A 113,427-nucleotide genomic window follows, 5' to 3' on the forward strand; every position below is an offset into this window, starting at 1 on the left:
TGCTGCGCCGGACTTCCTGACGGAAACTGGCGCTTCCTGACGGTTGCAACCGTCAGGAAGCGCAGGAATCCCCGCTGAAGCGGGGATTCCTGCACCCGCGCTCAGAGGCCCAGGTCGCGCCCGATCAGCTCCTTCATGATCTCGTTCGAGCCCGCCCAGATCTTCGTGACGCGCGCGTCGCGCCAGGCGCGGGCGACGCGGTACTCGTTCATGAAGCCGTAGCCGCCGTGCAGCTGCACGCAGTGGTCGAGGACCTCCGACTGCACCTGCGAGGAGTACCACTTGGCCTTGGCCGCGTCGATCGCGGTGAGCCGCTTCTCCGAGTGCGCGAGGACGCACTTGTCGATGTAGGCCTCGGCGACCTCGATCCGGGTGACCAGGTCGGCCAGCAGGAACTTGTTGTGCTGGAAGGTGCCGATCGGGGCGCCGAAGGCCTGGCGCTCCTTGGCGTACTGGATGGTCTCGGTGAGGATCTGCTTGGCGTGCGCGACGTTGGCGACGGCGCAGCCGAGGCGCTCCTGCGGGAGCTTCTGCATCATGTGGATGAAGCCCATGTTGAGCTCGCCGATGATCTCGGCGTCGGTGACCCGCACGTTCTCGAAGAAGAGCTCGGCGGTGTCGGACTCCTCCATGCCGACCTTGTCGAGCTTGCGGCCGCGGCTGAAGCCCTCGGCGGTCGCCTCGATGCCGAAGAGGGTGATGCCCTTGGGGCCCTTCTCGGGGTCGGTGCGGACGGCGGTGACGAAGAGGTCGCCGGAGTAGCCGTTGGTGATGAACGTCTTCGACCCGTTGATCACCCAGGAGTCGCCGTCGCGGACCGCGGTGGTCTTCAGCGCGGCGAGGTCGGAGCCGCCGGACGGCTCGGTCATGCCGATGCCGAGGAGGATCTCGCCGGATACGACGCCCGGGAGCCAGCGCTGCTTCTGCTCCTCGGTGCCGAGCTCGACGATGTACGGCGCGGTGATGTCGGCGTGGATGCCGTGACAGGTGGGGTACGCCGCGCCGACCTTCGCGAGCTCCTCCTGGAGGATCGCGTTGAACCGGAAGTCGCCGGCCTCCGCGCCGCCGTACTGCTCCGGGACCTCGAGACCGAGCAGGCCCTGCTTGCCGGCCTCGAGCCAGAACTCGCGCGGCAGCGCCTTCGCGGCGATGTGCTCCTCGGTGTGGGGCAGGACCGAGCGGTCCACGAACTCCTTGACGGACGCCCGGAAGGCCTCGTGGTCCTCGTCGTAGATGTCACGCTTCATGGCGCGGACTCTACTCGCGAGTCACATAGCGGGTCGTTGTCCCCGAGCACAACAAAATCCGTCGGGGGATGGGTCCCGCGCCCAGCCCGGGCGGTCCTTCTAGACTCCGGTCATGGCCGCGCACGACACCCGCCTGCTGCTGCTGGGCGCCGTCGCGCTGTTCGAGCCGGTCAACGGCTACCAGATCCGGCGCGAGCTGCTGTCGTGGCAGGTCGACGAGTGGGCGCACCTCAACCCCGGCTCGATCTACAACGGGCTGAGCACGCTGACCCGGCAGGGCCACCTGGTCCGCCACGACCTCGTCGACGGCGGGCGCCCGGTCGCGGTCTACGAGCTCACCGACTCCGGCCGCGCCGAGCTCGAGCAGCTGGCGGTCGCCGGCCTCGAGGACGTCAGCCTGGTCGACCGGACGGCGTTCAGCGCCGCCTTCGGCCTGCTGCCGCTGGTGCCCACCGACCAGGCGCTGCGCTCGCTGATCCGGCGCCGAGTGGCGCTGGAGGAGATCGTCGCCCAGCTCGCCACGCCCGCCGCGCCGGCCGAGGCGCCGCCCCACGCGCTGCGCACGATCGTGATGTGGCTCGACCTCGCGGTCGCCGAGCTGGGCTGGCTGCGCGAGACCATCGAGCAGCTCAAGAAGGGCGAGCTGCGGCTCGACACCTCGACCTGGACGCCGCCGGCCGACGACGCGGGCTGGCAGATGAACGCCGACCGCGAGCGCTACCGCTCGCTGCTGCACCGCTGACCCATCCGCGGGCGAACACTCCCTGGGGGCGATCCCCTCGTCCCACCCGGCATTCCTGTCCTGATTCCGGCCGATTCGGGACCCGAATGCCGGGTGAGACACGTCCCCCGTGAGCCGCGCGCACCCAAACCGATGAGTCACTGTCGGTGGCATGGTCTGTGATGGAGACGAAGCGCGGGGGCGTTTGACACCGGCATGTTCAATATTGAACACTCGCCGAATTCAACCTTGACTACGAGGGGACCCAGATGATCGAAGCACGAGGCCTCGTGCAGACCTTCCACACCGGACAGGGCAAGCAGAAGCGAGAGGTCCACGCCGTCCGCGGCGTCGACCTCGACGTCGCCGAGGGCGAGGTGGTCGGCTTCCTCGGGCCCAACGGCGCGGGCAAGACCACGACGCTGCGGATGCTCACGACGCTGCTGCGCCCGACCGCCGGCACCGCGACGGTGGCCGGCTTCGACGTGGCGACCCAGGCGGTCGACGTACGACGCAGCATCGGCTACTGCTCGCAGGTCGGCTCGACCTTCTCCGGCGCCTACGCCGGCGACGAGGTCGTCGACCACGGGATGCTCTACGGGATGTCGAAGAAGGCGGCCGTCGCCAAGGGCGAGGAGCTCTTCGGCAAGCTGCAACTCGAGGGGCTGTGGCGGCGGATGCCGAAGAACATGTCGGGCGGGCAGAAGCGCCGCCTCGACATCGCGATGGCGCTGATCCACTCGCCGTCGCTGGTGTTCCTCGACGAGCCGACCACCGGCCTCGACCCGCAGGCGCGGATCAACCTCTGGCAGCACATCGCCGACCTGCGCACCAAGGAGGGCGCCACCGTCTTCCTCACCACCCACTACCTCGACGAGGCTGACGCGCTCGCCGACCGGATCGTGATCATCGACAAGGGCGAGATCGTCGCCAGCGACACCGCCGACAACCTCAAGGCCGCCGTCGCCGGCGACCTGGTCGACCTCGAGGTGAGCGCCGACGAGCAGGTCGCGATCACCCGCGACAAGCTCGCCTCGATCAGCAGCGACGTCGAGGTCGAGGGCCACCACGTCCGCGGCCGGGTCGCGCGCGCCGGCAAGGCGGTGCCCGGGCTGCTCCGCGACCTCGACAACGCGGGCGTCTCGCTCGAGTCGATCGAGGTCGTGCGCCCCACCCTCGACGACGTCTTCCTCACCCTCACCGGCCGCTCGCTGCGCGACGCGGAGGCCGCGGCCGACGGCGACGGCGCCGCCGGCGACGACGCCGCCCAGCCGGCCGCGACCCCCGAAGGAGCCTCGGCATGAGCACGTTCTTCCGCGAGTCCTGGATCGTCTTCAACCGCCAGCTGCGGATGAACCTGCGCAACCCCGCGTGGGTGATCATCGGCATGCTGCAGCCGGTCCTCTACCTGCTGCTCTTCGGCCCGCTGCTCGAGCCGGTCATCGCCCAGCTGGGCGGCAACAAGTACACCTGGTTCGTGCCCGGCATGCTCGTCCAGCTCGGCATCTTCGGCGCCTTCTTCGCCGGCTTCTCGCTCATCGGCGAGTGGCGCGAGGGCGTCATCGAGGCCGAGCGGGTCACCCCCGCCCATCGCTCCGCGCTGCTCTTCGGCCGGCTCTACCGCGACCTGCTCCAGCTCCTCGTGCAGGCGCTGATCCTCGTCGTCCTCGGCCTGGTCCTCGGCATGGACGCCTCCTTCGGCGGCATCGTGCTCGGCGTCGTCCTCACCCTGATGCTCGGTGGCGCCTGCGCGGCGGCGTCCAATGCGCTCGCGCTCACCACCAAGAGCGAGGACGTGATGGCGCCGGTCATCAACCTGGTGATGATGCCGGTGCTGCTGCTCAGCGGGATCCTGCTGCCGATGACCTTCGGCAAGGAGTGGCTGCAGCGGCTGAGCGACTTCATGCCGATCAAGCACGTCGTCGACGCGGTCCGCGCCGCCTTCTTCGGCGACTACGACTCCTCGATGCTGTGGGGCGTCGGCTGGACGGTGGCGCTCTTCGCGCTCGCCGTGTGGTGGGGCACCTCGGTCTTCAAGAAGGAGAACGCCTGACCGTCGCCACCGCTCAGGCGCCGGCCGCGACAGGCTCTCGCTCGCCCCCGGCCGGCGCCGCGTCGGCCCGGCCCTCGGCCTCTCCCTCGCGGAACCCGTAGCGCGCCCACCACCGGGCCAGCGGTCCGGGCGCCCACCAGTTCCAGCGGCCGAGCAGCTTCATCGTGGCCGGCACCAGCAGGGCCCGGACGACGGTCGCGTCGACGAGGATCGCGACCAGCATGCCGATGCCCATCATCTTCATGAACACCACGCCGCTGAGGCTGAAGGCGCCGATGACGACGGCGAGCAGCAGGGCCGCGCTGGTGATGATCCGGCCGGTCTTCTGCACGCCGGTCTGGACGGCGAGGTCGTTGTCGCCGGTCGCGTCCCACTGCTCGCGGACCCGTGACAGCAGGAAGACCTCGTAGTCCATCGACAGCCCGAAGAGCACAGCCAGCATCACGATCGGGTTGGTCATGTCCAGGAAGCCCTGCGGCGTGAAGCCGAGCAGGCTCGCGAGGTGGCCGTCGCTGAAGATCCACGTGACCACGCCGAAGGAGGCGGTGATCGAGAAGGCGTTCATCAGCACCGCCTTGAGCGGCAGCACCACCGAGCCGAAGGCGAGGAACAGGAGCAGCAGCATCACGCCGACCACGATCACGACCATCAGCGGCAGGTGGTCGCCGACCGACTGCGCCAGGTCGACGGTGTCGGCGGTGAGCCCGCCGACCAGCGCGTCGGCGTCGCCCGGCGCGGGGACGGCGCGCAGGTCGCGGACCACCTGCTGCGACGCCTCGCTCTGGCTGTTGCCCTGCCACGCGGCACGCAGCAGCGTGGTGTCGCCCTCCGTCGCCACCGGCCGTACGTCGACCACGCCCGGCACCCGCTCCAGCTCGCTCGTGTACGACGCGACGCCCGCCTGGTCGGCGCCCTTCAGCAGGATGTTGGCGGTCGAGCGCTCCGGGCCGAACTCGCGGTTGAGCCGCTCCGAGGCGACGTGCGAGGGGGTGTCGCTGGGCAGCACCCGGTAGTCGACGCTCCCCCACTTCACGCCGAGGAAGGGTGAGGCGACGGCGAGCAGGACGACGGTCACCGCGGCGGCGACGACGATCGGGCGCCGCATCACGCCGCGCGCCAGCCGCGCCCAGGCGCCGCTGTCACCCTCGGCCGCGGTCGAGCGCGGCAGCAGCGGAATCCGGCCGGCGTCGATGCGCTTGCCGAGGACGGCGAGGGTCGCGGGCAGCACGGTCAGCGCGGCGACCATGGCGATCAGGACGGCCGCGATGCCGCCGTAGCCGATCGACTTGAGGAAGGTCTGCGGGAAGACCAGCAGCGAGCTCATCGCCGCGGCGACGGTCAGCGCGGAGAAGGCGACGGTGCGCCCGGCGGTGCTCATCGTGCGCACCAGCGCCCGCGTCGTGTCGTCGGGGGCCTTGGCGATCTCCTCGCGGAAGCGGGACACGACGAAGAGGGCGTAGTCGATCGCGAGGCCGAGCCCGAGCAGGGTGATGATGTTGGGCGCGAAGATCGAGACGTCGACGAGGTGGTTGAGCCCGGCGACCGTCGCCCGGGCGCCGAGGACGGCGACCGCGCCGACGAGCAGCGGCATCAGCGCGGCCACCACGCTGCGAAAGATGATCAGCGACAAGATGAGCACGACCGGCATCGAGACCAGCTCGGCGCGCAGCAGGTCGGACTTGGTCTCGCGGTTGACGTCGGAGTAGACGGCGTAGGGGCCGGCGAAGGCGGTGTGCAGGCTGCTCTTCTCGACGACCGGGCGCAGCTCGGCGAAGGAGTCGATGAAGTCGTTCTGGCTGGTGCCGGCGAGCGAGACGTAGACGGCGGTGGCGTGGCCGTCCTTGCTGACCATGGCGGGGTCGCGGACGTCGTACCAGGTGGCGACGGAGACCACGCTGTCGCGCGGGATGGCGGCGACGGTGCGCTGCACCTCCCGCTCGAAGGCCGCGTCGCTCACCGACTCGTCGTCGCTGCTGAAGAGCACGATCGCGTCGATGGAGCGGTTGCCGAAGGTGGCTCGCTCGGCGGTCAGCTCGCGCGCCGACTGCGTGCCGGGGTCGTCGAATCCGCCCGCGGCGAGCTTGTCCTCCAGGCCGACGCCCGCGATCGCCGCCAGCGCGGTGACCCCGAGCCCGACGAGCAGGACGGCGATCGCACGTCGTACGACCAGCGCACCCCATCGCTCGAACATGGCGGCTCCTCCGGGCGGTCTGTGAAACCTCGTCAGTTTCGTTAACGCCGTTAACCGTAAACGGTGTAAACTCACCTCGTCAAGCGCTCCGCCCCACCGATCTCGAGGAGTCCCGTGCCGCAGCTGCGCGCGCCCGCCACCCGCCGCGAACGCCAGCGCGAGGCGACGTACGACGAGATCGTGCAGGTCTCCACCCAGCTCCTCGAGGAGGGCGCCGACCTCTCCCTGCGCGCGGTCGCGAGCCGGATGGGCATGACCGCGCCGGCGCTCTACCGCTATGTCGCCAACCACCAGCAGCTGGTCGACCTGGTCGCCTTCGAGCTCGACAAGGCGGCGACCGCGACCTGGGTCGAGGCGGCCTCCCGCTTCCCCGACGACGACCCCGCCGCCCGGCTGGCCGTCGCCTGCGCCCGCTTCCGGCAGTGGGCCCTGCTCCACCCGCGGCAGTTCGCCCTCGTGTTCGCCAACCCGACCGCCGAGGCCGACACCGAGCGCCGCGAGCTGCTCACCGTCTCGACGTCGGGGCACTACTTCACCGACCTGGTGTGGCAGATCTGGGAGCGCACCCGGTTCCCCTACCCGAGCCTCGACGAGCTCGACCCGGTGATCCGCGACGCCGTCCTCAACCCCCTGATCCCGGCCAAGTCCGACCACATCCCCCGCGACGACCGCGGCCTGCTGTGGATCTACATGCGCGCCTGGTCGGCGCTCTACGGCGTCGTCACCCTCGAGTCGACCGGACACTGCGACCCGCGGGTGATCGCGTCGGGTCAGCTCTTCCGCGCGACGATCGCCGACTGGCTGGGGCCGCTCGGGCTCGCCGACGACCGGGAGCGGCTACTCGCCATCATGGACGAAGAGCTGGCCGCCGGCTGAGGGGCGGCGGCGCCGACGCAGCCGGTCGCCGCATCAGGTCCAGAAGACCTCGCGCACCCAGGCGGGCACCAGGTCGCCGGCCCGCCCCTGCCGGGACTCGTGGAAGAAGTGGCTGCCCTCGCTCGGCTCCAGGTTGAGCTCGAGGGTGCGGGCGCCGTGGCGACGGGCGTGCTGGACGAAGCCGGCGGCCGGGTAGACCGCACCGGAGGTGCCGACGGAGACGAAGAGCGCGGCGTCGGAGAGGGCGTCGGCGATCCGGTCCATCTCGTAGGGGATCTCGCCGAACCAGACGACGTCGGGGCGCAGATCGGCGACCCCGCACTCGGGGCACGCCGGCTCGTCGGCGAGCGTCCCCGCCCACGGCACGACCTTGCCGCACGAGCGGCACATCGCCTTGAGCAGCTCGCCGTGCATGTGGATCACGTTGCGCGAGCCGGCCCGCTCGTGCAGGTCGTCGATGTTCTGGGTGACGATCAGCAGCCCGTCGCCGACCGTCTCCTCGAGCTCGGCGAGCGCCCGGTGCGCGGCATTCGGCTCCACCTTGGCGAGCGCCGCCCGGCGCTCGTCGTAGAACCGCTGGACCGTCGCCCGGTCGCGCTCGAAGCCCTCCGGCGTGGCGACGTCCTCGACCCGGTGGCCCTCCCAGAGACCGTCGGCGTCGCGGAAGGTCGGCACGCCGCTCTCCGCGGAGATGCCGGCACCGGTGAGGACGACGATCTGAGGCACGGTCGGAGGCTACCCGCCGAGCGGCGTCCGCGACGCGGTGGTCCGCGGTGGGCGTCCGCGAGGGTCGGGCAAAGCCACCATTTGGGGCTTGCCGCGGGCACCCGGGCGGAGTTGGTTGGTGAGCGACAGCGCTCGGGCAACCCCACCTCTCCCCGGGAGGGACAGCATGTCTCAACTCAGCCGCCGGACCTTCATGGTCCAGGCATCCCTCGCGGGAGCGGCCGCCGCGTCCGGCACCGCCGCCGTCCCGCTCCTGACCGGCGCCGCGCCGGTCGCCGTACCCGCCCCGACGACGTTCCTGCTGCACGTCCGCGACGTGCGCACCGGCGAGGTGGCCGTGCTGGCCGACGCGGAGGAGATCGTCTTCCGCGACAGCCGGCTGGTCGCGTCCCTGCTGCAGGCCCTGGCCCGGACCGGGAGGCAGTGATGTCCTCCCACCGCGAGGCACCGGAGATCGCCAAGGACCCGGTCGCCGACAGCACCGACCTCTACGCCTTCGTCAGCCCCGACCGGCCCGACACGGTCACGCTGATCGCCAACTACATCCCGCTCGAGGCACCCGACGGCGGCCCCAACTTCTACGAGTTCGGCGACGACGTCCGCTACGCGATCCACATCGACAACGACGGCGACGGGCACCCCGACGTCACCTACGAGCTCCGGTTCCGCAGCGAGGTGCACGACCCGGAGACCTTCCTCTACAACACCGGGCCGATCACCTCGCTCGACAGCCCCAACTGGAACCGGCGCCAGCACTACACCGTCACCCGGGTCAGCGGCTACGGCGAGCACGCCGTACGGCGGGTCCTCGCGACCGATCTGGCCTGCCCGCCCTGCAACATCGGGCCGCGCTCGACGCCCCACTACGCCGCGCTCGCGGCCGCCGCGATCCACCCGCTGCCCGGCGGCCGCCGGGTGTTCGCGGGCCAGCGGCAGGAGGGCTTCTACGTCGACCTCGGCTCGATCTTCGACCTCGGCGCGCTGCGCCCGTTCCAGAACCTGCACCTGATCCCGATGGCCGCCGCCCCCGGCATCAACGGGACGCAGTTCACCAACGTCCACAGCATCGCGCTCCAGGTGCCGATCACCGACCTCACCCGCGGGCACGTGCGGCCGACGGGCGTCAGCGACAACCGCGCCGTCATCGGCGTCTGGACCGCGGCCTACCGTCGCAAGGCGATCATCCGCCAGGGCGCCGAGCCGGACGTCGAGTCCGGGCCGTGGGTCCAGGTCTCCCGGCTCGGCAACCCGCTGTTCAACGAGGTGATCGTCCCGATGGGCGACAAGGACCGGTGGAACGCGCTGCCGCCGTCCGCGGACGCCGCGTTCGCGAAGTACGTCGCGCATCCCGAGCTCGCCCGTCTCATCCCGGTGCTCTACCCGGGCGTCTTCCCGAACCTCGCCGGACTGACGGCGGCGCGCGCCGACCTGATGGCGATCCTGCTCACCGGCCTGCCCACCGGCGTGATCCCCGGCTTCCAGAACTTCACCGGCCCACGCCCGGCGGACCTGCTCCGGCTCAATGTCGCGGTGCCGCCGGCGACGAAGCCCTCGATCCTCGGGATCCTCGGGGGCGATCTCGCCGGCTTCCCCAACGGACGCCGGGTGCGCGACGACGTGACGACCATCGAGCTGCGGGCCATCGCCGGGGCGACGTACCCCCTGGTGAACGCGTCGTACACGCCCGACGCGGCGGCCGGCGTCGTCACCGACGGCCTGACCGACTCGCAGGCCGGCAGCCACGTGTCGTACCTCGACACCTTCCCCTTCCTCGGCACGCCGTTCTCCGGCTTCGAGCACCCCGCGGCGTGAGGAGAGCCGTGACGCACCTGCATCAGCACCCGCACTCCCACCAGCACGATGCCGGCCAGGGGCCGCCGGTCCTCGACATCGGCGGCGACGTCGGCGCCCTGGTGCTGCTCACCGACGAGAGCTATGTCGGGCGCGAGATCGAGATCAGCCCGCTGGCCGCGCCGGAGGCGCGGACGCACACCGCGATCCACCTCCGCTCGGCCGGCGGCCGGACCTTCGGCGCCGGCGTCTACCCGGCCCTGACCGAAGGCCGCTACCGGGTCCACGGCGACCGCCCGGATCTCCCGTCCGACGTGGAGATCCGGGGCGGCGAGGTCACCCGGCTCGACTGGCGCTGAGTAGACGACTCACGCCCCACCCACACCGAGGAGTACGCATGGGTCTCTACGCAGACCGGGTGCTGCCGCACATCATCAACGTCGCCTGCGGCACGAAGTACGAGAAGCCGAACCGCGCCCGCGTGGCGGAGGGCCTGCACGGCGAGGTCGTCGAGATCGGGTTCGGCTCCGGGCTGAACGTGCCCTTCTATCCGACCGACCTGCGCCGCGTCGCCGCGGTCGAGCCCGCCGACCTCGGCTGGCGGCTGGCGCAGGACCGGCTCGGGGACAGCCCGGTCCCGGTCGAGCGGGCCGGCCTCGACGGGCAGCACCTGCCGTTCGCCGACGACAGCTTCGACACCGCCCTGTCGACCTGGACGCTGTGCACCATCCCGGACGCCGTCCAGGCATTGCGCGAGGTGGGCCGCGTGCTCCGCCCCGGCGGCACCCTCCACTTCGTCGAGCACGGCCTCGCCCCCGACGCGGGCGTGGTGACCTGGCAGCGCCGGCTCGAGCCGGTGCAGAAGCGGCTCTTCGGCGGGTGCCACCTGACCCGCGACATCCCGGCGCTGATCGAGGAGGCCGGGTTGCAGATCAAGGAGCTGGACCGGTTCTACGGCGAGGGCGGGCCGAGGGTGTTCACGGCGTACTACCTGGGGGTGGCGGCTGCCTGAGACCGAGAAGCCGCTCCTAGCGGAAGGCCGCCTCGCCGGTCAGCGCCCGCCCGATGACGAGCTGGTGCACCTCGCTGGTGCCCTCATAGGTCAGCACCGACTCGAGGTTGTTGGCGTGCCTCATGATCGGGTACTCGAGCGTGATGCCCGCCGCGCCGAGGATGGTGCGGCACTCGCGGGCGATCGCGATGGCCTCGCGCACGTTGTTGAGCTTGCCGAGGCTGACCTGGTCGGGGTGGAGGCGGCCGGCGTCCTTGAGCCGGCCGAGGTGGACGGCGAGCAGCATCCCCTTGCCGAGCTCGAGCGACATGTCAGCGAGCTTGGCCTGGGTGAGCTGGAAGGCGGCGAGCGGGCGGTCGAAGATCTCGCGGTCCTTGGCGTAGGCGATGGCGGTCTCGATGCTGTCGCGCGCAGCGCCGAGGGCGCCGAACACGATGCCGAAACGCGCCTCGTCGAGGCACGACAGCGGGCCCCGCAGCCCGCGCACCTCCGGGAAGACGGCGCTGTCGGGCAGCCGCACGCCGTCGAGCACCAGCTCGGAGGTCACCGACGCGCGCAGCGACATCTTCTTCTTGATCTCCGGCGCCGAGAAGCCCGGCGTGTCCGTCGGCACGACGAACCCGCGGATCCCCTCGTCGGTCTGCGCCCACACCACGGCGACGTCGGCGACCGAGCCGTTGGTGATCCACATCTTGTTGCCCGTCAGCACCCAGCCGTCGCCGTCCCGCACCGCGCGGGTGCGCAGGCCGGCGGGGTTCGAGCCGAAGTCGGGCTCGGTCAGGCCGAAGCAGCCGATCGCCTCGCCCGCGGCCATCCGTGGCAGCCACTCCTCCTTCTGCTCCTCGCTCCCCCACTTCCAGATCGCGAACATCGCCAGCGAGCCCTGGACCGAGACCAGCGAGCGCAGGCCCGAGTCGGCCGCCTCGAGCTCCAGACAGGCCAGCCCGTATGCCGTCGCGCTGGTGCCCGCGCAGCCGTAGCCGTCGAGGTGCATGCCGAGCACGCCGAGCTTGCCGAGGTCGAGGGCCAGCTCTCGAGCGGGGATGGTGGCCGACTCGTACCAGTCGGCGAGGTGCGGCTTGATCCGCGACTCGACGAAGGAGCGCACGGTGTCGCGCATCGCGATCTCCTCCTCGTCGAGGAGATGGTCGATGTCGAAGAGCTCGAAGGGTGCCTGAGGCATGGGGATCACTTCCTGTCGCAGCGGATCTGGAGGTCAGAGGAATGCCGAGATGCCGGTCTCGGCGCGGCCGATGAGCAGCTTCTGGATCTGGCTGGTGCCCTCGTAGAGGGTCATCACGCGGGCGTCGCGCATGTACTTCTGCACCGGGTACTCGTCGACGTACCCGTAGCCGCCGAAGGCCTGGATGGCCAGGTTGGCGGCCTTCACGGCCGCCTCCGAGGCGAAGTACTTCGCCTTCGACGCCTCGGTCGCGAACGGGATGCCGCGCTCGATCAGGTCGGCGGCCCGCCAGGTGAGCAGCCGCGCGGCATCGGCGTCGATCGAGATCTCGGCGATCATGTCCTGGATCATCTGGAAGGAAGCGAGCGGCCGGCCGAACTGCTGGCGCTCCTTGCTGTAGGCCACCACCGCCTCCAGGCAGCCCTGGATGATGCCGGTGCAGCCGGCGCCGACGGAGACCCGCCCCTTGTCGAGCGACTTCATGGCGAGCTTGAAGCCCTCGCCCTCCTCGCCGACGAGAGCGTCGGCGGGCACCCGGACGTTGTCGAAGCCGAGCTCGGCGGTCGCCTGGCCGCGCAGGCCGAGCTTGCCGTGGATCTCGGTACGGGTGAAGCCGGGCGCGTCGGTCGGGACGAGGAACGCCGAGACGCCCTTGGGGCCGGGCTCCCCGGTGCGCGCGAAGACCAGGCAGACGTCGGCCCAGGTGCCGTTGGTGATGAAGATCTTCGAGCCGGTGATCAGGTAGTCGTCGCCGTCGCGGACCGCGCGGGTCTTGAGGTTGCCCGCATCGGATCCGGTGTCGGGCTCGGTCAGGCCGAAGCAGCCGAGCTTGGTGCCGGTCGCAATGCCGGGCAGCCACTCCTGCTTCTGCGCCTCGGTGCCGTGCTCGAGCACGATCTTGCCGAACAGGCCCATCGAGACCGACACGATGCCGCGGACGGCCGAGTCGGCGCGACCCAGCTCCTCCATGCCGATGCAGTAGGTGATGTAGTCGCCGCCGATACCGCCGTACTCCTCCGGGATGGTGAGCCCGAAGAACCCGATCTCGCCCAGCTTGGGGATGATCGCGGTGTCGACCGCCTCGCGGCGGTCCCACTCGGCGCGGTAGGGCACCACCTCGTTGTCGAGGAACTCGCGAGCCAGCTTGCGGAAGCCGATCTGGTCCTCGGTGAGCGTCAGGTCCATCAGTCGTCTCCCTGCTCGTCGTTCTCGTAGGTGTAGAAGCCCCGGCCGGTCTTGCGGCCGAGGTGTCCCGCCGCGACGAGCATCCGCACGGTGGCGGACGGCGCGTCGGCGGGGTCGCCGGTCTCGTCGTACCGGGCCTGCTTGGTGAGGTAGCCGATGTCGATCCCGGTCAGGTCCATCAGCTCGAAGGGCCCCATCGGGTAGCCCAGCGCGGTGCGGCAGGCGGTGTCGATCGCCTCGACGGTGGCGTAGCCGCCCTCGAGCAGCCGGATCGCCTCGTCGCGGACGGCGTTGAGGATCCGGTTGGCGACGAAGCCGGGGATCTCGCGGTCGAGGACGACGGGCTGCTTGCCGATCCGCTCGACGAACCCGACCGCGGCGGCCATGGTCGCCTCCGAGGTCGCGGGCCCGCGCACCACCTCGACGCACCTCATCACCAGCGCCGGGTTGAAGAAGTGGAGATTGCAGAACCGGTCGGGCCGCATGGTGGCGCTCGCCATCGCCGACGGCACGAAGCTCGACGAGTTGCTCGCCAGGACGGTGCGCTCGGGGCAGCGGCGGTCGAGGTCGGCGAACAGCTGCCGCTTGACGTCGACCTTCTCGACGACCGCCTCGATGACCAGGTCGACGTCGGTGACCGGGTCCAGCTCGGCGGCGAAGCGGAGGCGGGCGAACGCCTGGCCCACCTCCTCGGGCGTCCGTCGTCCCTTGACGATCTGCTGGGCCATCCGGTCGCGCAGCTGACGCTCCGCCCGGGCGAGCACGTCGACGTCGACGTCGTGGAGTGCGACGTCGCAGCCGGCCAGCGCGGCGACCAGCGCGATCTGCGATCCCATCGCGCCCGCGCCGACCACGAGCACCGACTCGACGCCGGTCATCGCGCGCTCCACGACGGCGTCCGCTTCGCCAGGAACGCCTCGGCACCCTCGCGCTTGTCGTCGGTCGTGTAGAGCAGCGCCTGCGCCAGCCGCTCGACGACGAGTCCGGTGTGCTGGTCGGCGTCCATGCCCGAGCGGATCACCAGCTTGGCCAGGCGTACGGCGAGCGGCCCCTTCGCGAGGATCGCCCGCGCCAGCTCGCGCGCGGTGTCGAGCAGCGCGTCGGGCTCGGCGACGCGGGTCGCGAGCCCGGCGGCGAGGGCCTCGTCGGCGGTGAGCATCCGGCCGGTCAGCACCAGGTCGATCGCCAGCCCGGTGCCGACCAGGCGCGCCATCCGCTGGGTCCCGCCGGCGCCCGGGAGGACCGAGAGATTGGTCTCCGGCAGGCCGAAGCGGGCCGTGGTCGCGGCGATCCGGATGTCGCACGCCATCGCCAGCTCGCAGCCGCCGCCGAGGGCGTAGCCGTTGACGGCGGCGATCGTCGGCTTGGGGTAGGCCTCCACCTCGTCGTAGAGGCGCTGCATGTCGGACGCCAGCCCGGTGTGCAGGTCGTAGTGCTGCAGCTGGGCGATGTCGGCGCCCGCGACGAAGGCGCGGTCGCCGGCACCGGTGATCACCAGCGCACCCACCGTGTCGTCGTCGCGGAAGGCGTCGAGCACCGTGCGCAGGTCGTCCTGCACCTGGCGGCTGACCGCGTTGCGCACCTCCGGGCGGTTGATCGTCACCAGTGCGACGCCGTCGGCGACGTCGACCAGCAGGGTCTCGAGCTCCATCACGCCTCCTCCAGGAGCAGGGCGATGCCCTGCCCCACTCCGATGCACATCGTGGCGAGTGCGCGCCGTAGGCCGCGGCGCTGCAGCTCGAGCGCGGCGGTCAGCGCCAGCCGGCCCCCGCTCGCGCCGAGCGGGTGGCCGAGCGCGATCGCGCCGCCGTTGGGGTTGACCTGCTCGGCGTCGTCGGGCAAGCCGAGCTCGCGGGTCACCGCGAGCGCCTGCGCGGCGAACGCCTCGTTGAGCTCGATCAGGTCGAGGTCGGCGACGGTCAGGCCGGCGCGGACGAGCAGCTTGCGGGTCGCGGGAACCGGTCCGATGCCCATGATCCGCGGCGGCACCCCGGCGACGGCGGCGCCGCTCACCCGGGCCAGCGGCTGCATGCCGTAGGCCTCGACCGCGCGCCCCGACGCCAGCAGGACGGCGGCCGCGCCGTCGTTGACGCCCGACGAGTTGCCCGCGGTGATGCTGCCGCCGGGCACGATCGGACGCAGCGCAGCGAGCGCCTCGAGCGAGGTCGGGCGCGGGTGCTCGTCGGCATCGACCACCAGGGGCGCGATCTCGACGGCCAGCCGGCCGTCGGCCGCGGCCTTGGCGGCGCGCTCCTGCGAGCGCAGCGCGAAGGCGTCCTGGTCGTCGCGGCCGATCCCGCGCTCGGTCGCGAGATGCTGCGCGGTCGCCGGCATCGCGTCGACGCCGTACCGCTCGGCCAGGGCGGGGTTGACGAACCGCCAGCCGATCGTGGTGTCGTGCACCTCGGTCGACCGCGACCACGCCTTCCCCGCCTTCGGTACGACGAACGGCGCGCGGGTCATCGACTCGACACCGCCGGCGATCACCAGGTCCGCCTCGCCGGAGCGGATCATCCGCGCCCCCTGGGCGACCGCGTCGAGACCCGACCCGCACAGCCGGTTGACCGTGCCGCCGGGCACCTCGACCGGGAGACCGGCCAGCAGTGCGGCCATCCGCGCCACATTGCGGTTGTCCTCGCCGGCCTGGTTGGCGCAGCCGAGGAGCACGTCGTCGAGCAGCTCCCAGTCGACCCCGGCGTGGCGGGCGACGAGCTCGCGGACGACGTGGGCCGCCAGGTCGTCGGCACGGACCTCGGCCAGCGCGCCGCCGTACCGGCCGAAGGGAGTGCGGACGCCGTCGACCAGGTAGGCCGTCGCGGCGCTCACGCCCCGGCCACCCGGTCGCGCAGCTGGAACTTCTGGATCTTGCCGCTGGGCGTGCGGGGCAGCTCGTCGAGGACGAGCAGCTGCTCGGGCCAGTACTGCTTGGCCACGCCCTGCTCGGCCAGGAAGACCTGCATGTCCTCGAAGGTGAGCGAAGCGCCGGCGGTGAGGACGACGCAGGCACACGCCCGCTCCTGCAGCCGCGGGTCGGGCTTCGCCACGACGGCGACCGAGTCGATCGCCGGGTGCTCGTAGAGCGCGTTCTCGACGTAGGCGACCGGGATGTTCTCGCCGCCGCGGATGATGACGTCCTTGGTGCGGCCGGAGATGCGGAGGTAGCCGTCCTCGTCGACGTACGCCAGGTCGCCGGTGTCGAACCACGGCTCGCCGCCGTCGTCGGCGGGCACCAGCAGGGTGCGGGTCAGCTCGAGCCGCTCCGCGTAGCCGACGAAGAGGAACGGGCCGCGGACCTGCAGCGCGCCCTCGGTGCGCGGCGGCAGCACGCCGCCGTCCTCGCCGACGACGCGGATCTCCATGCCCGGCCAGGGATAGCCGTCGGTCTCGACGATCTTCTCCAGCGGGTCGCCGGGGATGCCGATCGTCACCAGCCCCTCCTCGGTCTGGCCCCAGCCGCCGACGACGACCAGTCCGGGCAGCCGCTCCCGCGCGGCGCGGACGACGGCCGGCGGGATCGGCGCGCCCATGCAGCAGAACCGCACGAGCGACGACAGGTCGTGGTCGGCGAGGTTCGGCGCGGCCAGCAGGTCGTGCAGGAAGGGCGTCGCGGCCGAGGTGTAGGTGATGCCGTGCCGGGCGACCAGCTCGACGAAGGTGGCGGCGTCCCAGACGTCCTGCAGCACGCAGGTCGCGCCGTTCTGGACGTTGAGGCGCGCGCCGTAGAGGAAGCCGGTGAGGTGCGCCAGCGTCGAGGCCATGTGCAGCACGCTGTCGCCGCTCACACCGAGCCGGGCCGGCAGCGGGTCGTTGGCCGCGACCATGGTGTGGTGGGTGTGCATGACGCCCTTGGGCTCACCGGTCGTGCCGCTGGTGAAGATGAGCAGGGTGACGTCGTCGGGGTCGGGCCGCAGGGCCTCGAGGCGCGCCGGGTCGACCCGCTCGTCCCAGGCGGTGTCGACGAGCTCGCTCCACGAGTCGTCGCCGACGACGAGCACGTCGACCGGCTGCGACCACCCGCCGCGCAGCCGCTCGACCATCGCCGGGTAGTCGAACCCGCGGAACTCGCTCGGCACCACGATCAGCCGCGACTTCGCGAGGCCCACCATGAAGCCGACCTCACGCTCGCGGTAGATCGGGATGAGCGGGTTGCTGATCGCGCCGATCCGCGAGGCGGCGTAGTGGATCACGATCCACTCGATCCAGTTGGGCAGCTGGAAGGAGATGACGTCGCCCGGGCGGATGCCACGCTCGACGAGGCCGAGCGCGACCCGGTCGACGAGTCGCCGCAGCTCGCCGTACGTGATCGCGCGGCGGCTGTCGACGAAGGCGACCTTGTCGGGCGTCGCCGCGGCATGCTCGTCGAGGAAGTCGGTGATCGTGCGGCCGCGCCAGTGGCCGGCGGCGGTCTCGCGAGCGATCCGCTCAGGAGTGAGAAGGGTGTCGAACACGACGGGCTCCCTGGTCAGGCGGGCATCAGGACATGGTCAGGCCGCCGCTGACGCTGACGGTCTGGCCGGTGATGAAGGCGGCTTCGTCGGAGGCGTAGAAGGCGACGGCGTTGGCGAGGTCCTCGGGCTGGCCGAGGCGGCGCATCGGGATCGCCTTGGCCAGCGCCTCGCGCAGCCGCTCCCCGCCCATCGACGCGAACAGCGCGGTGTCGGTCGGGCCGGGGCACACGCAGTTGACGGCCACGCCGGCACGCGCGACCTCACGCGCCGTCGCCTTGGTGAACGCGATGACCCCACCCTTGGCCGCGGAGTAGACCGCCTCGCCCGACGAGCCCACCCGCCCGGCGTCGGAGCCGAGGTTGACCACCCGGCCGCCGCCCTGGGCGATCATCAGCGGCAGCACCTTCTTCGAGGTGTTGAGGACGCCGTACAGGTTGATGGCGATGACCCGGTCCCAGGTCTCCGGCTCCGAGTCGACGAACGGCTCGGCCTTGTCCCACCCGGCGTTGTTGACCAGGACGTCGACGCGGCCGAACTGCGCCACGACCTGGTCGACCATCGCGTCGACCGACGTCCGGTCGGTGACGTCGGTGGCGATGCCCACCGCGCCGCCGCCGATCTCGCCGGCGGTCTCCTTGGCGGTCGCCTCGTTGATGTCGGTCACGACGACGGTCGCGCCCTCGGCGGCGAGCTTGGCGGCGATGGCCTTGCCGATGCCCTGGCCGGCGCCGGTGACGATCGCGATCTTGTTCTCGAGATTGCCCATGGTTCTGGTCCTTCCGGTCACGGTGCGTAGGGGCGACCGAGCAGGTCGCGGGAGATGACGAGCTTGGAGACCTGCGCGGTGCCGTCGCCGATCTCGAGGCCGATGACGTCGCGCAGGCGCTGGCCGACCTTGTGCTCGGTCGAGTAGCCGACGTGTCCGAGCGTGAGCAGCGCCTGGTGGATCACCTCGGTGGCGAGCTTGGGCGCCCAGAACTTGGCCATCGCGGCCTCGGCGCTGTGCTCGAGGTCGTTGTCCTTGAGCCAGAGCGCCTCGTAGCAGACGTGGCGGGCGCCCTTGAGGTACGTCGCATACTCCGCGAGCGGGAAGCTGACGCCCTGGAACCGGCCGATCGGCTGCCCGAACGCCTCGCGGTCGCGCGCCCACTGGGCAGCCTCGTCGAGCGAGACCTGCGCGGCGCCGAGGCAGAGCAGGCCGATGATCGCGCGGGAGTAGTCGAAGCCCTGCATGACGGACACGAAGCCGCCGCCCTCGTCGCCGATCAGGTCGGCACGGGTGACGCGGACGCCGTCGAAGTGGACCGACGCGCGGCCGATCGCGCGGCTGCCGAGGTCGTCGAACGCGCTGCGGCTGATGCCCGGGTCGTTCATGTCGACCCAGAACGCCGAGACGCCGCGCGCCCCCGGACCGCCGGTGCGGGCGAGGACGACGGCCCGGTCGGAGGCCATCCCCAGCGTGATCGAGGTCTTCTCGCCGCCGAGCACCCAGGCGTCGTCGCCGTCCGGGACGGCGCGCAGCTCGAGGCTCGCGGCATCCGTGCCGTGGCCGGGCTCGGTGATCATGATGCAGGGGACGGTCTCGCCCGACGCGATGCCCGGCAGCCACGCGGCCTTCTGCTCGGCCGAGGCGTTGCGGACGATGATGTCGCTGATCAGGGCGGTGTTGATGATCAGGTAGCCGGCGTTGAAGTCGGCGCGGCCGACCTCCTCGGCGGCGATGCCCGCGATCACGGCGGTGGCGTCCTGGCCGCCGTACTCCTCGGGGATGCGGAGCCCGGTCAGGCCCATGCCCGCCATGTCGAGGGCGAGCTGGTGGCGGAACTCCGCCGTCCGGTCGTCGGCCTGGTAGTGCGGGGCCAGCACCTTCTCGGCCCAGCGCCGCATCTCGGCGCGGAAGGCGTCCTGGTCCTCGTCGAATGCGTAGTGCATGTCAGTGCCAGTTCACGTGCGGCGCGAAGTCGGCCGGGCGCTTGGCGGCGAACGCGGTGGCGCCCTCCATGCCCTCGGGCGAGACGCCGAAGATGTCGAGCGCGGTCATCGCCATGTTCGAGAATCCGGCCTGGTGGTCGGTGTCGGCGTTGAACGACTGCTTGAGGAACCGGATGGCGGTCGGGCTGAGCGCGGCGACCTCGGCCACCCAGGACTTGGCCTCGGCGAGCAGCTGGTCGGCCGGGACGACCTTGTTGACCAGGCCCATGTCGAGCGCTTCGGCGGCGGTGTACTGGCGGCACCAGAACCAGATCTCCCGGGCCTTCTTCTCGCCGACCACACGGGAGAGGTACGCCGAGCCGAAGCCGGCGTCGAAGGAACCGACCCGAGGCCCCGCCTGGCCGAAGCGCGCGGTCTCGCTGGCGATCGAGACGTCGGAGATCACGTGCAGCACGTGGCCGCCGCCGATCGCGATGCCGTTGACGGCAGCGATGACCGGCTTGGGGATGTCGCGCATCAGCTTGTGGAGGTCGCCGATCCGGAAGCGGCCGAGCTCACTCGGGCCGTAGTCGCCGGTCTCGGCGCGCTGCTTGACGTCGCCGCCGGTGCAGAACGCCTTCTCGCCGGAGCCGGTGAGGATCACCGCACGCACCCGCTGGTCGGACCAGGCCAGGTTGAAGGCGGTGATCAGCTCGTCGACGGTCTGCGACCGGAAGGCGTTGTAGCGCTCGGGGCGGTTGATCGTGACGATCGCCGCCGCGTCCTCGACGACATAGGTGATGTCGTCGAACTTCTGCTCCATCAGGTCGTTCATGTCGAACCGCTCCTCGATGTGTGAATGGATGTTCATCTGCGATGAACGTAGATTCATTTTCGGGGAGTGTCAACAGTCACCCCACATCGGGACGTGGTTGAATGAACCTCTGTTCACCCCCGACCGACAGGAGGCTGCCGCGATGACCAACGCCGTCGACGCCGACGTCGCGGCCCGCGAGGCCCGCGCCCACCAGCGCAGCGAGCAGCTGCTCGACGCGGCCGCGCGCCTGATGGAGCGCGAGGGATCCCACGCCGTCTCGATGCAGGCGCTCGCCGCCGAGGCGGGCGTGAGCGTGGGCCTGATCTACCGGTACTTCGGCAGCAAGGACGAGATCCTGCTGGCGGTGATCGTCCACGTCCTCGACGACTTCGCGACCGCCGTACCCGCGGCGATCGCGGAGGTCGGCGACGACCCGGTCGAGCGGCTCGCCGCCGCCTTCCGCGGCTACTGCGAGGTCATCGACCGCCATCGGCACGCGGCGGTGCTCACCTACCGCGAGGGCAAGTCCCTCAGCGAGGAGGGCCGCCAGCGGATCAAGGACCTCGAGGTCGAGACCACCGAGCCGCTGCGCCGCGCCATCGCCGACGGCATCGAGGCGGGCGCGCTGCGCGAGGTCGAGCCCGAGCTCGTCTCCGCGAACCTGGTGCTCCTGGCCCACGCCTGGGCCCTCAAGCACTGGTACTTCGAGCGCACCCTCAGCTTCGACGAATACGTGCGGCAGCAGTTCGCGCTCGCCCTGCACGGGATCGTCAACCCGAAGCAGAAGCGGCGCTACGCGGCGCTGCTGGAGGGCTGACCGAGCACCTGCCGTCCGCCGGGCGTCACGACGCTCGGGACGACCGGGCCTCGAGCCGCACGATCACGCCCTTCGACGTGGGCGTGTTGCTGATCTCCGCGACGCTGTCGAGCGGCACCAGCACGTTGGTCTCCGGGTAGTACGACGCGGCCGAGCCGCGCACCGCCGGGTAGCCGACGACCCGGAAGCCCTCGGCGCGCCGCTCGCTGCCGTCGGTCCAGACGCTCACCAGGTCGACCAGCTCGCCGTCGGGGATGCCGAGGTCGGCGAGGTCGTCGGGGTTGACCATGACGATGCGACGGGCGTCGTGGATGCCTCGATAGCGGTCGTTCATGGCGTACGGGATGGTGTTCCACTGGTCGTGGGAGCGCAGCGACTGCAGGATCAGGTGGCCGGGCGGCGCCTGGAGCCAGTCCGGCGCGTTGGTCGTGAAGACCGCCTTGCCGCTCGGCGTGGGGAAGGTGTGGGAGTTGACGGGGTTCGGCAGGCGGAAGCCGCCGGGCGCCGCGACCCGCTCGTTGAAGTCCTCGAAGCCCGGGACGACGCGGGCGATCCGGTCGCGGATGAGCGCGTAGTCGCGCTCGAAGTCCTCCCACGGCACGCCGTTCCCGGCGCCCAGGGTACGGCGGGCGAGCCGGCTGATGATCGCGACCTCGCTCAGCAGGTGCGGGGAGGCGGGGGCGAGCCGGCCGCGCGACTGGTGGACCTCGCTCATCGAGTCCTCGACGGTCACGAACTGCTCGCCGGCCGCCTGGACGTCGCGGTCGCTGCGGCCGAGCGTCGGCAGGATCAGCGCGGTGTCGCCGCAGACCGTGTGCGAGCGGTTGAGCTTGGTGGAGATCTGAACGGTCAGCGCGCAGGAGCGCAGCGCCGCCTCGGTCACGTCGCTGTCGGACATGGCGCGGACGAAGTTGCCGGCCACGCCGACGAAGACCTTGGCCCGACCGTCGCGCATCGCCCGCACGCCGTCCACCGAGTCGTAGCCGTGCGCGCGCGGCGGCTCGAAACCGAACTCGGCGCCGAGCGCGTCGAGGAACCAGTCCGGGGAGCGCTCCCAGATGCCCATCGTGCGGTCGCCCTGGACGTTGCTGTGGCCGCGCACCGGGCACACCCCGGCGCCGGGCCGGCCGATATTGCCGCGCAGGAGCAGGAAGCTGACCACCTCGCGGATGGTCGGGACGCCGTGCCGCTGCTGGGTGAGGCCCATCGCCCAGCAGACGATGACGCTCCGGCTCGCCAGCACCCGGTCGCGAACCTCCTCGATCTCCGCGCGGGTGAGACCGGTCGCGTCGAGCACGTAGTCCCAGGAGATGGTGCGGGCGTGCGCGGCGAAGTCGTCGTACCCGGTGGTGTGGGCGGCGATGAACTCGTGGTCGACCACGGTGCCCGGCGCGGCGTCGTCCGCCTCGAGGAGCAGCCGGTTGAGCGCCTGGAAGAGGGCGAGATCGCCGCCCGGACGGATCTTGAGGAACTGATCGGCGAGAGCCGTGCCCCTGCCGACGATCCCGCGCGCCTTCTGAGGGTTCTTGAACCTCATCAGGCCGGCCTCGGGCAGCGGGTTGATCGCGATGATCCGTCCGCCGTTGCGCTTGGTCTGCTCCAACGCCGACAGCATCCGCGGGTGGTTCGTGCCCGGGTTCTGGCCCACCACGAACACCAGGTCGGACGTGTGGATGTCGTCGAGCGACACCGATCCCTTGCCGATGCCGAGCGTCTCCCCGAGCCCTGAGCCGCTCGACTCATGGCACATGTTCGAGCAGTCGGGGAGGTTGTTGGTGCCGTAGGACCGCGAGAACAGCTGCAGCAGGAAGGCGGCCTCGTTGCTCAGCCGCCCCGACGTGTAGAACATCGCCTCGTCCGGCGAGTCGAGCGCCGTGAGGTGCTCGGCGACGACGCCGAACGCGTCGTCCCACCCGATCGGCTCGTAGTGCGTGGCTCCGGGCCACTTCACCATCGGCTCGGTCAGCCGGCCCTGCTGGTTGAGCCACATGTCCGACCTGCCGTCGAGCTCGGCCACCGCATGCCGTGCGAAGAAGTCGCGCGTCACCCGCCGCGTCGTCGCCTCGTCGCTGACGTGCTTGGCGCCGTTCTCGCAGTACTCGTTGGCATGGCGGTGCTTCGGGTCCGGCCAGGCGCAGCCGGGGCAGTCGATGCCGTCGGTCTGGTTGAGGTTGAGCAGGGTGAGGGCCGTCCGCTGGGCGCCCGCCTGCGCGAAGGAGTACTCCAGCGCGTGGCGCACGCCCGGCAGGCCGGCGGCGTAGGTCTTCGGTGGATCGACCTTCAGGTCGTCCTCGGGGTCGGCGTCCCACCTGCTCATGGGCGCAGGGTCTCGTGGCCGGAGGCCAAGCGTCAAAGATCAAATGCGCATGGGCTGATCACCTTTGCTTATCATGCGACGCGGTAGAGCCACGGGCACGCGTCACGGACTTCTCGGGTCCTCGGCGGTGAGAGACGGCCCCTTCCCTCGCTGGCCGCCCGGCCGACCTACGACAGAGCCGGCTCCCTCGGTGACACATCGGCGGCAGCAAGGCCGACGAGCTCAGCCAACAGCATCCGGTGGCGCCCCGACGGGCCGAGCGCGATCTGGTTCGACTTGGCTCGCTTGAGCGCGTAGTGGAGCGGGTGCTCCCACGTCATCGCGATGCCCCCGTGCAGCTGGAGGCACTCCTCGACGAGCTGCACCACCACGTCGGAGGCGTAGGCAGCGACCAGCGAGGCGCGGTACTCCAACGGATCGGTGGCGGCCAGGACGCCGTACCGGGCCACGGCGCGCAGCCCCTCGAGATCGACCCAGAGGTCGGCGACCCGGTGCTTCAGGGCCTGGAACGAGCCCAGCTCGCGGCCGAACTGGCGCCGGGTCCGCAGGTAGTCGACGGTCGACCTCAGCACCTCGTCGGCGAGGCCCAGCTGCTCCGATCCGAGCAGGATCGTGCCAACCGCGAGACCGCGGCGCAACGCGGCGTCCACGACGACACCCCGCCCCACCCGCACCGACGCGACGCCGCTCAGGGTGACGGTCGCGAGCGGGCGCGTCATGTCGAGCGCCGTCACCAGCCGGCGCTCGACGCCGAGCGCATCGGCCGCGACCAGATGCAGCTCGAGCACGCCGTCAGCGCCGATGGCCGGCACCAGCAGCCCGTCGGCCTCCAGGACGCCGACGACGTGCGACGCGATCCCCGTCAGCGTGCCGTCGGCGTCGATGCGCGCGACCGGACGTACGTCGTCGTACGCGCTCGACCAGGGGACGGGCACGGCGAGCGTCCGGCCGGCCGCCACCTCGTCGACGAGGGACTGGTCAGCGACCGCCGACACCACGGTGGCCGCGATCGCGGCGCTCGTCAGGAACGGCGCCGGTGCGACCTGGCGGCCGAGCTCCTCGGCCACGACCCCCGCGAAGGCGAGAGCGTCCTCGTCGAGCAGCAACCCGCCCAGACCGAGCTGATCGCGCAGGGCGTCCCGCACCCGGTCCAGCAGCGACCGGTCGCCGGCGAAGGCCGTGGACAGCGCCTCGGGGGTGCACACGCTCACCAGCATGCTGCGGACCGCCTCACGCAGCGCGGTCTCATCCTCGTCATACGCGAACTGCACGTCGGTCATCGACGCGTCTCCTTCCAGGGAACTCCCTTGTCGGGGCGGGCTTCCGCAGGCAGTCCGAGCACCCGCTCCGCGATGATGTTGCGCAGCACCTCCGAGGTGCCGCCCTCGATCGAGTTGCCCTTGGCCCGCAGATAGCGATAGCCCGCGTCACGACCGAGCAGGTCGACGGCGTTCGGCCGGGCCATCGCCCACTCGCCGTACTCGAGACCCTCCGCCGCGAGCAGCTCGACCTCCAGCGCCGAGATGCGCTGCGCGTCGCGCGCGAACGCCAGCTTGAGGCCCGAACCGGCGGCACCTGCCGTCGCGACCTGCGTCGTACGACGTGCGTCGAGCCGGCTCACCTCGGCCCGGACCCACAGGTCCATCAACCGGTCGTGGAGGTCCGGGCGGCGCAGCTCCGGGCGCGACCGCCAGGTCTGGGCGAGCCGGCCGATCATCCCACCTTCGCGGGGCGTCGGGCGTCCACCGATCGCGACCCGCTCGTTGCCGAGGGTGTAGGTCGCGACCGCCCAACCCGCGCCGACGTCGCCGACCCGGTCGGAGTCCGGCACCCGCACGCCGCTGAGGAACACCTCGTTGAACTCCGCCTCGCCGGTGAGCTGGCGCAAGGGGCGCACCTCGACGCCGGGGTCGGTCATGTCGACCACGAAGTACGACAGCCCCGCATGCTTGGGGACGTCCGGGTCGGTCCGGGCGAGCAGGATCGCCCGCCGGGCCAGGTGTGCGCTCGACGTCCACACCTTCTGGCCGTCGATCACCCAGCCGTCGCCGTCGCGCCGCGCGCGCGTGGCGACCGCGGCGAGGTCGGAGCCGGCGCCGGGCTCGCTGAAGAGCTGGCACCACACCTCCTCCCCCGTCCAGAGCGGACGGAGGAGGCGGAGCTGCTGCTCGTCGGTGCCGTGCCGCAGGATCGTCGGCGCCGCCATGCCCAGGCCGATCCGGTTCCGCTCGGGTGCATTGGTCGGGGCACCCGCGGCGCGTAGTCGCGCGGTCACCGCCGGCTGCTCCGCCCGGGACAGGCCGAGACCACCGAGGCCGACGGGGTGGTGCACCCAGGCCAAGCCCGCGTCGTACTGCGCGCGCAGGAAGTCGAGCCGCTCGGTCATCGCGGGCGGATGCTCGGCGAGCAGACGGTCGAGCGCCGCCACGACGACCCGGTTCGGGCCGCTCACGCGTCGCCCCTGTCGAGGTACAGCAGGGAGACCGAGCGCGCCACGCACGCCGGCCGCTCGTCCCCCTCGCGCTCGACCGTGGTCTCGACCACCGCGCGCACCCGGTCGCCCCCGCGCTCGGCAGCGACGAGCCGGACTGCGGCGCGTACCCGGCTCCCGGCCGGCACGGGTGCGGGGAACCGCACCCGGTCGAGCCCGTAGTTGACTGCCTTGCGCACGCCCTCCACGCGGTAGACCTCGCCGACCAGGGACGGCAGCAGCGAAAGCGTGAGATAGCCGTGCGCGATCGTGGTGCCGAGCTCGGTGCCGGCGGCACGCTCCCGGTCGACGTGGATCCACTGGTCGTCGCCGGTGACGGCGGCGAAGGCGTCGATCCGCCCCTGGTCGATGCGCTGCCAGCCCGAGCGGCCGAGCAGCTCGCCGACGGACGCGACATACTCGTCCGGCGCCAACACCCGTGGCGTCACCGCGATCTCAGCCACGCCGCGCGCCGTCCACGTAGAGGACCTGGCCGGAGACATAGCCCGACTCGTCGCTGGTCAGGAAGTGGACGACGGCCGCGATGTCCTCGGGCTGACCGCCCCGGCCGACCGGGATCTTCGCGATCGCGCGGGCGGTGAACTCCTCGAACGTCAGGCCGAGCCGCTCGGCCGTCGCGGCCGTCATCTCGGTCTGGACGAAGCCGGGCGCGACCGCGTTGGCGGTGACACCGAACGGCCCGAGCTCGACCGCGAGCGTCCGGGTCAGACCCTGGATGCCGGCCTTGGCCGCCGCGTAGTTCGCCTGGCCCCGGTTGCCGAGCGCCGACGTGCTCGACAGGTTGACGATCCGTCCGAAGCGCTGGGCGACCATGTGCCGCTGCGCCGCCCGGGTCATCAGGAAGGCGCCCCGCAGGTGCACCTGCACGACGGCATCCCAGTCGTCGACCGACATCTTGAAGAGCAGGTTGTCGCGGGTGATGCCCGCGTTGTTGACCAGGATCGTCGGTGCACCGAGACCCTCGACGATCTCCTCGACCGCCCGGTCGACGGCGGTCTCGTCCGTGACGTCCGCGCTGACCGCGAGCGCCGTGCCGCCGGCCGCGACGATCTCGTCGCGGACGACCGCGCACGCGTCGAGGTCGAGGTCGAGCACGGCCACGGCGCGTCCACCGGCCGCCAGCCTGCGGGCGGTCGCCGCGCCGATCCCCCGGGCCGCGCCCGTGACGATCGCGACCCGCGCCGCCGATCCGTGCGGGTATTCCTGCAGCTGTCCTTGCATGGATGAAGCTCCTTGGTTCGAGGGCTGGGCTCGTGGCGAGCTCAGCGGAGGGTGACGCCGCCGTCGACCTCGACGGTGCGTCCGGTGATCCACGACGCCTGGGCGGAGAGCAGGAAGAGCACGGCGTCCGCGATGTCCGCGGGCGTGCCGAGCCGCTTCAGCGGGTAGCTCGCCGCCACCTCGTCCTCACGGTTCTCATAGAGCGACGCGGCGAAGCGGGTCTTGACGACACCGGGCGCGACGCCGTTGACGCGCACCTCCGGTCCGACCTCGATCGCGAGGACCTTGGTCAGGTACGCCAGGGCGGCCTTGCTGGTGCCGTACATGCCGAGCTCCGGCACGGGCCGGACGCCGGAGGTGGAGCCCACGTTGACGATCGCGCCGCGGTGGGCGCGGATGCCGGCGCGCAGGGCGAGCTGAGACCACGCGAGCGGGGCCAGCAGGTTGACCTCGAGGATCTTGCGGGCCAGGCCCAGGTCGATCTCGGCGATCCCGCCGTCGGCCGGATTGATGCCGGCATTGTTGACCAGGTGGTCGATCCGGCCGAACCGGTCGACGACCCGGCCGATGGCCTGCATACGGTGCTCGGGATCGTCGACCTTGCCGGCGACGCCGAGCGCGACGTCGTCGCCGCCCAGCTCGGCGACGGACGCGGCGAGCGCCTCCGGGTCGCGGCCCGTGATGCAGACTCGCGCGCCCTCGCCGATGAGCGCCGCAGCGACGCCGTACCCGATGCCGCGGCTGGCTCCCGTCACCAGGGCGACCTGTCCCGCGAACCTACCCGCCGCGCTCACGACAGCCTCTGCACGATCATCGCCATGCCCTGCCCGCCGGCGACGCACATCGTCTCGAGGCCGATCTCCCGGTCGCGCGCCTCCAGGCTGTGGAGCAGCGTCGTCGTCAGACGGGCACCTGTCATGCCGAACGGGTGGCCGATCGCGATCGCGCCACCATGGACGTTGAGGCGGGGGTTCCCGCGAGCGTGCCGCGCAGGTGCAGCTCGTCGCGATCCTTGAAGCTGGTGGCGAAGCCGAAGGCGTGCGCGAAGACCTCGGCGCCGTCGAGGTCCGGCTTCTCGAACTCGAGCCAGGCCAGGTCGCGCACCTTGATGACGGGGTTCTTGGCCCGACCGGGGTGCTCTCCGGCCAGCGCTCCCTGCTCGCTGTGCAGGTCGTTGTGCGTGTGGTGGGTAGACATGGCCTCTCCTCTTGACTGACGTAATCGTCAACCAACAGTCGAGCGCTGGTCAAGGCTTTCTGACGAAATCGTCACCTTTGCCGATCTGCACTAGATTGGGTGCGCGGAACCGGCGAACGAGGAGGCAGCGGATGTCGGAGGCGATGTCCAAGGCGGCGAGCACACGGGGCGCGCGGCGCCGGGCCCAGACCAGGGCCGCCCTCATCAAGGCGGCCCAGCAGCTCATCGCCGATAACCGCACCAACGTCGCGATCCTCGAGATCACCCAGCTGGCCGACGTGGGCATGGGGTCGTTCTACAACCACTTCGAGAGCCGCGAGCAGCTGTTCGAGGCCGCCGTCGACGACGCCCTCGAGCTGCAGGGCGCCTTCCTCGACCAGGTCACGACCGACCTCGAGGACCCCGCCGAGGCGTTCGCGCGCAGCTTCCGCCTGGTCGGCCGCCTGCACCGGCACTTCCCCGAGCTGAGCAAGGTCATCCTGTCGCAGGGGGCCACGCTGGTCACGTCCGACCACGGCCTCGCCCCCCGCGCCCTCCGCGACATCCGCACCGCCGTCGAGGCCGGCCGCTTCTCCACCGGCGACCCGACCGCGGCCCTCCTCATCGCCGGCGGCGCCGCCCTCGCCATCGCCCAGCACCTCCACGAGCACCCCGACGTCGACGACGCCGCCCTCACTGACAGCGTGACCGAGTCGCTGCTGGTCATGCTGGGCCTCAGCGCAGCGGATGCCCGCGAGATCGTCGCGCACGAGCTCCCCGACGTCGGCGGGCCGCTCGAGGACTTCTGGACGACCTCGTCCGGCGAGTCCGCCTGACCGCCGGGCTCGCGTGTGTGGACGTCGACCAGGAGTTGCGGCCGGGCGATGACGAGCCGAACCGCTTGCGGTCGAGCGTCTTGAAGTAGCCCTTCTTCAGCGCCCGAGCCGCGCCGTCTTTCGGGGTAGAGAAGAAGTCGCTCGCGGAGGAGGACAGGCCAACGGTCTCGATCTTCTGTCGTACGCGCGCCAGTGTGCAGCACAGGTCTGCGACCTGGAACAGGCTGTAGTCCGACGGCACCACCTTGCGAACCGCTACGTTCGACAGGAGCGCGTTGAAGACGCTGTTGACGCGGGTCGTTATCTCCTTCTGACCGTTGTCGTCGTAGATGACGATTCGGTCCCAGCCAGCGAAGTAGGCGACGTGTTCGCGCATCAGCGCGCCGAGCTCCCGCGACATCCTGCTGACGAGCTGGTCGTAGTCGAGCTCCCGCTTACGGAAGACCCAGCTGTGATGGGTCAGCGCGCGCACTGGTACAGGAAGTCGACGAGCAGACGGAAGACAGCGCGGCGCTCCGGCAGCTCCCATCCAGCGGTACTCCTGCTCCCGGCGGACGAGGGGGCCGGCGTGCACGGCGTGATCGGCCGACAGACCCCGCGTTCGCAACCCGGCATGGATCTTGTCGAGGTGGCCAGTGATGTCATCGCCCTGGTCGTGGAAGACGAGGCTGAGGACGTAGGACGGCGAGTGCTTTTCGAAGGGTCCGAAGTCGCCAGACTCGTCGATGAAGATGCTGAGCTCGCGCAACCTGACGTCCCCGGAAAAGACTTGAGGCGGGGATACCCCCGCCTCAAGATTTGTGGCGGGGGTATCCCCGCCTCAAGGGTGGACCATGGCCTTTCGGCCAGCCCAGGGCGCAAAGTCCAACACCGCATGCGGCCCATCGCACGGAGACCGCGCACGCGCAGCCAAGGCATCCGCCCCGCGCACACGCTCGTCGGTCTCGCCGTTGATCCGACTCTCGTCGGCTTCTCCCGGACTCTGCGGGCCAGGCGCGGACTTCTCGGCCCTGCACGCCGCCTGACCGTCGCAGACGTAGCAAATCAGTAGTACCAGGGGGACGATTCGAGGGGTTCTTGGGCCTTGGTGACTGACACTGGACATGACTGGAAACTCTGTCTGACCTGCGCAAACACGCCCGCCCGTTCGTTGATCGTCGATGGCCAGAAGTGGTCGTTCCGGGACCTTCTGCGGACTATCTGCGGACCGCAGGCGGCTGGTCGTCGTCGCGCCCTCGTTAGTACCAATGCCGCGGAACGAAGCAGTGAGAACACCTTTGGGCGAGGTCACCAGACTTCCGGAACGTGGGACTACGCGGGTCCTTCTGATCCGCATGGCTCTGCTGGAGCGTCCGGCGCCGACGACCATCATATGCGTTTCACCTGACCACCGAAGGTCAGGGACGTCCCCAGAACTGGTCCTCGGCTACGCCGTTCTCGGAGAACAGGTGCACCTCGACGATCTTGCCGTCACGGACAGTAAGCAGGTCCACTCCGGTCATGTCCATCGACGCCCCATCGCGGCGGCTGGTGAAGCGCACAGGCACAGCAACCAGCTCGCCGTTGACCATGGCCGGGCCCGTCACCGCGAGCTGGAAGCTCCTCTGGCTGGACGACGGGCCGCTTCGGTTCGGCGCGCTCCGCGAGAGAGTCGACGGCATCAGCGGCAAGGTCCTCACCGAGACCCTGCGCGGCCTCGAGCGCGACGGGACCTCACCCGCACTATGTACAACGAGATGCCACCCCGCGTGGAGTACGAACTCACCGCCCTCGGCCAGACCCTGCGCAAGCCCCTCGCCGCGCTCGGGCAATGGGCCGAAGAGCACATCGAGACAGTCCTACGCGCCCGCGACGAATACGACAGCCGCTGAAGACTGCAATCTGTGCGCCGCGGTGAGCACGCCCTCGATCCAGCGATTCAGTGTCCTCACGAGATAGCCATAGGCGGAGACAATCAGGCCCGGCTCGAGCTAAGTCATCCTCCAGCGAGAAGCGAGACGGCCTTGTCGGGGGACAATTCGAGGGCCTTCTGGGGCTTGACGACTGCCGCCGACGGTGATTGGAAAACACGGCCGGACCTGCGCGAACACTGCATGCCGGCCGATGATGGTTGATGGTGAAAATTCGTGGTCCCGTGACGACTATCTGCCGACTGCCGGCTCGCCCCGGTCGCGTGTCGGCGCCGCCCGCCGGGAGCGATTTCCGCTCCCGGCGACCCGCCTCTCCGACTCCGGGTGGGCCGGCCAGGCCAATGCGACGCCAGGAAGGAGCGCTCTACCTTCTGAGGCGAGCACGAGCTCGGTTGCCACTGCCTCTGTCGTGGGCGACGCCACAGGCGTCCGCCCACGACGACCACCATGTTGCTTGGCGGCACTCGTGGACCCGCAGGGTCCGCCATTCAGCCGGCGAAGGAGGCGCGGCCCTGCATGGCGGAAGTGCCGAGGTCACTCTTGGGCAGCGCGGCTCCAGCGGCGACGGCCTCCGCCCAGGCTTTGGTGCTGGCGACCGCTGCGAAGTTGGATTGCAGCAGCACGAGCAGGGCCTGGTGCAGCTCGTCGGCGGAGACCTTGCCCGCCTCGTTGGCCAGGTGGATCGCACCGCTCGCATCAGAGAGGATCTCCGCAGCCAGGCCGAGCTCCTCGGCGCCCACCGCTGTGGCGATGTCGCAGTTGTTGGTCATAAAGCCGACGATGGTGATGGTGTCGACCTCCTGCTCGAGCAGCCAAGCGGCGACGTCGGTGCCAGCGAAGACGCTGCCCTTGTCCTTGGTCACCCGCTTCCAGGAGGGCTTCAGGCGCCGCTCGATCTCGGGGCGCAACGACCAGCTGTGGCTTCCGACGGCGAAGACCGGCGCGCCCTCGGGCAGCTCGTGCTGGACGATGACCACGGGCATGTCCTGGCGCTCCGCGGTATCGAGCGCGGCCAGGATGTTGGCAAGAGACTGCTCGCGTGACGGGGACTGGATCTGGAGGATGCCGTCGAAGTACTCCTGCTGGACGTCGACGACGATCAGCGCGCGGCGGGGCGTGGACACAGAGACTCTCCTGCTTTAGGTGGGTGGGGCCTTCCCCTCCACTCTGGTCGCTGCGAGGCGGTACCGTGAGTGGCACGAAAGACGACCTTCGATGAGATCGGGCCACAATGCGCATCGTCGTGCACGCCTTCGACGGCATAACCATGTTCCACCTTGCCGCTCCGCTGCTGGTTTTCGGCGAGGTCAGCCGCCTCGGTCTGGCCGAAGGATGGACTCCCGTCGTGTGGACCGAGGACGGGCACGGCATCCGGACCGCCGAGGGGCTCCGCGTCGAAGCCGTCGCAGGACCCGACGTCGTCGAGGACGCCGACCTCGTGGTGATGCCGTCGTGGCCGAGCGACCTCCCGCCAACCGACGCGGTCCTGGCCGACAGGATCCGCGCCGCGCAGGCGCGGGGCAGCCACATCGCAGGGCTGTGCCTCGGAGCCTTCCCCGTCGTGGACAGCGGGGTCCTCGACGGAAGGGATGTCGTCACCCACTGGGGCGCGGTCGAAGAGCTCGCCAAGCGACGCCCGGATGTGACCGTCACGCCGGCAGCGCTCTATCGGGACCACGGCGACGTCCTCACATCCGCCGGCACGGCGTCGGCAATCGACGCGTGTTTGTCGATCGTGCGCTCGCAGCTCGGATCGACCGCGGCAGCCACCGTCGCTCGCCATCTCGTCGTCGCGCCCCACCGCGAAGGCGACCAGGCTCAGTACGTCGACCGCCCCATACCGGCGGCGGGGGGCGTGGGCGACCTCGGAACCACAATCGACTGGGCCCTCGCCCACCTCGATGAGCGACTCTCGGTCGACGACCTGGCAGCCCACGCCCGGATGAGCCGGCGCAACTTCACGCGCCGATTCGCGGAGGTCACCGGCACAACACCAGCACGATGGGTCCTCACTCGTCGTCTCGACGAAGCTCGCCGCCTCCTCGAGACGACGACCTGGCCGATCTCCCGCATCGCAGAAGAGTGCGGCTTCAGCAGCGTCGTGACCTTCCGGCAGAACTTCACTACGGCGTTCGCGACGACGCCGACTTCCTATCGACGGCGATTCGCGCCAGCTGGACCATAGGCGTCACCGGTTGCGAGCCGCGCCAGTCCTCCGCGAGGCAGCACGTCGAAGTCTCCGATCAGCAGCCCGACCAGAGCAGGAGTCGCGCGACGATCTCGTCCAACGAGACCTGGCATGGCCGGTCTACGACGTCTCCATCAGAGGCGCCGCGCGGAGCCGAGGATGACTCATCCTCCGATTTGACGACGGGCGCACGGCGTCGCCTCCAGGTCATCGAGCCCGAGCCATCAAGCTCACCGACTCACGCTCTCGTTCGCGATGCAGCAACACGCCATGAACGATCCCCATCGTCGTCCACAGGGCGGCCGTCTGCACCAGCGATCCGACACGGAAGTCCCAGACGAGATCAGCAGGAATTACCGAAGGCACTCGCTCCTCGACGTGCGGCACCGAAAAGACGACCAAGGCGCCGATCGCGACCGCCGCTGCAGTCAGGAGCCAGCGCCCCTCCGGCGCGATGCCCCTGTCGACCGCTGCCCGATGGAGCGCGAATACGACTCCGACGAAGAGCACGCCGACCAAGATGATCAACAGATATATCAGCGTCCGCCGGCCCACGGTGTCCGAGCTGCCGATCCCGGGCGGATTAGCCGGCACCATCACGCTCGGCACGGCAGCGACGACGGTGAACGCCAGCGCCGCGAGGCTCAGCGCCCTTCCCTGATCCGTCTCCTCAGAGAAGCGGTGCTGCACACGCGCGTAGATCACGGCGAATGCAAGTCCGAGGAGCACGCCAACGACGAGAACGGTGATCGTGCCCCCGATCTGCTGCTGCAGGCGCGTCACCGTGGCGCCGTGTTCGTGAGCACCCCCGGCCTCGTGCCGGCCGTGCATCTCCTCCTCGAGCAGGATGGCTCGGCCGATGACCGGTTCGACCATCAGCCAGAGCACCACGACAGACGCTAGGCCGCCCGCTGCTCCCGCGACCGCACCACACCTGAGGCGCAGCCCCCAGGACGTCGCAGCCACGGTGTCAGTCGCACGGCACGCCGAGTGCATGCCGTCCATCGTGCGTGACCTCGTGCAGCCACGAGCCCATCTCGGCAGAGAGGAGAGAGTCGTTCCCCTGGAGGATCAAGAACACGGCAAGCAGCGCCACGGCCGCGAGTGCCGAGGCCCAGAGCGGCACGGCCGACGGGGTGGGACGATGGGCGAGGGGGGTGGATTCGATGTTCACGGTGCCTCCGGGATCGACGTCGTCCTCGCGGGGTCGACGGCGATCGGCTCGTAATGCGGTTCGTGATGGTTGCGGTTCTTGGGGGTGGCGAGGACGTCGCACGTCCGTCGATCCACAGCGTTCCGGTCGACGGCCCCTCGCCCGGCCAGCACTGACTCGAGCGCCCGGACCCAGTGCTGGTAGTACGACCACGACGCATCGGTGTCGTCGGCGGATTCCTCCCACTCCCGAATGGACGCGATGAGCTCCTGCTGGAACTCGGCCCAGGCATACCCACCCGCCTCATGCGCGGCGACCACGAGCGCGAAGGCACGCAGCTCCCACGGCTCGTCGAACGCAAGATCGTTGGACCGGCCGGGGAGATCCCCGATCAGCTCGTCCACGCTGCGCCGCTCTCCGGCCGTCGACTCCGACCCCACGGCTGACGTCGTCATGACACTGCCTCGATGGGAGCGACGCCGATCATCGAGTCGCGGGTGACCAACCCGGCGAGCTGTTCCTCCGACCACCCCTCGGTACCCGGCGGACGCTGGGGCAGCACCCAGTAGCGGATCTCGGAGCTGGAGTCCCAGACGCGGATCTCCCTGGTTTCTGGGATCTCGTATCCGAAGTCCTCGGCCAGCACCTGTCGCGGCGCTCGGACCATGCGCGAGCGATACTGCGGCTCCTTATACCAGTTGGGCGGCAGGCCAAGGACGGGCCACGGGTAGCAGGAGCACAGCGTGCAGACGATGGCGTGGTGCACCTCATCGGTGTCCTCGAGCACCACCATGTGCTCGCCCTGCCCCCCACCGATGCCCAGCTCGGCGCAGGCCGCAGTCCCGTCCTCAAGGAGCCGCTCCTTGAACTCCGGATCGGCCCAGGCCTTCGCCACCGCCTTCGCGCCGAGTTGCGGGCCGACCTCGTTCTCGTAGATGTCGACGTAGCGGTCGATCATCTCGGTGGTCAGCAGGCCCTGCTCGATCAGCATCGACTCCAGGGCCTTCACCCGCGCCGCGATCGCCTCCGACGTGCGGTCGGCTTCGCTCATGTTCCCGCTCCTTCGCTCTCTCGCACCAGCTCGATGTAGGGTTCCCAGACGTCGAACGTCGAGGAGGTCCGGGGATCGGCGTATTCCTCGCCCCATAGCTCGGTGCCCTCGAGCCGGATCGTGTAGAGGTGGTGCGGATCCTCACCACGGTCGTTGCCGGCCGAGTCTGGGAACACGAACGAGCCGCGGTACGCAACGACCGTCCCGACCTTGCCGCGGACGTAGCGGGCCAGGCGCGTGTGGCCCAGGGGTGCGACGCCACGGACCCGGACGACGTCGCCCACCGCAAAGCCGATCGGCGCCTCGGTCGGTCGCGACGCCGGGGCACCGTGCGTCGAGAGCGCATCGACGATCTCGATCAGCTGCGGCTTCGGCTCATGGACCGGGAGCGCCGCGTCCGGGTGGTCCAGGAAGTACTGCGTCCGACGGTCCAGCTCGTCGGGGTCGATGTGACCCTTGGCGATGCCGTGATGCTCAAACGAATGGAGCCAGTGCTCGTAGTACGACGAGCTGAGATAGGTCACGGGGTCCATCAGCTCGATGCCGTGCCGGAAGGAGTCCAGCCCGAACCAGCCTCCGATCATGCAGGACAGCTGCATCGTGAAGACCGTCCGCTCCCAGTCCTGGAAGAACGGCGGCTCCGCGGGGGGCGCCTCGATCGGCCCGAGGCCGTCGGTCCCGCCCAGGTCGAACACTCCGTTCATGAGTGAACCTCCGGTCGGCCGGGGCGCGGGAAGCCGCCCACCTCGGTCTCGAACGCATGGGCGACGCGCAGCACGGTGGCGTCCTCGAACCGCTTCCCGACGATCATCATCCCGACCGGCAGCCCCCCGGCCACGCCGGCGGGAACCGAGCAGGCCGGGTGCCCGGTGATGTCGAAAGGGGCGGTGTTGGTGAGCATCTCGGTGCCACGGGCGAGGACCTCGAGCACGCCCGCATCTGGCTCCGGAAGCGGGGTCGCCCGCATCGGCGTCGTGGGCATCACCAGGACGTCGTAGTGGCGCAACGCCTCGTCGTAGGCAGCGGTGAGGTGGCGCTCCAGATTGCGTGCCATCGCGTAGTGCCGGCCGTGGCCGGTGTCGTGGGCATGGCGTCCGGCCAGCATCGTCATCTGGAGGGACTCCGAGAACGCGGACGGATCCGTCAGTCGGCGAGCACCGTAGTGCGCCATCAGCTCCGGGTCATAGCGGCCCTTCCACCCGAAGCCGAACGTGTTGCCCTCGACGAGCTGGGCGAGCCCCCCCTCGAATGCAATTACGCTGAACAGGGCGGGTGCGTTGGCGTGCCACGCGACCGACACCTCCTCTGCGACCATGCCGGCCGACCGGAGACTCTCGACGGCAGCGCGGACCGTGTCGTCGACCTCGCCTTCGGAGTTGGCGTGACCGAATCCCTCGGTGACCACACCGACTCGCAGGCCGGCCGCACCTCGTCCGAGCAGCGCCGCGTAGTCGACCATCTCCATCGAAGACGGCTGACGGGGGTCGAGCCCGTCCGGTCCGGCGATGACCGTGAGCATCTGCGCGGCCTCGGTCACCGTTCGTGCGGTGGGCCCGAGGTGGTCCAGGCTCGGCTCGACCGGAACCGCGCCGGTGTAGGGCACCAGACCCCAGGTTGGCTTGTGACCGACGATGCCCAGCCAGGAAGCCGGGATGCGGATGGAGCCGCCTTGGTCGCCCGACAGGGCCAGGTCGACCTCACCGGTGGCCACGAGCACGCCGCTGCCGCTCGAGGAGCCGCCGGCCGCCCGGCTCGGGTCCCATGGATTGCGCACGGGCCCGGGCCCGCTCTTGCTGGTGTGGGATCCCCCCGACATGCAGAGGTCCTCGCACACGGACTTCCCGACGACCACGGCACCAGCCGCCAGCAACCGGGACACCACGGTCGCGTCCTCGCGAGGGATGAAGCCCTCGAGCATCCTCGAGCCGTCCATCATCGGCACACCGGCGACACTGGTGTTGTCCTTGATGGCGACCCGCCGGCCGGCCAGTGGGCCATCGTCGCAATCCTGGACCTCGGTCCGGACGTACCAGGCGCCCCATGCATTGTCCGAGTCGTCGGGCCGCGACCACGCGCGCTCGGGAATCGCCGACACCTGCTCCGCGTAGAGTGACTCGACCAGATCCCAGGCGGCCATGGAGTCCTCCGCCGCGGTGCGAAAGTTCTCCAGGTCCGCCGGGGAGATCTCGAGGCCGTAACCTGCGGCGATCCGCTCGAGAGCCGAAGCGGTGGGTCGATCGATGGGCACGTGCCCTCCCTCTCTCGTCCGGCTCTCTTGTCCGGCCCGTATCGGTCGATAGTCGCGTGGCCGCCGAGACCCGGGCAACAGATGGAGCGCAGCGTCGAACCGGAATCCTTGTCGGATTCCTCAAGCCACGTGTGGGCGTCGCCTGCGATGGACGCAGCACGGTCAAAGACCGAGGTCGCGCCCGATCAGCTCCTTCATGATCTCGTTAGAGCCGGCCCAGATCTTCGTGATCCGAGCGTCCCGCCAAGCGCGACCCACGCGATACTCATTCATGAACCCGTAGCCGCCGTGCAGCTGTACGCAGCGGTCGAGCACCTCCGACTGTGCCTGGGCTGCCCACCACTTGGCCTTCGCGGCATCGATGGCGGTGAGCTCTCCCCGCACGTGGGCCATGACGCACTTGTCGACGTATGCCTCCGCGACCTCGATCTGGGTGAAGAGCTCGGCGAGCAGGAACTTGTTGTGCTGGAAGGTTCCGACAGGTTGCCCGAACGCCTCGCGCTCCTTGGTGTAGACCAGCGTCTCCTCGAGGATCTGCTTGGCATGAGCGACATTGCTGATGGCGGACCCGAGGCGCTCCTGCGGGAGCCACTGCATCATGTGGATGAAGCCGTGGTCGAGCTCGCCGATGAGCTCCGCATCCGTGACCCGCACGTTGTCGAAGAACAGCTCTGCCGTGTCCGACTCCTCCTGGCCGACCTTATCGAGCTTGCGGCCGCGGGAGAAGCCCTCCTTGGTGGTCTCGACCGCGAAGAGCGAGATCCCGCGCGCCTTCTTGTCGGGGCTGGTCTTGGCCGCGACCAGGACCAGGTCGGCGGAGTAGCCGTTGGTGATGAACGTCTTGGAGCCGTTGATCACCCACTCGTCCCCGTCACGGACCGCGGTGGTCTTCAACGCGGCCAGGTCCGATCCCCCGCTCGGCTCCGTCATCCCGATCGCACACAGGATCTCGCCCGACGCGATACCTGGCAGCCAGCGCTTCTTCTGCTCCTCGGTGCCCAGCTCGACGAAGTAGGGCACCACCGTGTCCGAGTGGATGCCCCAGCAGCTGTTGAGGGCCGCGACGACCTTCGAGGTCTCCTCCCCCAGCACCGCCGCGAACCGGAAGTCCTCGGCGCCGCTGCCGCCGTACTCCTCCGGGATGCCGAGGCCCAGCAACCCCTGCTCGCCCGCTGCAAGCCATAGCTCGCGCGGGAAGGCCTTGTTCTCCACGTAGGAGTCAAGATTCGGAATGACCGAGCGCTCCATGAATTCCCGGACGGACTTCCGGAACGCCTCGTGGTCACTGTCGTAGATCTCGCGTCTCACGTGCTGCTGCCTTGCCTTTCGTGATGTGGTGAGTCGGCGTTTCCGCACACTCAGCGGACGATCCGGATCATCTTCCGGTTCAGGAACTCCTCGATGCCGAGCCGGCCAAGCTCACGGCCGAAGCCCGATCGCTTGACACCACCGAAGGGCATCTCGGGTCCCATCGCGTTGACCCCGTTGACGAAGACCATGCCGGCGTCCAGCCGGGTCGCGACCCGACGCGCCTGCTCGGCGTCCGTGGTGAAGATGTAGGAGCCGAGTCCGTAGTCGGTGTCGTTCGCGACCCGGATCGCCTCCGCCTCGTCTCGAACCTTGAACACCATTGCGACCGGCCCGAACAGCTCTTCGCGAGCGACGGCGCTGCTCTCGACGCCCGTGAGCACACCGGGGGCGAACCAGGCACCTCCCTGCTCCTCGGCGCCGGCGAGGGTCGCGCCGTCAGCGACGGCCTGCGACACCTGCTCCTCCAACCGCTCCGCCGCAGCACCGGACGACAACGGCGCCGCGGGCATCGCCGTCAGCCGTGCACTGAACTTCGTCACAAAGTCGTCGTACAGGTCCTCGTGGACGATCATGCGCTTGCCTGCGTTGCACGCCTGGCCGCCGTTGGCCACACGTGCCATCACGGCCGCGTCCACGGTTGCGTCCATGTCATCGGTGCTGAGCACGATGAACGGGTCGGAACCACCGAGCTCGAGGACGACCTTCTTCAGGTGCCGGCCGGCGATCTCGGCGACTGCCGCGCCGGCCCGCTCGGATCCGGTCAGCGACACACCCTGGACGCGGCGGTCGGCGATCACGGCCTCGATCTGGGCGTTCGTCGCGTAGATGTTGTTGTACGCGCCGGCCGGGAAGCCGGCGTCGGCGAAGAGCTGGGCCAGCGCGGCGGCGGACTCCGGGCACTGTGGGGCGTGCTTGAGGACGATCGTGTTGCCGGCCACCAGGTTCGGCGCGGCGAAGCGGGCGACCTGATAGACGGGAAAGTTCCACGGCATGATGCCGAGCAGCACTCCGAGCGGCTGCCGCTGGATGAGGGCGGAGCCGCCGCCCCACTGGACCGGGATCTCCTCGTCGGCGAGGAAGGCCTCTGCGTTCGCCGCGTAGTAGGCGAAGATGCTGGCGCTGAAGTCGACCTCCATGAGCGCCTGGTCGAGCGGCTTTCCCATCTCGCGGCTGATGATGGCCGCGAGCTCGTCCCGCCGCTCCGTGTGGAGCTCGGCGGCGCGCCGCGTGCACTTCGCCCGGTCGCTGACGGCGGCGTCGCGCGCCCAGGTCTCGTAGGCCTCGGACGCGTTCGCCACGGCCGCCATCACGTCGTCGTCGGTGGCCGTCGGATAGGCGCGGACCTCCTCGCCCGTTGCGGGGTCGACCACGGCATAGCGTTGCTCAGACATCCATCTCTCCGTTCATGAGGGCCGACGAGTCGCTGCCGTCAGCGGGTCGCGCTCGGCGCGGGCGTCGAGGGCGACTCGATCTGGTCGCACGCCCTCAAATGATAGTGCGCTATCACCGTAGCGGTCACTGTGAAGTGCCGGCAAGGGGATCGGGGAGATTTGTCCTTCGAGAGGACCAGGTGATCAGAGCTGCCAGGAGCGCAGCGCCCGCGTCACGCTCTCGGGCGGCGTCACCGACCGCTGCGCGCGGGCGTCGAAGAACACCAGGGTGGAGCTTCCCCTGGCCACGATCGTGGCGCCGCTTGCCACCACCGAGTCGATGGCCATCGAGCGGTTGCCGATCCGGGACACCCAGCTCCACATCTCCACGGACTCCCAGTGCTCGGGAGCGGGGCGGTGGAAATGGACGTCCTTCTGGGCGACCACGGTGGAGGTCGGCTCGAGGTCCATCTCCGCCATCAGCGCGATCCGCGCCTCCTGAAGGAACTCGAAGACCGCGGTATCCGCCACGTCCCCCCGCGGCGACAGGTCCGCCACACGGACGGCGACCCGCAGGTGATGACCGCGTTCGACCACGATCGGGGCCACCGAGGGCCGCTCCCCCTGGCTCCGTGATGGCGGGGAACCCAGGACGGCTCTCGACCTGGCATGCACACGCGGGCTCCCGGTCCCTTCCTCGCACAGCTCGGCCAGGACGACCGGTTCCTGAGGGCTCGGGTCGACCCAGGCGCGGGTCGCGATGGTCGCGCCGGTGCCGAACATGAGGGGCCTGAGATAGGTGACGGCCTGCCGCGTCACCGCCAGGCCATCCTCGAGGAAGGCGCGATGCGCGTCCTCGAAGTAGGCGGCGTACGCGACGTTGTTGACATGCCCCAGCGCGTCGACGTCGGCCCACCGGAGCTGCACCGCCCGCCGCACCGCGTCCGACCGTTCAGGACCATCCGGCACCGTCGGTGCGGCTCCTTGCAACGACATCCACATCACCTCTCGCCTCGCACCGCGGCGTCGTGCCGGATGTTCCTCCTGGCAGCCCCCGCGACATGGCACCTCCGCGTGTTCACGGCGCCGACCCGGGCGACACGCCCTAGACTGCGCCGCAGACCGAAGGAGAGGTGCGCGTGGCATCGGACAGTCCCCCGCAGTTGGGCCTGCGGGAGCGCAAGAAGCAGGAAGCCATGGGCCGGATGCTCGCCGCGGCCCGCGACCTGATGTGGGATCGCGGGTTCGACGCTGTCACGACCAAGGAGATTGCTGCGCGCGCTGACGTCGGGGAGGCCACTCTCTTCCGCTATTTCCCATCGAAGCTCGACTTGTTCCTGATGGTCTACGGCGAGGAGTTCGAGCGGGTCGTCGACGCGTGCGCCGAGCAGGAGGCCGACAACCACGCGACCGTGTCGCGCGATGCCGAGGCCTATGTCGATCGCATCCTGGCCAGCTACCGCATGTTCGCCGAGCTCTATGTGAGATATCCCGACCTGGCCTTCACCTACGTGAAGGAATCGTTCGGCGCCCACACGGACGTGGCACAGAGCGGGCTCGCCTACGCGAACCGGTGGTTCGAACTGCTCGAGGCGATCGTGGTGCAGGCCCAGACGGCACGCGCGTTCGCGAGCATCGACGCGGCGGTCGTCGTCCAGAACTGTCACGCGCTCTACGTCCACGAGGTGCTCCGCTCCCATGCACGGGGCCTGCCGTCGGCGAAGCTGCCGGATCGCCTGACGCATCGCCTCGAGGTTCTGCTGCGCCCGCTCCAGATCCTCCCTAAGGCGAAGTGGCTCGAGCAGCTGGCCTCGATCTGAGGACCGCACCCCGACCGCTTCGGGCTCAACTCAGACTGTCGTCGGCCCGGACCGCTCTCGCCCCGGGGTGGGTTGCCGATAGCCGCTTGTTCCCCGGTCCTGCGACGTACTCCCGCAGGGTCTCGCCCTCGTAGTCCTTCCAGACCCGTCCGCGCTTCTGCAGTTCGGGAACGACCGTGTCGACGAACGCTTCGATGTCGTACGGCGTGACGGCGTACGACAGGTTGATCCCGTCGAGATCGCCCTCGTCGATCCAGCGCTCGATCTCGTCCGCGACGGTCTCGGCGCTGCCGACGAGGACCGGCTCGACCCCTCCGATGCTCATGTGGTCACCGATGTCGGCCGGCGTCCACTCCCGCGTCGGGTCCAGCTTGGTGAACAGATCCAGGACCGTCTGGATGGCATTGGTGTCACCGGCGGCCAGCGGGCTGTCCCGGTCGAAGCGCGCGAGGTCGACCCCGGAGAAGCCGCCGAACAGCGCCATCGCTCCCTCGGGCGACGCGTACTGCTGGTACTGCTTGTACCGGCGCTCAGCCTCCGCATCGGAGTCGGCGACCACCGCCGTGAGAATGGTGTAGATCTTGACGTCATCCCGCTTGCGGCCGGCGGCCTCGACCTGGTCGCGGATGTCCTTGGTGATCACCCGGCTCAGTCGGGAGTTGAGGACGTTCACGAAGAGGCCTTCGCCATGCTCCGCAGCGAAGGAGCGGCCGCGGGACGAGGCGCCCGCCTGGAAGATCACCGGGGTCTTCTGCGGCGAGGACTCGGCCATGTTGAAGCCGTCGACCTCGAAGTAGCGGCCCTTGTGGCGAATGGGGTGGACCTTCTCCGGGTTGACGTAGATGCCGCGCTCGCGGTCGAGCTCTACGGCGTCGTCGTCCCACGACCTCTCCCACAGCTTGTACATGACCGACATGAACTCCTCGGCCATCTCATAGCGCTCGTCGTGCGGCAGGGGCTTCGTGCCGAAGTTCCGCGATGCGCTGGGGAGGTACGACGTGACGACGTTCCAGCCCACCCTGCCCTTGGTCAGGTGGTCCAGGGTGCTGAAGCGCCGCGCCAGCGGGTAAGGGTGCTCGAACGTGGCCGACGCCGTGAGAGCGAAGCCCAGCCGCTCGGTCACCGACGCCATCGCCGAGACGTACTGGAAGGGGTCGTTCGCGGGGATCTGCATCCCGTTGCGCAGCGCTGGGTCGACCGAGCCCTCGTAGATGTCGTAGGGGCCCAGGACGTCGGCGAGGAAGATGGCGTCGAACCGTCCACGCTCGAGAGTGCGCGCCAGGTCCAGCCAATGGTCCAGGTCCTTATAGCGATGGGCCTGGCTCTGCGGGTGCCGCCACAGGCCCGAGCTCTGGTGCCCTGCGGCCGTCATGTTGAAGGCGTTGAGGGCGATGCGCTTGCTCACTCGTGCTCCTGAACTTGTCGAGATGAACTACACTTCGATCGAAGTATACTCTCACTTTCTCATGCCCAAGCCCGAAGCGGAAGTGTCCGCAGCAGGTGCGGCGCGGATGCTGCGGCAGGGGCGGCCTCAGCCGCCTTGGGCCCCAACCGTGGCGGTGACGTCCTCGACACCGTGGATGATGTGGGTGATCGCGCCGCTCTCGTCGAACACGGGCTGGTTGACCGGCCTCCAGTACCGGGCCTGGAAGACGCCGTCGGCGTCCGCGATGTCGTACCGCGTCACCGGCATCGCGTGGCCGGCCTTCTCGTCCAACACCCGCTGGAGAGCCGCGAGCATCGTCGCGGTGCCCGAGGCCTCGGGATCGTCGGGGTTGTCCGGGAACACCTCGAACTGGCTCCGCCCGACGACCTCGTCACGAGCCCGCCCGTCCAGACAGGTGTCCGTGACGGCCACGATTTGCCAGTCGAGGTCGAGCACTAGGTAGTTGGCAGGGATCGCGTTGAAGAGGCGCTCGAAGTCGAGTGTGTTCATGGGTGAGGCTCCTGGCTGGGGTCGACGGGTGCTGACAGCAGTCGAGCATGTGACCGAACCTGCTGACGAGTACGAACTTCGGACCCATCACCCGAGACACCTCGCGGCCGCACATGAGCCCTTGGCGATAATGCAAGGTCCGCCGCCAAAAGGCTGCGCACTCCCTATAGCGGGGTGTACACGGAGCCTCCAAGATCACGTCTGCCACAGGTTCCGCAGACATCTCAGGGACGTGGCTGTCGCGCGACGGAGGAGAGCTCACATGGTCAATGCGGTGCAGAACATCTGGCGTCATGCAGATGCGAATCCCGACCACGTCGCCCTGCGGGTCGACCGGCGCTCGTGGAGCTACGGCGAACTGCGGGCCCACGCCCGCAACGCCGCGCGTGAGCTGGCCGGGCGCGGCGTGACCCGTGGCGACCGCGTCCTCATCATGCTTCCGACGAGCGCGGAGTTCGTCTTCGTCTACCACGGCGTGCTGGCGCTCGGTGCCGTCGCCGTCACGGTCAACACTCTGTGCACGCCCCGCGAGATCGACTACTTCCACTCCGACGCCGAGTGCGTGCTGGCCGTCGGTTGCCCTGACACTCGAGACGCCCTTCTCGCGTCGTCCGACAGGCCGGCCTGGATCGTCGAGCCCGACTCGCTCGTGGCGGCTAGGACACCGGTCGACAACGCGATGACCTACGTGGAGGCGGATCCGGTCGATGCCGCCGTCCTGCTCTACACGTCTGGAACCACCGGGAGCCCCAAGGGCGCGGTCCTGACGCACGGCAACCTCCTGGCCTGCGGCCGGTCGTTGTCACAGATCCAGGGGCTCGAGCCGGAGGACCGGGTGGGCACGGCGCTTCCACTCTTCCACGTCTTCGGCCAGGCCTCGGTGATGGCCTCGGTGCAGCACGCCGGTGCCGCGCTGTCGCTGCTTCGGCCATTCGATGCCGTGCAGATGCTCGACATGGCTGTCTCCCACCGACTGACCATGATGGCCGGCGTACCGACCATGTGGAACGAGATGCTTCATGCCGACACCCCCATCACGGCCGACGACCTTCCCGACCTTCGCTACTTCCTCACAGGCGGCGCACCGCTTCCCCACGCGGTCAGGATCGAGTTTGAGACCCGGTTCGGCGCGCGCGTACTCGACGGCTACGGGCTGAGCGAGACGACTGGAGCCGCCACCGGCCAACCCCTCGCCGAGGAACCCAAGGAGGGCAGCGTCGGTCGCGCCGTCCCTGGCTGCCAGCTTGCCATCCTCGGGGCAGATCATCAGCCGGTGCCCGCCGGTGAGATCGGCGAAGTCGCCGTCCAGGGACCCAACGTCATGCGGGAGTACTGGAACCGGCCGGATGCCACCGCCGCCGTACAGAGCGGCCCCTGGTTCCTCACCGGCGATCTCGGCCGGATGGACGAAGACGGGGACCTGTGGATCGTCGGCCGGCTCAAGGAGCTGATCATCCGCGGGGGGTACAACGTCTACCCCGCTGAGGTCGAGGACGTCCTCTACCGCCACCCGGCAGTCGTGGAATGCGCGGTGATCGGCATCCCCGACGAACGCCTGGGCGAGGAGGTTGCCGCCGTCCTGGTCCTCCAACCGGGTCACGACCTCGACGTGGCCCAGGTGCGCACCTGGCTGGGTGAGCGACTCGCCTCGTACAAGGTCCCGCGCGTCTACCACCTCCGCGATGCCCTCCCGAAGGGCTCGACGGGCAAGATCCTCAAGCGCGCGATCGACGTCGACGACGTCGCACAGCACGGCATCAGGACCCGCCGCAGCGACAGCACGAAAGCGACCGCCTGAATCGACCAGGTTGCAAACGGTCGTCATCCCCCGTCGCAGCGCGTCGGGTCGTCACAGGTAGTACAGCCGCGAGAGCGCGACCTTGTCGACCGGTCGACTCGTGAGGGCGTGCCCGTCGAGGGTGACCGAGGTGGTGTCGGGATCGACCTCGACCACGCCCGTGCGTCCGTGGTGAACCATCGCGGACAGGTCGACGGTGCGGGTGTCCCGCACGGCGACGCGGAGTCGCCGGGTCGGTGCCGTGTCCTTGCCGGAGTCGAGGCTGGCCTGGCTCACGTAGAGGACGGAGAGCTCCATCGCGGCGGCTCCATGGCCGCCCAGGTGGGGCCCGAGGACGATGGGCTCGGCGAGCGGGACGGAGGCGTTGGGATCGCCCGTCGTGCCCCAGGCCGGGAACCCGGACTTCAGAACCATCTCGGGAGTCGTCCCGAAACGGGCGGGTGACCACAGGACGAGGTCGGCTCGGAGACCGGGTGCGACGCGGCCGATGTCATGGCTCAGGCCGTGTGCGATCGCAGGGTTCGTGGTGAGCTTGGCCAGGTAGCGCAGCACACGGGCGTTGTCGTGCCGCTCGTGATCGGCCCCTCGCTCAGCCTTCATCTTGCCCGCGAGGGCGAAAGTACGACGAACCGTCTCCCCGGCCCTGCCCATGCCGAGTGCGTCGGAGGAAGTGATGGGGATGACACCGAGGTCGTGGAGGACGTCCTCGGCCGCCATGGTGGAGGCGCGGATCCGGTCGCGTGCTCGTCGCGTCGCATCGGCCATGTCGCCCGAATGACCGTGCACCGCCAAGATCATGGGCACGTGCTCGGCGATCGCATCCCGACCGAAGGGGAGTGTCGGGTTGGTCGAGGACGCGATCACGTTGGGGACGCCAGCGAGCCGCAGCACGTCCGGGACGTGTCCTCCACCGCAGCCTTCGACGTGGAAGGCGTGCACGGTCCGTCCACCGATCACGGCCAACGTGTCGGCGACCGAACCTGACTCGTTGAGCCCGTCGGTGTGCAGCGCGACCTGGACGTCGTACTCGTCGGCGACGTTGAGAGCAGTGTCCAGGGCGCGGGGATGAGCCCCCAGGTCCTCGTGGACCTTGAAGCCGCACACGCCGCCATCGACGACTGCTTCGACCAGCGCGTGCGGAGTGGAGGACGACCCACGGCCGAGGATGCCGACATTGACCGGCCAGTCGTCGAATGCCGACTGTGCCGCGCGCAGAGCCCACGGCGAGTTGACGCCGACTCCCCACACGCGTCCGAACTCCTGACAGATGACGGTCGTCACGCCGCTGGACAGTGCTTCCTCGAGGACGCGCGGCGTCAGGAGGTGGACATGGGTGTCGATCACCCCGGCGGTGAGCAGCATGCCGTCGGCGTCGATGATGGTCGTGCCGGTTCCGACCACGACATCGACGCCGTCGAGTGTGTCGGGATTGCCGGCGCGACCGATGGCCGAGATCCGCCCTGACCGGACGCCGATCGAAGTGCGCACGACGCCGAGCTCGGGGTCCAGGACAAGCGCATTGACGATGGCGATGTCACACGTCTCCCCTGCCCTCGCTGCCTTGAGATGGAGGCCGTCCCTCGCGGTCTGAGCGAAGCCCACGGTGAACTCTTCGGTGGGCTTCTCCGCGTCGTGCTCGACCTCGACGACCAGTCCGCTGTCGCCCAGCACCACGCGATCGCCTTGATGGAAGCGCGTCATGACTGGGCTGCCCCGTCGCTGCTGGGCCAGCAGCTCGCGTACGGAACGCCAGACGTGCCGAGAAGACCAGCCTCTCGGGCACGACGGAAGGCCGCGTCACGCACGGCAGGGTCGTCGAGCTGACCGTCGACATAGCCGGAGAAGCCCACGACCACACGATCACCCCCGATGGGTACGAGCTCGACATCCTTCGCCACACCTGGGTCGAAGCGGATGTTGGAGCCGCCCGCCAAGGCCAGCCGCCGTCCGTAGGCGGACGCACGATCGAAGCGCAGCAGCGGATTGACCTCGAAGAAGTGGAAATGGGAGGTGACGGTGATCGGCACGGCTCCCGTGTTGGTCACCACGAGCCTGACGACACTCGCCGGATCGAACGCGGCGCCCCGGGACGCGGTGGCCGCCATCTCACCTCGGAGCACCGTGCCGGGAGGCAACCTGCCCGCCTCGGCTGCGCTCAGCGTCGGGTCCGGTGGGGGTGAGCTGGCGGGGCCGAACGGTTCCGTCACGACAACGAGGCGGGCCCCGTCGTCGAAGGTCGCCTCCACGGCCACCGCGCCGACGATCTCCGGCACACCGGGCAACAGTCTGGGCGCGGGATAGCGCGTGTTGGCCGGCGACCAGCGCCTCCGTGTGCCTGAGGCCGTCCCTCGCGGCTTCGACCACCGCGTCGGCGACGATCGCCGTGGCCTCCGGGGCGTTGAGGAGAACGCCTCGCTGCAGCCTGCGGCGCGCGAGCTCGGCGACGAGGAAGATCTGGAGGTGGTCGTTCTCCGTCGGAGTCAGGTGCATCGGGGCTTCTTCGTGGGCGACATCGTGGCGCGTTCGGTCAACCGTGCTGGGGTACCCGGCTCAGGTTCTTCGCCGCGACCTCGATCGCGGCACCTTGGTGCGGCAGCAGACCGAGCCCCTCGGTCGTCGCGTACCCCTGGTAGGGGTCGACGACCTCCGTCGCGATGCCAGACAGTTCCTCGAGGACCGCGAGTCCGTAGTAGGGCACGGTCCAGCGGGAGTAGCCGCCCTCATGCAAGAACACCAGGCGACCGTCACACAACTGGTCTGCGGCCACCAGCAGCTTCTGCGTGAGCTCGCGATACCCGCTCGAATGCATGAGCATCCTCCCCATCGGGTCCATGTGACCGGCATCGAAGCCACAGGGGACGATGATGAGGTCGGGACGGAACCTCTCCAGCGCGGGAAGCACGATGGTGTCGAAGACTTCGTTGTACGCCGCCGCCGAGCAGCCGGGAGGCAGCGGAACGTTCAGGTTCGTTCCCGCCGCCGGCCCCTCGCCGACCTGGTCAACGAAGCCGTCGTCCGGTGGGAAGAGGCGGTCCTGGTGAATCGAGATCGTGAGCGCCCGAGGCTCGTCGTACAGCGCGGCCTGGGTCCCGTTGCCGTGATGCACGTCCCAGTCGACGAGAGCAACTCGGTCCAGCCCGCCCTGTTCCAGAGCATGCCGCGCAGCGATCGCCGCGTTGGAGAAGATGCAGAAGCCCATCGAACGATCCGGCTCAGCGTGGTGTCCCGCAGGCCGGAGGAGGGCATAGGCATTGTCCGCCTCGCCCTTGACGACCGCGTCGACCGCAGCGATGGCTCCGCCCGCAGCGAGGGAGGCGATCTCGTACGCGCCGCGGGGAACGGGTGCGAACACCCCGATCTCACCACCCATGGGCAGGTCGGAGAGGTCCTTCACCGACTGGATGAAGGCGGCGGGGTGGACGAGGGCGAGCTCAGCCTCCGACGCCTTGCGAGGCTCGACCCGGGTCAACTGGTCGAGCAAGCCGCTCACCTCGACCAGGCTGCGGAAACGCCGTACGACCTCATGGTCATAGACATGTCGATCGGGTTGGATGCTCAAGCCGTCCGGGTGGACGAGGCCCGCGTCTTGGCCCAGGTCGAACCATGCGTACTTCTCGTGCCAGACGAATCCGGTGCGTCGTGTCATCGGTGTTCCTTTCCCCTACGCCTTGCCTGAGCGTCGTTGGGAGATTGCAGTGGACACGGCGACAGCCACGAGGAGTGCGACGCCGTTGAATGTGGGCTCGACCCAGTCCGCCGCGCCGGCGAGCACCAGGCCGTTGACGCTGAAGGCCACGAAAAGGACTCCGAGGAGCGTGCCGACAACATTGAAGGTTCCAGGCTTGATCGCGGTAGCGCCCAGGAACGCCGCGGACAAGGCGGGAAGGGTGAATCCCGGACCGACCAGCGGATTGGCCGTTCCGGCACGAGCCAGCAACAACACGCCCGCTATGCCGCACAGCACACCGGAGAGCACGAAGCTGGAGAGGACCATGCGGGAGACGTCGAGTCCCACCAGACGTGCTGACGTCGGGCTCGAACCCACCGACGCGAGGTAGCGCCCATAGGGCGTGTGTCGGAGCAGGTAGTAGACCAGCACCGAGATGAACACAAGCGCCCACAGGGTGCGCGGAACTCCCAGCCACTGCCCGGATCCGACGTTGGTCAGGGCTTCGGGAATCCCGGTACTGAGCACCTGGTTCTCCGTGTACAGGCTGATCAGTCCCGCAACAACGGTCGAGGTACCAAGAGTTGCGATGAGGGCGTTCACGTCGCGATAGGCGACCAACCAGCCATTCAGCAGTCCGACTACAGCTCCCGAGAGAACTCCCAGGGAGACAGCGACGGCAAGGGGCAGTTCGTGCGTTGCAGCCGCGCTACCCGTGACGATGGACGACAGGCCGATCATGGCACCCACCGACAGGTCGAACTTGCCACACGTGAGGGGAAGAATGGAGGCAAGGGCTGCCACGGCGATGACCGACTGACTGCCGAGCACGTTCCTGAAATTCGCAAGGGTCGGGAACGTCTCCGCCGTCTGCCCATAGACCGCGAAGAACAGGCACAGCGCCGCGAACAGGACGGCGAGCGCGTACTTCTCGAGCTGGGCAAGCAGTTCTGGACCTCTGCGCAAAGTCGCAGGCGCCGCGGAGCCAACAGTCGCTTCACGGTTGGTTGCCATGGTCACGCCACGTTCTCCTCGGACAGGTATGAAAGCTCAGTGAGACGATGGGGCTCGATGTCAGCGCCGGTCACCTCTGCGCAGACTCGTCCCTCCCGCAGGACCAGGACCCGGTCGGCCGCGAGGGCGAGTTCCTCGAAGTCGGAGGTGACGAGCAGAACGGCAGTCCCCGCTTCGACGGAGCGTCGGACATGGGCGTAGATGTCTGCGCGCGCCTGGACATCGACGCCCTGGGTCGGCTCGTCCAGCATCAGGACGAGCGGATCGCGCCGCAGCCACCTGGCGAGCACGACCTTCTGCTGGTTGCCGCCGGAGAGGGTTCCCGCCAGAGCAGTGTCGCTGGCGGGCTTCACGCCAAAGCTTGCGATCAGACCCCGCGCATCGGCGCGCTCCCTGCGATGCTGCAGTCGACCCGCTGACCAGTAGCGGGGAACGACAGCAGCCGACAGATTCTCCCGCACCGACTGAGAGGGGAACAACGCCTCGTCACCGCGGTCCTCCGGCACCAGTCCGAAGCCCGCCCGGATCGCCGCGGCCGGACGGGAGGGCATGTAGGGAGCCCCGTTCAGGCGAATCTCGCCCTCCGTGGCGGGCAGGTCGCCGAACAGTGCCCTCAACAGTGCACTGCGGCCTGACCCCAACAGGCCTGCGATGCCCAGGATCTCGCCCCGATGCAGGTCCAGGTCCACTCCCCGGAGCGGACCGGCGACAAGTCCCCGTACCGACAAGACGCGCTCCTTATCGATCTCGCCCACCCGAGCAGGAATCACCCGGTCGAGGCTGCGGCCTGCGATCAGCTCGACCAACTGCCCTTCGGTCATGCCGGCCACCTCGCGGGTCACCACCTGGGCGCCGTCTCGCAGCACCGTGACGCGGTCGGCGATCTCGAGGATCTCTGAGAGACGATGACTCACGTAGACGATCGTTTGGCCGGCCGCTGCGAACTTGCGCAGAGCGCCCAGGAGGATGTCGACCTCCCAGTCCGGCAGCGAGGCGGTCGGCTCGTCCAGGACGAGCACCCCGTCATGAGCACCATCTTGGTCCTGGAGTGCCCGTGCGATCGCCAGCATCGTGCGCTCTGCTGGGCGCAGGGTTGATACCTGTGAGTCGGGTGAGATGTCCAGGGAGAACCGCTTCAGCACGTCGGCCGCGTGTCGCCGGGTCGTGCCCCAGTCGATGCGACCACCCGTCGCTCGGGCGAAGCCGCGGCCGATCGCGAGGTTCTCGGCCACGGTCAGCGCACCGAAAACAGCCGGGTCCTGGTGCACGAAAAGCAGTCCAGCGGACCGAGCCAGCGTGGGAGACCACTCATCGGCATCCGCGGAGACGCCTTGGACCTCGATCGTCCCGCCCGGATCGGCGTCGTAGACCCCGGCCAGCAGCTTGATGAGTGTGGACTTGCCCGAGCCGTTGCCCCCCAGCAGCGCGTGCACCTCCCCGCGACGCACCACCAGGCGGGCGTCGCGAAGGACCGCGGTACCGGCGAAGGTCTTGCTGAGCCCCTTGGTCCGCAGCACGATGTCGTCGACGCCAGCAGGAACACCGGTCATGAAATGCCCCAGATCTTCCGGTAATTGGCCTCGTAGTCCTGTTTGGGGGTGCCGTCCGCGTCCACGTTCCCGTCGTAGTACGTCGTCTCGCTCGGGAAGGGCCCCTCGCCGTCGATCGTCTGGTAGCCGATCCCAGAGTCCACCTGGGGCTCCCCCTGCAACAGGCGGTTCATGCCGTCGATAGCAGCCCAACCCACCCAGCGCGCCGGCGTACCCGCAATGAAGTCCTGGCCCTTGTCGTCCCGCACGAAGCCGACGTTGGGAGTCAAACCCTCACCACCGACGACCAACACATCGTCGTTGCGTCCTGAGGCCACCACGGCCTGGGCAATGCCTGCAGTCAACGCTGCGTCGTAGGGCACGTAGACCACATCGGCCTGTGGGTTCTGCGTCAGTGCGGCCTCGGTCTTGCCCTGGAGCTTCCCCGTCACGAGGTCAGTCAGGGTGAAGGGCACCTTCTTCACGATCTCGCACCCGCCGCAGTTGGCGATGCGCTTCTCGAAGCCCAAGTTCAGGTGCTGAGCGATTAGGATGTCCGTCTCGGTGAACTCGATGATCTTCGCCCCACCGTCCGTGCTGGCGATCGCGTAGTCGGCCTGGCTGCGGGAGTAGCGCTCCTCGCTGAACTCCTGATACGTGATGCCGCCCGCTAGGAGAAGTTGGGCGTCGAACAGGGGGGCGCCACCCGAGGCGAGCATCGGGTCGTCGCAGTCGAAGGCGTAGAAGGCGAACGTCTTGACTCCCGCCTGCTTGGCATTCTCCAACGCGCTCTTGGCATTGACGCAGTCGACGTTCGCGAGGATGATCCCGTCCGCCCTGGCCGCAATGGCGGAGTTGATCCCGTTGGCATACTCCTCAGGGCTGCCTTTGCCGTCGACGATCGTGACGTCCCAACCGACGGCTTCACCAGCCTCCTTGGCTCCCTCGGCAGGCACCGAGCAGCCCTCGGCCGCCATGGTCGAGCAGATCACCCAGATGTTCTGGCCGGCCTGTGGCGCCGGCCCACTGGTGGGCAGCGGGCCGTCCTGGCCCTCTCGATTCGCTCGCACTGCCGCTGTGGCCTCTGTGAGGACGTCCTCAGAGGTTTCGCCACCGCTGCCGGAATCGGCGCCAGAACCTCCGCACGCGGAAAGAAACAGCAGACCTGCGGTCAGCGATGCCATCAACAACTGATGCCGAAGCTTCCGAGGGGCGCATCCACGCGTACCGGTGATCTGTGTCATGCCACTCCACTCCAATCGATCGCGGGTACCGCCGAGCCGTGAGGTAAGTCACGCGGTGGCGATCAGTGTGGGAGGGCCGCGAGCCGGCCGGGTACAGAGGAAGTCCAGCGTTTCCCGCGTCTGTGTCGCAGAATGCGCAACGCCCTGCGAGTGAAGGCGTGCTCGATTAGGACAGAGCCCCGCCGCAGTGGTGGGCTTTGAGGTGATCCTCGGTGCCTACTCGCCGCTGTTGATCGCGGCGATGGGTCCGGTATCGCTGTCGGGGTAGAGCAGCGCCATGGATGCCTCGGACAGGTAGCGGCGGTCGCCTGCTTGCCACTCGTCGTGCATGTCGGCCAGGACGGCGCCGACGAGGCAGATCACGGCGGCGGGGTTGGGGAAGATCCCGACCACCCGGGCGCGGCGCTTGAACTCGTTGTTGACCCGCTCGGGTTGGTCGACCAGCTCTTCTGCGAGTGCGCGCGGGAGAACGCGGCGGAAGCGAGGACGTTCGCCTTGGCCTCGTCCATCAGTGGCCCGATCTTGGGGAACGACTTCGCGAGCGGTCACGAACCTCGTCCCCATGCCGTGACGACCGCGTCAGCGTCGGGTTGCGCGAAGGCGGTACGGAACGCCGCGGCGGCCGTGCTTCCACGACGGCGGGGTTCGAGGATGACGGGCAGGAACGAGCCCTTGCGGAGCTTGGGGATGCGCAGCTCGACGTCGCCGGCCTTGGTCGTGAGCATCCGCGGGCGGTGGCCGTTGCGGTCAGTGACGCGCTCAGGGGTGCGTTCGTAGGGTGCGGCGCCGATACGTTCGGTCGCCTCGATCTCGATCAGTTCCTGCAGTGTGTCCAGACTCGTGATAGCGAGGGTTACCTGACCGTCGATTCAGGCGGAATAGAAGAGTCGCGAGAACTGGTCTGCCAGCCACGGACGAGGGCCCGAGGCCGCAACCCCGTCGGCGAGGACGCGCGTATCGGCGCTGAGACGACCGTAGCTGAGCAAGAGCCACGTCACGGGGTCTGCGTGAACTGGACGTCGACCGGGCCGGGGCTGTCGGGGTCGACCGTCAGAGTTCCGTCGTGGAACTGGTAGATGTGGCTGATGCCCAGACCGCGGAGCTGGAGCCGGTACACAGCACTGAGTCCCGCCGCGGCGACCGGATTGACCCATCCAGGCATGACCTGGTGCGTTCCTTGCAGAATCAGCGGGACGTGCGCCGGATCGATCGGCCAGTCCTCGCCGACAGTGTCCGCGATGTCGTATCCGTGGACGACGAACTCTCCGAGGAGAGTTCCCAGTGAGCGGTCGGCGCGGATGCGCTGGTTCCCATCGAAGTTCATGAGGCGGGGTTCGCCGTCGAACGAATCGATGAGCTCCACGAACTGACGGGTGTCGGTCGTCAGCCTCACCGCCAGCTGCTGGGCGTCGCGCGTGGGGAGGGTGCGAACCTGCTCGGCGTTGTAGGCAGGCAGCTCCGACGAGCAGGCCGGCCACGTGCCGCCACCTAGCGCAAGGGCGTGGTAGCGCGATGGCTCCATCGCCACGTGGCCGAACGCGTCGAGGATCGACCAGCCAGGCGTCGCGGCCACCGCCCGATCCGGATCGGCGGCGTTCGAGGCGAGCTGCGCGAACCGCTGAGCCATGGTGAGCACCGCCGTCGCGCGCGTGGCCGACACCATCCGTACGCCGTCGATGTAGCTCATGTTCGCCTTTCGTAGCGGCCGATCCCCACCAGCCGAGTGCGACTCGGCCGCTCCGTGAGAGTACACTCCGAAATTTCTGTTCGCGAGGGTCCAAGCTCTACTCCCTGTGGGTGGTCATGCTCAGTCGGCGCCTGGGAGGCCAAAACGGACCGGGCTTGCCTACGGCCATCGGCACACGAGGGGCGAGGGAGGAGAGGCGCCCCGCATGCCGCCCGACTGGGCAGCCACGGGGCGGCCTTCCCCACCACGGACCTCGATGCCTCCCTCGCGGAAGCCGCTCCGCATACCAGCGAGCTACCCGCTGCCCAGCAGATCAGGAAACGAGCAACGACAACGTTTCCACGACGCAGACCGGTTTGCCGCCCTCACGGCGCTCGACCGTGACCCGCGAGGAGACGAGGTCACCGTGGACTCCCGGCGTCACTGACACCAGCTCGACGCCAGCCCTGACCGCCGAGTCGACCGGCAACGGCGCCGGGAAGCGCAGCCGGTCGGCGCCGTAGTTGACACCCATGCGAAGACCCACGACCTCGTAGATCTGCCACACGAGCTTCGGAACGAGAGCGAGAGTCAGATAGCCGTGCGCCACTGTCGTACCGAAGGGCCCCTGGGCTGCCGCTGCACGATCCACGTGGATCCACTGGTGATCGCCGGTGGCGTCGGCGAACTGGTCGATCTGACCTTGCGTCACGACATGCCAGTCGGAGTACCCGAGATGGGTCCCGACCGCCGATCGCAGATCCTCGACGCCATCGAAGGTCCTCATCCGCGTGGCCCTCCTGCCACATACAGGACCTGGCCGGAGACGAAGCCTGCCTCAGGGCTGACGAAGAACGAGACGCAGTGTGCGATGTCGCCAGGATGGCCGACTCGTCCGACTGGGATCTCCTCAGCTGCACGAGCGGTGAACTCCGCGAACGGGACACCGACCCTCTCAGCGGTCTCGGCAGTCATCTCCGTCTCGATGAACCCCGGGGCCACGGCGTTCGCCGTCACTCCGAACCTCCCCAGCTCCAGGGCCAGGGTCTTGGTGAATCCCTGCAAGCCCGCCTTTGCGGCGGAGTAGTTCGCCTGTCCACGGTTGCCCAGTGCGGAGCCGCTCGACAGGTTCACGATCCGACCGAAGCTCGCCGCGACCATGTGGCTCTGCACCGCCCTGCTCATCAGGAAGGCCCCGCGCAGGTGCACCTCCATGACGCTGTCCCAGTCCGCAACACTCATCCGGAACAGCAGATGGTCCCGGATGATCCCGGCGTTGTTGACGAGCACCGTCGGCGGGCCGAGGTCGTCGGTGACCCGCGCCACGGCGCTCTCGACCGCCGCCTCGTCGGCGACATCGGCGCTCACCGCGACGGCTCGGCCGCCCGCCGCCCGGATGTCCTCCACCACGGGCTCACAGGCTGCGGCGTCCAGGTCGACGAGGCCGACTGCCAGACCGTCCGTAGCTAGCCGGCGGGCGACTGCTGCACCGATTCCTCGTGCGGCGCCCGTCACGATGGCGACACGGGCGTTCACCGTCGGCTGCGATGTCACGAGAGGCGCTCCAGAACCATGGCCATGCCCTGTCCGCCGCCGACGCACATCGTCTCGAGCCCGAACTGCTTGTCGTGCCATTGAAGAGAGTTGATAAGCGTGCTCGTGATCCGGGCTCCGGTCATGCCGAACGGGTGACCCACTGCGATCGCGCCGCCGTTGACGTTGAGGCGATCCTCCTCGATCCCGAGCTCGCGTGCGGAGGCGATGACCTGGGCGGCGAAGGCCTCGTTGATCTCGACCAGGTCGATGTCACCGATACTCAGGCCGGCCAGGTCCAGGGCACGACGAGACGCATCGACGGGCCCCAAGCCCATGATCTCAGGCGAGAGACCGCTGATGCCGGTGCTGACGATCCGAGCCAGGGGCGTCAGACCGAGCTCCTTGGCCTTGATGTCCGACATGATCACCAACGCCGCCGCCCCGTCGTTGAGGGGACAGCAGTTGCCGGCCGTGACCGTCCCGTCGGGGCGAAAGACCGGCTTCAGGGAGGAGACGCTCTCGATCGTCACGCCGGCTCGCGGGCCGTCGTCAGCGCTGACGACCGTGCCGTCGGGCAGGGTCACCGGAGTGATCTCACGAGCCCAGAATCCCTTCGCGATGGCCTCCTGAGCCAGGTTCTGACTGCGGACGGCGAACGCATCCTGGTCGGCGCGGCTGACACCCTTCGCCTGGGCCACGTTCTCCGCCGTGTGACCCATCGAGATGTAGACGTCCGGCAGGTCCCCGGCGATCCGGGGGTCCGCCCAGGTCTGCCCGCCACCTGCGAACTTCTCGGTCCGGGCCCGGGCCTCGGCGAACAGCGGGTTCTCGGTGCCGGGAGGCCCGTCGGCGCCACCGTTCGTGTAGCGGCTCACGGTCTCCACGCCACCGGAGATGAACACCTGGCCCTCGCCCGACCGGATCCCGTGCAGTGCCATCCGAGTCGTCTGCAGGCTCGCCGAGCAGTACCGGTTCACCGTGACGCCGGGCAGGTGGTCCATTCCTGCGAGGACCGCGACGGTCCGTCCGATGTTGAAGCCGGCCTCTCCTGCGGGCTGACCGACGCCGAGCATCAGGTCCTCGATGTCCCGGCGGTCCAGCTCGGGGACCTTCGAGAGAGCCGCCTCGACCATCTGGACGGCCAGGTCGTCGGGGCGCATCTCCCGGAGCGATCCCTTGGACGCTCGGCCGATCGGCGAACGGGCGGTGCTGACGATGACGGCTTCTGGCATGACATGCTCCTTGGATCTTGATCGACCGGGATGATGGGCGCCCGGCTCGTGTTGACTTCCGACCTCGCCGAACCTGCGTGACGAAACGGTGCGGACCACACAAGGCTGGAGGCACAGGTCAGGACCGGCGTACGGGAATGGCGAAGAGTTTCGGACGGGGTCCTCTCGATTACGTCAATCGCCGACCGGCAGTTGTGACGTGGACCGCATCAGGCCGGGCTACGCAACGACCGCGACGACCCGGGAGGCCGCCGCCGCCGCTCGAATCAGGGCCGCCGCGCGCTGCTCCACGTCCGCAGGCGACGTCAGGCCGGGCCGCCCCCACAGCGTCAGCATGTACGCAATCCGCCCGTCAGGGCCGAAGACCGGAGCGCTGAGCGAGCGCAGCTCGACGTCACCATCGGGGTCCTCGACCCGGTTGTACCCCGGAAGTGCGGAGAAGAGCGCTTCGCGCAGGTCCTCCGGCGACGTCGCAGGGTCACCGGCATTGACCCGCGTCGCCACGGACTCGAGGTGAGCGCCTTCGCGGTGACCCACGGCGATGGCATAGCCGCGCTGACGGACCAACGCTGGGACGCGCCGGAGGGCGGCCAGCTCGTCGGCATCCATCCCGTCGGCCACGCGCGCTATCCACCGCTCGCACAGCTCGTCGTCGCCCCAGGCAGCGAAGCAGCTGCCGATCGGAGCCATGAAGGGCAGGCGTTGACCGACGCGCGTGGGCGACACAGCGATGTCGGTGTGTCCCGCGGCTGCGGCAAGCACCATCTCGTTCCCGACGAGGGCGATCGCCGTCACCTCGGTGTCCAGGTCAGCGGCCAGCGACTCCATCTGCGGACGAGCCAGGTCGATCAGGCCGAGGTGCGCCAGCAGATCGGAGTCACCCGAGACCAGGGACGAAGGTCGGAACGAGCCGTATCCTCCGCGGAAGAAGAGCAGCGGCTCGCCGGGCGAGCCGAAGTCGAGATCGACCACGCGACCCACCACGATGTCGTGATCCCCACCGTCATGGATCTCGTCGGTGACGCAGTCGATCCACACCACCGCGTCTCCCAGGACCGGGTTTCCGCCCGGTGAGCGGCGCCATTCGAAGCCGGCGAACTTGTCGCTCTTGCGCATGGCCACGGCACGACACAGCTCCTCCTGGTCCGCGCGGAGCACGTTGATACAGAACCGGTCACCCGTCGCCCGCAGAGCGGCCCACGACGACGACGTCTTGCTCGGCAGGAATGCCACGAGAGGCGGGTCGAGTGACACCGAGGTGAACGAGCCGACCGTCATCCCGACCGGCTCGCCGCTGGCGTCCGAAGCGGTGACGACGACCACGCCCGTGGGGTACTGGCCCAGAACCTCTCGGAAGTGCCGAGCCTCGATCCGGGTCCTGACGTGATCCCCGTCTGACATGAAGCCTCCGTCTCCTCTGCGCTCGCACATGTATTTAGTGCACTTTGTTTGATAGTGCACTCTCATTAGAGCATCGGCGCCGCGGGGATCGCAAGGGCGTACGTTCAGATCCCGGACTACCTGATGATCAGCTCCCGCGGCACCGCAGTGATGGGGGCGGGCCCGTTCGCGGTGACCTCCACGGTCTCCCCCAGCACCATCGAGAGGCCGGTCCGTCGGTCCAGCAGGATCATGTGGGTGAACACGGCCATCTGCTCCTGCAGCACCAGCGGAACACCTGCGGCGATCATCGGCGGCTCCATCCAGGTGGTCTCCCAGACGGCGCCCATCGAGTAGCCACAGGCCTTGAGCGCAGCATCCTCGAAGCCGTGCTCGGCGAAGGTGGCTCGGTGCACCTCGTACAGGTCGCCGAACGTGTTGCCCGGCCTGATCATCTCCTGCACGCGAGCGAGTGCGTCGACGCAAGCGGCATGCATCGCGAGATGGCGCGGATCGACCGAGGGACCGGTGAGGACGGAGAACATCGTCGTCGCGCAGTAGTGCCGATAGGCCACGCCTGGCTCGAAGAGGACCTGGTCGCTCTCGCCGACGTGACCACGGCCGGCCACGGGCCGCACCAGCAGCGCGCGAGGACCTGCCCCGAGTGGGAACCCGGCGAAGGCCTCCCCGTCGGAGGAGAAGACGGTCTGTTGGAAGGCAGCCATGATGTCGCCCTCGAACGCTCCCGGCTTGACGACGTCGATGGCGCTCGCCGAGGCCTGATGGAGGATCTCGCCGGCACGGCGAAGGTAGGCCAGCTCCTCCTGGCTCTTGACCCGGCGGATGTCGCGGACCAGGGCAGAGGTGTCGGTCGTCCGGCACCAGCCGGTCAAGGCGGCCTGCAGCTCGTGGTGGAGCGCGAGCGACATCCCGACGCTGTCGGTCTCGACCCCGACCACCCGTCCGGCCATCCCCAGACTGGCCAGCACGTCCTTAATGGCCTCGCCCTTCGAGCTGCCGTGGGCGTCATCGAACACGAGGACGTTGCGGCACTGGGACGTGTAGGCGATGTTGCTGAGGTCGGCCGAACGCGACAGGTGCAGCAGCTGGCCATCGACGGTGAAGAAGAGGACGTGGAAGACCGATGCGGCTCCAGAGTCGAACCCGCACAGCCAGTATTGGTCCTCGAGGCGCGTGATCAGCAGACAGTCCACGCCGCGGGCGGCCATCGCGTCCTGGACAGCATGGCGCCGGCGAGCGAACTCTGCCGGTGAGAAATGGGCCTGCGCGGGCGAGCTGGTCGCGATGTCCTCGACGGGCCGGACGGAGGGTGATCTCACAGTGATTCCTTCGGGAGGGGGACGGATTGGGGGTGATGGGCTCAGGCGTGCCGGTTCATGCGCCTCTCGACGCCGATGCTGAGCCACGTGGTCGGGATCGAGATGGCGGCGTAGAGGAGGCCGGCCGCGACGAGCGCGTTGAGATAGCGGAAGTTGGAGGAGCCGATCGAGTACGCCTGGCTCATCAGCTCCGGCACCGCTACCGAGTAGGCCAGTGACGTCGCCTGGAAGAGCATCACCGCGAAGCCCATCAGCGACGGGAGCGCGATCCTCAGGCCCTGGGGTACGACGACGAAGCGGAGTGTGTCGCGGCGGTTCATCCCGAGCGCCTGACAGCCCTCGATCTCGCGGTTGGGTACGGCGGCAAGGCCGCTGCGGATGTACTCCGCGCCGTAGGCCGCGGTCGTCCAGCTGAGCGCCGTAATCGCCGACAGCACCGCCGGAAGGACGATCCCTGCATTCGGCAGGCCGAAGTAGGCCAGTTGCAGCAGGACCAGCGCGGGAGCGCCGCGTCCGACCTCGACGAAGACGACGGCACCGGCCTGCAGCCACCGCACTGACGACATCTGCGCCAGAGCGGCCGCCAGGGCGAGCGGCAGTCCGAGAGTCAGGCCACCGCCGGTCAACAGGGCGCTGACTTGTAGGCCGTCGAGCAGTCGCGGCAGGCTGGAGCCGAAATCCTCGATGAAGGAAGTCATCAACGGAGTGGTCACACCGCCACCGCCTCGTGCAGCCGGCGATGGAGTCTCCGGGACCCGGATGCGACCAGGATCGACAGCACGACGTACACGGCCCCGGCCAGCACGAACACGAAGATCCCCAGGTCCGAGGTCCGAGAGAGCTGTCCGGATCGGCTGACGATCTCAGCGACACCCACGATGGAGACGATCGAGGAGTCCTTGAGCAGCGCGATGGCGTAGTTGGTGTAGGCGGGCAGCGCGGTGCGCCAAGCCTGGGGGCCGATCACGTCGACCCAAGCCGCCCCCCGGCTCAGACCGAGTGCGGTTGCCGCCTCGGCCTGGCCGAAGTGGATCGACTTCAGCGATCCCCGGAAGATCTCGGCGAGATAGGCCGACGCCACGAGTCCGAGCGCGCCGATGCCCGCCGACAGCGCAGACAGTCGCACCGCGCCGACCGATACTCCGTAGAACAGGATGAAGAGCCACGCCACGGGCGGCACGCCGCGCACCAGGTCGACGATCACGCGGCACAGGAACCACACGGGGCCACGACGCAGCTCGAGGCCCAAGGTGAGGGGTAGGGCGAGCGCCGTGCCGATGAGGAGGGCACCGGCCGTGACGCCGAGCGTCATCGGCAGGCCGAGCAGGACGGTACGGAGAGCTTCCATGGCTAGCGGTCCAGGACTGCTTTGAGGAACCGCTGCGTGCGCGGGTGTTGGGGGTCGCTCATGATCTGGTGCGGGTCGCCGCACTCGATGATCTGCCCGTCCGCCATCACGACGAGCTGGTCCGAAACGTTCGCCGCGAATCGCATCTCGTGGGTGACGACCACCATCGTCATGCCTTCCGACGCCAGCTCGCGCATCACCTCGAGCACTTCGGCGCCCACCTCGGGATCCAGTGCCGAGGTCGGCTCGTCGAACAGCATCACCTCCGGCTCCAGCGCGAGCGCGCGGGCGATGGCGATCCGCTGCTGCTGCCCGCCCGAGCAGCGGTTCGGGTATTGCGATGACTTGTCCCGCAGACCCATCCGCTCGAGCAGGCGATGGGACACCTCGTCCGCCTCCGCCCTGCTGCGGCCGAGCACGCGCTGCTGAGGGAGCGACACGTTGCGCAGCACGCTCATGTGCGGGAAGAGGTTGAAGCTCTGGAAGACCATGCCAGCGCTGCGACGGAGCTCGGCCAGGTTGGCCGGCAGGATCCCCTTCTCCACGTCGATCGAGTGTCGACCGATCTGGATCAGACCCGAATCGGGCCGTTCCAGAAGGTTCAGACAGCGCAGCACCGTTGACTTGCCGGCGCCGCTGGGCCCGATCATCGCCGTGACCGAACCGGCCTCGACCCCCAGACTGACATCGCTGAGGACGACGTTCGTGCCGAAGGCCTTCGCGAGGCCGCGCACGCGCACCATGCTGGCGTCGGGTGCTCCTGTGGGGAGGATCACGGGGCCGGCTTGGGTCGACAGTGCGGGGTTGCTGGCGACGTTGACCATGGCTGAGACTCCTGTGCCGGTCGTAGGGATGGGAACACCGCGAGTCCGGATCGATCAGTTGAGGAGCCGCGGCTCGCCGACGTCGAGGATGTCGGTGGGGGCGCCGTACTTCTCGAGGATCTCGACCAACGTGCCGTCGGCCTGCCAGCCCTGGATCGCGTCGTTCAACGCGGTCTCCAGCGACGTGTTGCCGCGAGTGAATGGGAAGCCGATCTGTGCAGGCTCCTTGGTCGACGCGATGCGGTCGTCAGGCTCGAGAACCTCGATATTCAGATCCTTCTCGTCACCGAAGACGAACTTCGCCCCTCCGAAGGAGTCGAGCGCCACGTCGATGCGGCCAGCCTCGAGGTCGGCCTTCATCTCGACGTTCGACGGGTAGACCGAGAGGTCCGAGCCGAAGACCTTCTTCGCATCAGCGGTCCACAGGTAGCCGTCGACGGTGCCGACCTTGTGACCGTCGATCTGGTTCACGCTCGACAGGCCGTCCTCCGAGATGGCGCCGAGCCGATCAACGTAGACCGGGCCGGAGAGCCCGACGACCTCGGCGCGCTCGGCCGTGCGGTAGAAGCCGCCGATGGCGATATCTGCACGTCCGGAGTCGACGGCCGGGATCGCACCGGCGAAGTCGACCTTGACCACCTTGACCTCGAGGCAGTTCTGCTTGGCGAAGTCCTTAACCATGTCGGCCTCGGTGCCCTTGAAGGGACCGTCGCTGGTGACGGAGACAGGGAAGTAGTCGACCGCCGCGACCGCGAGGACGCCCTCCTTGACGGTGTCGACGTCGTGGGCCGGCGTGCAGTCGCTGGCCACCTTGTTGACGGTCTCGCTGCTGGTGCAGGCGCTGAGCGCGAGGACAGTGGCCAGGACAGTGGTGCTGCCCGCCAGGGCTCGGCGGTGGTGTCGGTTCATGGGTAGCTCCTTGATGCGAAGGTGGGAGAGGAGTGCGGGGGCGGTCACGGACGATCCCCGCCGATGGGACCGTCGTTCGTTCGGAGCCAGTCGACGAGCTCGCACAGGCGCCCGACGATGTGGTCGTGGAACTGCTGGCCCTTCTCGGGCTGTACGCCGAGTGACGAGCTGAGGCTGCCGGTGGGGGCGAACCGACGCTGCTCGGCACTCGACCAGACGATGTCGACTCCGTCGGGGGCAGGGCCGAAGAGGTCGTCCCCGACGAATCCCCCAAAGATCTGGCCGAACGCCGCGCCCTCGGACGTGAGCCGGTCCATTCGGATCAGCCCCGGATGGCGGTAGGCGACCTGCGAGAGCTCCAGCTCCCCGCCGTGGTGCTCGTTGACCTCCTTGATGGTCGGTGCGACCGAGCGGGCGAGGTGGAGCGGATCGGCGACGGCGAAGACCACGTCGGGATGCGAGCTCTCGTGCAGTGCCCGCACCGCGGATCCGAGCGCGGGCAGGTTGGACCCCTTGTGTCCGTTGACGAGGACGATCTTGTCGAACCCGTGGGAGGCGAGGCTGCGGCACACGTCCGTGACGAGTGCCATCAGGGTCTCGGTCCGCAGGCTGATCGTGCCGGCGAAGGCCATGTGATGGGGCGAGTCACCGAACCACAGGGGCGGAGCGCAGAGCGCCCCCATCCGCTGGGCCACGTCCTCGACGATGCCGGTCGCAACGTAGGTGTCGACTCCCAGGACGCCGGCAGGTCCGTGCTGCTCGGTACTGCCACAGGGCACGAGTACGACGCGATCACTCTCGAGGTGCTGTTCGACCTCCTGCCAGGTGAGGTCCTGGAGCCACACGCTCGGTCCGTTGGGGTGGTTCATCGCTCGCTCCACTTCGTGCCGGTCTCAGACAGCAGTGCGGCGGAGGCGAGTGCTTCTGCGTGCGCGACGGCGCTGTCGATGATCGGGATGGGACTGTCATCCGGGCCAATCAGCAGGCCGATCTCGGTGCAGGCCAGCACCACTGCCTGCGCCCCACGGTCGGCGAGATCGCGGATTACCTCGACGTACTTCCTGCGCGACTCCTCGCGGACCACGCCCTGGGTCAACTCGTCCCAAATGATCCCGTCGACCACTTGGCGGGCATCGGGATCGGGCATCACGGTGTCGATCCCGCGCTCCTTGAGCCGGGACTCGTAGAACGACTCGTCCATGACCCACTGCGTGGCCAGGACGCCGAGGGTTCTCCATCCGTTCCGGCTCGCCTGCGCCGCCACGGCGTCACCGATGTGCAGGAGCGGGACGTCGATGGCGTCCTCCACCTGAGGGGCGACCTTGTGCATCAGGTTCGTGCAGATGGCCAGGATCTCGGCGCCACCCGCGACGCACCGCTGCGCGGCCTCGGCGAGCAGCTCGGCCGCGCGGTCCCAGTCCTCGCGCACCTGGCAGTCACGGATCTCGGCGAAGTTCACCGACTGCAGGGCGATGCTGGCCGATGCGTGCCCGCCGACCACCGTGGCCACGGCCTCGTTGATCATGCGGTAGTAGGTCACGGTCGAGTGCCAGCTCATCCCGCCGACCAGGCCGATCGTTCGGAGCCGCGGGGAGATCGTGTTCATGACCGCGACTATCGCGTGACCTGGACCACCCCCGGTAGACACCAATTTCTGACCGGGCCCATTAGTTGAAGTGATGGCTTGAAGGTCGATCATCGGGCGCGGGGCGCGCCCGGGCGCAAGGGCTCACGGAGCGCGAGAGAGGTCGCTGCCTTCAACTGTTCTAGGAGTGCTCGGGTGGCCGGGACCTGCTCTGCACCCGGACGGTAGACGGCAGAGACGGTTCGCTCGCCGAAGTCACCGGCCAGGCGGGCCTCGACGCTTGGATGGCGGAAGGTGGTCAGGGCGAGCCGAGGTAGCACGGCCACGCCCAGACCGTGAGCAACCAGCGACTGGAGCACCACGTAGTCATCGCTCTCGTGCATTACGCGGGGCACGAAGCCGGCGGACCGGCACCGTTCGACCAGGTGCTGGCGACAGTCCTGGCACCCTGCGATCCAGTCCTGTTCAGACAGCCACTCCTGGGCGATCGGCCTGTCGTCGGGGGCGCTTTCCTGCGAATGGACCAGGAACATCGACTCCACCCCGAGCGACTCCGACTCGAGAGCCAGCTCGTCGGCCGGTACGTCGTCGTAGTCGAAGACGATGGCGATCTCCGCCTCGCCCGCCTGGATCGCCGCCTTGGCAGCAGGGGGCTCTGCCTCGACGAAGCGGACCTCGATCCCCGGCGCGCGTCGACGCAGCCGTTGGATCGCCACCGGCACCACACTCGAGGCCGCGGACGGGAAGGCGATGAGCCGTACCTTGCCGGCATGGAGGTTGGCCAGGGAGGCGAGCTCCTCGGTCGCCATGCTCAGCTCACCCGAGATCGCGTCGGCACGCCGCAGAAGCAGGACTCCCGCCTCGGTGAGATCGATCCCACGGGTGCTTCGCACCAGGAGTGGACTGCCGGCCTCGCGCTCCAGCAGCCGGAGCTGCTGACTCACCGCGGACTGGGTCAGCCGCAGCTGGCGTGCGGCGGAACTCATGGAGCCACACCGTGCGACCGTTCGGAACAGGAGAATCCTCTTCGCGTCCACGGTGCGCCCCTTCCTCACACGGCGTCGGATCTCCCGGTGGCCGCCACAGGCAGCGTCAGACAGCCACGGCCGTCCGACGAGCTAGGTTCTCCAGCGCTGCGTCCTTCCACTTCTTCGACTCCTGCATCGCTGCCACGACCCGCGGGTCGTCCAACCTCTCGCCCAAACCCCGGACCGGGTTCAGCCGGGTCTGCTGGGACCACGTGCGGACCTCGGGCACGCCGTTGCGCCGAGAGGCGCTCTCCAGGTAGGTGCTCGTGAACGACATCAGGTCGTCGATGTGGCCGGTGTAGACCACCGGAAGCGACAGGTGCTCCTTGACCGCATCGTCATCGAGAACCGCCTCGACCACCCCGAGCGTCGCTGCGCTCAAACAGGCGAACCCGGGCGTCACATACTGCAGCGTGATGCGTCCGCTCTCAAAAACCGGCCGCGGCTCGATCGTGCGCAGCCCGGTGGCAGTGCAGTCCACGTAGACCTGGTCGAGGGGCTGGTCGACGTGCTGACCGTTCTCGAAGTCCATCCGGCCACGCGCCACGCGGCGGACTCGGCCGGCACGGACGACGTTGCGGATGCTCCGCAGCCCCTCGACCTCGGCGGGACTGATCGTGGCACCCCGGTATGCGGTGGGTGGGACATCCTGGTCGAGACGGAGGAAGAGGCCAGCCTCCTCGAGCCGGAGGGCCATCTCAGCGCCACTACTGGACTCCGCCGCGGCCCGCATCCAGGTCCCGCCGTAGCGGACCTGGGTGTGCACGAGGTCGAGCGGCTGGGTCCACTCCCGGTTGACCGACCACACGTCGCGTGAGCGGACCCAGGTGATGGCGTTCGGATCGACCCCGTGCTCGAGCAGCCACGTGCACACGTCCATGGCGGTCTTCCCGGCCCCGAGGACCGTGAAGCCCGCAGCTGCGGAGCCGAGGTTGACCAGGTCGTTGGGAGGGACGACGAGGACACCGGCCTCGATCTCGTACGGCGGCCGACGAGTCGCCGGAATCTCGGGCTCGATGTACGTGGCGTCGACCAGACGCTTGCGAACCTTGACCTGCATCTCCTCGCCAGTGAGCAGCGACACGATCCGGTGATCGCCCGGCGCCACCTCCCGGTATTCCGACATGCCCAGGAATCTCACCTGCCCGCTGGGCAGCAGCACCCGGTCCATCACCTCGGAGAAGTAGCTGCAGATCTCGGCCGCGGACGACAGCTCGTACATCCCGGCGTTGACACCGGCGGTGTCGATCCGGTCACCGCCGAGCATGGTGGAGGAAACCCCGTAGGCGGCCGCGGGTTGGTGGAGGCGGACGAACGGATAGGCGTCGTGCCAGTGCCCACCGGGCTTGTGCCGGCGGTCGACCATGATCACGTCGGCATCGGAGTGCGCGATGAGCGCGTCGACGAACGCCATCCCGGATGCACCGGCTCCCACGACGAGGTAGTCGGTCTCGAGCTGCATGTTGTTCATCCGTTCCTGAAGAGGAGGTGGTGTGCTGAAGCGCCTGACGTCTGCGTTACCTGACCGGGGTCGGCGGCTGCTCCGTTGTCCGCGTGGCGCTGGGGCCCCGCGAGCGCCTCCGCATCAGTGCCCCGACCACGAAGCACAGCGGCGTGGCCCCGATCATCAGCGCATTCGGGAACGTGTCGGTGTAGCCACTGAGATAGCTGAAGTTGGAGATCATCAGGTACAGCGCTGCGGCGAGGCCGAGGAAGCCGAGCGCCGGCGCCACCAGGACGCGCAGGGCTCCGTGACCACGACGATCCCTCAGGAAGAAGGCCACCACCGCGAGAGCACATATCGCCTGGGCTGCGACCACTCCGATCACCCCAGAGGCGTAGAGCCAGGTGCCGAGCTCGAGGTAGGGGTCGAGGCCGGCGATGATCGCGCACACCACGGTGACGTAGGTGATGACCGTCAGCGTGAGACTTGCGATGTGGGGCGAGGCCATCCGCGGATGGGTCCTTCCCAGGCCGCGGGGCAGCATGCGGTCACGACCGAGCGAGAACATGTAGCGGGTGCACGCGTTGTGGAAGGCGATGACGGTGGCCAGGAAGCTCGTCACGATCAGGATCCGCAGCGCGGTGACGAGACCGCCGCCGACGTACTGATCGGCCTGGGCGAAGACCATGTTCAAGAAGTCGTCGCCTTGAGCCGCTGCGAGCGCGTCGTCGATGCCGTAGCCGTAGACCACGACCCAGAAGCTGAGCGTGTAGAAGAGGGCAAGGAATCCGACAGCGAGATAGGTCGCCCGCGGGACAGACCGCTCGGGGCTCTTGGCCTCCTCCGCATAGATGGCCGTTCCCTCGAACCCGATGAACGCGCCGAACGCGAGGAGGAACAAGGTGCCGGATCCGTCGGCGAAGAGGACGTTGTCGGGGGACAGGGGAGCGACGGAGGGGGTCTCCGGGCCGCCTTGGAAGAGGACCGCCACGAGCAATACCACGATGACGCCGACTTCCAGGGTCAGCAGGACTCCCAGCACCTTGGCTCCCACGTCGACCTGGCAGTAGCCGACGATTCCGACGATTCCGGCGAACAGGAGTGACCAGACCTGCCACGGCAGGTCGAGGTTCAAGATGTCGGCGGCCGACTGGTCCGCGAAGACACCGAGGTAGCCGATGAAGCCGATGACGCACAGCCCGTAGGCAGCCATCGTCATCAGCGCGGTGCCCGCCCCGGGGCGCGGACCCAGCCCCTCGCCGACGTACGCGTAGAACGCGCCGGCGTCACGGACGTACTTCGACATCGCGGTGAACCCGCACGCGAACAGCGTCAGCACCAGCCCGGTCGCCAGCATGGCGCCGGGTGCGCCGATCCCGCCGAAGCGGAGCGAGAAGGGACCCGTGCTGAGCACGACGGTCAGCGGCGACGCGGCCGCGATGACGAAGAAGACGATCTGGAGTGTCCCGAGCCGCCCCCCGGCCAGGCGACCATCCGCGATGTCGGCGCTCTGCTGCGCCGCATCGTCGTTGACGGATCCGGTTGTCATGAGAGAACTCCTTGAGCGCCAGCAGGGACGTGATCCGTGACTCGTGCCACAGTTGACGATGATGGTGAACCCCCCGGAACGGGGCGGGCCATGGGGAAGTCCCAGACTTTTCCGCGATTGCTCGCGGTTCCCCCGAGGATTGCGGATCGTCGCATACCTGCCTCCTGATCTTGTCGGGTTGACCGTCGCGCTTGAGTCCATCGCCCACGTAGGGTCGCCCGACAGTGAGCGCCGTGCGTCAGGACACGGGCAGCGGTGATGCGGCTCGGACGCCCGAGTGGAGGTGCTGAAGGATGTCTCCAGTGACGGAGGTCGCCGGGTACGACGAGGTCTCCACCGCGGTCCGCCTGCTCGGCGACCGGTGGTCGCTCCTCATCGTGCGCGAGATGTGGGCCGGCAACAATCGGTTCACAGAGATCGTCGAGGCCCTCCCCGGTCTGTCGAGAAGTCTCCTCTCGAGTCGCCTGCGCTATCTCGAGCGCCACGGCATCGTCGAACGACGCGACTCGGCCGACGAGGACCGCCGACGCAAGCAACACTACGCGCTGACCGAGATCGGTGCGGGCCTGGCTCCGTCCCTGCGAGCCCTGGGAGAGTGGGCGACCATCTGGGACGCACACTTCCGCGGTGACGACGCACATCTCGCCTTGGACGTCGTGGATGCGATGAAGGAGAACATCGAGGTCACCGCCCTGCCCAGGGACCGGATGATCATCCAGCTCTTCCTCGCCGACACGGCCGAGGGCGCGGCCTACCTCCGCGCGAGCAGAGGTCTCATCCGCGGCCGGCTGGGCCATGCCGAAGAGAACCCCGACCTGGTGGTCAGGACGACCCCGGCGACGCTGAGCGCCCTCCACTGGGGCCACATCAGCTGTGCCCAGGCCATCTCGCGACGCGACATCGTCTTCGAGGGTCCTACGGCGAACATCCGGGCCTTCCCGGACTGGTTCCCGAACCGGCCGGCACTCACGGCACACCGGCGGGATGCCTGAACCGAGGAATGCGCAGGTGCCCGCGGGCATGGCCCACGGACACCTGCTCACGGCGAACCCACGCCGCTGGTTCACACGGGCTGGGCCTGTACGTCCCTGATGGTGCTGAGAATCCGACCGCGCAGATCGGCGAAGACGCTCACCTCACGGGTGTGGATCTGGTCGCGCTCCGCGCCAAGTGGGACGTCGACGACCTCGACCAGCCGCGCCGGGTTCTTCGACAGGACGGCGATCCGGTCGGAGAGGTAGACCGCTTCGTCGATGTCGTGGGTAACCAGGACGATCGTCATCCGGTGGTCCTGCTGGAGACGGCGGGTGAGGTCCTCAAGATCCATCCGGGTCTGCGCGTCCACCGAGGCGAAGGGCTCGTCCATGACGAGGACCTCCGGCTCGGTCACCAGGGCCCGCGCGATCGCCACGCGCTGCTGCATGCCGCCCGAGAGCTGCCATGGGTACTTGGCCTCGACTCCTGACAGGCCGACCTCGGCCAGCACCTTCGCGACGCGGCTCGTGCGCTCGGCGCGGGGGACGCCGCGCGCACGCAGAGGGAGCGCGACGTTCTTTCCGATCGAGGCCCACGGCATCAGCGAGCGGGTGTACTCCTGGAACACCAGGGACATCTTCGGGCTCGGCTCCGAGAGCGGTATGCCGTCGAGGGTCACCTGGCCATCGGTGGGGCGCATCAGCCCGGTCAGGCAACGCAGCAGGGTGGTCTTACCGGCGCCCGAGGGTCCGACGATCGAGAAGAACTCGCCTGCGCCGACGGTGAGGCTGATCCCGTCCAGGACGGGCGTCGACCCGTCGTACGTCTTCGAGAGGTCGGTCAGCGCGAGCCGAGGCTGGGAGGTGTCTGACATGGGGTTCCTTAGGAAGAGGCGCGCGAGACGCGCATGCCGGTGTGCCAGGAGAGAACACGGTTGCGAATGGCCACGAACACGGCGTTCGCTGTGAAGCCGAGAAGGGCGAGCAGCAGGGTGCCGGCCCACATCGTCACCGAGTCGAAGGTGACCTGCGCCTGCATCGTTAGATACCCGATGCCACGGTAGGCGGCGAGCATCTCACTGGCGACCATGAGGACGAAGGCGGCCTGCAGTCCGATCTGGATCCCGCCGAGGATCGCGGGAGAGCCCGCGCGCAGATAGATGTCGACCATGGTCTTGAGCGGTCCGAGCCTCATCGCTCGGGCCGCGTCGACGAGGGTCGGGTCGGCCTGCCTCATGCCGTCGGCGGTCGCCACGCAGACCGGGAAGAAGCTGCCGACCGCGATGATCGTGACCTTGGCGGAGTCCTCGATCCCCAGGATCAGCACCAGCGGTGGGATCAGCATGATCGGAGGAACCGATCGCCAGAAGTCGAGGAGCGGGCCGAACATCTCCCCCATCCATCGGATCCTGCCGAGGATCGCTCCGCAGGGAATGCCAGCGATGACCGCCAGGAGGAGGCCCAGGCCGAGATTCTTCAGGCTCGGCAGGACGTCGCTGGCAACGAGGTCGAACAGCCACAGCTCACGGAAGCGCGTCAGGATGACGTCCAGAGGGGGGAAGTACGGGCTGGCCGCGTTCGCCGACCACAGGGCGTAGGACACGACGATCGCAACCGGAACCACCAGGCCCAGTGCGACGCGGGAGCGGAGGGACATCTCACCGACCCCCTCGGTGCTGGCGCAGGAGTGCCTCACCGGCGGTGAGGATCGAGTTGAAGGTCAGCCCGAGGAGGCCGGACCACAGCACGAGACCGAAGACACGGGCCGGATCGCCGGTCTGCTGGGCGACCAGGATCAGCTGGCCGAGGCCGGGTGCTCCGCCGAGGATGCCGGCACCGATGACGAGCATCAGGATGAAGGCGGCCGAGATGCGGATCCCGGTCGCGAAGTAGGGCACGGCGCTCGGCAGCACGATCGTCGACAGGGTCAGCCGCCGGGGCAGGCACATCGCCCGGCTGGTCTCCAGAATCACCGGGTCGATGTCACGCACACCGACCTGTGCCTGCACGAGCACCGCCCAGACGCCACCCAGGAAGCCCATCGCGATGCCGAGCTCCGGGGCCGGTCCCAGCACCATCAGCAGCAGGGGCAGCCAGACCACGGCCGGGATCGGACGAAGGACCTGCGAGATCGGGTCCAGCAGGGCGCTCACGACCGGCGAGAATCCCATGGCCACGCCCGCCGCGATGCCGGCAACCACGGCGAAGGCGAGCGCGATCGCGACCAGCCACAGCGTCGTACCGAGGCTGGACCACAGCTGCGAGCTGCCGGCGAGCTCGAGCGTCGAGGAGAGTGTCTGGGACGCCGTGGGCAGCCCGTCGGTGTCGGCCATCGGTCCGGTCGTCGTCATCCACTGCCAGAGCCCGAGCCAGACGACGAACCCGGCGGCTGCCAGCCCGACCTGGCGGAGCTTGACGCCACCGGTCGGGCGCCACAGCAGCGTGCTCGTCGCCTCGCTCATCCAGCCTGTCCTTCGAGGACGGGCGCGGCCATCAGTTCCTCGGCCGTGCGCTTCTTCTTGAGCAGGCCGAACTCGAGCATGACGTCCTGGACCCGGTCGAGGCTCTGGAAGTCCGGCTTCTCAAAGAACCACGACACCTTCTGCGCTGCGTAAGTCGCCGGGTCCACGCCCTGCGCGCGGGCGATCGCCGTACGGACCTCGTCCGGGTGCTGGTTGGCGTAGCGATCGGACTCGGCGATGGCGCAGGCGAATCGGGCGACGACATCAGGGTGGGCATCGATGTACTTGTTGCTGGCCGCCATGTAGGACATCGGGCCGTCGTGGAAGACGTCGACCTCCAGCCAGGAGAGGTTGCGCAGGCCCTTCTTCTCGAAGCCGGACATCAGCGGCTCGAAGCTGTAGGCCGCGTCCACCTTGCCCGCCTGGAGCGCGGGGTAGGCGTCGACGGCCGGCATCAGCACGTAGTTGACCTTGTCGGGGTCGCCGCCGTCGTGCTTGATGACCCACTGGACCATGAGCTTGCTGAACGCCGGGTCCTGGACGGCGACGGTCTTGCCCTCGAGATCCTTCGGAGAATCGATGCCGCTGTCGTCGCGCACCAGCAGGCCGTTGATGCCGGTCGTGTAGCCCTTCTCGCCGGCCTGCATCTTCTCGTAGTAGCCCGGCTCGATGCCCGCGAAGGGAGCCACCCCACGGATCGCCTGGCCCTGGTCGATCGCGCTGAGCATGTTCGGTGTCGTGACGAAGGCGAAGTCGACATTTCCTCCGACGAGCGAGGCGATCGCACCCTGGGCGTTGGGGACCAGCTCGATCTCGGGGTCGAGTCCGTTCTTCTCGAAGAAGCCTTGGTCCAGGCCGGCATACAGGGCGCCGTTGGTCAGGATCGGCAGCCCGGCGACACTGATCTTGGTCGTCGAGTCGGCGTCGGGCTTGCTGCAGTCGTACGTCGACGACGCGGTGCCGCCGCTCGACCCACTCCCGCCGCTGCATCCGCTGAGGGCAGCGGCGGCGAGGCAGGACGCAAGGAGGGCGGATGTCAGCTTCAAGTTCATGCGAGGCTCCTCAAGCAGGGGGAGATCCGGGGAGGGAAGGGATGGATCCCGAGATGGTCGTGCCGGCTCGTCCTCTTGGAGCTCACGCGTCGGCCGAGGTGGCGGTCGGATCGAAGACCTCGACGACTTTGCCGTAGTTCGTCATCGGCACGCCCAGGCTGCGGCCGAGCCGGTAGGGCTCGAGGAACATCGTGCGCCACTCGGTCGGCTTGCCCGCGAGGAAGTCGTACATGAGCGAGGTCTTGTAGTTCGGGTCGATGCTTCGCGCGAGCTTCAGATTCTCCGCGAGGACGTCGAAGTCGGCCGGGAACGGGCAGCCGGCCGCCTCGGCCACGGCGATGATCTCGCGGGTGAGCGTCTGGCTGAACTCGAACTTGACCGGGTCGTCGAGGATCTCGGCGTTGCTGGCTCGGAAGTAGACCATGCCGGCCGACCCGACCGAGACCCGTGCGAACTTCAACAGGGCTGCCTGCAGCATGTCCTCGGCGATCTCCGCCGTGGCCCCCATGTCCTCCAGGTCCTGTCGGATCGCCGGCGCCAGCTCGATCGCAGGACCCCCGGGACGAGCACCGAGGACGATGCGGAAGAACGCCTCCTTGTGCTTGCACCTGCCCGGCGCGACGAGCTCGCACGCGACGTATGCGACGCCCTGGGCGACCGTGGCCGGCTGCGTCATCGCGTCAGCGATCTCGTTGCCGATCGTCAGTGCGTTCATCAAGGGCAGGATCACGGTCTCCGGGGTTGAGATCCGGTCCAGGAGCGGGTAGATCGACTCCAGGGAGTAGGCCTTGGTCGCGATGATCACGACGTCCGGCTTCTCGTCGTACTCCTCCTCGCTGGCCACGGCGACGGGGACCTGGTCGGTCTTGTCGTCGGGGGCGTAGTGGACCTCGAGCGCACCGTTGGCGCGGATCGTCTCCAGGTGCTTGCCGCGGGTGAGCAGAGTGACGTCCTTGCCGGCACGCGCCATGTAGGCCGCGATCACCGATCCCATGGCGCCACCGCCAACAACCAGGTACTTCACGTCTCATTTCCTTTCGGGATGACTGCGTCTCGCTGTGATCGCAGGTCAGTTGACGAGGAGGGTCTCCGACTTCGCGTAGGCCTCGGGGGTGAGGTCCTGACCGATCCCCGGGAGATCCGGCACGGCGTAGTAGCCGTCGACCGGCTGGTAGTCGTAGAGGCAGGACGCGACGTTGTCCGGCATCAGACTCGTGTTGTTGTGCTCATGGATGACGAAGTTCGCAAGCACGGCCTCCAACTGGAGGGCGGCCGCGGTGGAGATCGGGCTGCCGATCAGGTGCAGTTGCACGCCGATGTCGTAGACGGCTGCCATGTCGGCGATCTTCTTCGTCTCGGTGAAGCCGCCGCTCGTGCCCAGATCGGGCTGAGCGATGTCGACGACCTGGTTCGCGATGAAGGGACGGAATCCGAACGCCGTGTAGAGCCGCTCGCCGGTCGCGATCGGGATCGACAGCTCGCGCTTGACCTTGGCCATCGCCTTCCAGTTGAGCGGCGCGGTCGGCTCCTCGTAGTAGAGGATGCGGAACCGCTCGAGCTCGCGGCCGAGCTGGACCGCCGTGCCGGCGTCGGTGTGGCAGTGCAGCTCGATGATGATGTCGAGGTCGTCGCCGCCCGCCTCGCGCACCGCCGCGATCCGGTCGACGGCCGTGCGGACCTGCTCGGCGGTCAGGACGCCCCGGGTGTTCCATCCCATCCACGTCCCGGCCAGGTCGAAGCCGATCGGGTTGACCTTCACGCAGTCGAAGCCGTCGGCGAGGGCCTTGCGGGTGGCCTCGGCGTACTCCTCGGGCTTGACCATCGCGCCCATGCGGGGCGACCAGTCGAACTGGATCTGCGAGGCGTAGCTGCGCAGGCGGGTGTTGGTCTGCCCGCCGAGGAGGCGATGGACCGGTACGTCGAGTGCCTTGCCCTTGATGTCCCACAGCGCGATGTCGATCGCGCTCATCACGGCGAAGATGAGGGTGCCACCGCCCATTCCCCAGAAGGTGGACCGATAGAGCCTCTCCCACACGGCGGTCGTGTCGAACGGATCCATCCCGAGGACGAGGGCACAGAAGTCGCGGGCCAGGCCGACCTGGCCGTGCGCGACGTTGCCCATCGGCAGGCCGATCTCGCCCACCCCATGGATGCCCTCGTCGGTCTCGACGCGCAACACGGTCGGACTCCAGGCGATCCCGAACTCGCCGGCGCCGGTGTCCAGTCGAACGATCTTCACAGCAGTGATGCGCATGGTCTCCCTTACCTGTCGGACAACTGACAACCTATGACCTACATTCAGCCTGTGTCAACGGTCACAGCCGAGATCCGACGCTGGATCCGCCTCCGGACGGGCCTGCTTGAGCTGCTGCTCCAACGCAGACCCGTCCGGTCCCGGCTAGCGGCGCCCGGCCGTCGGGTCCGCGGCACCCAGAAGGTGGACGGTGTTGCCGAAGACCTCCTCGCCGCGGCCCATCTGCGCGTGCGAACGAGGGATGTCGGTGAACGGGAGGACGCGTCCGACTACCGGATCGACGCTCCCCGCCCGCACCAGCTCGTTATAGGCGTAGGCCTGCGCGTCGTTCGTGCCGTGCGAGCCCTGGAGTCGCTTCTGGCGCGTCCAGTGGTAGCGCAGGTCGACCATGGCGTCGAAGCCCGTGGTGCCGGCGCAGATGACCACCATGCCGCCGGGCTCACAGAGGAAGATCGACGTCGGGATCGTCGCAGCCCCGGGGTGCTCGAAGACGATGGCGGGGTCCACCCGTCCTCCGGCGACCGCCCACAGGTCCTTGCCGAACGCGCGGACGCCGGCCGTCCAGGCCTTCTGGCCGGCCGCGTCGTCGACGAGCGGAGGGATGCCCCAGTGGTCGTACTTGCGGCGGTCGAGGTAGCCGATGGCGCCGTGCTTCATGGCGTACTCGCCGCGATCGTCGCCGGAGACGACGGCGACCGCTCGGCCTCCCGCCGCCCGGACGAGCTGGCAGGCCTGGGTGCCGAGTCCGCCCGAACCACCCCAGACGAGCACGAGGTCGCCCTCCTGCACGGTGTTGCCCTGCCAGCCGTGGAGCATGCGGTAGGCCGTCGTACCGACGAGCGTGGGAGCCGCCGACTCGGCCCAGGAGAGGTGCTCGGCCTTGGGCATCAGCTGGTGCGACTGGACCCGGGCGAACTGGCCGAAGGACCCGTAGTTCGTGTCGTAGCCCCAGATGCGGGCGCTGGGCGCGATCATCTGGTCCTTGCCGGCGGCGATCCAAGGGTCGTCCCGGTCCCACACGCCCGGGTGCACGACGACCTCGTCACCGACCTGCCAGTCGGTGACGTCCGCCCCGACGGCGTAGACGATGCCCGACGCGTCGGAGCCGCCGACGTGGAAGTCCTCCGGCTCGCCGCGCTTCTGGCGGGTCGCGACCTGGTCCACGGGATAGCCGCGCGCCGCCCAGACGTTGTTGTAGTTCACGCCGGCAGCCATCACGGCGACCAGCACCTCGTCCGGGCCGATCCGGGGCGTGGGCACCATCTCCGGGACGAACGCCGTCGCGGGATCGCCGAAGCGGTCCTGCCGCACGACCTGCGCGTGCATGCGCTCCGGTACGACGCCCAGCGGCGGAAGGGAGCCGATCTCGACCGGCGCGGCACCCGGGGTGACCACGGAGACGCGCTCCTCGTCGCCAACCATCATTCGAACCTCTCCTCTCAGTTCCTGCACGCGTCGCGCAGGAGGCGGAGACCGCGGCCCGGCAGGGGACGCGGTCGTCCACCGAGAGTGCCGAGCCCGACGCGGTGACCTCTATGGGAAGAGAGAGGACTTATCGCGAGACTGGTTGGGGTGTTCCTGAACCTCCCGCGTCAGGCGGCCAGCGCACGGGAGCCGGCCCTTCGTCGGTCGGCGGCGATCATCGCGAGGATCCCCACGGCGGGACCGAGCGCCAGCGCGACGAGCGCGGCGCGCCACGAGACGTGCTCGACCAACTGCGGGACGAGCCACAGCGACACCATCGTGGTGACATAGCCGAAGGCCAGTTGGAGGGACAGCGCTCCGCCGACGTAGTCGGGGTCCGCCGTCTCGGTGACCAGTGCCGAGAACTGGGCCGAGTCGGCGATCACCCAGAACCCCCAGAACGCGCAGAGCAGGACGGTGACGGTCAGCGGGAACGCGTCGTACGTCGCGGCGAGCACCAGCGCCGTGCCTCCCGAGCAGATCAGCGCGGTCAGCGCCGCGCGAGGACGACCCCACCGGTCCCCCAGCACGCCGCCGACGAGACAGCCCGCGGCTCCGGTCCCGATGCACACGAACGCGAGCAGCGCGGCGAGATTGTCGCCGTTCGGACGCTGGGCGACGGACGGCAGCGCGGCGATGAAGACGCCCACTCCGGCCCACATCGCGTAGAGCTCCCACATGTGACCGACATAGCCGAGGTTGGCCAGCACCACGTCCCGGTTGCGCATCGACCTGAAGCCTGCCGCGAGGCTGACCGGACGTCGAGGGAACGGGTGCGCGCCCTCACCCCGGACGACGCAGACGACGAGGCCACCGGCTGCCGAGAGCACGCTCGTGGTCGCGATGACCACGCGCCAGTCCACGCCGCCGACGGCGCCGACGAGGTGCGGGAGTGCCGAGCCGATCGTGAGCGCCCCGATCATGACGCCGAGGGCCTTGCCGCGGCTGCGCAGATACCACGTCGAGACCTCCTTGAGCGCAGGGGCATAGACGCCGGCGAGGAAGATCCCGGTGAGGATCCGCAGCGGGAGGGCCCCTCCCACGCCGTCGCAGAGGAGCAGTCCCGCATTGCATGCCGCGGCCCCCAGTCCGCCGATGCACATGAGCATCCGCCCCGGCACGGCGTCGACGAGGCCGGTCGCTGCGGAGAGCAGAGCTCCGACCACGAAGCCGAGCTGGACGGCGATCGTCAGTGCGGAGGTTTCCGCGGCCCCGAGTCCCCACTCGACCCGGAGCTGAGGCACCACGAAGGTCGCCGAGAACCAGGCGCTCATCGAGAGCAGGGTGCTGGCCGCGATCAGGCCCACGGCCACGACCGGTCGCATGGAGATCCCGGGGGCTCGGGACATCCTCAGCTCTGCCCGGAGAGGTGAGCCGCGACGACGGCGTCCAGGCGGTCCTGGAGGTCTCGCGGATGGTCCGGGTAGGTCGCGGGGCGCTTCTCCAGGAAGGCCGCCACTCCTTCCTGGCCGTCGGCGAGCGGTCGGATCGCCGCGGCGAGCGCCGGCTCGAGAGCCATGCCGACGTCGAGACCTTGACTCCGGGTCACCCGCAGCCCGGTCTTCACGGCGCGCACGACCGCCGGGGACGCCGACGCGATCTGCTTGCCCAGCTCGACGGCGCGGTCGACCGTGTCGGCCGGATCGCAGACCGCGGCGACGAACTGGCAGGCGAGTGCCTCGTCGGCGTCCATCGGCACTCCCGTCGCGAGGAGCTTGAACGCCGTCGGATAGGTGAGGACGTCGAGGATCCGGCTCAGCTGGCCGCCGACCGGCACCAGTCCGATCTTGGCGCCGACCGCACAGAAGCGGGCATTGCGACCGGCGATCCGCAAATCGCAGTTCAAGGCGAGGATGAACCCGGCGGCGTACGCATTGCCGTTGATCGCGCCGATGACGGGCGTGCCGAGCTCGGGTGGAGTGGTGAACGCAGCGTTGGCGACCGGGTCGCCCGCGGTCTCGGGATCCTCGAGCACCTCGCGGAGATCGTGACCGGCGGAGAACGAGGAGGTCCCGGCACCGGTCACCACGATGCACCGCACCGCAGGATCGGCGTCCGCCTCGTGCATCAGCTCCTTGAGGCGGGCGGCCATGTCTCCGCTGAAGGCGTTGCGCTTGGGCTCGTTGCAGAGGGTGAGCACGCGAACCGGCCCGTCGTCGTGAGCGTCGACCCTGGGGACGGTGACCGGTTCTACGGTTGTCATGTTCGTGTCTCTCCAGTTGCAGCGCGGCCGATGCCGCTCGGTACTGTCGGCACGTGATCGTGCCTACTTGCCGTTGGCGCCTGCTAGCGCAAGTCCGACAACTTCCGATGCCATCCCTTGCGTACTTCCTGAACTCCCGCCGAGCCGAAGGGGCGTCCGCTCATGGATGAGGGCCACGCCGCGATTCCGCTGCCCACGACCGAGCTGTCCCCTGACGCGCGTCGACTGGTGGAGCGCCTGCTGCTGCGCCGCGAGGAGTTGGCGCGGGCGATCGTGGCCGACGTCCGGCACGAGGTGGTCGACTACAGCGGCCTCGGACGGCTGACGGTCTCCGACGACATCCTGGCGACGGCCCTGCTCACGATCAGCGATCTCCTCGAGGGCCTCTTGGAGGAGGACACCGCGATGCGCGCGAACGTGGAGGCCATCCGGCGCAGCGCGTCCCGACGGGTCCACCAGGAGGTGAGCCTGCCGGCACTGCTCCACAGCTATCGGATCTGGGGTGCGAAGGTCTGGCAGGCGGTGCTCACGGAGGCCGAGGCGGACCCTGCCCTGCAGCAGGGCGCGCTCGAGCTGGTCACACCGATCTTCGCCTACGTCGACCTGCTCTCGATCACGTTGGCGCAGGTCTACGTGGAGGAGTCCGCCGGCGCCTTCCGCGGACGCGACGTGCTGCGCAGCGACGTCCTCGAGAGCCTGCTGCTGGGCAAGGCCCTCTCCGACCGGGCCCGGGTCGAGCTCGCCCGGCTGCACCTCTCGGGGGAGAGCGAGGTCGTCGTGATGCTCGTCCGGCTCACCGATGTCGCGCCGGAACGGCTGCGGGCGGAGTCCCTCGATGTGCTGCAGGCCTGCCGGGACCTCCTCGCCGCCGAGGTGAAGATGCTGCTCGGCGTACGCGACAGCGACGTGCTGTGCCTGGTCCGGCTGGCCAACCGGATGGAGGGCGATCCCCTGGTCGCCGCGGCTCACGAGCTGGCTGCGCGCAACCCGCTCTGGAGGGTCTGCGTCGGACGCCCCCACCAGGGCCTGGACGGCATCCCCCGCTCGTTCCGCGAGGCCCAGGACGCTGCCGCGGTCGCCGCCGCACAGCACCGGCGCGGCCGGGCCGTCCTCTTCTCCGAGGTGATCCTCGACCGGATCCTGGTCCACAGCGAGTACGCCGAGGAGCTGCTCGAGGAGGCGATGCGGCCGTTGGTGGCCTACGACGAGCGGCACTCCGCGGACCTGGTGCCGACGCTGCGCGCCTACGTGACCAACGACCTCAACATGACGCGCACGGCCAAGGACCTCCACGTCAACCCGAACACCGTCGCCTACCGGTTGCGGCGGATCGCGATGCTCACCGGGTACGACCCGACCCACTCGAGCGGAATGGTGACGCTGGCGTTGGCCCTGCGGCTGCTCGACGCCTGAGGGGGCGCGACCACCCGCTGATCAGACGGTCACGGAGATCGTCTCGCCCGGGCGTACCGGCAGGAAGCGATCGCCGAGACCGGCCGCCTCGAAGGCCGCCTGCATCGAGTCGGCACCCTCGGTGAAGTGCCGCCAGCCCTCGGTGTGGCACGGGACGATCCGCTTCGCCTCGACGAGTCGGGCGACCTCGACCATGCCGTCGTTCGGCATCGTGATCATCTCCCCGTCGTTCACCCCGTCGAAGCAGGCGCCACCGCCGTACATCACCACGACGTCGACCGGAGCGATGCGCGCCGCGACCTCCTTGGAGACGTCGAGTGAGTAGTTGTCACCGGTGAGATAGACGGTCGGAGCACCGGGCGCCTCGAGCAGGAAGCCGAGGACCTGTCCCATCACCTGGCACAGGGGCTCGGGACCATGCTGCGCGGGGAGGCCGGTGATCGTCATCGCGCCACCGCCGGGGAGCGGGACCTGCATCGACTCGAACTCGGCGAGCCCGTTGACCTCACCGCCGAGTCGTCCGGCACCGTCCGTGGTGGTGACGACGGTCGCGACGGCGAGCGCGACGGCGCGGCCCGCCGCGTCGAGGTGGTCGATGTGATGGTCGTGGGTGATCAGCACCAGGTCGACGGCGCCGATGTCGCTCGCCGCGATCGCCGGCTTCGTCGTCCTGACCAGTTCGACGCCGTCGTGGTGGTAGGTCTTCGGCGCGTCGAAGGTCGGGTCGACGAGGATGCGCAGTCCGGCGTAGTCGATGACATTGGTCGCTCCGCCGACCAGGGTGTAGGTCAGGTGCACGGTTGTTCCTCCGGTCCGGGGTTCCATCGATGAGGGGATCTGTCAGTTGTCGGACAGCCTACGACTCACCGAACCATGGCCGCACCGGTCTTGTCCAGCGCAGGCGCTACCGGTCGGCGCCCGGCTCCACGAGCGACGGGGGCAGATTGACGATCGAGTGGATCAGCGCGAGGGCGCCCGCCTCGTCACGACGTCGAAGCGCCTGCGCAAAGAGCTGATGGGTCTGGGCGCTCGCCTTGAGCGCGTCCGGGTAGGCCTCGGCCGTCTTGTCGAGATTCGAGCGGATGCGCAGCTTGAACAGGTCGCGGATGCTGCCGTACATCCACTCGTAGAGCGGGTTGTGACTGAGCTTGCACAGCGCCAGGTGGAACTCGTAGTCGTCGTCGAGATAGGTCCCGAGATCGTGCTCGCCCGCGCGAGCCAGCAGACTGTCGGCGAGCTCGACGAAGCGGTCGAGCTCCGCGTCACTCGCCCGCTCGACCGCCAACGACGTCGACGCCCTCTCGATCAGCTCCCGGAACTCGGTGACATGCGGAGTCATGGAGTCGCGCGCGACCAGGGGGCTGACCTCTCGGGAGAGCGACTCGAGCGAGCTGTCGCGCACGAAGGTGCCCTCGCCGACCCGGCTCTCGACCAGACCGAGCGTCGCGAGCTTCTGCAGTGCGGCCCGAACGGACGCGCGGCTGACGCCGTAGCTCTCCGACAGCGCATGCTCGGCCGGCAGCCTCACCCCGGGCTCGAACTCGCCGGCCAGGATGCGCGACATGAGATCGCTGAACACCTGCTGCGCGACGCTGTCGCGATTGATCTTCTCGATCGGGCGTACCACGTTGTGTCTGCTCCTCGGGCGACCGCGCATGTCCGTTGTCCGACAGGAGGGTACGACCTCCGCCGCCCCCAGGGATCGCTGGCTCCCCCGTCGGGCGCCGTGCGATGGTCCAAGTCTAGAACTTTCCGCGCGGACGACGGCGCCGTTGAATGCAGGCATCCATGCCGGACGGTGCGCCGGCCTGCCCTTCGAAGGAGTTCCCATGGACGACATCACCCTCCCCGACACCGCGGTCGACGACTGGGGGGTCCTGAGCGACGGCTACGCACCCTGGCCGCTCGGCGGCCTGGGCGAGACCGGCAGCGTCGCGGCGACGGTCTCCTTCGTCCGCAGCGGCGACCAGCGGATCATCCACGATCCCGGCCTGATCCGGAGCCGCTCGGCCGTCCTCGGCCCGCTCACCGAGCGGGGATTCTCCGCGGCAGAGGTGACCGACGTGGTCATCAGCCATCATCACCCTGACCACGCCCTGAACATCGCCTTGTTCGAGAACGCCCGCACGCATGACGTGTGGGGCATCTACAAGGACGATCAGTGGTACAGCCGGATGGCTGACGGCGCCGAGGTCGCACCCGGGGTGAAGCTCATCCAGACCCCGGGGCACACCGAGCAGGACATCACCACGCTCGTCCTCACCAAGGACGGCCCTGTCGTCTTCACCCACCTGTGGTGGACCGCCACGGTTCCCGAGGAGGATCCGTTCGCGGTCAACGCGGACCTTCTCCACCTCCACCGCGAGCGGATCCTGGGCCTGGACCCGATCCTCATCGTGCCCGGCCACGGCCCGGCGTTTGAGCCCACCAGCAGCACGCCTCGCTGAGCTCATGGCGACGACGCCCGGTCGGCTCCCATCGGGGAGCGACCGGGCGTCGTTGCGACCAGCGGGAGTCAGCCGAGAGCTGCGAGTACCTCGGCCGCCGCGCGCCGTCCGGAGCGGACGGCGCCCTCCATGTAGCCGTTCCAAACCTCGGCAGACTCGGCGCCGGCCCAATGGATCCGGCCCACCGGCTTGGCCAGGGCTTCGCCGAAACTGGTCCACGCACCGGCGCCGAGGCGTCCGCCGTAGCAGCCCCGGGTGAACTCCTCGGCCATCCAGTCCTGCTCGACGTAGTCGATGGGGTCTGCCGCCTCCGGGCCGAAGAATGTGACGAGCGACTCGACAGCCAAGTCCTTGCGCTGCTCCGGCGTCAGGTCGGCGACCGCGCGCGCCTCTGCCCCCTCGAAGAAGCCGACGATCACCCCGCAGGAGCCGTCATGGGGCGAGTTGTCGAGAGTGACGCTGAGCCCGCCGTCGTCGAAGTTGCTGGCGAGGCCGTTCAGGCCCGCCTCACGCCAGAATGGCTTCGGGTAGGCGATCTGCGTCTTGATGACCGAGCCCATCGGCATCTGCTGGGTCAGCGCGTCGCGCTGCGCCGGCAGGGCGGGCTCGTAGTCAATCCGCCCGGCCAGAGCCGGCGGAACCGTCACGATCACCCTTCGAGCAGTCACCTCTGCACCGTCTGCATGCACGTGGACGCCGGTGTCGGTCTGCACGATCCGGGTGACGCGCCTGCCGAGTCGAACCACGTCGCCCAGACCTTCGGCCAGGCGTTCGGAGATCTGGTGAGTGCCGCCGACGACACGCTGCTCCTGCGCGCCGCCCGTCGTACTGATGAGGACCTCCAGGCTGGTGTTCGACTTGACGTAGAACAGGAAGTGGAGGAGGGAGAGCTCCGCCGGCTCTGCGGCGAAGACACCACGCACCAGCGCCTGCCAGTACGCCACCGCCTCAGGCTCGGTGGTGTTCGAGCGGACCCACTCCGCGAAGGTGGTGGCGTCCAGGGTGGCCGCCTCCTCGGTGAGCCACGGGGCTGAGAGCGAGACGGTCTCCGCCAGCTCCGCGAGCAGTCCGGCCATCCGGTCGACCTCCGGGGCGGCCGTGGGCGTGAGGCCAAGCTGACTCAGGTCGGTGGCCCGGGTGACCTGACCGCGGAGGAGGGTGATCGGAACGCCGTCGTCGTACGACGCGAAGGTCTCCAGGCCGAGCTCGCCGACCAGCCCGAGCACCTCGGTGTGGCCCTCAGCGATCCACTGCCCGCCCATCTCGACGGCGACGCCGTTCTTGAGATGGCCGCCCAGGTTACGTCCGGCGACGCGGTCTCTCGCCTCCAGCACGATCACCCTCTGGCCTGCTGCCAGGAGGTCCCGTGCGGCCGTCAGCCCTGCCAGCCCAGCACCTACCACTACGACGTCGCAATCCATCTTGTCCTCAATTTCGGTCGGTTGTCCGACTTACGTTAGGTGGATCACGTTGTCCGTGCAAGAGTTCTCCGGCATTCGAAAAGAGAAGGAGTCCCGTGGCCTACGTCAGAGCAGCCGAGCGCGAGGAGCAGATCGTCGCCGCGACCCTCCGGGTCCTGAGAGCGACCGGCGTCGCGGGCCTGACCCTTCGCGCCGTTGCGACCGAAGCGGGCGTCCCTCTGGGAACGTTGCACTACGTGTTTCCGACGAAGGAGCTGCTCCTGCGGTCCGTGATCGACACCGTGATCCGCGATCTTGCGGCCGTGCTGCGCACGGACGTGGATCTCGATCGCGGCCTCGAGCACGCACTGCGCCAATCGATGATGAACTACTGGCGCCACCTGGTGGAGTCGGATACGAGCGGTCAGATCGTGCAGTACGAGCTCACGACCTACTCCGTGCGTTCAGAGAGCGCCCTGGCTCGCCTGCAGTACGAGTCATACGTGTCGGTCGCGAGCGAGCTGTTTGAGCAAGCAGCGACCGCCGCAGGCGAGGTTTGCGCCATCGCCTTCGATGAGTTGGCCCGGCTCTCCGTGGCGGGCACCGACGGTCTCATTCTCCAGTACCTCGCCGACCCCGCCCACGACCGCGCGATGATCGACTTGGAACGACTTCTCAAGATGTTGCACTCCCTTGCAGCCCCGCAAGCAGGCGGCTGACAAACTGCCAACCGAGATCTGACCTGCCGCGGTCGTCGCGATGCCCGGCATCTCGGCTGCCCGACACGTCCCAAGGCGCTGACGTGCACATGCCCCGCGCCTGAGCACGCACACTCGAAGAGACGTTCAGCTCGGTGCGTTCGTTTCGCTCCTGGCAGTCGCCGCTGTCCGGGAGGACGGCGGCCCGACTTACGTAAGCCATGGCTACTGGCGTTGGAAGTCGAGCAGGTTCTAGATCCCGAGTCTCGTCGTAAGACCTCGGAGCCGTCAGCACGATCACACCAGCACGCTTCGGATCGTTGTCGTCCCGCCCCTCATGACGTCCATTGACGAGTTCACCCACCACTTCCGGCAACGCCCTTCACAACCTCCCCACCGAGCGGCACGCATGCTACGAAGGTTCGTAGTTCGGTCCGTCCCCTTGGGACGGACCGTGCGTCATTTCTGGGGTGATTGACGAGTTGTGACGGGCGGTGACTCGGGCCATGCACGGTGGGGTGAAGTTCTACCGCGGCTGCGCGAAGGCAGCCCGGACCTACGTGGAGGCAGACCGCTCGCGGGCCGATGACTACTACCTGACTGAGGGTTCCGGGGTGGCGCAGCGCTTCGTCGCGACGCGAATTCCTGACGGTGGCACGACCGTCGCCGCGGCCGGCGACCTCGACGGGGACGGGTACGAGGCATGGGTCGCGGGCTACGACACCAACCGGCATCCGAAGGGCCGGCTGCGCACGGACGAGAAGGGGCTGCGGTTCGTCGAAGTCGTTGTCAATGGTCCGAAGACGTGGTCGCTGGCCGCATCGCTGCACCCTGAGATCGGTGACGTGTACGACGCCGTGCAAGAGCGGGCGGCGGTCGAGATCATCGGCTGGCTGGCGGAACACTCGACGACCCGGATCGGACCACGCGGACTGCAGGTCCAGGTCCCCGTCGAGAAGCTCGAGGCCGCGGTCGTGCGGCACTACACCTCCCGTGCTGGCGACCCGCACCGCCATCTGCACCTCCAGATCAACGCCCGAGTGTTCGCCCAAGGACGGTGGCGAGGTCTGCACTCGGTCGGGGTCGTGGACTCGATCGAGGCCATCAACGGCATCGGTCACGCCGCTGTCATGTGCGACCTCGAGTTCCGTCAGGTTCTTGCTGCCTACGGGTACACGCTCGCCCCCGACTCCGGCGAGATCGCGGAACTGGCTCCGTTCGCCGGCGAGTTCAGCCACCGCGCGGCGCAGATCGGCCGGCACGTCGACCGGTACGAGGCCCAGTGGCGCGCCGAGCACCCCGGCCAAGAGCCCGGCACCGGGCTGCGGCGGGCCTGGGACCGGCGGGCGTGGGCCGAGGCGCGGCCGGACAAGGTGGTCCCGACCGACGGCTCCGAGCTGGTCGCCCGGTGGCGCGAGGAGCTCCACGACCTCGGGTTCCGACCGCCCATCGTTGCCGCAAGGTTGTCGGCTGCCTCGGTCGGAGGGATCGATCGCGACGGCGTCACCGATCTGGTGCTCACCCGGCTCGGGTCACGTCGCTCGTCGTGGAACAGCGCGGACGTCCGCGGCGAGGTCGAACGGATCGTCGCGACCGCCGGCGTCGTCGTAGAACCGGTCGTGCGACGCGAGCTGGTCGAAGACCTCACCGCCCGAACCGTCGGCGCCTGTCTTCGGCTGGTGGACCGTGAAGACGTTCCCGATCACATCCGCTCGCTGACCTCCGAGCGGGTGCTCGCGGTCGAGACGGACCTGATCGGCCTCATCGCGCGGCGCGCTGACCAAGGCGGTCAGGATCCGTCGGCGACGCGACCGGTCCGGATCGGTCCCGTCGTCGCCCGGCGGCGCCTCGACGCCGGTCAGCGGCAGGTGGTCGCGACGCTCGTTGGTCGCAGTCCGTTGGTAGTCGTCGAGGGCGCCGCCGGCGCGGGCAAGACCACCACACTTGCGGCGACCGCTGCAGTCCTCGGGATGGAGGAGCGCCGGATGATGGTGGTGACGCCGACCCTGCGCGCCGCGCGAGTCGCCGAGGCCGAGGTCGGCACCCCGGCGTCGTCCGCAGCTTGGCTGGCCCATCAGTACGGCTACCGGTGGGACGCCGATGGCCGCTGGACACGCGAACCATTCGACGCCCGTGCCGGCCGACATCTCCTCGACCCACGAGCACGACTGACGCCCGGCGACCTGCTGCTCGTCGACGAGGCCGGGATGCTCGACCAGGACACCGCCCACGCCCTGTTCACCATCGCCGACGAGACCGGCGCCCGGCTCGCACTCATGGGCGACCGCCACCAGCTCCCCGCCGTCGGCCGCGGAGGCGTGCTCGACCACGCCACCCGCTGGACCCCGACCGATGCCCACGTCGGCCTCGACACCGTCCACCGGTTCACCGATCCCAGCTACGCCGACCTGTCGCTGCTGATGCGCACCGGCAACCGGCCCGTGCACGTCTTCGACCAGCTCCTCGAACGCGGCGCCATCGTCATCCACTCCACCGATGTCGAACGCACTGCCGTCCTCATCGAAGCGGGGGCCGCCGGTGACACCGTCATCAGCGACACCCGCGACCAGGTCGCCGACCTCAACGCCGGCATCCGCGACCGCCGCCACGCCGACCACCGCGCCGGCCACGGTGCCGACTCCAGCGACGTCCCGGTCGGTCGCACCCGGTCCGGCGAACCACTCTGGATCGGCGACCAGGTCACCACCCGACGCAACGACCGCGACCTCGACGTCGCCAACCGCGACCGCTGGACCATTACCGGAACCGATCACCATGGCACCCTCCAGATCCGAGGCGACCGAGGCACCCGAGCCCTCCCCCGCGACTACGCACAGGCCCATGTCGAGCTCGCCTACGCCACCACGGTCCACGGCGCCCAGGGCGACACCGTCGACCACGCCCACTTCGCCCTCAACGAGACCACCGGCGCCGCCGCGACCTACGTCGCCATGACCCGCGGCCGGCACTCCAACACCGCCCATCTCGTCGCCGACAGCGTCGAGGACGCCCGTCAGCAGTGGCTGGCGACGTTTGCCCGTGACAGGGCCGATCTCGGCCCCGCCCGTGCGCGCGAACGCGCCCTGGACGACATCGACCGCTACGGCCCCACCTCCCGCCGACGGAGGCCCGAGCACCAGGTTCCCCCACCCGTCCGGCAGGTTCCCCCCAGCCCGACCATCGGCTTCTGAACCTCCCCGCACCCGTCACCGGCACCGTCACCGGCACCGCGTCAAGGCCATCCGCAAAACGACTTAGGGGAACCTGCTGACCTGCGCAAACACCAGGTTCCCCCCAGGTATCCCCCTCCTCGAGGCGCAAAAGGGGGATACCTGCATCGTCATCATCGGTCCGTCCGGGATCGCACCCGTCGAGATCACTCGTCAGGAACTGATCGCTCCCAGTGCTTCTCCGGACCTAGGTGACTATCCACGACACCGAAGGGACCACCTGATGAACCCGATCGACATCCCCGCCGAGTGGAACGACAGCGCCCTGCTCACCTTCGAGGAGTTCTGCGCCCTCATCCACATCCCCCAACGCACCGTCCGCGACTGGCGCCGACGCGGCGTCGGCCCACGCTTCTGGCGCTTCAACGGCACCGGCCGCCTCTACACCACCGTCGCCGAAGTCCGGCGCTTCACCAACCCCGTCAACGCCGCCCGCTAGGAGCACCCAATGTCCACAGCCCGTCACGACCACGACGACCACGCCGACGACGAGATGCTCACCATCGATGAGGCCGCAGCCTTCCTCCGCGTCCCCGTCGCGACCATGCGCTACTGGCGCTACTGCGGCACCGGCCCGTTCAGCTTCAAGATCCAACGCCACGTCCGCTACTGGCGCACCGACCTCGTCCTCTGGCGAGCCGAGCAGGGTCGCCCACCCGCCGGTTCTCCACAGGCCGGCTCAAGTTCGCGACACGCCGCCGGCGACCACTGACACTGGAAGCAAAGGGAGCAGCCATGGCCGGCAACATCGCCAAACGGCCCGACGGGAGCTGGCGCGCCCGCTACCGCGACGAGCAAGGACGCGAGCGCTCACGCCACTTCGACCGCAAGATCGACGCGCAGCGCTGGCTCAACGAGATCGCGTCCGCCGTCCTGACCGGGACCTACGTCGATCCCGACGCCGGGAAGGTGACGTTCCAGGAGTTCTATGAGCGATGGTCCGTCCGGCAGCTGTGGGTGTCCTCGACGCGGACCAACGCCGACCTCGCCACCCGGTCGGTGCCCTTCGCCGACCTGTCGATGCGAAGCATCCGTCGCTCCCACATCGAGGAGTGGGTGAAGGACCAGAGCAGTCGTCTCGCGGCCACGACCATCAAGACGAGGTTCGTCGTCGTTCGGTCCGTCTTCCGAGCCGCCGTCACCGAGCGGGTGATCACCGCTGATCCATGCGCAGGCGTCGTCCTGCCCCGACGCCGCCGGGCAGACGCCGCAATGAGGATCCCGACGGTCGAGGAGGTAGGACGTCTGCTCGAGCACGCCGACAGTGAGCGGGTCTCGACCCTCAAGGGCTTCCGCGCCTACGTCGCTCTCTGCGCGTTCGCCGGCCTGAGGAAGGCCGAGGCCGCCGCAGTTCAAGTCGGCGATCTCGACCTGGCGGGCGGGCAGCTCGCGGTCACCCGGCAGCTCCAGCGGGAGGGGTCGACGTACGTCCTGCGTGCTCCCAAGTACGGCTCAGAACGAACCGTCTACCTGCCCGACCAACTCGTGGGCATCCTCGCCCGTCACGTCCGCGACCACGTCACGGAGCGCACCACGGAGCACTGGCTGTTCACCGTCGGAGACGAGCCGATGTACGACAACGCCATCCACTGGCGGTGGCGGGCCACCCGCTCTGCCGCCCACCTCACCCGCATCCGCCTCCACGACCTGCGCCACTTCTACGCCTCCGGGCTGATCGCGGCCGGGTGTGACGTCGTCACGGTGCAACGGGCACTCGGCCACTCCAGCGCGACGACCACGCTCAACACCTACAGCCACCTGTGGCCGACGGCCGAAGACCGCACCCGGGCGGCAGCCGCCGACCTGATGCGGCAAGCGCTGGCGACGCCCGCCGGAGGCCCGGAGGGCCCAGCGGAGGGACCTCTCTTGAATTTTGCGGACTTTTTGCGGACTAGAGAGGGTCCGCAACGCTCTGACCTGCGCAAACAGGCCGATTCAGTAGTACCAGGGGTACGGCGACCAGTCCGGCTCCCGCTTCTCCAGGAACTGGTCGCGGCCCTCCTGCGCCTCGTCCGTCATGTACGCCAGCCGCGTGGTCTCGCCCGCGAACAGTTGCTGTCCGACCAGCCCGTCGTCGAGCAGGTTGAACGAGTACTTGAGCATCCGCTGCGCCGTCGGGCTCTTGCCGTTGATCAGCCGGCCCCACTCCAGCGCGGTCGCCTCGAGCTCGGCGTGGGGGACGGAGCGGTTGGCGGCGCCCATCCGGACGGCGTCGTCGGCGTCGTACTCCTGGCCGAGGAAGAAGATCTCCCGCGCGAACTTCTGGCCCACCTGACGCGCCAGGTACGCCGAGCCGTAGCCGCCGTCGAACGACCCCACGTCGGCGTCGGTCTGCTTGAAGCGGGCGTGCTCGCGGGAGGCGAGGGCGAGGTCGCAGGTGACGAACAGGCTGTGGCCGCCGCCGGCCGCCCAGCCGGGGACGACGCAGATGACGATCTTCGGCATGAACCGGATCAGCCGCTGGCACTCGAGGATGTGCAGGCGGGCGAGCTTGGCCTTGTCGATCGGGCTCGGCTCCTCCTTGCCGGTGTCGCCGGCGCCGGCGTCGACGTCTTCGTACTGGTAGCCGGCGCGGCCACGGATCCGCTGGTCGCCGCCGGTGCAGAACGACCACTTGCCGTTCTTCGCGCTCGGGCCGTTGCCGGTCAGCAGTACGCAGCCGACGTCGGCGGACGTGCGCGCGTGCTCGAGGGTGCGGAGCAGCTCGTCGACGGTGTGCGGCCGGAAGGCGTTGAGGACGTCGGGCCGGTCGAAGGCGATCCGGACCGTGCCGTGCGCCTTGGCGCGGTGGTAGGTCAGGTCGGTCAGGTCCTCGAAGCCGGGGACGACGTCCCACTGGCTCGCGTCGAACGTCTCGCTCACGCCCTCGATCGCACTCATGACCCGAACGCTAGGCCATCCGCCTCCGCGGGCTTGACCTTGACCCCAGGGGCAAGGTCTACGGTCGGTCCCGTGCACATCAAGGACCTCGCCGAGCGCTCCGGCGTGAGCGTGAAGGCGGTGCGGTACTACGAGTCCCGCGGGCTGCTCGCGCCGACGCGGGCGGCCAACGGCTATCGCGAGTACGACGACGCCGACGTGGTCGTCGTCCGCGAGATCCGCGCGCTGCTCTCCCTCGGCCTCACCGCCGACGAGACGGTGCCCTTCGTCGAGTGCCTGCGCGCCGGCAACGACCGCGCCGACGTGTGCCCGTCGTCCCTCGACGCCTACCGACTGCGGATCGCCGAGATCGATAAGCGCATCGACGAGCTGAGCCGGCTGCGCGGCGAGCTGTCCGAGCTGCTCACCGACGCCGAGAACTACCCATCCCTCAACGAGGAGAAGCCATGACCCTGCAGGAGATCACCGACGCCGACTTCGAGACCGAGGTGCTGGGAGCCGATGTCCCCGTCCTGGTGGAGTTCTGGGCGCAGTGGTGCGGGCCGTGCCACCAGATCGCACCGGCCCTGGCCAAGATCGCCGACGAGCGCGCGGGCGCGCTGCGCGTGGTGAAGGTCAACAGCGACGAGAACCCGATCACGTCGTCCCGCTATCGCGTGATGGGCCTGCCGACGATGCTGGTGTTCCGCGACGGCGTACCGGTGCACGAGCTGCGCGGCGCGCGCCCCAAGGCCGCGCTCGACCGCGAGCTCGACCACGCGCTCGCGGGCTGAGCTCCTGGAATAGCCACCGCCCGCGTGCTCTTGTGGAAGTCATGACTCTTCTTCAAGGCGAGTACGAGCCGAGCTCCCAGCGGTGGGTCCGCGACCAGGTCGCCGAGTACGAGGCGTCGGGTGGCGAGCGCGCCAACACCCTGCGCGACAGCGGCGACCCGATCGTGGTGATCACGTCGGTCGGCGCCAAGTCCGGCAAGCTGCGCAAGAACCCGGTGATGCGGGTCGAGAAGGACGGCGTCTACGTCGCCATCGCCTCGAAGGGCGGCGCGCCCGACAACCCGAGCTGGTACGCCAACTTCGTCGCGCACCCCGACGTCGACCTGCAGGACGGCCCCGAGCCCCGGCCCTACCGGGCGCGCCTGGTCGAGGGCGAGGAGCGGCAGCAGTGGTGGGACCACGCGGTCGCGACGTGGCCGACCTATGCGTCGTACCAGGAGAAGACCGACCGGGAGATCCCGGTCTTCGTGCTCGAGCCCCGCGAGGCCTGAGCCCCGACCCTCGAGGTCAGGCGTTGGCGATCGTCACGGCGAGGCCGCACAGGTGGCCGAGCCGGGCGATCTCCGACTCCGCGAACTCCGGCCCGCCGCGCCGGCCGATCACGATGATGTCGTTGCCGTCGAGGCGCGCGGCCGCGAAGAGGGTGACCTCGTCGTCGGGAACTTCGAGCCGGGTCGGCGCCTCGATCTCGACGAACTCGAACTCGTCGGGCGCGGCGCTCGTCCCGTAGACGACGCCCTTGGCGCGGTGCACCCGCGCCGCCCAGTCGACCCGGAAGGTCGCGGGCAGCAGGTCGACGAGGGTGTCGAACGCCTTGTCGGGCGCGGCGGTGAGCTCCTCGACCGCCTCGAGGTCCATCATCAGGTTCCCGCCGGCCGGGTAGCGGCTGACGAAGAGCACCTCGACGCCGTCGAGCGCGTTGCACGCCGAGACCACGGAGTCGGGCATCATGCCCTGCTCGAGCTCGAGCAGGACGTCGTCGACGGCCGTGCCGTCGTCGGCGCGATGCTCGACGATCTCGATCGCCTCGATGTCGCCGCCCGCCATACCGATGGCCGTCGCGACGCGGCCCAGCGAACCGGGGACGTCGGGAAGCAGCACTCGCAGCAGGAACGGCATGATCTCGACACTAACCCGAGCAGGTTTCAGATCCGTTGCGGGCCCACCGGTTGAGCAGCGGTTTTCGTCGGCTCAGGCGCCCGGAGGCGCGAGTCGTTGCCGCAGACCGGTCGCCCGCTGCGCCGTCGTCGCCACCGCGGCCCGGACCGCGGCCTCGGAGCCGACGACCAGCAGACTCTCCCGTGCGCGGGTCACCGCGGTGTAGAAGAGCTCGCGGGTCAGCAGTCGCGATCCCTCGTCGGGCAGCAGGACGGCGATCCGCGTCGCCTGGCTGCCCTGGCTCTTGTGGATCGTCATCGCGTGCATGGTCTCGATCGCGTCGAGCCGGGCCGGCGCGAACGGACGCGGCGCCCCCGCACCGGCGATCCACGCGCGCGGGCGGCCGGACGGCTCGGTGACGACCACGCCGGTCTCGCCGTTGTAGATGTCGAGGGCGTAGTCGTTGGTGGTGACGAGGAGCGGGCGCCCGGCGTACCACGCGGTGCCGAGAGGGCCGCCGAGCTCGGCGGCGAGCCACTGCTCCACGTGGCGGTTCCACATCCGGACGCCGTAGGGGCCGTCGCGGTGGGCGCAGAGCAGTCGGAACCGCTCGATCTCGGCGAGCGCCTCGTCGGGGCCGGCGTCGACCGCGGCGGTGCGGACCGCGAGGGCGGCGGCGGTGCACTCCGCGCGGAGCGCCTCGACCGGGTCGTCGGTCTCGACGTAGGTGACCTCGCCGGTGCCGGCGCGCAGCACCTCGAGGACCCGGTCGGCCGCGTCGGTGGAGTCGTCGCGCAGCGCCGCCGCGAGCTGCTTGATCTGCTCGGTGGAGCGGTGGTTCTCGGTGAGCGCGACGACGGGCGAGTCGGGGTGGTCGGCGAAGCCGGCGACCAGGTCGGACAGCACCGCGCCCGCACCGACCGAGGTCAGCTGGCGCGGGTCGCCGACGAGGACCAGCCGCGCCTCCGGCCGGACCGCCTCGAGCAGCCGCGCCATCATCGTCAGGTCGACCATCGACGCCTCGTCGACCACGACCAGGTCGTACTTCAGCCGGTTGTCGCGGCCGTGCCGGAACCGGGTCTGGTTGTCGGGTCGCCAGCCGAGCAGCCGGTGCAGGGTCATCGCCTCCGGCGGCGCGAGCTGGTGCGGCCCGCTGCCGAGCGCGCCCAGTGCCCCGAGCTCGGCGCCGACCGCCTCCTGCAGCCGGGTCGCGGCCTTGCCGGTGGGTGCGGCCAGCGCGATCGACATCCGCCGCGCGTGGGCCACCGCGAACTGGTCGGCCAGCGCCAGCACCAGCCGCGCCACCGTGGTGGTCTTGCCGGTTCCGGGGCCGCCGGTCAGGACCGTCGTACGGTGGCGGGCGGCGTGCTCGACCGCCGCCGCCTGCTCGGCGCTGAGGTGGTGGCCGCTGACCCGCCGCAGGGTCGCGGCGAGGACGGCCGCGTCGACCTCGGGCGGTCCGAGCGCGGTGCGGGACGCGAGGTCGTCGGCGACCTGCCGCTCGAGGCGGTGGTAGCGGTCGAGGTAGACCAGGCCGTGCTCGAGGTGCAGCACGCCGGCCCCGACGAGCGCGGACTCCTCGATCGCGGTGGTCCACGTCTCGGCGTCGGGCCACGCCAGGTGGGCCACGTCGGCGGCGGCGTCAGCGGCGGGCGCGTCGGGGAGCTGCGGCAGGGCATCGAGGTCGAGGCCGACTGAGCCGCTCCGGACCGAGCGGACCGCGAGCGCGGCGGCGAGCCGGACCCGGTCGTCGTCCTCCTGGGCGAGCGCGGCGATCCGCTCGGCCACCCGTACGTCGGCCGCGTCGACCACGCCCGCCGCGTTGAACGCGCCGAGCAGGCCCACGCTCCCGCGCGCGATCCGCGGGTCGTGGGGGCCGGTGGGCTCGAAGATCTCGGTCATCGGGTCGCTCCGTCGAGGAGGTCGGACAGCTCGGCGACCAGGGCCGCGGGCGGCTGCCAGGTGAAGACGCCGCAGGTCTGGCCGTCGACGCGCGGGGTGTCCGGTCCGCACATGCCGCGCAGGTAGAGGTAGACGACGCCCCCGAAGTGTCGCTCGGGGTCGTAGCCCGGCTGCCGCCACCGCAGGAACCGGTGGAGGACGACGGCGTAGAGCAGCGCCTGCAGCGGATAGTCGGAGTGGCCCATCGCCTCGTCGAGCGCCGCGGGACGGTAGGCCGCCGCGCTCAGCGGGCCGTCGAGCTCGTCGGCCGGGGGCCCCAGCCAGTTGGTCTTGTAGTCGACGATCACGTAGCGCGCGTCGCCCGCCCCGTCGCCGGGAGCCTGCAGGCGGAGCACGACATCGACCGAGCCGGTGAGATAGCCACGCAGGACCTGGCCGCCCAGGAGCGGGTTGTCGAGGTGGTCGGCGTAGGCCCGGACCGGGTCGCCGTCGGGCAGATGCTTGCGCAGCAGCGCCCCGATCTCGCCGAGCAGGACCGTCGTCGTGCGCGCCGCCGCCGTGTCTCCGCCGGCCAGCGGCAGCTCGAAGTCGAGCTCGCACAGCCGGTCGCGGACGCCGATCCGGCGCAGGGTGGTGTCGTCGAGCAGCGGCCCCAGCGGCGTGTCGAGGACGGCGAGCAGCGCGTCGGCCAGCACCTCCGGGTCGAGCGGGACCGGCCACCAGGTGAGCTGCTCGTCGATGTGGCCGAGCAGCTCGGCGCGCGGGTCGGCAGCGCCCGGGTCGGCGTGCTCGAGGACGGCGTGGACGAGGGAGCCGAAGGTCGCGCCGACCGGCAGCGCCGCCATCGGCGAGGGCACCGACCGCGCACCGTCGGCGTCGGGGGCGTCGACGGCGAGGGCGTCGGGCAGGTCGGGAAGCAGCTCGTCGTCCTTGGCGGCCACCTCGGGCTCACTGCCGACCGCGGGCTGCGCGTCGGGGGCGCCGAGGTCGACCCGGCTCAGCGCGGAGTAGGACGTCCGTCGCCACTCGGTGTCGACCGCGCGGGTGAACGTCCGGGCGCTGAGCGCGCCCTGCGGCTCGACGGGCAACGCGGCGTCGAGGGGCGCGGGCACCGCGACCTCGGGCATCGGCCCGCCACGGTCGCGCCAGGTGGCGAAGAGGGCGGTGACGGTGTCCTCGTCGGGCAGCGGCGGGAGCGGAGGGACCTCGGCGGCCAGTCCGGATCCGTCGGCGGCGGTCTGGCGCAGCAGCATCCGGTGCAGCGGGGACGCCTCGGCGTTGCGGGTCGGCGCCCACCAGGCGACGACCTGGCTCTGCGCGCGGGTGAGCGCGACGTAGAGCAGCCGCAGCCACTCGCCGGCCTCCTCGTCGGCCCAGCGGCGGCAGTGGTCGGCCCAGTGAGGGCCGGATCCGCCGACGTCGAGGCAGCGCCGTCCGGACTCGTCGTGGAAGAGCGGGCGGTCGGGCTTGCCGACCCAGCGGTCGGCGAGCGCGGGGAGATAGACGATGGGGTACTGCAGGCCCTTGCTCGCGTGGATCGTGACCAGCTGCACGGCGGCGGCGTCGGAGTCGAGCCGGCGGGTCCGCTCGGCGCCGCGGCCGTCGCGGGCCTCGAGCACCTGCTGACGCAGCCAGGCCAGCAGCGCCACCGTGCCGAGCTGGTCGCGCAGCGCGACCTCGTGGAGCACCTCGCCGATGTGGCGGATGTCGGTGAGCGTCCGCTCGCCGCCGATCTGGCCGAGCAGCCGGGCCGGCATGCCGCCCGACGTCGCCGCCTCGAGGACGGCGGCCACCCCGCGCCGCGCCAGCGCCTCGGACCAGGACCGCAGCCGGTCGCCGAGCTCGTCGGACAGGTCGTCACCGCCGTTGTCGAGCGCCGTCGCGTCGTAGCCGAGGAAGCAGGTCAGCGCCGCCGCCCGCACCCGCGGCGTGCGGTGCGGCTGCTCGAGCGCCTCCAGCAGGGACAGCCACTCGGTCGCGGCCGGCGTCGCGAAGACGCTGCCGCCGCCCGCGATCACCGCGGGCACGCCGACCTCGAGCAGTGCCGCGCGCGATGCGGCGAGATCGGCATGGCGGTAGCAGATGACCGCGAGGTCGCTGGGCCGCAGCGGCCGCCCGTCGAAGGTCGGCCCGCTGGCGAGCAGCGCCCGGATGTCGTGGGCCAGGTCGCGGGCGATGTGCGGTCGGACCTTGCCGACCGGCAGCGCCGCCGAGCCCCGCTTGCCGAACGTCTCGCGCCGCACCACCCGCATCCGGAAGGGCGCCGGCTGCGGCGCGCCGACCAGGCGCGACTCCTGATGATGCGCGGTCACGTCGTGGACGACGATCCGCGGGTCGCCGAGCTCGGCGCCGCCGAGCAGCCGCTGGAAGGCGTCGATGAGCCCCGCGTCGCTGCGCCGGTTGACGCCGAGGGTCTGCTTGACCTGGGCGGTCTCCGCCGCCGCGAGGTAGGTCGTCACGTCACCGCCGCGGAAGGCGTAGATCGCCTGCTTGGGGTCGCCGATGAGCACCATCGTCGCGTGGCCGGTGAAGGCGCGGTCGAACACCTGCCACTGCACGGGGTCGGTGTCCTGGAACTCGTCGACCAGCACGATCCGCCACCGCGCCCGCATCCGCGCCCGGGCCGGCGACTCGGGGGGCTCCAGCGCCTCGGCGAGCTGCGAGAGGAGGTCGTCGTAGGACAGCACACCGAGCCGTCGCTTGCGCCGGTCGAGCTCGGCCCGGACCGCCGCGGCGAAGGCCACCTTGCGACCGGCCGGCTGGTCGCGCGGGACGTCGACCGGCTCGAGGTGGGCCTGCGGGTCGGCGACGACGGCGCGCGCGATCGCGAGCGCCTCGGCGTGGGTGAACGTCGGCGCCACGGACGTCTGCGCGAACGCCCGCAGGTAGAGGTCGTCGACGACCTCGACCAGCATGTCGTCGAGGTCCTCGACCAGCCGCGCCCGCGCGTCGGTGTCGCCCGCGACGCCGAGCGAGTCGAGCACCAGCGAGCAGAACTGGTGGATCGTCGCGATCGTCGCCGCGTCGAAGTCGGCCAGCGCCTGCACCACCCGCCGGTGCCGCAGCCGCCGCTCGTCGGGCGTGCCGTCGAGGAGCTGCTCGATGACGTCGGTCGGCGCCTCGTCGGGCGTGCCGGCCAGGGCGCGCTCGGCCTCGACCAGCTGGTGCCGGACCTGCTCGCGCAGCTCCTGGCTCGCCGCGCGGCCGAAGGTGACGACGAGCAGCTGCTCGAGCGGCACTCCCTCCTCGGCGACGTAGCGCGTCACGAGCGCGCCGATGGTCCAGGTCTTGCCGGTGCCGGCGCTCGCCTCGAGCAGGGTGGTGCCGGTGGGCAGCGGGCCGCGGATGTCGAACGGCGTCATCGGGGTGTTCACAGCTGCCCCACCTTCTCGGCGCCGGCGAGCAGGGGCTCCCACAATGTCCATGCGTAGGACGGCAGCCCGGCGTCGATCAGGGCGGTGATCGGCGCGGAATGCCCGTAGATGCGGCGATGTGCGGGCTCGTCGTCCTCGCCCTTGATGCCCCACTGGTTGAACGGGTCGGTCACCCACTCCTTCTCGGCGGCGACGACCGGGTCGATGTCCATGCCGCGCAGCTCCTTGGCGCGCGCGTCGGCCCAGGCGTACGCCGTGCCGAGCGGGATCGGCAGCGGACGGGTCAGCCCGGCGTCGTAGAGCGCGACCAGCGCCTGCAGCCACTCCAGCGCGCGGTGGTCGAGCGGACCGACCAGCCCGCGCTGGGGGCCGGCCTTGGCGCGGGCGACGGCGTGGCCGGTCCAGTTCTGGTCGGGGTGGGTGGCGCTGAGCGCGAGGACGTCGAGCCACGACGCGAGCCGCTGCTTGGGCTTGAGCCGCGAGTAGGACAGCGAGACCACCTGGTTGCCGTAGACCCGCGGCACCGTGCCGGTGAGCCGGCGTCCGTCGCCCAGGTCGACGTCGACGTCGATGGTGCGGGGGGTGCCGGCGCGCAGCGGCGCGCTGCGCGAGAAGAGCGCCTGACACTCGGTGACCACGTCGGTCAGCGCCGCCCGGCCGAGGTCGAAGGGCGGCAGCGAGCCGCGCAGCTGCTCGGCGGTCATCACCGCGGTCGCGGTGGCGGCGGGGTCGTCGGCGGCGAGCACCTCGCGGAGCAGCCGGTCGCCGATCTGCCAGACCTCCAGGCCGTTGAGCGCGACCGGGATCGCGTCGGCGACCTGGTCGGGCTCGAACGGCGTGGCGACGTCGAGCCGGCGGCGCAGGAAGGTGCGGGCCGGGCGGTGCACGAACTCGACCAGCTCGGCGAGCGTCACGTCACCCGCCCCGACCGGCGGCAGCGCGTCGTCGAGGAAGGACGGCGGGACGACCCGCTCGGTCACCGACGCGCGCGCACCGGCCAGCGAGGCCCGGTCGAAGCTGAACGGCCCCGCGGGCGTCAGCACCCCGGACAGGTGGTTGCGCGGGTCGAAGGCCTGGAGCGGGTGCCGGGTGACGACGGCCGCGCGGACCGGCGCCGCGGTGGTGCGGTCGAGCGCGTCGAGCAGCTCGCCCAGCGGTACGGCGGGCGGCCGCTCCTGCCCCGTGTGCTCGGCCGCGCCCGTGTAGGTGACGATCAGCCGCTCGCCCGCGGCCAGGATCGCGTCGAGCAGGAGCTGGCGGTCCTCGCCGCGCAGGTCGCGCTCGCCGACGAGCGGCCGCCGCGCGAGGACGTCGTCGCCGTCGACGCCGCTGGTGCGCGGGAAGACGCCGTCGTCGAGCCCGACCATGCAGACGACCCGGTGCGGCACCGATCGCATCGGCGTCATGGTGCAGACGGTGAGCATGCCGGTGCGGAAGCTGGCGCGCGTCGGCCGGCCCGACAGCCGCGCCTGGAGCAGCGCCCGGACGTCGGCCAGCCGCAGCGGCACGTCGGCGCCGGTCTCGTCGGCGCTCGCGCGCGCCCGGGCCAGCTCGCGCTCGAACTGCGGCAGCTGCCACGCGTCGTCGGCGTCGACCTCGCAGAGGTCGCGCACACCCGTCGCCACCGCGCCGAACCAGTCGTCGGCCGCCTGCGCCCTGCCGAGCGCGTCGAGGCACCCGCCGAGGCGCGCGACCGCCTCGCTGAGCCGGCCGACCAGCTCGATCTCGCCGCTGGCGATGTCGTCGACGGGCAGCCCCCGCCCGACGTGGCGGTGGTCGTCGTCGCTCATCGCGACGCCCAGCAGCAGCCGGTCGAGACCCGCGCGCCAGGTGTTGTGCTCGAAGCCCTCCATCGCGTAGGACGCCCGCTGGCCCGCGTCGACGCCCCACCGGATGCCGGCCTCGGCGACCCACCGCGTCATCCGCGCCAGGTCGTCGTCGGTGAACCCGAACCGCCGCCGGCACACCGCCCGCGACAGCAGGTCGAGCACCTGGGACGCCGTCGCCCGACCGCCCGCGAGCTCGACCAGCGCGACGGCCACGCCGAGCAGCGGGTTGGTGCTGCTGGCGGCCCGGTCGGCGAGCCGGACCCGTAGCCGGTGGGCCGGATGCAGCCCGTCGTCGGCGCTCTCGCCCGCGATCAGCTCACCGAGCCCGAAGCCGGCGGAGATGAGTGGCGCATAGGTCTCGATGTCGGGGCACATGACGAGGATGTCGCGCGGCTCGAGCGTCGGGTCGTCCTGCAGCAGGCCCACGAGCACCTCGCGCAGCACCTCGATCTGGCGCGCCGGCCCGTGACAGGCGTGGACCTGCAGTGAGCGGTCGTCGGCGGCCACCGCCCGCGCGGCCCGCACCTGCGCGGACGGCGCCCGGTTGGCCAGCAGGTCGGCCTGCAGCCACCCGAGCAGGTCGCCCGGCGGCGCCGGATCGGGCGCGGCGCCGGCGTCGTGCGCCTGGCCCGCGCGGACCCGCGCACCCAGCACCGTCGCCAGCTCGCGCGCGTCGCGGCCCAGCGAGGCGAGCAGCGGATGACCGGCCAGCTCGGCCGACAGCGACGCATCGCGCGGGCCGACGTCGACGCCGGCGGCCGCGACGGCGTCCCACAGGGCCGCCGACGGCTGGGCCAGCCACAGGTGGACCTCACGATGCGCGGCCAGCGCGACGAGCAGGTCGATCTCGGTCTCGGGGAGCCGGGTGTGCCCGAACAACGAGAGCCGGTCGGGCAGGTCGAGGCCGTCGACCTCACCGGCCCGCAGCGTCGCGCACACCCGCGCGTGCCGGACGTCGGGCGGCTCGGCATGACCGGCCGCGGCCATCCGCGCCAGCAGCCGGCGCCAGAGCTCGGCCTCCCACCGCAGGTCGTCGGCCAACGGCCCTCCGGCGCCGTCGGAGTCGCGGCCCTCGCGCCAGTCACGGACCAACGCCGGCCGCTGCCCGGCGTAGGACGTGAACAGCTCGGCCAGCCGTCGGGCGACCGACCACCGCCGACTGCGCCGCAGCTCGCCCTCGTCGCCGTCGAGCCCGTGCCCGAGGTGGGCGGCCAGCGTCGCGCACCACGCCTCGCCGAGGGAGTCGTCGATGGTGGCGAGCACCGGCCAGACCAGCCGGTCGGGGTGCCACGGGTCGTCGCGGTCGCGCCCGAGCAGCAGCCCGATCAGGGAGGACGGCTGGAGGAAGCGCACGCCCGCGCAGACCCCGTCGCCGCCGCGCCCGCCCGCCCCCAGCCGGTGCGACAGCCGCTGGGTCAGCCAGCGCTCGACGCCCTTCGCCGGCACCACCACGACCTCGCTCGCGAACGGGTCGTCGAGCGGCACGGCCAACAGCCCGCCGAGCTCATCGGCGAGCAGGTCGGTCCGCGCGGCGCGGTGCAGGTGGAGGGTCATCGTGGCCGAGGCTAGGACATGGGTCCGACTCAATCGCGAGGGCTGTCCCCCGGCAGGCCGAGCACCGCCCGGCCGGCCCGGTGCAGCACGGCCCGCTGCGCCGGCGCCGACAGCGGCAGCCGCCGGCGCATCGCGCTGACGACGGTCTGCGTCGAGCGCACCAGCGCCTGCGCCTCCGCCGTGGTCAGGTCGTCGCGCGCCGCCGCCAGCAGCACCGCCCACTCGTGGACGTAGTCCTGCTGCGCCCGCCGGATCGGCGCCCGCTCCTCCGGCCGGACGTTGCCGATCTCGGTGAACAGCGGCGTCAGCGCGTCGCGCTGCGCGACATTGATCCGCACGAAGGACGCGAGCGCTCCGTCGAGCGCGAGCGCGGGGTCGTCGGTGCCGGCCAGGACCGCCGCGAGGTCGAAGGACATCGCGTCGAGGCAGCGCATGATGACCTCGACCAGGATCGCCGACTTCCCCGGGAAGTGGTGGTAGAGCGTCGGCCCGGTGATGCCGGCGGCGGCGCCGATGTCGTCCATGCCGACCGCCTCGAAGCCGCGCTCCGCGAACAGCCGCACCGCCGCCGAGAGGGCGGCCTGGCGCCGCGACGCCGGCAGCATCCCGGGCGACGCCTCCTCCAGCACCGGCGCGGCGTCGGCGAGGACGGCGGGCAGTGCTGCGACCGCCGAGGCGGCGGCGACCATCAGCCCGCGGGCCCGCGCCGGCTCGACCTTGGCGCGCTCGTAGGCGCGCGCGCTGTCGAGGAGGTCGTGCGCGGCCGCGGCGAGCAGTACGACGTCGGCCTCCCCGAGGTCGGGGCGCGCGGCGCGCAGTGCGTCCCGCAGGGCGGCGGTCGCCACGTCGTACCGCTGCGCGAGGACGACGCGCACCTCGGGCGCGAGGAGCTGCTCGTTGCGCTGCCACAGCGAGGGCGTGCGCCGCGGCCGGAGCAGGACCCCCGCCGCCCGGTCGAGGACGGCGTCGAGCGGACCGCCCGCCGCATAGGCCTCCTCGAGCTGCGCGAGCTCGAGCTCGATGGCCGCGACGAGCAGCTCGGCCTTGCCGGCGAAGTGCCGGTAGAGCGCCGAGGCGGTGATGCCGACCTCCGCCGCGATGTCGGCGACGAAGGCGTCGTGGAAGCCGCGCTGGGCGAAGTGGCGCGCCGCGGCCGCGACGATCTGCTCCTTGCGGTCGCGCGGCCGGCGCTGGGCGGCGACCTCAGCCATCGAGGAACGCGTGCATCACCGCACGCCCCTGCTCGATCGCGGCGTCGATGACGCTGAGGTCGGCGCTCAGCCGGGACACGTCGGGCGAGCCGAGGGGCGGCCGCACCTCCATCAGCGTCGGTACGTCGGCCGACGTGCCGGCCGCGAGCCGCAGGTCGTCGTCGGCGTACGTGCGGTGGCGTCCGATGTGCGCGGCGCCCGCGGCCCGCCCGTGCCGCAGGAAGTACGGCGCCAGCAGCAGCCGCTCCAGCCGCGACGGCGGTACGGCGCGCTGGTCGGCGCGGCGGGTGCGCAGCACCAGCACGTGGGTGGCGCCCTGGGCGAGGGCGGTCCGGAAGGGCACGCCCTCGGAGAGCCCGCCGTCGACGTACGTCCGATCGCCGACGCGCACCGGACGCCCGGCCAGCAGTGGGATGCACGAGCTGGCGCGCAGGGCGGTCTGCGCCCCCAGCCGGTCGGTGACATACGGCGCCAGGTCGGCCGACTCGCCCGTCACGGCGTCGGTCGCGATCGGGTGGAAGCCGATCGGGTTGGCGACGATCGCGTCGAAGTCCATCGGCGTGATCGACTCGTAGACGTGGTGCACCAGCCGGCGCAGGTCGACGATCGGCCCGCCCCGGAACATCCGCCGCGGATCGGTCACCTTGGCGGCCGCCACCTCCGGCCAGGCCCAGCTGCGCAGCCACTGCTGCGCCTCGCCGCTGAGCAGCCAGGCGCCGTTGAGCGCGCCGCCGGACGTGCCGTAGACGTCGTCGAAGGCGTCGGTGAGCCCGGCCTCGTCGAGCGCGAGCGTCATCCCGGCCGAGTACGCCGCGCGGCTGCCGCCGCCCTCGATCGCCAGCGCGATCCGGAGGCCGTCGTCGCGCCGTCCCGGCCGGCTGCCCGTCCGCTGCCGGTCGGCGAGAGCCGTGAGCAGCGGGACGCTCATGCCGGGAGCTCCCGGACGACCCGTGCCGGGCGCCCTGCCGCCAGCACCCCTGCCGGCAGGTCGCGGGTGACGACGGATCCCGCGCCCACCACGGTGTTCGCGCCGATCGTCACGCCCGGACAGACGATGACGCCGCCGCCGAGCCAGACGTTGTCGCCGATCTCGATCGGCAGCGCCGACTCCCACTTGTCGCGGCGCGGACCGGCCTCCAGCGGGTGCAGCGGCGTGAGCAGCTGGACGTTGGGGCCGATCTGGACGTCGTCGCCGATCACGATGGGCGCCACGTCGAGCGCGACCAGCCCGAAGTTTGCGAAGCAGCGCGCGCCGAACCGCAGCTGGCTGCCGTAGTCGACGTGCAGCGGCGGACGGATCGCCGTCTCCTCCCCCACCGCGCCGAGCAGCTCGCCCAGCAGCTGGTGCCGGCGCGACCGCTCGCGCACGCCCGTCGCGTTGTACGCCGACGCCAGCTCCTGCGCGCGCTCGTACGCCTCGATCAGCTCGGGGTCGTCGGCCAGGTAGAGCTCACCGGCGAGCATCCGCTCGCGCATGGTCGGCTCGTCGGGCATCGGCTCAGTCGTCCTCGTGATGCCGGCGCTCGTCGGCCTCGCTGATCTCACCCTCGAGCGCGGCCCGGGCCTCCGGCTTGCCGTGGAAGCGGCGGTAGGAGTAGACGATCAGCGCCAGCGCGATGACGCACGAGAGCAGCAGCGTGACGCCGGTCCAGACGCCGCCCGGGAGCCACCAGTGCTCCGCGATCGGCCACCAGTCCGGGGTGTCGGGGTCGACCAGCCACACCACGCCGAACCCGCCGATGGCCAGCGCGCCGAGCGTCGACATGACCACCCGCGGGAGCGTCTCGACACCCTCGGCCGCGGCCCGCAGCGCGCGCAGCAGCACCGGGTCGAGCAGCCGCTCGGCCCAGGTGTACTGCTGCGACAGCACGGCCAGACCGGCCGCCATCAGCAGCAGTCCGGGCCCCGGCAGCACCAGCGCGGCGATGCCCGCGACCAGCAGGAGCCAGCCGAGGATCTCGAGCAGCAGTCGCTTGGCGGCGCCGGTCACCGGCCATCCCCGTACTTGTCGAGCCAGGCGAGCACGTCGTCGTCGGCGTTGTCGTGCGCGGCCGCGATGCGCGCCCACTTCTGCGCCATCGCGTGGAAGCGCAGCGGGTTGTAGACGTCCTCCTCGCGGGAGAAGAGCCCGTCGCCGGCGTAGGTCATGATGGTGATATTCGGCTCGACGAGCTCGGTGCCGTCGCCCGGGTCGGGCATCGGGTTGAGCACCTCGCACACCAGCCGGCGCGCGTCGGCGTCGACGACCTGCCAGGTGATCGGGAACTCCGGCATCAGCCGCCCCGGGTACGACGTCATGGTGCGCACCGCCCACGCCCGGATCTCGTCACGGCCGTGGAACGTACCCATCGCGTGCTCGACGTACACGGCGTCGGGGGTGAACAGGTCGGCGTAGCCCGACCAGTCGCCACTGGCGGCGAAGCCCGCGACCTTCTCGTGGAACGCGGCATACGCCTCGGTGATCTCAGCCGCGGTCATGAGGTCGATCCAATCAGATGCCGCCCAACGACGCCCTAGGATTCCCGTCATGCCGCGTCGGACTCCCCCAGCCCGGCGCAGCCCCTTCGGCTCGCGGATCCTCGGCCCGCGCGACCAGGCGCCGCGCCGGCTGCGGGTGCGGATCCAGCTGCTGCTCACGCTGATGCTGGTCAGCACCAACCTGATCGGCGCGCTCGTCGTGTTCGTCATCAACACCTGGGCGATCCCGTCGCCGCCGCCGACCGAGCGGATGGTGGTCGCGCTCGCGATCGCCATCCCGACGTACGTCGGCGTGGCCGCGGTGGTCGGCGCGATCTGGGGCACCACGATGTCGCTGCGCGCGCTGCGCTGGGCGACCCAGCCGGACGTCGACCCCGACCGCACGCAGCGGATGCGGGCGCTGCGGGTGCCCTTCCACCTGACCGCGATCCAGTTCGCGATCTGGATGGTCGGCACCGTGCTGTTCACCGCGCTCACCGTGGCGCTCCAGTCCTCGCGCACGGTCGGCACCGCGCTCACGGTCGGCATCGGGGCGGTCGTCGTCGCGGGCATCTCCTACCTGCTCACGGAGTTCTCGCTGCGGCCGATCGCGGCGCGGGCGCTGAGCGACGTCCGCGTCACGCACCGGCTGCGCGGCGTCGGCGTCGGCCCGCGGATGGCGATCTTCTGGACCCTCGGCACCGGCGCGCCCGTCGTCGGCCTGCTCATCACCGGGATCCTCGCGCTGACGCCCCACAGCGATGCGACGCTGCACCAGCTCGCCGTCGTCACGATCATCGTCTGCGGCGCGGTCCTCATCTTCGGCTTCCTGCTCACCGACCTCAACGCGCGGGCCGTCGTCGCGCCGCTGCTGTCGGTGCGCGACGCGATGCGCGCGGTCGAGGCGGGCGACCTCGACACCGACGTCGTCGTCTACGACGGCACCGAGCTCGGGCAGCTGCAGAGCGGCTTCAACGACATGGTCGCCGGGCTCCAGGAGCGCGAGCAGATCCGCGACCTCTTCGGTCGCCACGTCGGCCAGGAGGTGGCGGCCGCGGCCGCCGCGATCGGCGCCGGCGAGATCGAGCTCGGCGGCGAGACCCGCGTCTGCTCGGTGCTCTTCGTCGACCTGGTGGGATCGACGACGTACGCCACCGAGCACGGGCCGACCGAGGTCGTCGGCGTCCTCAACCGGTTCTTCGGCGTGGTCGTCGACGAGGTCGACCGCCACCACGGGCTGGTCAACAAGTTCATCGGCGACGCCGTCCTCGCCATCTTCGGCGCGCCCGTCGAGCACCCCGACCACGCCGCGGCGGCGCTCTCCGCGGCCCGCTCGATGGCGGCCCGACTGGCCGCCGAGGTGCCCGAGGTGGGCGCCGGCATCGGCATCGCGACGGGGCAGGTCGTGGCAGGCAATGTCGGCCACGAGCAGCGCTTCGAGTACACCGTCATCGGCGACGCGGTGAACTCCGCGGCCCGGCTCACCGACCTGGCGAAGGACGCCCCGGGCGGCGTGCTGGCCGCGTGGGCGTCGGTCGAGGCGGCCGATCCGGCCGAGGCCGCGCATTGGCGGCCGCACGGCGAGGTGGTGCTGCGCGGGCGGTCCGCGCCGACCCGGCTGGCGGTTCAGGTGGACGCGCCCGCCTGATCGGCGAGGGTCACGGCGAGCCCGGCGATGAGGGCCTCGACGCCGGCGTCGTACATCTCGAGGTCGCGCAGGTGCCCGATCTCGCTGCCCGCGGCCGGCGCCGGCTGCGCGTCGTCGGGGCGGCTCCGCGCCCACGGAGCGAGGGCGAGGAGCTCGAAGGTGCGCGGCAGTGCGACGGCCAGGTCGCGGTAGGAGCGCAGCACGCGCCGCGCGAGCTGCTGCCAGCGCTCGTCGGTGCGGTGCTCGTCGGTGCGGTGCTCGTCGCGATCCTCGGCTACCGGCAGATCGACATCGGCGCGCGGGTGCTCGCCGTCCTGATGTCGCTGGAGGTGCTGATCCTCGTCGTCCTCGCGGTCGCCGTGCTGCTCCAGGAGGGGACGTCCCACGTCTCCGCGCAGCCCTTCGCGCCGAGCGAGGTGTTCGCCGGCGGGATGTTCGTGCTGGCGCTGGGCGCGTTCATCGGGTTCGAGGGCACGGCCATCTACGCCGAGGAGGCACGCGACCCCGAGCGGACCGTGCCCCGCGCGACGTACGTCGCCGTCGGCTTCCTGGCGCTCTTCTACGGCTTCATCAACTGGGTCGCGGTGGCCGCGCTCGGGGTGTCGGGCGTCTCCGACGTCGCCGCCTCGGACTCGTTCCAGGGCCTGTACTTCCAGCTGGCCGACAGCTACGTCGGCCCCTGGGCGAAGACGACGATGGACCTGCTCATCGTGACCAGCATCCTGGCGGCGACGGTCGCCTTCCACAACGCCACCTCGCGCTACCTGTTCGCGCTGGGCCGGGACCGGGTGCTGCCCGCGGCGCTGGGCGCGTCGCACCCGCGGTTCCGGTCGCCGTCGCGGGCGAGCCTGCTGACCACGGCGTTCTCGATGGTGCTCGTCCTGATCACGGTCGCGCTGGACGGCGACCCGTACCTCCATCGTGACACCCGCGCTGCCACGCCCGGTGACACCGGGTGTGGCAGGCTCCGGGCTGTGACCGAGGGCGCTGTGGACATGGGATTCGAGCCGGACGCGATCGTCGTGGGAGCCGGCCTGGCCGGGCTCGTCGCGACCTACGAGGCGACGCGCGCGGGCAAGCGGGTCCTCGTGCTCGACCAGGAGAATCGCGCCAATCTCGGCGGTCAGGCGTTCTGGTCGCTGGGCGGGCTCTTCCTCGTCGACTCGCCCGAGCAGCGCCGGATGGGCATCAAGGACTCCTTCGAGCTGGCCTGGCAGGACTGGCAGGGCTCGGCCGGCTTCGACCGGCTCGCCGCCGGCGACGACGGCGTGCCCGGGCAGGACCACTGGGCGCGGCAGTGGGCCGAGGCCTACGTCCGCTTCGCCGCGACCGAGAAGCGCTCCTACCTGCGCGAGCTGGGCCTGAAGGTCCTGCCCTTCGTCGGCTGGGCCGAGCGCGGCCGCGGCGACGCGTCGGGGCACGGCAACTCCGTGCCCCGCTTCCACCTGACGTGGGGCACCGGGCCCGAGGTGGTCCGCGTCTTCCTCGAGCCGGTGCTCGAGGCCGAGGCCGTCGGCCTGGTGCGCTTCGGCTTCCGGCACCGCGTCGACTCCCTCGTCACCGACGGCGACGCGGTGGTCGGCGTCCGGGGTGCGGTGCTGGAGCCGTCGCCGGTCGAGCGGGGCTTCGCGTCGTCCCGGGTGGCGGTCGACGCCTTCGCGCTGCGGGCGCCGGCGGTCGTCGTCACGACCGGCGGCATCGGCCACAACCACGACCTGATCCGCGCCAACTGGCCGGTCGACCGGCTCGGACCGGCGCCGAAGCACATGATCAGCGGCGTGCCGGCGTACGTCGACGGGCGCGGGCTCGGCATCGCCGCCGACGCCGGCGCGCGGCTGGTGAACTCCGACCGGATGTGGCACTACACCGAGGGCATCCACAACTGGGACCCGATCTGGCCCGACCACGCGATCCGGATCATCCCCGGCCCGTCGTCCCTCTGGTTCGACGCGACCGGCCGACGCCTGCCCGCCCCGAACTACCCCGGCTTCGACAGCCTCGGCACGCTCGCGACGATCGGCGCGACCGGCTACGACTACACCTGGTTCGTGCTGACGCAGTCGATCATCGAGAAGGAGTTCGCGCTCTCGGGCTCGGAGCAGAACCCCGACATCACCGGCAAGGACCTGCGCGTGATGCTCAAGGCGCGCCTCGCCAAGGGCGCCCCCGCGCCGGTCGAGCGGTTCAAGACCGACGGCCTCGACTTCGTCGTCGCGTCCTCGCTCGAGGAGCTCGTCGACGGGATGAACGACATCGTCACCGGCGACTCCCCCGCCCGCGGCCCGCGGCTCGACGTCGAGGTGCTGCGCCGCCAGATCGCCGCGCGCGACCTCGAGCTCGACAACGGCTTCAGCAAGGACTTCCAGCTGATGGCCGTCAACAACGCCCGCCGCTCCCGCACCGACAAGCTGATCCGCGTGGCGAAGCCGCACAAGATCCTCGACCCCGAGCACGGCCCGCTGATCGCCGTACGGCTGAACATCCTGACGCGCAAGACCCTCGGCGGCATCGCCACCGACCTGTCCTCCCGGGCCGTCTCCGCCACCGGCTCGGTCATCCCCGGGCTGTACGCCGCCGGCGAGGTCGCCGGTTTCGGCGGCGGCGGCGTGCACGGCTACAACGCGCTCGAGGGCACCTTCCTGGGTGGCTGCATCTTCTCGGGGCGGGCCGCGGGGCGGGCGATCGCGCGGGGCTGACGGAGTTCTCCACAGGTTGCCGCACGGCCCTGGGTCGCGCGCCGGATCTGTGTCAGCATCGTGCTCGTCCGACACATCGACCGAGGAGGTGACCACGGTGAGCAACCTGCAGTTCTGGAGCCTGCTGGGCGTCTTCAGCGCCGTGATGTCCACCATGCTCGGCATCACCACGCGTCACATCCTGTCCGCGTTGCGCGCCGAGACTCAGGCCGTCGAGGCGCGGCTGAGCGGGCGGATCGACGCCTCTGACTCCACGTTCGAGGCGAAGTTCGACGCCGTCGACGCCAGGTTCGACGCCGTCGATGCCAAGTTCGAGGCGAGGTTCGACGCCGTCGACGCCAAGATCGACGCCGTCGATGCCAAGTTCGAGGCGAGGTTCGACGCCGTCGACGCCAAGTTCGAGGCGAAGTTCGACGCCGTCGACGCCAAGTTCGACGCCATCGACGCCAAGTTCGAGGCGAGGTTCGACGCCATCGACGCCAAGTTCGAGGCGAAGTTCGACGCCGTCGACTCCAGGTTCGACGCCCTCGGCGCCAAGATCGACGCGATCGATGCGAAGTACGACGCCAAGACCGACCACGTCGCGGCCCTGTGCGGCGTCCGCTTCGACGCCATCGAGCACCGCCTCGGCTCGGTCGAGGACGACGTCAAGATCATCAAGGCCCATCTGCTGCGGCCACCCGCCGCCTGACGCCTGATCTCAGCGCGCCGGATCCACCAGGATCTTCGCGTGCCGCTCCGGATCCCGTAGGTCCTCGAACGCCCCCGCGACGCCGTCCAGCCCCACGGTCCCCGTGATCAGCGGCCGTACGTCGACCTTCCCCGACGCGATCCACTGCAACGTCTGGTGGAACTCGCTCGGGTCGTAGGCGAACGCGAAGCGCAGGTCGATCTCCTTGTTGATCGCCATCGACGGCCGGAAGGCGTCCTCACCCATGCAGACGCCGACCACGACCACGCGCGAGAGCAGCGGGGCCGAGGAGATGATGTGCTCGATGATCCCGGGCACGCCGACGCACTCGAAGACGACCGGGCCGCGCGGCGTCGCGCCGACCTTCTCGGCGGCGCGCATCACGTGCGCCCACGGCAGCAGGGGTACGGCGCGCAGCTTGTCCATCGCGTCGATGCCGAGCTCGGCGAGGGCGATCGCCTCGGTGAGGTAGCGCGAGTCCGCGAAGGACGACCACGGCGAGACGGTGGCCGGGTCGACGACAACGTCGGCGCCCATCCGCTCGGCGAGGGCGCGGCGGCCGGGCGAGAAGTCGCTGGCGATGACGTGACGGACGCCGGTCGCCTTCAGCATCGCGATCACGGCGAGGCCGATCGGGCCGCAGCCGATGACGACGGCGGTGTCGCGCGCCCCGACCTGCCCCCGCCGTACGGCGTGCAGCGCGACGGCCATCGGCTCCGTGAGCGCGGCGGCGTCGGCGTCCAGCCCGTCCGGCACCCGCATCGCCATCGACGCGTTGACCAGCACCTGCTCGGCGTAGCCGCCGGAGGCCTGGGCGGTCAGTCCGGTCAGGTGCACGTCGCGACCGCTCTTGAGCACCGGGAGCGCGACCACGCGGGCGCCGAGCGGGAAGGCCCTGCGCGTCTTCGGCCCGTAGTCGACGACCGTGCCGACGAACTCGTGGCCCATCACCACGCGGTCGGTGGAGCGCATGAACGCGTCGTAGCCCAGCGTCGCCACGTCGTCGGCGAGGTCGTCGCAGTGCACCCGCGCGTGCAGGTCCGAGCCGCAGATGCCGCACCGCTCGACGTCGAGCAGCACCTGCCCCTGGGTGGGCACGAGGTCCGGAAGGTCCTCGACGGTCAGCTGGGCCTGGTGGCAGACGACGGCGCGCATGAGCGCAGCCTAGGGGCCGGCAACGCACAGTGCCCCGGCTCGACGAGCCGGGGCACTGTGGACGTACGGGTGAGGCTCAGGCCTCGTCGAGCGCCTTCGCGACGCGACGGTGCGCCTCCCAGATCTCCTCCGGGAGACCGTCGAACTGCGCGAGGTGCTTCTCGCGGAAGCCCATCTCCTGCTGCCAACGCGGGACGTCGATCGTCAGGAGCGTGTCGAGGTCGGCGAGCGCCTGCTCGTCGAGGCCCTCGAGGTTGAGCTCCTCGCGCTTCGGCAGCACGCCGACGGCGGTCTGGACGCCCTCGACCTCGCCGTTGAGGAACTCCATGAGCCAGTTCAGCGGCCGCAGGTTCTCGCGGTAGCCGGGCCACAGGAAGCGGCCGTCGTCACCGCGCTGGAACCAGTTGACGTGCGCGAAGATCGGCTTCGTCGTCGCCCGGCCGATGACCTCGAGCCAGTGCGCGGCGTAGTCGGCCTCGGAGTACGACATGAACGGACGCATCGACATCGGGTCGTAGCGGAGCACGCCCTCGAGGCCGTCGGCCGCGGCGGTCGCCTCGGCGCCCAGGGTGAGGCCGTCGTAGACGCCCTCGGCGATGTCGGTGATCGCGCGGATCAGCGGCTCGCGGTCACGGGTACGGCCACCGAAGATGATGCCGTGGATCTCGACGCCCTGCGGGTCCTCGAAGTCCTTGGCGACGTTGGGGACGTTGGCGAGGGTGGTCGTGAAGCGGCTGTTGGGGTGCGCCCACGGGTCGTCGGCGTGCTCGGGAGCCCGGTCGGCGATGACCTCGCCCTTCCAGTCCTCCCAGCCGTCGAGGTCGGTCGGCTTCTCGCCGCGACCCTCCCACCAGACCTCCTGGGTCTTCGTGTTGTACGCGACGTTGGTGAAGATGGCGCCGGTGCCCTCGACGATCGAGTCGATCGCCGTCGGGTTGGTCTTCTCGTTGGTGTCCTTCGCGACACCGAAGACGCCGTTCTCCGGGTTCATGCCGTAGAGCTTGCCGTCGTCGCCGACCCAGATCCACGCGATGTCGTCGCCGTAGAACTCGACGTAGTAGCGGTCGCCCAGGGCGTCGGGGGCCAGCGTCATCGCGAGGTTGGTCTTGCCCGAGGCCGACGGGAAGCCACCGCAGATGTTGTACTTCTTGCCGGTCTGCTTGTCGGTGATGCCCAGCAGCATGAACTGCTCCACGAGGAAGCCGTTCTTCCAGCCGTCGTAGGAGCCCTGGCGCAGACCGTGGGCGATCTTGCCGAGCAGCGCGTTGCCGCCGTACGACGAGCCGAAGTGCAGGATCGTGCGCTCGTCGGCGACGGTCACGAAGTAGCGCTTGTCGTCAGGCGTGCCCTGGCCGAGGTTCTCCAGGTCGCCGGTGACGTGCACGGCCTTGACGAAGGAGTCGCCGAGTTCGTTGACGTACTCGACGCCCACGCGGGCCATGCGGATCATCTGCATGACGACA

The 113,427-nt window shown here is 69.9% G+C and carries 106 protein-coding genes and 6 pseudogenes (1 of these 112 cut by a window edge); 30 read left to right on the plus strand and 82 right to left on the minus strand.

Going from position 1 to position 113,427, the window contains the following annotated elements:
• Positions 1 to 101: 101 nt before the first annotated feature.
• Positions 102 to 1,247, minus strand: coding sequence for an acyl-CoA dehydrogenase family protein (locus tag AB4880_RS11945; protein WP_367919462.1), 1,146 nt, complete (start codon positions 1,245 to 1,247; stop codon positions 102 to 104).
• 112 nt (positions 1,248 to 1,359) lie between these two features.
• Here AB4880_RS11945 and AB4880_RS11950 point away from each other — a divergent pair, with 112 nt between their 5' ends.
• From AB4880_RS11950 to AB4880_RS11960, 3 genes are all read left to right on the plus strand, one after another.
• Complete coding sequence (locus AB4880_RS11950; RefSeq protein ID WP_367919463.1) at positions 1,360 to 1,989, plus strand: PadR family transcriptional regulator; 630 nt, start codon at positions 1,360 to 1,362, stop codon at positions 1,987 to 1,989.
• Between the two features lie 248 nt (positions 1,990 to 2,237).
• Complete coding sequence (locus tag AB4880_RS11955; RefSeq protein ID WP_367919464.1) at positions 2,238 to 3,272, plus strand: ATP-binding cassette domain-containing protein; 1,035 nt, start codon at positions 2,238 to 2,240, stop codon at positions 3,270 to 3,272.
• Positions 3,269 to 4,021, plus strand: a complete 753-nt coding sequence (locus AB4880_RS11960; RefSeq protein WP_367919465.1) for an ABC transporter permease — start codon at positions 3,269 to 3,271, stop codon at positions 4,019 to 4,021. Before AB4880_RS11955 ends, AB4880_RS11960 begins: the two co-directional genes overlap by 4 nt.
• Before the next feature lie 13 nt (positions 4,022 to 4,034).
• Here the strand turns inward: AB4880_RS11960 and AB4880_RS11965 are convergent, their stop codons facing one another.
• A complete protein-coding gene (locus AB4880_RS11965) occupies positions 4,035 to 6,212 on the minus strand; it encodes an MMPL family transporter (RefSeq protein WP_367919466.1) in 2,178 nt (725 codons plus the stop codon).
• 114 nt (positions 6,213 to 6,326) lie between these two features.
• Here AB4880_RS11965 and AB4880_RS11970 point away from each other — a divergent pair, with 114 nt between their 5' ends.
• A complete protein-coding gene (locus AB4880_RS11970; RefSeq protein ID WP_367919467.1) occupies positions 6,327 to 7,088 on the plus strand; it encodes a TetR/AcrR family transcriptional regulator in 762 nt (253 codons plus the stop codon).
• A 33-nt stretch (positions 7,089 to 7,121) separates the two neighbouring features.
• Here the strand turns inward: AB4880_RS11970 and cobB are convergent, their stop codons facing one another.
• Entirely contained in the window at positions 7,122 to 7,814 is a 693-nt protein-coding gene (gene cobB, locus AB4880_RS11975) for a Sir2 family NAD+-dependent deacetylase (protein ID WP_367919468.1), read from the minus strand.
• 166 nt (positions 7,815 to 7,980) lie between these two features.
• On the opposite strand from cobB, the gene AB4880_RS11980 reads away from it, so the two are divergent.
• Genes AB4880_RS11980 through AB4880_RS11995 form a run of 4 tightly spaced genes read left to right on the plus strand, consistent with a single transcriptional unit; the run spans position 7,981 to position 10,617 of the window.
• The gene (locus tag AB4880_RS11980; RefSeq protein WP_367919469.1) at positions 7,981 to 8,241 is read left to right on the plus strand and encodes a hypothetical protein; all 261 of its coding nucleotides are present in this window, start codon (positions 7,981 to 7,983) and stop codon (positions 8,239 to 8,241) included.
• On the plus strand, positions 8,241 to 9,626 hold the full coding sequence (locus tag AB4880_RS11985; protein ID WP_367919470.1) for a DUF4331 domain-containing protein: 1,386 nt from the start codon (positions 8,241 to 8,243) through the stop codon (positions 9,624 to 9,626). The genes AB4880_RS11980 and AB4880_RS11985 overlap by 1 nt, the downstream gene beginning before the upstream one ends.
• Positions 9,627 to 9,634: 8 nt before the next feature.
• Positions 9,635 to 9,964: a hypothetical protein gene (locus tag AB4880_RS11990; RefSeq protein ID WP_367919471.1), complete on the plus strand. Its 330-nt coding sequence runs from the start codon at positions 9,635 to 9,637 to the stop codon at positions 9,962 to 9,964.
• Between the two features lie 38 nt (positions 9,965 to 10,002).
• Positions 10,003 to 10,617 (plus strand): class I SAM-dependent methyltransferase, encoded by a 615-nt coding sequence (locus tag AB4880_RS11995; RefSeq protein ID WP_367919472.1) that lies wholly within the window; start codon positions 10,003 to 10,005, stop codon positions 10,615 to 10,617.
• Positions 10,618 to 10,633: 16 nt separating this feature from the next.
• Here the strand turns inward: AB4880_RS11995 and AB4880_RS12000 are convergent, their stop codons facing one another.
• Genes AB4880_RS12000 through AB4880_RS12040 form a run of 9 tightly spaced genes read right to left on the minus strand, consistent with a single transcriptional unit; the run spans position 10,634 to position 20,215 of the window.
• A complete protein-coding gene (locus AB4880_RS12000; RefSeq protein ID WP_367919473.1) occupies positions 10,634 to 11,800 on the minus strand; it encodes an acyl-CoA dehydrogenase family protein in 1,167 nt (388 codons plus the stop codon).
• Positions 11,801 to 11,833: 33 nt separating this feature from the next.
• Complete coding sequence (locus AB4880_RS12005) at positions 11,834 to 12,985, minus strand: acyl-CoA dehydrogenase family protein (protein WP_367919474.1); 1,152 nt, start codon at positions 12,983 to 12,985, stop codon at positions 11,834 to 11,836.
• On the minus strand, positions 12,985 to 13,863 hold the full coding sequence (locus AB4880_RS12010) for a 3-hydroxyacyl-CoA dehydrogenase family protein (RefSeq protein ID WP_367919475.1): 879 nt from the start codon (positions 13,861 to 13,863) through the stop codon (positions 12,985 to 12,987). Before AB4880_RS12010 ends, AB4880_RS12005 begins: the two co-directional genes overlap by 1 nt.
• Positions 13,860 to 14,636 carry an enoyl-CoA hydratase/isomerase family protein gene (locus AB4880_RS12015; protein WP_367919476.1) on the minus strand — a complete coding sequence of 259 codons (777 nt, stop codon included), beginning with the start codon at positions 14,634 to 14,636 and terminating at the stop codon, positions 13,860 to 13,862. The genes AB4880_RS12010 and AB4880_RS12015 overlap by 4 nt, the downstream gene beginning before the upstream one ends.
• Positions 14,636 to 15,811 (minus strand): 3-oxoadipyl-CoA thiolase, encoded by a 1,176-nt coding sequence (pcaF, locus tag AB4880_RS12020; RefSeq protein ID WP_367919477.1) that lies wholly within the window; start codon positions 15,809 to 15,811, stop codon positions 14,636 to 14,638. Before pcaF ends, AB4880_RS12015 begins: the two co-directional genes overlap by 1 nt.
• Positions 15,808 to 17,433: an AMP-binding protein gene (locus tag AB4880_RS12025; protein ID WP_367919478.1), complete on the minus strand. Its 1,626-nt coding sequence runs from the start codon at positions 17,431 to 17,433 to the stop codon at positions 15,808 to 15,810. The genes pcaF and AB4880_RS12025 overlap by 4 nt, the downstream gene beginning before the upstream one ends.
• Positions 17,434 to 17,458: 25 nt before the next feature.
• Positions 17,459 to 18,199, minus strand: coding sequence for an SDR family NAD(P)-dependent oxidoreductase (locus tag AB4880_RS12030; protein WP_367919479.1), 741 nt, complete (start codon positions 18,197 to 18,199; stop codon positions 17,459 to 17,461).
• A 17-nt stretch (positions 18,200 to 18,216) separates the two neighbouring features.
• Positions 18,217 to 19,365 carry an acyl-CoA dehydrogenase family protein gene (locus AB4880_RS12035; protein ID WP_367919480.1) on the minus strand — a complete coding sequence of 383 codons (1,149 nt, stop codon included), beginning with the start codon at positions 19,363 to 19,365 and terminating at the stop codon, positions 18,217 to 18,219.
• Between the two features lies 1 nt (position 19,366).
• Positions 19,367 to 20,215, minus strand: a complete 849-nt coding sequence (locus AB4880_RS12040) for an enoyl-CoA hydratase-related protein (RefSeq protein WP_379229143.1) — start codon at positions 20,213 to 20,215, stop codon at positions 19,367 to 19,369.
• Positions 20,216 to 20,321: 106 nt separating this feature from the next.
• Between AB4880_RS12040 and AB4880_RS12045 the strand changes: the two genes are divergently transcribed.
• Positions 20,322 to 20,978, plus strand: a complete 657-nt coding sequence (locus tag AB4880_RS12045) for a TetR/AcrR family transcriptional regulator (RefSeq protein WP_367919481.1) — start codon at positions 20,322 to 20,324, stop codon at positions 20,976 to 20,978.
• 25 nt (positions 20,979 to 21,003) lie between these two features.
• Here AB4880_RS12045 and AB4880_RS12050 read toward each other — a convergent pair whose 3' ends face one another.
• From AB4880_RS12050 to AB4880_RS12085, 8 genes and pseudogenes are all read right to left on the minus strand, one after another.
• Positions 21,004 to 23,295 carry an FdhF/YdeP family oxidoreductase gene (locus AB4880_RS12050; RefSeq protein WP_367919482.1) on the minus strand — a complete coding sequence of 764 codons (2,292 nt, stop codon included), beginning with the start codon at positions 23,293 to 23,295 and terminating at the stop codon, positions 21,004 to 21,006.
• A 167-nt stretch (positions 23,296 to 23,462) separates the two neighbouring features.
• A complete protein-coding gene (locus tag AB4880_RS12055) occupies positions 23,463 to 24,575 on the minus strand; it encodes an acyl-CoA dehydrogenase family protein (RefSeq protein ID WP_367919483.1) in 1,113 nt (370 codons plus the stop codon).
• Positions 24,572 to 25,747, minus strand: coding sequence for an acyl-CoA dehydrogenase family protein (locus tag AB4880_RS12060; protein WP_367919484.1), 1,176 nt, complete (start codon positions 25,745 to 25,747; stop codon positions 24,572 to 24,574). Before AB4880_RS12060 ends, AB4880_RS12055 begins: the two co-directional genes overlap by 4 nt.
• On the minus strand, positions 25,744 to 26,229 hold the full coding sequence (locus tag AB4880_RS12065) for a MaoC family dehydratase (protein ID WP_367919485.1): 486 nt from the start codon (positions 26,227 to 26,229) through the stop codon (positions 25,744 to 25,746). The genes AB4880_RS12060 and AB4880_RS12065 overlap by 4 nt, the downstream gene beginning before the upstream one ends.
• Positions 26,222 to 27,007 carry a 3-oxoacyl-ACP reductase FabG gene (gene fabG / locus AB4880_RS12070; RefSeq protein WP_367919486.1) on the minus strand — a complete coding sequence of 262 codons (786 nt, stop codon included), beginning with the start codon at positions 27,005 to 27,007 and terminating at the stop codon, positions 26,222 to 26,224. Before fabG (AB4880_RS12070) ends, AB4880_RS12065 begins: the two co-directional genes overlap by 8 nt.
• A 41-nt stretch (positions 27,008 to 27,048) precedes the next feature.
• The gene (locus AB4880_RS12075; RefSeq protein WP_367919487.1) at positions 27,049 to 27,849 is read right to left on the minus strand and encodes an SDR family oxidoreductase; all 801 of its coding nucleotides are present in this window, start codon (positions 27,847 to 27,849) and stop codon (positions 27,049 to 27,051) included.
• A pseudogene (locus AB4880_RS12080) lies at positions 27,798 to 27,974 on the minus strand (acetyl-CoA C-acyltransferase); the annotation flags it as partial. The pseudogene AB4880_RS12080 and the gene AB4880_RS12075, both read right to left, overlap by 52 nt.
• Positions 27,923 to 28,204 (minus strand): VOC family protein, encoded by a 282-nt coding sequence (locus tag AB4880_RS12085; protein ID WP_367919676.1) that lies wholly within the window; start codon positions 28,202 to 28,204, stop codon positions 27,923 to 27,925. The pseudogene AB4880_RS12080 and the gene AB4880_RS12085, both read right to left, overlap by 52 nt.
• 131 nt (positions 28,205 to 28,335) lie before the next feature.
• Here AB4880_RS12085 and AB4880_RS12090 point away from each other — a divergent pair, with 131 nt between their 5' ends.
• Positions 28,336 to 29,019, plus strand: coding sequence for a TetR/AcrR family transcriptional regulator (locus AB4880_RS12090; RefSeq protein ID WP_367919488.1), 684 nt, complete (start codon positions 28,336 to 28,338; stop codon positions 29,017 to 29,019).
• Here the strand turns inward: AB4880_RS12090 and AB4880_RS12095 are convergent.
• A complete protein-coding gene (locus AB4880_RS12095; RefSeq protein WP_367919489.1) occupies positions 28,919 to 29,767 on the minus strand; it encodes a DUF3800 domain-containing protein in 849 nt (282 codons plus the stop codon). The two genes, AB4880_RS12090 and AB4880_RS12095, sit on opposite strands and share 101 nt — an antisense overlap.
• Positions 29,768 to 30,588: 821 nt before the next feature.
• On the opposite strand from AB4880_RS12095, the pseudogene AB4880_RS12100 reads away from it, so the two are divergent.
• Positions 30,589 to 30,678: pseudogene (locus AB4880_RS12100) on the plus strand (hypothetical protein); the annotation flags it as partial.
• A 65-nt stretch (positions 30,679 to 30,743) separates the two neighbouring features.
• A complete protein-coding gene (locus AB4880_RS12105) occupies positions 30,744 to 30,890 on the plus strand; it encodes a winged helix-turn-helix transcriptional regulator (protein WP_379145950.1) in 147 nt (48 codons plus the stop codon).
• 527 nt (positions 30,891 to 31,417) lie between these two features.
• Here AB4880_RS12105 and AB4880_RS12110 read toward each other — a convergent pair.
• Positions 31,418 to 32,053: an isochorismatase family protein gene (locus tag AB4880_RS12110; RefSeq protein ID WP_367919490.1), complete on the minus strand. Its 636-nt coding sequence runs from the start codon at positions 32,051 to 32,053 to the stop codon at positions 31,418 to 31,420.
• A gap of 107 nt (positions 32,054 to 32,160) precedes the next feature.
• On the opposite strand from AB4880_RS12110, the gene AB4880_RS12115 reads away from it, so the two are divergent.
• Positions 32,161 to 33,114 carry a GlxA family transcriptional regulator gene (locus tag AB4880_RS12115; protein ID WP_179728205.1) on the plus strand — a complete coding sequence of 318 codons (954 nt, stop codon included), beginning with the start codon at positions 32,161 to 32,163 and terminating at the stop codon, positions 33,112 to 33,114.
• A 210-nt stretch (positions 33,115 to 33,324) separates the two neighbouring features.
• Here AB4880_RS12115 and AB4880_RS12120 read toward each other — a convergent pair whose 3' ends face one another.
• From AB4880_RS12120 to AB4880_RS12160, 9 genes are all read right to left on the minus strand, one after another.
• The gene (locus AB4880_RS12120; protein ID WP_367919491.1) at positions 33,325 to 34,122 is read right to left on the minus strand and encodes a CbtA family protein; all 798 of its coding nucleotides are present in this window, start codon (positions 34,120 to 34,122) and stop codon (positions 33,325 to 33,327) included.
• Positions 34,088 to 34,291 carry a CbtB domain-containing protein gene (locus tag AB4880_RS12125; protein ID WP_367919492.1) on the minus strand — a complete coding sequence of 68 codons (204 nt, stop codon included), beginning with the start codon at positions 34,289 to 34,291 and terminating at the stop codon, positions 34,088 to 34,090. Before AB4880_RS12125 ends, AB4880_RS12120 begins: the two co-directional genes overlap by 35 nt.
• On the minus strand, positions 34,288 to 34,674 hold the full coding sequence (locus tag AB4880_RS12130; RefSeq protein ID WP_218865836.1) for a nitrile hydratase accessory protein: 387 nt from the start codon (positions 34,672 to 34,674) through the stop codon (positions 34,288 to 34,290). The genes AB4880_RS12125 and AB4880_RS12130 overlap by 4 nt, the downstream gene beginning before the upstream one ends.
• A gap of 47 nt (positions 34,675 to 34,721) precedes the next feature.
• Positions 34,722 to 35,321, minus strand: a complete 600-nt coding sequence (gene nthA, locus AB4880_RS12135; protein ID WP_179728208.1) for a nitrile hydratase subunit alpha — start codon at positions 35,319 to 35,321, stop codon at positions 34,722 to 34,724.
• Positions 35,318 to 36,025, minus strand: a complete 708-nt coding sequence (gene nthB / locus AB4880_RS12140; protein WP_367919493.1) for a nitrile hydratase subunit beta — start codon at positions 36,023 to 36,025, stop codon at positions 35,318 to 35,320. The genes nthA and nthB overlap by 4 nt, the downstream gene beginning before the upstream one ends.
• Positions 36,022 to 37,647, minus strand: a complete 1,626-nt coding sequence (locus AB4880_RS12145; RefSeq protein WP_367919494.1) for an amidase — start codon at positions 37,645 to 37,647, stop codon at positions 36,022 to 36,024. Before AB4880_RS12145 ends, nthB begins: the two co-directional genes overlap by 4 nt.
• Before the next feature lie 84 nt (positions 37,648 to 37,731).
• Positions 37,732 to 38,877: an acyl-CoA dehydrogenase family protein gene (locus AB4880_RS12150; RefSeq protein ID WP_179728211.1), complete on the minus strand. Its 1,146-nt coding sequence runs from the start codon at positions 38,875 to 38,877 to the stop codon at positions 37,732 to 37,734.
• 50 nt (positions 38,878 to 38,927) lie between these two features.
• Positions 38,928 to 40,271 carry an NAD-dependent succinate-semialdehyde dehydrogenase gene (locus tag AB4880_RS12155; protein ID WP_179728212.1) on the minus strand — a complete coding sequence of 448 codons (1,344 nt, stop codon included), beginning with the start codon at positions 40,269 to 40,271 and terminating at the stop codon, positions 38,928 to 38,930.
• 183 nt (positions 40,272 to 40,454) lie between these two features.
• Positions 40,455 to 41,246 (minus strand): acyl-CoA thioesterase, encoded by a 792-nt coding sequence (locus AB4880_RS12160; protein WP_367919495.1) that lies wholly within the window; start codon positions 41,244 to 41,246, stop codon positions 40,455 to 40,457.
• A 143-nt stretch (positions 41,247 to 41,389) separates the two neighbouring features.
• Between AB4880_RS12160 and AB4880_RS12165 the strand changes: the two genes are divergently transcribed.
• Entirely contained in the window at positions 41,390 to 42,070 is a 681-nt protein-coding gene (locus AB4880_RS12165) for a TetR family transcriptional regulator (RefSeq protein ID WP_218865838.1), read from the plus strand.
• 25 nt (positions 42,071 to 42,095) lie between these two features.
• Here the strand turns inward: AB4880_RS12165 and AB4880_RS12170 are convergent, their stop codons facing one another.
• Both AB4880_RS12170 and AB4880_RS12175 read right to left on the minus strand, forming a co-directional pair.
• Complete coding sequence (locus tag AB4880_RS12170; RefSeq protein WP_367919496.1) at positions 42,096 to 43,475, minus strand: LLM class flavin-dependent oxidoreductase; 1,380 nt, start codon at positions 43,473 to 43,475, stop codon at positions 42,096 to 42,098.
• A gap of 126 nt (positions 43,476 to 43,601) precedes the next feature.
• Complete coding sequence (locus tag AB4880_RS12175) at positions 43,602 to 44,006, minus strand: PAS domain-containing protein (protein ID WP_179728215.1); 405 nt, start codon at positions 44,004 to 44,006, stop codon at positions 43,602 to 43,604.
• A gap of 262 nt (positions 44,007 to 44,268) precedes the next feature.
• Here AB4880_RS12175 and AB4880_RS12180 point away from each other — a divergent pair, with 262 nt between their 5' ends.
• Positions 44,269 to 45,804, plus strand: coding sequence for a class I adenylate-forming enzyme family protein (locus AB4880_RS12180; protein ID WP_179728216.1), 1,536 nt, complete (start codon positions 44,269 to 44,271; stop codon positions 45,802 to 45,804).
• A gap of 51 nt (positions 45,805 to 45,855) precedes the next feature.
• On the opposite strand, the gene AB4880_RS12185 is transcribed toward AB4880_RS12180, so the two are convergent.
• The 23 genes and pseudogenes from AB4880_RS12185 to AB4880_RS12295 form a co-directional block, all read right to left on the minus strand.
• Entirely contained in the window at positions 45,856 to 47,478 is a 1,623-nt protein-coding gene (locus tag AB4880_RS12185) for an urease subunit alpha (protein WP_343052723.1), read from the minus strand.
• Positions 47,479 to 47,501: 23 nt separating this feature from the next.
• A complete protein-coding gene (ureB, locus tag AB4880_RS12190) occupies positions 47,502 to 48,077 on the minus strand; it encodes an urease subunit beta (protein ID WP_367919497.1) in 576 nt (191 codons plus the stop codon).
• Between the two features lie 70 nt (positions 48,078 to 48,147).
• A pseudogene (locus tag AB4880_RS12195) lies at positions 48,148 to 48,294 on the minus strand (urease subunit gamma); the annotation flags it as partial.
• Between the two features lie 37 nt (positions 48,295 to 48,331).
• Positions 48,332 to 49,450, minus strand: coding sequence for a class II histone deacetylase (locus AB4880_RS12200; protein ID WP_367919498.1), 1,119 nt, complete (start codon positions 49,448 to 49,450; stop codon positions 48,332 to 48,334).
• Between the two features lie 15 nt (positions 49,451 to 49,465).
• Positions 49,466 to 50,485 carry an ABC transporter permease gene (locus AB4880_RS12205; protein ID WP_367919671.1) on the minus strand — a complete coding sequence of 340 codons (1,020 nt, stop codon included), beginning with the start codon at positions 50,483 to 50,485 and terminating at the stop codon, positions 49,466 to 49,468.
• Between the two features lie 2 nt (positions 50,486 to 50,487).
• Positions 50,488 to 52,035, minus strand: coding sequence for a sugar ABC transporter ATP-binding protein (locus tag AB4880_RS12210; RefSeq protein ID WP_367919499.1), 1,548 nt, complete (start codon positions 52,033 to 52,035; stop codon positions 50,488 to 50,490).
• Positions 52,032 to 53,198, minus strand: coding sequence for a sugar ABC transporter substrate-binding protein (locus tag AB4880_RS12215; protein ID WP_367919500.1), 1,167 nt, complete (start codon positions 53,196 to 53,198; stop codon positions 52,032 to 52,034). The genes AB4880_RS12210 and AB4880_RS12215 overlap by 4 nt, the downstream gene beginning before the upstream one ends.
• A 276-nt stretch (positions 53,199 to 53,474) precedes the next feature.
• Positions 53,475 to 54,085 (minus strand): annotated as a pseudogene (locus tag AB4880_RS12220) (transposase); the annotation flags it as partial.
• Between the two features lie 167 nt (positions 54,086 to 54,252).
• Positions 54,253 to 54,945: a maleylpyruvate isomerase family mycothiol-dependent enzyme gene (locus tag AB4880_RS12225; protein WP_367919501.1), complete on the minus strand. Its 693-nt coding sequence runs from the start codon at positions 54,943 to 54,945 to the stop codon at positions 54,253 to 54,255.
• 313 nt (positions 54,946 to 55,258) lie between these two features.
• The gene (locus AB4880_RS12230) at positions 55,259 to 55,711 is read right to left on the minus strand and encodes a MaoC family dehydratase (protein ID WP_367919502.1); all 453 of its coding nucleotides are present in this window, start codon (positions 55,709 to 55,711) and stop codon (positions 55,259 to 55,261) included.
• The gene (fabG, locus tag AB4880_RS12235) at positions 55,708 to 56,460 is read right to left on the minus strand and encodes a 3-oxoacyl-ACP reductase FabG (RefSeq protein WP_343052724.1); all 753 of its coding nucleotides are present in this window, start codon (positions 56,458 to 56,460) and stop codon (positions 55,708 to 55,710) included. Before fabG (AB4880_RS12235) ends, AB4880_RS12230 begins: the two co-directional genes overlap by 4 nt.
• Positions 56,461 to 56,474: 14 nt before the next feature.
• Positions 56,475 to 57,692, minus strand: coding sequence for an acetyl-CoA C-acetyltransferase (locus tag AB4880_RS12240; protein WP_179728226.1), 1,218 nt, complete (start codon positions 57,690 to 57,692; stop codon positions 56,475 to 56,477).
• A 219-nt stretch (positions 57,693 to 57,911) separates the two neighbouring features.
• Positions 57,912 to 59,093 carry a flavin reductase gene (locus AB4880_RS12245; RefSeq protein ID WP_179730244.1) on the minus strand — a complete coding sequence of 394 codons (1,182 nt, stop codon included), beginning with the start codon at positions 59,091 to 59,093 and terminating at the stop codon, positions 57,912 to 57,914.
• A gap of 116 nt (positions 59,094 to 59,209) precedes the next feature.
• Entirely contained in the window at positions 59,210 to 60,499 is a 1,290-nt protein-coding gene (locus tag AB4880_RS12250) for a M24 family metallopeptidase (RefSeq protein WP_218865839.1), read from the minus strand.
• On the minus strand, positions 60,454 to 61,110 hold the full coding sequence (locus AB4880_RS12255; protein WP_179728227.1) for an amino acid ABC transporter permease: 657 nt from the start codon (positions 61,108 to 61,110) through the stop codon (positions 60,454 to 60,456). The genes AB4880_RS12250 and AB4880_RS12255 overlap by 46 nt, the downstream gene beginning before the upstream one ends.
• A gap of 11 nt (positions 61,111 to 61,121) precedes the next feature.
• On the minus strand, positions 61,122 to 61,760 hold the full coding sequence (locus AB4880_RS12260) for an amino acid ABC transporter permease (protein WP_367919503.1): 639 nt from the start codon (positions 61,758 to 61,760) through the stop codon (positions 61,122 to 61,124).
• A gap of 2 nt (positions 61,761 to 61,762) precedes the next feature.
• The gene (locus AB4880_RS12265) at positions 61,763 to 62,584 is read right to left on the minus strand and encodes an amino acid ABC transporter ATP-binding protein (RefSeq protein ID WP_281367191.1); all 822 of its coding nucleotides are present in this window, start codon (positions 62,582 to 62,584) and stop codon (positions 61,763 to 61,765) included.
• 54 nt (positions 62,585 to 62,638) lie between these two features.
• On the minus strand, positions 62,639 to 63,493 hold the full coding sequence (locus AB4880_RS12270) for a substrate-binding periplasmic protein (RefSeq protein WP_367919504.1): 855 nt from the start codon (positions 63,491 to 63,493) through the stop codon (positions 62,639 to 62,641).
• A gap of 44 nt (positions 63,494 to 63,537) precedes the next feature.
• Entirely contained in the window at positions 63,538 to 64,362 is an 825-nt protein-coding gene (locus tag AB4880_RS12275) for a creatininase family protein (RefSeq protein ID WP_179728230.1), read from the minus strand.
• Positions 64,359 to 65,099: an aspartate/glutamate racemase family protein gene (locus AB4880_RS12280; protein WP_179728231.1), complete on the minus strand. Its 741-nt coding sequence runs from the start codon at positions 65,097 to 65,099 to the stop codon at positions 64,359 to 64,361. Before AB4880_RS12280 ends, AB4880_RS12275 begins: the two co-directional genes overlap by 4 nt.
• An 89-nt stretch (positions 65,100 to 65,188) precedes the next feature.
• Positions 65,189 to 66,133: a LysR family transcriptional regulator gene (locus AB4880_RS12285; protein WP_343052725.1), complete on the minus strand. Its 945-nt coding sequence runs from the start codon at positions 66,131 to 66,133 to the stop codon at positions 65,189 to 65,191.
• Between the two features lie 37 nt (positions 66,134 to 66,170).
• The gene (locus AB4880_RS12290; protein ID WP_367919505.1) at positions 66,171 to 67,568 is read right to left on the minus strand and encodes an NAD(P)-binding protein; all 1,398 of its coding nucleotides are present in this window, start codon (positions 67,566 to 67,568) and stop codon (positions 66,171 to 66,173) included.
• Positions 67,569 to 67,623: 55 nt separating this feature from the next.
• Positions 67,624 to 69,099, minus strand: a complete 1,476-nt coding sequence (locus tag AB4880_RS12295) for an APC family permease (protein ID WP_367919506.1) — start codon at positions 69,097 to 69,099, stop codon at positions 67,624 to 67,626.
• Between the two features lie 302 nt (positions 69,100 to 69,401).
• Between AB4880_RS12295 and AB4880_RS12300 the strand changes: the two genes are divergently transcribed.
• Positions 69,402 to 70,091, plus strand: a complete 690-nt coding sequence (locus AB4880_RS12300) for a winged helix-turn-helix transcriptional regulator (protein WP_367919507.1) — start codon at positions 69,402 to 69,404, stop codon at positions 70,089 to 70,091.
• 71 nt (positions 70,092 to 70,162) lie between these two features.
• On the opposite strand, the gene AB4880_RS12305 is transcribed toward AB4880_RS12300, so the two are convergent.
• The 9 genes from AB4880_RS12305 to AB4880_RS12345 all read right to left on the minus strand — a co-directional run bounded on the left by AB4880_RS12305 (position 70,163) and on the right by AB4880_RS12345 (position 79,508).
• Entirely contained in the window at positions 70,163 to 70,948 is a 786-nt protein-coding gene (locus tag AB4880_RS12305; protein ID WP_367919508.1) for an ABC transporter ATP-binding protein, read from the minus strand.
• A gap of 8 nt (positions 70,949 to 70,956) precedes the next feature.
• The gene (locus AB4880_RS12310; protein ID WP_367919509.1) at positions 70,957 to 71,730 is read right to left on the minus strand and encodes an ABC transporter permease; all 774 of its coding nucleotides are present in this window, start codon (positions 71,728 to 71,730) and stop codon (positions 70,957 to 70,959) included.
• 1 nt (position 71,731) lies between these two features.
• Entirely contained in the window at positions 71,732 to 72,535 is an 804-nt protein-coding gene (locus AB4880_RS12315; RefSeq protein ID WP_179728238.1) for an ABC transporter permease, read from the minus strand.
• Entirely contained in the window at positions 72,532 to 73,587 is a 1,056-nt protein-coding gene (locus tag AB4880_RS12320) for an ABC transporter substrate-binding protein (RefSeq protein ID WP_367919510.1), read from the minus strand. Before AB4880_RS12320 ends, AB4880_RS12315 begins: the two co-directional genes overlap by 4 nt.
• An 82-nt stretch (positions 73,588 to 73,669) precedes the next feature.
• The gene (locus AB4880_RS12325; protein WP_179728240.1) at positions 73,670 to 74,611 is read right to left on the minus strand and encodes a 2-dehydropantoate 2-reductase; all 942 of its coding nucleotides are present in this window, start codon (positions 74,609 to 74,611) and stop codon (positions 73,670 to 73,672) included.
• A 45-nt stretch (positions 74,612 to 74,656) separates the two neighbouring features.
• Positions 74,657 to 75,841, minus strand: a complete 1,185-nt coding sequence (locus AB4880_RS12330) for a mandelate racemase/muconate lactonizing enzyme family protein (RefSeq protein ID WP_367919511.1) — start codon at positions 75,839 to 75,841, stop codon at positions 74,657 to 74,659.
• A gap of 144 nt (positions 75,842 to 75,985) precedes the next feature.
• Positions 75,986 to 77,263 (minus strand): crotonyl-CoA carboxylase/reductase, encoded by a 1,278-nt coding sequence (gene ccrA, locus AB4880_RS12335; RefSeq protein WP_179730247.1) that lies wholly within the window; start codon positions 77,261 to 77,263, stop codon positions 75,986 to 75,988.
• Positions 77,264 to 77,433: 170 nt separating this feature from the next.
• The gene (locus AB4880_RS12340; RefSeq protein ID WP_367919512.1) at positions 77,434 to 78,630 is read right to left on the minus strand and encodes an MFS transporter; all 1,197 of its coding nucleotides are present in this window, start codon (positions 78,628 to 78,630) and stop codon (positions 77,434 to 77,436) included.
• 26 nt (positions 78,631 to 78,656) lie between these two features.
• A complete protein-coding gene (locus AB4880_RS12345; protein ID WP_139622376.1) occupies positions 78,657 to 79,508 on the minus strand; it encodes an enoyl-CoA hydratase/isomerase family protein in 852 nt (283 codons plus the stop codon).
• Positions 79,509 to 79,670: 162 nt separating this feature from the next.
• Between AB4880_RS12345 and AB4880_RS12350 the strand changes: the two genes are divergently transcribed.
• Positions 79,671 to 80,921: a PucR family transcriptional regulator gene (locus tag AB4880_RS12350; RefSeq protein WP_367919513.1), complete on the plus strand. Its 1,251-nt coding sequence runs from the start codon at positions 79,671 to 79,673 to the stop codon at positions 80,919 to 80,921.
• A 21-nt stretch (positions 80,922 to 80,942) separates the two neighbouring features.
• Here AB4880_RS12350 and AB4880_RS12355 read toward each other — a convergent pair whose 3' ends face one another.
• Positions 80,943 to 81,719, minus strand: a complete 777-nt coding sequence (locus AB4880_RS12355; RefSeq protein WP_367919514.1) for an MBL fold metallo-hydrolase — start codon at positions 81,717 to 81,719, stop codon at positions 80,943 to 80,945.
• Between the two features lie 106 nt (positions 81,720 to 81,825).
• Positions 81,826 to 82,548: a FadR/GntR family transcriptional regulator gene (locus tag AB4880_RS12360; RefSeq protein WP_158296520.1), complete on the minus strand. Its 723-nt coding sequence runs from the start codon at positions 82,546 to 82,548 to the stop codon at positions 81,826 to 81,828.
• Positions 82,549 to 82,750: 202 nt separating this feature from the next.
• Here AB4880_RS12360 and AB4880_RS12365 point away from each other — a divergent pair, with 202 nt between their 5' ends.
• On the plus strand, positions 82,751 to 83,368 hold the full coding sequence (locus AB4880_RS12365; RefSeq protein WP_367919515.1) for an MBL fold metallo-hydrolase: 618 nt from the start codon (positions 82,751 to 82,753) through the stop codon (positions 83,366 to 83,368).
• Between the two features lie 68 nt (positions 83,369 to 83,436).
• Here the strand turns inward: AB4880_RS12365 and AB4880_RS12370 are convergent, their stop codons facing one another.
• On the minus strand, positions 83,437 to 84,801 hold the full coding sequence (locus AB4880_RS12370; RefSeq protein WP_367919672.1) for a flavin monoamine oxidase family protein: 1,365 nt from the start codon (positions 84,799 to 84,801) through the stop codon (positions 83,437 to 83,439).
• A gap of 83 nt (positions 84,802 to 84,884) precedes the next feature.
• Between AB4880_RS12370 and AB4880_RS12375 the strand changes: the two genes are divergently transcribed.
• The 5 genes and pseudogenes from AB4880_RS12375 to AB4880_RS26125 form a co-directional block, all read left to right on the plus strand.
• On the plus strand, positions 84,885 to 85,487 hold the full coding sequence (locus tag AB4880_RS12375; RefSeq protein ID WP_139622382.1) for a TetR/AcrR family transcriptional regulator: 603 nt from the start codon (positions 84,885 to 84,887) through the stop codon (positions 85,485 to 85,487).
• Between the two features lie 485 nt (positions 85,488 to 85,972).
• Positions 85,973 to 88,657 (plus strand): MobF family relaxase, encoded by a 2,685-nt coding sequence (gene mobF / locus AB4880_RS12380; protein WP_367919516.1) that lies wholly within the window; start codon positions 85,973 to 85,975, stop codon positions 88,655 to 88,657.
• Between the two features lie 262 nt (positions 88,658 to 88,919).
• Positions 88,920 to 89,135 (plus strand): helix-turn-helix domain-containing protein, encoded by a 216-nt coding sequence (locus AB4880_RS12385; RefSeq protein WP_367919517.1) that lies wholly within the window; start codon positions 88,920 to 88,922, stop codon positions 89,133 to 89,135.
• A 9-nt stretch (positions 89,136 to 89,144) separates the two neighbouring features.
• Positions 89,145 to 89,408, plus strand: a complete 264-nt coding sequence (locus AB4880_RS12390) for a helix-turn-helix domain-containing protein (RefSeq protein ID WP_139622385.1) — start codon at positions 89,145 to 89,147, stop codon at positions 89,406 to 89,408.
• Positions 89,409 to 89,431: 23 nt separating this feature from the next.
• Positions 89,432 to 89,500: pseudogene (locus tag AB4880_RS26125) on the plus strand (hypothetical protein); the annotation flags it as partial.
• Positions 89,501 to 89,506: 6 nt separating this feature from the next.
• Here the strand turns inward: AB4880_RS26125 and AB4880_RS12395 are convergent.
• A complete protein-coding gene (locus tag AB4880_RS12395) occupies positions 89,507 to 89,953 on the minus strand; it encodes a hypothetical protein (protein WP_367919518.1) in 447 nt (148 codons plus the stop codon).
• Positions 89,954 to 89,983: 30 nt separating this feature from the next.
• Between AB4880_RS12395 and AB4880_RS12400 the strand changes: the two are divergent.
• Positions 89,984 to 90,397: pseudogene (locus AB4880_RS12400) on the plus strand (tyrosine-type recombinase/integrase); the annotation flags it as partial.
• A gap of 234 nt (positions 90,398 to 90,631) precedes the next feature.
• Here AB4880_RS12400 and AB4880_RS12405 read toward each other — a convergent pair.
• The gene (locus AB4880_RS12405; protein ID WP_367919519.1) at positions 90,632 to 91,576 is read right to left on the minus strand and encodes a 1,4-dihydroxy-2-naphthoyl-CoA synthase; all 945 of its coding nucleotides are present in this window, start codon (positions 91,574 to 91,576) and stop codon (positions 90,632 to 90,634) included.
• Positions 91,577 to 91,648: 72 nt separating this feature from the next.
• Here AB4880_RS12405 and AB4880_RS12410 point away from each other — a divergent pair, with 72 nt between their 5' ends.
• From AB4880_RS12410 to AB4880_RS12420, 3 genes are read left to right on the plus strand one after another with little or no spacing between them, the layout of a single operon-like run.
• Positions 91,649 to 92,026, plus strand: a complete 378-nt coding sequence (locus tag AB4880_RS12410; protein WP_367919673.1) for a MerR family transcriptional regulator — start codon at positions 91,649 to 91,651, stop codon at positions 92,024 to 92,026.
• Positions 92,023 to 92,349, plus strand: coding sequence for a thioredoxin (gene trxA / locus AB4880_RS12415; protein WP_367919520.1), 327 nt, complete (start codon positions 92,023 to 92,025; stop codon positions 92,347 to 92,349). Before AB4880_RS12410 ends, trxA begins: the two co-directional genes overlap by 4 nt.
• 41 nt (positions 92,350 to 92,390) lie before the next feature.
• Positions 92,391 to 92,840 (plus strand): nitroreductase family deazaflavin-dependent oxidoreductase, encoded by a 450-nt coding sequence (locus AB4880_RS12420; RefSeq protein WP_367919521.1) that lies wholly within the window; start codon positions 92,391 to 92,393, stop codon positions 92,838 to 92,840.
• Between the two features lie 16 nt (positions 92,841 to 92,856).
• On the opposite strand, the gene AB4880_RS12425 is transcribed toward AB4880_RS12420, so the two are convergent.
• The 9 genes from AB4880_RS12425 to AB4880_RS12465 form a co-directional block, all read right to left on the minus strand.
• Positions 92,857 to 93,468 carry an ACT domain-containing protein gene (locus AB4880_RS12425; protein ID WP_367919522.1) on the minus strand — a complete coding sequence of 204 codons (612 nt, stop codon included), beginning with the start codon at positions 93,466 to 93,468 and terminating at the stop codon, positions 92,857 to 92,859.
• A 72-nt stretch (positions 93,469 to 93,540) separates the two neighbouring features.
• Positions 93,541 to 95,349, minus strand: a complete 1,809-nt coding sequence (gene recD / locus AB4880_RS12430) for an exodeoxyribonuclease V subunit alpha (protein WP_367919523.1) — start codon at positions 95,347 to 95,349, stop codon at positions 93,541 to 93,543.
• Positions 95,346 to 98,723, minus strand: a complete 3,378-nt coding sequence (locus tag AB4880_RS12435; RefSeq protein ID WP_367919524.1) for a UvrD-helicase domain-containing protein — start codon at positions 98,721 to 98,723, stop codon at positions 95,346 to 95,348. Before AB4880_RS12435 ends, recD begins: the two co-directional genes overlap by 4 nt.
• Positions 98,720 to 102,106 (minus strand): exodeoxyribonuclease V subunit gamma, encoded by a 3,387-nt coding sequence (gene recC / locus AB4880_RS12440; protein WP_367919525.1) that lies wholly within the window; start codon positions 102,104 to 102,106, stop codon positions 98,720 to 98,722. Before recC ends, AB4880_RS12435 begins: the two co-directional genes overlap by 4 nt.
• A gap of 29 nt (positions 102,107 to 102,135) precedes the next feature.
• The gene (locus AB4880_RS12445; protein ID WP_367919526.1) at positions 102,136 to 103,317 is read right to left on the minus strand and encodes a TetR/AcrR family transcriptional regulator; all 1,182 of its coding nucleotides are present in this window, start codon (positions 103,315 to 103,317) and stop codon (positions 102,136 to 102,138) included.
• On the minus strand, positions 103,310 to 104,245 hold the full coding sequence (locus AB4880_RS12450) for a patatin-like phospholipase family protein (RefSeq protein ID WP_367919527.1): 936 nt from the start codon (positions 104,243 to 104,245) through the stop codon (positions 103,310 to 103,312). The genes AB4880_RS12445 and AB4880_RS12450 overlap by 8 nt, the downstream gene beginning before the upstream one ends.
• The gene (locus AB4880_RS12455) at positions 104,242 to 104,811 is read right to left on the minus strand and encodes a sugar O-acetyltransferase (protein WP_367919528.1); all 570 of its coding nucleotides are present in this window, start codon (positions 104,809 to 104,811) and stop codon (positions 104,242 to 104,244) included. The genes AB4880_RS12450 and AB4880_RS12455 overlap by 4 nt, the downstream gene beginning before the upstream one ends.
• Positions 104,812 to 104,815: 4 nt before the next feature.
• Positions 104,816 to 105,307, minus strand: a complete 492-nt coding sequence (locus tag AB4880_RS12460) for a PGPGW domain-containing protein (protein ID WP_367919529.1) — start codon at positions 105,305 to 105,307, stop codon at positions 104,816 to 104,818.
• The gene (locus AB4880_RS12465; RefSeq protein WP_367919530.1) at positions 105,304 to 105,795 is read right to left on the minus strand and encodes a nuclear transport factor 2 family protein; all 492 of its coding nucleotides are present in this window, start codon (positions 105,793 to 105,795) and stop codon (positions 105,304 to 105,306) included. The genes AB4880_RS12460 and AB4880_RS12465 overlap by 4 nt, the downstream gene beginning before the upstream one ends.
• Before the next feature lie 49 nt (positions 105,796 to 105,844).
• Here AB4880_RS12465 and AB4880_RS12470 point away from each other — a divergent pair, with 49 nt between their 5' ends.
• Positions 105,845 to 107,422: an adenylate/guanylate cyclase domain-containing protein gene (locus tag AB4880_RS12470; RefSeq protein WP_367919531.1), complete on the plus strand. Its 1,578-nt coding sequence runs from the start codon at positions 105,845 to 105,847 to the stop codon at positions 107,420 to 107,422.
• Here AB4880_RS12470 and AB4880_RS12475 read toward each other — a convergent pair.
• Positions 107,401 to 107,625, minus strand: a complete 225-nt coding sequence (locus AB4880_RS12475) for a hypothetical protein (RefSeq protein ID WP_367919532.1) — start codon at positions 107,623 to 107,625, stop codon at positions 107,401 to 107,403. The genes AB4880_RS12470 and AB4880_RS12475 overlap by 22 nt on opposite strands.
• Positions 107,626 to 107,661: 36 nt before the next feature.
• On the opposite strand from AB4880_RS12475, the gene AB4880_RS12480 reads away from it, so the two are divergent.
• Together AB4880_RS12480 and AB4880_RS12485 are read left to right on the plus strand one after the other, a co-directional pair.
• Positions 107,662 to 110,118, plus strand: coding sequence for an FAD-binding dehydrogenase (locus tag AB4880_RS12480; RefSeq protein WP_367919533.1), 2,457 nt, complete (start codon positions 107,662 to 107,664; stop codon positions 110,116 to 110,118).
• Between the two features lie 97 nt (positions 110,119 to 110,215).
• Entirely contained in the window at positions 110,216 to 110,809 is a 594-nt protein-coding gene (locus AB4880_RS12485; RefSeq protein ID WP_367919534.1) for a hypothetical protein, read from the plus strand.
• Between the two features lie 9 nt (positions 110,810 to 110,818).
• Here the strand turns inward: AB4880_RS12485 and AB4880_RS12490 are convergent, their stop codons facing one another.
• Together AB4880_RS12490 and AB4880_RS12495 are read right to left on the minus strand one after the other, a co-directional pair.
• Positions 110,819 to 111,964, minus strand: a complete 1,146-nt coding sequence (locus AB4880_RS12490) for a zinc-binding dehydrogenase (RefSeq protein ID WP_367919535.1) — start codon at positions 111,962 to 111,964, stop codon at positions 110,819 to 110,821.
• Between the two features lie 76 nt (positions 111,965 to 112,040).
• Positions 112,041 to 113,427: the 3' portion of a phosphoenolpyruvate carboxykinase (GTP) gene (locus AB4880_RS12495; protein ID WP_367919536.1), read on the minus strand. The gene runs 437 nt beyond the window's last position; 1,387 of the gene's 1,824 nt are visible here — the last part of the coding sequence; the start codon falls outside the window, past its right edge; its stop codon occupies positions 112,041 to 112,043.

This window comes from Nocardioides ginsengisoli (assembly GCF_039537225.1).
Lineage (GTDB): Bacteria > Actinomycetota > Actinomycetes > Propionibacteriales > Nocardioidaceae > Nocardioides > Nocardioides ginsengisoli.

Bases quoted from the DNA above. Each gene is read 5' to 3' on its own strand.
- AB4880_RS12305 (WP_367919508.1), bottom strand. From the start codon at position 70,948: ATGTCAGACACCTCCCAGCCTCGGCTCGCGCTGACCGACCTCTCGAAG.
- AB4880_RS12240 (WP_179728226.1), bottom strand. From the start codon at position 57,692: ATGCCAGAAGCCGTCATCGTCAGCACCGCCCGTTCGCCGATCGGCCGA.
- AB4880_RS12385 (WP_367919517.1), top strand. From the start codon at position 88,920: ATGAACCCGATCGACATCCCCGCCGAGTGGAACGACAGCGCCCTGCTC.
- AB4880_RS12290 (WP_367919505.1), bottom strand. From the start codon at position 67,568: ATGCAGCTCGAGACCGACTACCTCGTCGTGGGAGCCGGTGCATCCGGG.
- trxA (WP_367919520.1), top strand. From the start codon at position 92,023: ATGACCCTGCAGGAGATCACCGACGCCGACTTCGAGACCGAGGTGCTG.
- AB4880_RS12425 (WP_367919522.1), bottom strand. From the start codon at position 93,468: ATGCCGTTCCTGCTGCGAGTGCTGCTTCCCGACGTCCCCGGTTCGCTG.
- AB4880_RS12340 (WP_367919512.1), bottom strand. From the start codon at position 78,630: ATGCGACCGGTCGTGGCCGTGGGCCTGATCGCGGCCAGCACCCTGCTC.
- AB4880_RS12265 (WP_281367191.1), bottom strand. From the start codon at position 62,584: ATGGTCAACGTCGCCAGCAACCCCGCACTGTCGACCCAAGCCGGCCCC.
- AB4880_RS12365 (WP_367919515.1), top strand. From the start codon at position 82,751: ATGGACGACATCACCCTCCCCGACACCGCGGTCGACGACTGGGGGGTC.
- AB4880_RS12005 (WP_367919474.1), bottom strand. From the start codon at position 12,985: ATGGACCTGACGCTCACCGAGGACCAGATCGGCTTCCGCAAGCTGGCT.
- AB4880_RS12455 (WP_367919528.1), bottom strand. From the start codon at position 104,811: ATGCCCGACGAGCCGACCATGCGCGAGCGGATGCTCGCCGGTGAGCTC.
- AB4880_RS12045 (WP_367919481.1), top strand. From the start codon at position 20,322: ATGACCAACGCCGTCGACGCCGACGTCGCGGCCCGCGAGGCCCGCGCC.
- AB4880_RS12010 (WP_367919475.1), bottom strand. From the start codon at position 13,863: ATGACCGGCGTCGAGTCGGTGCTCGTGGTCGGCGCGGGCGCGATGGGA.
- fabG (WP_367919486.1), bottom strand. From the start codon at position 27,007: ATGCAAGGACAGCTGCAGGAATACCCGCACGGATCGGCGGCGCGGGTC.
- AB4880_RS12465 (WP_367919530.1), bottom strand. From the start codon at position 105,795: ATGACCGCGGCTGAGATCACCGAGGCGTATGCCGCGTTCCACGAGAAG.
- mobF (WP_367919516.1), top strand. From the start codon at position 85,973: ATGCACGGTGGGGTGAAGTTCTACCGCGGCTGCGCGAAGGCAGCCCGG.
- AB4880_RS12030 (WP_367919479.1), bottom strand. From the start codon at position 18,199: ATGGGCAATCTCGAGAACAAGATCGCGATCGTCACCGGCGCCGGCCAG.
- AB4880_RS12310 (WP_367919509.1), bottom strand. From the start codon at position 71,730: ATGTCCCTCCGCTCCCGCGTCGCACTGGGCCTGGTGGTTCCGGTTGCG.
- AB4880_RS12420 (WP_367919521.1), top strand. From the start codon at position 92,391: ATGACTCTTCTTCAAGGCGAGTACGAGCCGAGCTCCCAGCGGTGGGTC.
- AB4880_RS12200 (WP_367919498.1), bottom strand. From the start codon at position 49,450: ATGACACGACGCACCGGATTCGTCTGGCACGAGAAGTACGCATGGTTC.
- AB4880_RS12115 (WP_179728205.1), top strand. From the start codon at position 32,161: ATGCGCATCGTCGTGCACGCCTTCGACGGCATAACCATGTTCCACCTT.
- AB4880_RS12090 (WP_367919488.1), top strand. From the start codon at position 28,336: ATGTCGGAGGCGATGTCCAAGGCGGCGAGCACACGGGGCGCGCGGCGC.
- AB4880_RS12105 (WP_379145950.1), top strand. From the start codon at position 30,744: ATGTACAACGAGATGCCACCCCGCGTGGAGTACGAACTCACCGCCCTC.
- AB4880_RS11950 (WP_367919463.1), top strand. From the start codon at position 1,360: ATGGCCGCGCACGACACCCGCCTGCTGCTGCTGGGCGCCGTCGCGCTG.
- AB4880_RS12245 (WP_179730244.1), bottom strand. From the start codon at position 59,093: ATGTCAGACGGGGATCACGTCAGGACCCGGATCGAGGCTCGGCACTTC.
- recC (WP_367919525.1), bottom strand. From the start codon at position 102,106: ATGACCCTCCACCTGCACCGCGCCGCGCGGACCGACCTGCTCGCCGAT.
- AB4880_RS12120 (WP_367919491.1), bottom strand. From the start codon at position 34,122: ATGGACGGCATGCACTCGGCGTGCCGTGCGACTGACACCGTGGCTGCG.
- AB4880_RS11960 (WP_367919465.1), top strand. From the start codon at position 3,269: ATGAGCACGTTCTTCCGCGAGTCCTGGATCGTCTTCAACCGCCAGCTG.
- AB4880_RS12295 (WP_367919506.1), bottom strand. From the start codon at position 69,099: ATGACAACCGGATCCGTCAACGACGATGCGGCGCAGCAGAGCGCCGAC.
- AB4880_RS12215 (WP_367919500.1), bottom strand. From the start codon at position 53,198: ATGGCATCGCTGACCGCAGGTCTGCTGTTTCTTTCCGCGTGCGGAGGT.
- AB4880_RS12275 (WP_179728230.1), bottom strand. From the start codon at position 64,362: ATGAACCACCCCAACGGACCGAGCGTGTGGCTCCAGGACCTCACCTGG.
- AB4880_RS11985 (WP_367919470.1), top strand. From the start codon at position 8,241: ATGTCCTCCCACCGCGAGGCACCGGAGATCGCCAAGGACCCGGTCGCC.
- AB4880_RS12015 (WP_367919476.1), bottom strand. From the start codon at position 14,636: ATGGAGCTCGAGACCCTGCTGGTCGACGTCGCCGACGGCGTCGCACTG.
- AB4880_RS12470 (WP_367919531.1), top strand. From the start codon at position 105,845: ATGCCGCGTCGGACTCCCCCAGCCCGGCGCAGCCCCTTCGGCTCGCGG.
- AB4880_RS12270 (WP_367919504.1), bottom strand. From the start codon at position 63,493: ATGAACCGACACCACCGCCGAGCCCTGGCGGGCAGCACCACTGTCCTG.
- AB4880_RS12390 (WP_139622385.1), top strand. From the start codon at position 89,145: ATGTCCACAGCCCGTCACGACCACGACGACCACGCCGACGACGAGATG.
- AB4880_RS12405 (WP_367919519.1), bottom strand. From the start codon at position 91,576: ATGAGTGCGATCGAGGGCGTGAGCGAGACGTTCGACGCGAGCCAGTGG.
- AB4880_RS12315 (WP_179728238.1), bottom strand. From the start codon at position 72,535: ATGAGCGAGGCGACGAGCACGCTGCTGTGGCGCCCGACCGGTGGCGTC.
- AB4880_RS12155 (WP_179728212.1), bottom strand. From the start codon at position 40,271: ATGTCTGAGCAACGCTATGCCGTGGTCGACCCCGCAACGGGCGAGGAG.
- AB4880_RS12230 (WP_367919502.1), bottom strand. From the start codon at position 55,711: ATGAGGACCTTCGATGGCGTCGAGGATCTGCGATCGGCGGTCGGGACC.
- AB4880_RS12350 (WP_367919513.1), top strand. From the start codon at position 79,671: ATGGATGAGGGCCACGCCGCGATTCCGCTGCCCACGACCGAGCTGTCC.
- AB4880_RS12085 (WP_367919676.1), bottom strand. From the start codon at position 28,204: ATGTCTACCCACCACACGCACAACGACCTGCACAGCGAGCAGGGAGCG.
- AB4880_RS12225 (WP_367919501.1), bottom strand. From the start codon at position 54,945: ATGAGCTACATCGACGGCGTACGGATGGTGTCGGCCACGCGCGCGACG.
- ccrA (WP_179730247.1), bottom strand. From the start codon at position 77,263: ATGGTTGGCGACGAGGAGCGCGTCTCCGTGGTCACCCCGGGTGCCGCG.
- AB4880_RS12450 (WP_367919527.1), bottom strand. From the start codon at position 104,245: ATGAGCGTCCCGCTGCTCACGGCTCTCGCCGACCGGCAGCGGACGGGC.
- AB4880_RS12175 (WP_179728215.1), bottom strand. From the start codon at position 44,006: ATGAACACACTCGACTTCGAGCGCCTCTTCAACGCGATCCCTGCCAAC.
- AB4880_RS12035 (WP_367919480.1), bottom strand. From the start codon at position 19,365: ATGCACTACGCATTCGACGAGGACCAGGACGCCTTCCGCGCCGAGATG.
- AB4880_RS12445 (WP_367919526.1), bottom strand. From the start codon at position 103,317: ATGGCTGAGGTCGCCGCCCAGCGCCGGCCGCGCGACCGCAAGGAGCAG.
- AB4880_RS12000 (WP_367919473.1), bottom strand. From the start codon at position 11,800: ATGCCTCAGGCACCCTTCGAGCTCTTCGACATCGACCATCTCCTCGAC.
- AB4880_RS12160 (WP_367919495.1), bottom strand. From the start codon at position 41,246: ATGTCGTTGCAAGGAGCCGCACCGACGGTGCCGGATGGTCCTGAACGG.
- AB4880_RS11980 (WP_367919469.1), top strand. From the start codon at position 7,981: ATGTCTCAACTCAGCCGCCGGACCTTCATGGTCCAGGCATCCCTCGCG.
- AB4880_RS12320 (WP_367919510.1), bottom strand. From the start codon at position 73,587: ATGAACTTGAAGCTGACATCCGCCCTCCTTGCGTCCTGCCTCGCCGCC.
- AB4880_RS12050 (WP_367919482.1), bottom strand. From the start codon at position 23,295: ATGAGCAGGTGGGACGCCGACCCCGAGGACGACCTGAAGGTCGATCCA.
- AB4880_RS12280 (WP_179728231.1), bottom strand. From the start codon at position 65,099: ATGAACACGATCTCCCCGCGGCTCCGAACGATCGGCCTGGTCGGCGGG.
- AB4880_RS12040 (WP_379229143.1), bottom strand. From the start codon at position 20,215: ATGAACATCCATTCACACATCGAGGAGCGGTTCGACATGAACGACCTG.
- AB4880_RS12255 (WP_179728227.1), bottom strand. From the start codon at position 61,110: ATGACTTCCTTCATCGAGGATTTCGGCTCCAGCCTGCCGCGACTGCTC.
- AB4880_RS12180 (WP_179728216.1), top strand. From the start codon at position 44,269: ATGGTCAATGCGGTGCAGAACATCTGGCGTCATGCAGATGCGAATCCC.
- AB4880_RS12490 (WP_367919535.1), bottom strand. From the start codon at position 111,964: ATGCGCGCCGTCGTCTGCCACCAGGCCCAGCTGACCGTCGAGGACCTT.
- AB4880_RS12260 (WP_367919503.1), bottom strand. From the start codon at position 61,760: ATGGAAGCTCTCCGTACCGTCCTGCTCGGCCTGCCGATGACGCTCGGC.
- AB4880_RS12210 (WP_367919499.1), bottom strand. From the start codon at position 52,035: ATGACCGGTGTTCCTGCTGGCGTCGACGACATCGTGCTGCGGACCAAG.
- AB4880_RS12330 (WP_367919511.1), bottom strand. From the start codon at position 75,841: ATGCGCATCACTGCTGTGAAGATCGTTCGACTGGACACCGGCGCCGGC.
- AB4880_RS12345 (WP_139622376.1), bottom strand. From the start codon at position 79,508: ATGACAACCGTAGAACCGGTCACCGTCCCCAGGGTCGACGCTCACGAC.
- AB4880_RS11945 (WP_367919462.1), bottom strand. From the start codon at position 1,247: ATGAAGCGTGACATCTACGACGAGGACCACGAGGCCTTCCGGGCGTCC.
- AB4880_RS11965 (WP_367919466.1), bottom strand. From the start codon at position 6,212: ATGTTCGAGCGATGGGGTGCGCTGGTCGTACGACGTGCGATCGCCGTC.
- AB4880_RS11995 (WP_367919472.1), top strand. From the start codon at position 10,003: ATGGGTCTCTACGCAGACCGGGTGCTGCCGCACATCATCAACGTCGCC.
- AB4880_RS11955 (WP_367919464.1), top strand. From the start codon at position 2,238: ATGATCGAAGCACGAGGCCTCGTGCAGACCTTCCACACCGGACAGGGC.
- AB4880_RS12055 (WP_367919483.1), bottom strand. From the start codon at position 24,575: ATGACCGACGTGCAGTTCGCGTATGACGAGGATGAGACCGCGCTGCGT.
- nthA (WP_179728208.1), bottom strand. From the start codon at position 35,321: ATGAGCGAAGCCGACCGCACGTCGGAGGCGATCGCGGCGCGGGTGAAG.
- recD (WP_367919523.1), bottom strand. From the start codon at position 95,349: ATGACCGAGATCTTCGAGCCCACCGGCCCCCACGACCCGCGGATCGCG.
- AB4880_RS12205 (WP_367919671.1), bottom strand. From the start codon at position 50,485: ATGGCAACCAACCGTGAAGCGACTGTTGGCTCCGCGGCGCCTGCGACT.
- nthB (WP_367919493.1), bottom strand. From the start codon at position 36,025: ATGAACGGAGTGTTCGACCTGGGCGGGACCGACGGCCTCGGGCCGATC.